Origin of the sequence: Kocuria sp. NBRC 114282 (assembly GCF_030268385.1) — a bacterium.
Classification (GTDB): Bacteria; Actinomycetota; Actinomycetes; order Actinomycetales; family Micrococcaceae; genus Kocuria; species Kocuria palustris.
Window position 1 is genome coordinate 338,241 of the sequence record NZ_BSQO01000002.1, and the last position, 115,343, is coordinate 453,583.

Here is a 115,343-nt window from a genome sequence, read left to right on the forward strand (position 1 = left end):
TCGCTCCGGTACCGTGGGGGCCACGCCGACCGGTCGCGCTGCGTCGCGCCGGGTGAGATGTGGTCCGTCGCCCGAGCAGGTTCGGAAGCGGACCGGAACGGGAGAGACTGTATGAAAGCTGACCTCGTGGTCGTCGGATCGGGCCTGTTCGGGCTCACCGTCGCCGAGCGCGCTGCGGATGAGCTGGGCCTGAAGGTCGTCATCCTGGACCGCCGCTCGCACATCGGAGGCAATGCCTACTCCGAGAAGGAGCAGCGCACCGGGATCGAGGTGCACCGCTACGGCGCTCACCTCTTCCACACCTCGAACGAGCGCGTGTGGGAGTACGTGAACCGGTTCACCACGTTCACGGACTACGTGCACAAGGTGTACACGCGCCACAACGGCGAGGTGTTCCCCATGCCGATCAATCTCGGCACGATCAACCAGTTCTTCCGCTCGGCCTACTCACCGGGCGAGGCCAGGGAGCTGATCCGCGAGCAGGCCGGCGAGCTGGCGGGCACCGACCCGCAGAACCTCAACGACAAGGGCATCCAGCTGATCGGACGCCCCCTCTACGAGGCGTTCATCAAGCACTACACGGCCAAGCAGTGGCAGACCGCCCCCGAGGACCTGCCCGCAGAGATCATCAAGCGGCTGCCCGTGCGCTACACGTACGACAACCGCTACTTCAACGACACCCACGAGGGGCTGCCGACCGACGGCTACACCGCCTGGCTCGAGCGCATGGCGGATCATCCGAACATCGAGGTCCGGCTGGACACCGACTTCTTCGACGACTCGCACGAGTTCTCGAAGTCCAAGGTCGTCGGCCAGGTCCCCGTGATCTACACCGGCCCGGTGGACCGCTACTTCGACTTCGTCGAGGGCGATCTGTCCTGGCGCACGATCGATCTGGAGGAGGAGGTCCTGGAGATCGAGGACTTCCAGGGCACTTCCGTCATGAACTACCCGGACGCCGACGTCCCCTTCACCCGCATCCACGAGTTCCGCCACTTCCACCCGGAGCGGGACTACACCAAGGACGCCACCGTGATCATGCGCGAGTTCTCGCGCTTCGCCGAGAAGGGCGATGAGCCCTACTACCCGGTCAACACCACGGTGGACCGCGAGAAGCTGCTCGCCTACCGCGACCTGGCCGCCGGCGAGTCCTCGGTCCTGTTCGGAGGGCGGCTGGGCACCTACAAGTACCTGGACATGCACATGGCCATCGGGTCGGCGCTGTCCATGGTGGACAACAAGATCGCCCCCCACTTCCGGGGCGGGGATCGGATCACGAGCGGAGGCATCGACGCGTGAGCGAGCAGAACGGCAGCACCGGCGCCGAGCAGGACGCCCAGGGCTTCCTGGGCCGGATCACCAACGCGCCGTCGTCGTCGCAGGGCTCCCTGCGCGAGGTGGCCCGGGTGGTCCTGCCCGAGGCCAAGGATCTCGACGCGCTCCCCCTGTACGTCGACGGGCCGCTGAGGAAGGAGCGCTCCTCCGGCTCGTCAGACGAGGTCGCCGAGCACCCGGACGACATCCTGAGCCGGCGCTCCATGCGCATCCGCTCGGGGCGCCGCGTCTCCTTCGGCTCGTACTTCAATGCGTTCCCAGCCTCGTACTGGCGCCGCTGGACGGTCGCCGAGAAGGTCGTGCTGTCCGTGGCCACCACCGGCGCCGGCTCCCTGATCGTCTACCGCTCGAACGCCCGCGGCATCTCCCAGCGCGTGGAGAACGTGCGGCTGCCCGGCGGCTCGCAGACCAGCGAGTTCGACCTCACCCTGGCGCCGTTCGGCGACGGCGGCTGGTACTGGTTCGACCTGATCGCCGATGAGGAGGGCATGGTCCTCGACTCGGCCGCCTGGTCGGTTCCGGACACGGCCCCCCAGGGGACCGTGACCCTGGGCGTCACGACGTTCAACCGCCCGGACTACTGCGTGAACACGATCCGCACGATCGCTGAGGCCGACGGCTTCGACGACGTCCTGGACGAGCTGATCATCGTGGACCAGGGCAACAGGCTCGTGGAGGACGAGGACGACTTCGCCGAGGCCGATAAGGCCATGGGCGGGAAGCTGCGCATGATCCGCCAGGGCAATCTGGGCGGCTCGGGCGGCTTCTCCCGCAACATGTACGAGGTCGTGCAGGGACGCGCGGACGGCTCGGCCTCCGACTACGTCCTGATCCTCGACGACGACATCCTCCTGGAGACCGAGGGCGTCCTGCGCGCCGTCGCCTTCGCGGACTTCTGCCGCACTCCCACGATCGTGGGCGGGCACATGTTCGACATGTACAACCGCCCGGTGCTCAACGGCTACGCCGAGGTCGTCGACCGCTACCGCTTCCTGTGGGGCCCGATCGAGCATCTGGGCGGCATCGACTTCTCGGAGGCGGGCCTGCGCTCGCGACCGAACCTGCACCGCCGCTGGGACGCCGACTACAACGGCTGGTGGATGTGCCTGATCCCGCGCAAGGTGCTGCAGGACGTCGGGCTGTCGCTGCCGGTGTTCATCAAGTGGGACGACTCCGAGTACTCGCTGCGCGCCGCCGAGGCCGGGTACCCGACCGTCTCCCTGCCCGGGGCGGCCGTGTGGCACGTGTCCTGGATGGACAAGGACGACGCCGTCGACTGGCAGGCCTACTTCCACGAGCGCAACCGCCTGATCGCGGCCCTGCTGCACTCGCCGTTCCCGCGCGGCGGGCGCATGGTGCGCGAGTCCCTGGCCGTGGACACCAAGCACACGGTCTCCATGCAGTACTACGCCGCAACGTGCGTGCTGATGGCCATCGAGGACGTCCTGCGCGGCCCCGAGGGCCTGCACGGGATGATCGGCACCAGGATGCCGGAGATCCGCTCCCTGAAGTCCGAGTTCTCGGACGCCCAGTTCAGCCAGGACCAGGGCGCGTTCCCGGCGGCCAAGCGGCGTCGTCCGCCCAAGCGCCGAGGCCTGCCCAGGCCGCCGGCCTACTGGCAGCTGCCGCCGTGGGCGGTCAAGACCCTGCTCAAGCAGACGGTCCTGCCGGTGCGCGAGCTGGCGCAGAGCCATCCCGAGGAGTGGGTCGCCCACCAGGACGGCAAGTGGTACCACTTGGCCACCCTGGACTCGGCCGTGGTCTCCAATGCCGACGGCACCGGAGCGGCCTGGCACAAGCGCGACCCCAAGGCGGTGCGCGAGCTCACCGCCCGCAGCGCCAAGCTGCACGCCGAGCTGCTCTCGCGCTGGGACTCGCTGTCCGAGCAGTACCGCGAGGCTCTGGGCGAGATCACCTCGCCCGAGGCGTGGGCGAAGACCTTCGAGGACAACCCGCCGGTGGACGTCCAGCGCTGATCCGCGGCGCATGACCGATCCACCACGACGACGGGCGCAGCGGCGCACCCAGCCGCTGCGCCCGGCGTCGTCGTGATCCCAGCGCACGGCCGCCCCAGCGCCGCAGTGCGCGCACTGACGCAAGGAGCAAGGATGAGCACGACAGCGCCGGAGCTGATGACACCCGGCAAGGGACGCGGACTGCTGGACGTCTTCCGGAACCGCTATCTGCTGAGGCTGCTGGTCGACAAGGAGATCCAGGTCCGCTATCGCGGGACCGTGCTGGGCCTGGTGTGGTCCTATCTCAAGCCGGCCGTGCAGTTCTTCGTCTACTACATCGCGATGGGCATCTTCCTGGAGCTCGAGAAGGGCCTGGAGAACTTCGCGATCTACCTGTTCTCCGGGATCGTGCTGATGAATCTCTTCGGGGAGATCTTCGGCAATGCCTCGCGGTCCATGACGGACAACGGCGGGCTGCTGAAGAAGATCTACCTGCCGCGGCAGCTCTTCCCGGTGGCCAATCTCTTCGTGGCCCTGGTGCACTTCCTGCCGCAGCTGCTGATCCTGCTCATCGCATGTCTGGCCGCAGGATGGCACCCGGGGCCCAAGCAGTTCCTGTGCATGATCGCCGGATTCTTCATCGTCGCGATCTTCGCCCTGGGCCTGGGACTGATCTTCGCCACGCTCAACGTCTTCTTCCGCGATGCGGAGAACTTCGTGGACCTGATCCTCATGGTCTCCACGTGGGCGTCCCCGGTGCTCTACCCCTTCACCATGGTCGAAGACAAGCTGCCGCAGTGGGTGTACTACATCTACTTCGCCAACCCGCTGACCGTGGCCGTCGAGCTGTTCCACTACGGGTTCTGGTTCGCCTCAGTGGAGCTCGAGCAGCCGCGCTGGCACGTGGCCGATCACCTGATGACGTTCTGGACCCCGTTCGCGCTGCTGGTGTCCGTGGCTGCCGTGCTCGTCGGCGATCGCATCTTCCGCCGCTACGAGGGCAACTTCGCCCAGGAGCTCTGATCCCCATGACCGCTCTTCCCTTCAAGAAGCCCGGTGCCGTCTTCACCGAAGACTCCGTGGCCATCCGCGTGGATCACGTGGTCAAGTGGTTCACCCTGCGCCACACGCGCTCCATCAAGGAAGCCGTGCTGTGGATCCTGCGCGGGCGCAAGAACGACCTCTCGGACAAGTTCAAGGCCCTCGACGACATCACCTTCGACATCCACGACGGTGAGACCGTGGCGCTGCTGGGCTTCAACGGCTCGGGCAAGTCGACGTCGCTGAAGATGATCTCCGGGGTCATGCACCCCGATTCCGGCAGCGTGGGCACCCGTCGCAAGGTGGCCGGCCTGATCGAGGTCGGCGCCGGATTCCACCCGGATCTGTCGGGGCGCGACAACGTCTATCTCAACGGCGCGATCCTGGGTATGGACAAGGAGGAGATCGACGCCAAGTTCGACGAGATCGTGGCCTTCTCCGAGATCGGCGAGTTCATCGACACGCAGGTGAAGTTCTACTCCTCGGGCATGTACCTGCGCCTGGCCTTCGCGGTGGCGATCCACACCGACCCGGAGGTCTTCCTGGTCGACGAGATCCTCTCCGTGGGCGATGAGCCCTTCCAGAAGAAGTGCATCCGGCGCATCAAGGACCTGGTGCGCCGCGGCAAGACCCTCGTGGTCGTCTCCCACGACCTGGACCTGATCATGGACATCTGCGAGCGCGGCATCGTGCTCGAGCACGGGAAGATCGTCTTCGACGGCTCCTCCGTGGGCGCGGTGGCCATGCTGCGCGATCGCCCCGTCGAGGAGGTCCAGCGGGAGCAGAACGAACGCGTGGAGCGCCGCCTGCACTGGAAGCGCGTGGACCGGGAGAAGGCGGCCGATGAGGCCGCCGAGCGCGGGCAGGCCTACGTGCCCGAGTATGACCCCGAGCTCGACGACCCCGCAGATCTGGACGACCCCTCGAAGGTGCGCCGGACCAAGGGCCTGTGAGGAACGAGGGTCGTGCAGGCGCACTGAAGGGGGCCGGTCATCCGACCGGCGCCCTTCATCGTCTCCTGAGGTCGAGCCTCAGGCCCCTGTGATGAGACCCGGGTGCAGCTCGTCGACCGTGGCCACCCCCAGCAGGTGCATGGTCACGCGCATCTCCTGCTCGAGCAGCTCCAGCGCGCGCTCCACGCCCTCCTGCCCGCCGGCCATGAGCCCATAGAGATACGCGCGACCGATCAGCGTGAAGTCCGCCCCCAGGGCCAGGGCGATGATCGCGTCCGTGCCGGAGAGGATGCCCGAGTCGTAGATGATCTCTGCGTCCGGGCCGAGGGCCTCGCGGATGCGCGGCAGCGCACGCAGCGGCTGGACCACGCGGTCGAGCTGGCGGCCGCCGTGGCTGGAGACCACGACGCCGTCGGCGCCGGCGGCCACGGCCCGCTGGGCGTCCTCGACGCCGAGCACGCCCTTGAGGAAGAGCTTCCCCGGCCAGACCGAGCGGATCCATTCGAGGTCCTCGAAGTCCAGGGTCGGCTCGAACATCGAGTTGATGACCTCGGGAAGGGAGGCGCCGCTGCCGGAGAGCGAGGCGAAGCTCAGGGGGTCCGTGCTCAGGAAGTTCAGCCACCATTCCGGGCGGTAGGAGGCATCCAGCACGGTGGACAGGCGCAGCTTGGGCGGGATGGTCATGCCGTTGCGGGTGTCGCGCAGGCGGAGTCCGGCCACGGGGGTGTCGGCAGTGACCAGCAGGGTGTCGTAGCCGGTCTCCCAGGCGCGGCGCACCAGCTCCTCGGAGGCGCGGCGGTCCTTCCAGAGGTAGAGCTGGAACCAGCGTCGTCCCTCGCCGGAGACCTCGGCGACCTGCTCCACCGAGCGGGTGCCCATGGTCGAGAGGCTGAACGGGATGTCGAAGCGCCTCGCGGCGGCCGCCCCGGCGTCCTCGCCCTCGCTGTGCATGAAGCGGGTGAAGCCCGTGGGCGCGATGCCCACGGGCAGGGCCTCCGGCAGCCATCGACTGGCCGGCATCCTCGAGGGCCTGCATCACGAGATGGTGCGGGCGCACCACGTCCTGCCGCAGCTGCGCTGGCACCTCAGTGAGGAGATCGAGCTGCGGGAGCATCGCGAGATCCTGGCGGCGATCATCGCAGGGGACCCCGAGCGCGCCGAGGCGGCCATGCGCACGCACATGGACTCGATCCGCGAGTCCCTGGGAGCGGGACTGGGCGAACCCGGCACGTCGGCGGTCTGAGCCGACTCGCTGCCGTCAGGACCCTGGCGGCCGGTCCAGGAACCAGGCCTCGGAGCCGCCGTAGCGGCCCGGTCCCTGCGTGTACTCCACGCCGCGGTCGTCGAGCAGCAGCGCCGGCGGCACGAACTGGAGGTGGCCGTGCTCCTCGGTGCGCATGCTGCGCAGCTGCACGCGCGTGTGCCGCGGCGACCCCGTGGTCTGCGGGTGCTCCAGCAGCAGTGCGGCGGTGCGGGCCAGGGACAGGTGGGCGACGTCGGCGTGATCCGAGGCCAGCAGGGCTCCCACGGCGGCCACCACGCCCATGCCGGTGGCGTGGTCCAGCGCCTGAACGGGCAGGGCACCGGGTGCGCCGTCGGGGGAGCGGTAGAGGTGGGCGATCCCGGAGGCTGCCTGGACGATGCTGTCGAAGCCGCGCCTGCCCGCCCACGGACCGGCCGAGCCCCAGGCGCTCAGACGGACCACGCGCAGCCCGGGGCGCTCGATCACGGGCTGGTCGTCCTCCACGCCGAAGTGGGACAGCGTCCCGCCGCGGTAGCCGAGCAGCAGGACGTGGGCGTCGTCGAGCAGGCGCTGCAGGGTCTGCAGCCCGCGCCGATTGCGCAGATCGAGCACGACGCTGCGCTTGTGGAAGCCCGTGTCCAGGTGCTGCCCGCGCAGCTCGGGGATTGACGGCGGGTCCACTCGCAGCACATCCGCCCCCAGGGCACCCAGCAGCCGGGAGGCGCTGGGGCCGGCGATCACGCGGGTGAGATCCAGGACGCGCAGCCCGAGCAGGGGAGCGTCGCCGCCGCCCTCCGGCGGTGCCCAGCGACGCACCGGGATGCCGGAGGACTGGAAGCGCAGCCACGGGCCCCGCGCGGCGGCGCGGCCCGGGGTGCTGCGGGCCCAAGACTCGGGCGTTCGCACGGCGGCGGCCACCCCGCCGGCGTCGCGCACGCGCTGCTCGACCTCCAGAGCCTGACGACGGCTGAGCACCTCCGTCAGGCGACGCAGATCCGAGGCGCCGAGGGCGCGTTCGATGGCGCGGGCGTGGTGCGGGTAGTTGCCGTGCAGGCGCACCCAGCCGTCGGCGGTGGCATGGAATCCGGACAGCGCTCCCGCGGTCTGCGGACGACGGCCGTTGACGCGCAGGTGGGAGATCGAGGCGAAGGAGGCGGCCACTCTCTCGGCATCCACCGAGAGGTCCCGCCCGGTGAGATGCGACAGTCCCGTGGCGGCGGCCTGCGCCGAACCCAGGGCCAGGCCCTCCACGTCCAGGGGTCCGCACCACCACAGGCGCGGACCGCGGATGGCGGCCGCCTGGGACGGGTCGAGGCCGACGGCGGCGGCGAGATCGCTGAACAGCGGCGGTACGGCGGCCATGGGCACAATCTATCGTTCGCTGTGCTCCCGGTCACAACTGCGGGGGCTGTGATACCTTCGGCGCCGCCCTGCGGGTGCTCCGAGCACCCGTCCCTCCTTCCGCAGAGAGCCGACCCCCGTGCACGCCCACTCCGAGTCCGAGATCCGCAAGAGCTTCCTGAACTGCTCCAAGGGAGCCGCGCAGCGCCTGGCGGTGCCGAAGGATCTGGACCAGATCGACTGGGACGCCCAGATCATCCTGGGCTGGACCGATCCCAAGTCGCCCAAGGCCGCTTACCTGGTGGTCGAGACCGACGACGGCCTGCGCGGGCTGGTGATGGAGAAGTCGACGCTGAAGGGCAACGGCGGGGCGCGGATGTGCCAGCTGTGCCTGACCCTGCACACCTCCACCGGGGTGTCCATGTTCTCGATCCAGCGCTCAAAGTCGGCCAAGGACCGGTACAGCAGCGTGGGCACCTACATCTGCACGGACCTCGCCTGCAGCGACTACACCGTGGGCCGGCGCAAGCCCGACGGCGTGCGGCAGATGGAGGAGACCCTTTCCCTGGAGGAGCGCTCGCAGCGCACCCTGGAGAACGCCCAGGGCCTGGTGCAGAGGGTGGCGCAGAGCCTGGGGACGTGATTCCCCAGGCGACTCCCGGAACGGACGATGAAGGTCGCGCCGTTCTCGTCGTCAGAGTCGAGCCACTCGACGACCTCCTCTCCCAGCCCCGCGGCGATGGCTTCAGCGGTCTCGCGCCATGAGGTGAGCTTGGCGATCGCCAGGTGCGGCTGCGAGGTGGAGAAGGAGGCTCGCGCGGCGTCGATCAGATCCTGAGCGCATCGAGCTCGGTCGTCGTGGTCAAGCGCGAACATCCAGGGGTACTGCGACGTCATGGGGACTGCCGCATGGATAGGTCAAACTGTCACCTGATCGTGCGGCAGTCCCCATGTCGTGCGTTCTCGCACGATCTGTCGGAGGTGCAGTGCTGTGGCCTGCGGCACGACCATGAGGACGCGGGCCGGGATTCGCGCGAAGCTGTCCGATTCCTCAGCTCGGCGGGCATCTCTCAGAGACCGACGAGTTCGCCGCGCTCGTGCCGAGCCAAATGGCGGAGCAGCAGCCGATCCGTGCCCAGCGACGATCGAATCGCGTGCCGAAGACGCTCGAGTGGGCGAAGAGTAGGGCCCGGGGTGTCGCGTCGAAGTGGTCGGCACTGCTCGCTGATCAGGCCTGTCACGAGATGCCCGGCGTGGATTTCAAGTGAATCCGGGGCGACTTGGCGGTCTGGGTGCCCCGCTGAGGGGACCATCGGCCGCCAGCGGGCAGCGCAACTCGCACGGTCCTGGACGGGACACCCCGGGAATCGGCTCCACAGCCGTGGCCACGGCTGTGGAGCCGATTCCCGGGGCGCACCCCAAGGTCAATCGACGCTGTTTCTCTAGGAGGTCTCGCCGGGCAGCTTGTACGCGATCACGTCGACGTTCTGGATGCTCGGTTCTGTGCTGAACAGATCTGCTCCCTGTGCAGCGAGTGCCTGACCGACGCCTCCGGAGAGGTGGGTCTGGCGGGCCTCGTCGTCGGGGAACACGTCGAAGATCCCGAAGGTCGATTCGTCGAACTGCAGAGCGAACCAGGCCCGCGTACCCTCCTCCTGCTCGACGATGGGACGGGCGCTGCGGAGGAAGTCCGCGACGTCCTGCTCCTTCCCGGGCTTGGCGTGCACGACGACCGACAATGCAGAGTTGATCATGGTTTCCTCACTTGTCCTGGCTGAACAGCTCGACCATCGCGGCGTTGAAGGCCGGGAGATCCTCGGGCGAGCGGCTGGTGATCAGGTTCCCGTCGCGCGCCACCTCTTCGTCGACGACGTTCGCTCCGGCATTGCGCAGGTCGGTGCGGATGCTCGGGTACGAGGTCAGCGTCCGACCCTTCGCGACACCGGCCTCGATCAGCGTCCACGGTCCGTGGCAGATCGCGGCGACCGGCTTGTCGGCGACCATGATGTCGCGCACGAATCCGACGGCGTCGGTATCCACGCGCAGCTGATCGGGGTTGACCGTGCCGCCGGGAAGCAGCAGGGCGTCGTACTCGTCGGCCGAGGCCGACTTCACCAGGGCATCGACCGAGAACGTCCCAGCCTCGTCCAGGTCGTTCTCGCGGGCCTTGATCTCGCCCTCGTGCAGCGAGAGCAGCACGGTCGTGGCCCCGGCGTCCTGAAGAGCCTGTCGCGGCTGCTCGAGCTCCACGCGCTCGACGCCGTCCGCGGCCAGGATCGCGATCCGCTTGCCATGCAATTCGTCTGCCATGTTCTGCTCCGTTCTGCGAGAGATGACGGCTTGCCCGTGGGGGCGAGCCGCACGATGTCCGTACCGGGCAGCGTGGTTCGGGTGCAGGACGACTCGGGTGCAGTCGTCGTTGCGCTCATCGGAGTGCCGGCAGGTGGTGGCTGCCGATTCTCGGGCCGGATCCTGGGAGACGGTGAAGAAGTTTCGGCCCTGTGGTCGACGATGACCTGCCGCGATCGACGGCTGTCGTTCTTCGCCGGGGCCTGGCCGAATGTGAGCGTCTGCCCCTCAGCCAGTGTAGACCTCGTACGTCAGGGACGGGGCGCACGTGGCCATCTCCTCCGGGACACCGGGATGCCGGGGGCACGAGGACGTCGACGCCGCCGCAGGACGTCCGGTCAGCGTCGTTCGAGGGTCACCGGTTCCCGACCTCATCCGCAGACGGGGCGGAGCGCCTGCTGACCGCGCGGGGAAGTCACACGGCGAGGGTCACCGATCAGGTGACGCAGCCTGCTCGTCCGATGCGCTCCCTGCGACGAGGTCATCGCCCTCGTCGCAGCCGTACGACGCTCACGTCCGGGAGGCGGCCTCCCGGAGCGCGGCCTCGAGGTACGGTGCCGACGCACCGGAGCCGGACGAGGCGACCTGCGCGGGCGTGCCTGAGGCGACCACCGTGCCGCCGTCGTCCCCCGCCCCGGGCCCGAGGTCGATGACGTGGTCGGCCACGGCGACGATGCGCATGTCGAGCTCGACCGCGACGACGGTGTTGCCTGCGTCCACGAGGGTCTGGAGATGCGTCACGAGCCGATCGGAATCGGCGCTGTGCAGCCCGGACGTCGGCTCGTCGAGGACGTAGAGGGTGTCCCCGCGCTGGGATCGTTGGAGCTCGGAGGCGAGCTTCACTCGCTGCGCCTCACCTCCGGACAACTCGGTGGCCGGCTGTCCGAGACGGAGATATCCGAGGCCGACGTCGACCAGCGCCGTGAGCGAGCGCATGATGTCGAACTCGCCCTGGAAGAAGTCGTGGGCCTCCTCGACGCTCATGGCGAGGATCTCCGCGATGTTGCGGCCACGCCAGGAGATCTCCAACGTGCTGGACTGGTAGCGGGTGCCGTGGCAGTCGGGGCACTCGGTGTAGACCGAGGGGAGGAAGAGCAGCTCCACCATGACGGATCCTTCGCCCTTGCAGGTAGGGCAGCGACCGCCGGTGACGTTGAAGGAGAACCTGCCCGCTTTGTACCCGCGAGCGCGAGCCTCGGGCGTCTCCGCGAACCTCCGCCTCACGTGGTCGAACAGGCCCGTATAGGTGGCGACGTTCGAGCGCGGGGTGCGACCGATGGGCTTCTGGTCGATGCTCACGACGCGGCGCACCCCGTTGACGTCGCCTCGGATCTCACCCTCGAGCTCGTCGGGCTCGTCCGACAGCAGGAGCTCGTCCCCGTCGGCGGCGTCAGCGTCCTCCGCCTCGTCTGCTCGTCCCTGTCGTTCGTCGAGCAGCGCGGGTAGGGCCTGGCTGACCAGGCTGGACTTGCCTGATCCCGACACTCCGGTGACGGCCGTGAACACCCCGAGCGGGAAGGAGATCGTCACGTCGCGCAGGTTGTTGCGCATGACGTGCTCGAGCTTCAGCCATCCCTGCGGCTCGCGAGGCGTCCGGTGGGGCAGGCCGCTGCCCCCGAAGACGTATCCGCGGGTGACGGACTCCTCCACCTCGGCGAGCCCTTCGTAGGGCCCGCTGTAGACGACGCGGCCGCCGCGCTCACCCGCGCCGGGCCCGATGTCGACCAGCCAGTCGGCGTGCCGCATCACGTCCACCGAGTGCTCCACCACGAACAGGCTGTTGCCCCGGTGCTTGAGCCCGTCGAGGATGCCGAGCAGCGCGCTGACGTCCTGCGGATGAAGCCCTGCGGAAGGCTCATCGAGCACGTAGACCACACCGAACAGTTCGGAGGTCAGCTGAGTCGCGAGCCGCAGTCGCTGTAGCTCCCCACCCGAGAGGGTGGGGGTGGTGCGGCTCAGGGAGAGATACCCCAGGCCGAGGTCGATGATGGGCCGCAGTCTGTTGACGAGTTCTGCGCCCAGGCGCGCTGTCGCGGCCAGCTTCTCCACCGAGTGGTTCGGCGTCCTGCGCACGTCGGGGGCTGCCTCATGGGCTGATCCGCCAGCGTCGACGCGCTGCTGCACAGCGTCGCGTCGGGCTGCCTCGTCCAGTGCCTGACCGGCAGTCTCGGTCCCGTCGAGATCGCCGGTGGCCCGCTCGACTGCCTCCTCGATCAACGTCGAGAGCTCCGCGAGGGGCAGCGCGGAGAGATCGGCGATGTCGAGGCCCTCGAAGGTCACCGACAGAGCCTGCGGCTTCAGCCGCTTGCCGTGGCAGGCAGGGCAGGGCGCGGCCGTGAGGAACTGTGCCACGCGCCGCTTCATCGACCCGCTCTTGGTGTTCGCGAACGTGTCCAGGACGTATCGACGAGCTCCTACGAAGGTGCCCGAGTAGGTCGGTTCGACGCCGGCCGCGGTCGCGGCCTGCGCCTCGGAGAGCGTGAGCCGCGAGTGGACCGGGACGTGCGGCGTCTCGTCCGTGTAGAGGATCCAGTCCCGATCCTCCTTCGGCAGATCCTTCCAGGGCACATCGACGTCGTAGCCGAGCGCGACGAGGACATCGCGCAGCTGATGACCGTGCCAGGCCATCGGCCAGGAGGCGATGGCCCGCTCGCGGATCGTCAGTGAGGGGTCCGGCACCATCATGTCCTCGGTGACCTCGTACACCCGGCCGATGCCGTGGCACTCCGGGCATGCGCCCTGCACGGTGTTGGCGGAGAAGTCCTCGGCGTAGAGCATCGGCTGGTCATCGGGGTAGTGGCCGGCCCGGGAGTAGAGCATGCGCACCAGCGAGGAGAGCGTGGTGATGCTGCCCACCGAGGACCGCGCGCTGCGGCCCCCGCGCTGCTGCTGAAGAGCGACGGCCGGCGGCATGCCCGTGATTGAGTCGACGTCGGGGACGCCTGCCTGGTCGATGAGGCGACGGGCGTAGGGGGCGACGGACTCGAGGTAACGGCGCTGGGACTCCGCGAACAGGGTTCCGAAGGCCAGGGAGGACTTTCCCGAGCCGGAGACGCCGGTGAACACCACCAGAGCGTCGCGGGGGACCGCCAGGTCGATGTCCTGGAGGTTGTGCTCGCGCGCGCCGAGCACCAGCACGTCGGGCTGAACGGGTGAGGAGTCCGACGATGCGGACCTGCGTGCTTCGACCATGCCGGCGAGACTAGCAACGCGTTCCACCGATCGGTCGGAGCATGGCCCGGTCCTCCACGGTCCACCTGCCCGTGGCGCCTGTCGCCGCAGCGGCGGCGGGCACCTCGGTGGAGGACGAGGTTCCTCCTTGGATATGCTCGACGAGAGCCGAGGCCGCGGGCCACGGGCATCCACATGACCGTGGCACTTCCGCGACCGGGCCATCCGCAACTGGAGGAGATCGTCATGGCAAGCAGCAACCGCGCCGTCGTGTTCCAGAACGTCAAGGACATGCGCGTCGAGACCCTCGACTTCCCGAAGCTCGAGATGCCGAACGGCAAGAGCGCCCCGCACGGCGTCATCCTCAAGATCGTCGCCACCAACATCTGCGGTTCCGACCTGCACATCTACCGCGGTTCCTTCCCCGTACCCCAGGGCATGGTGATGGGGCACGAGATGACCGGCGAGGTCGTCGAGGTCGGCTCCGACGTCGAGTTCCTCTCCGAAGGCGACCTGGTCTCGGTCCCCTTCAACGTCGCCTGCGGCCGATGCCGCAACTGCCGCGCCCGCCACACCGAGGCGTGCGAGACCGTGAACCCTGACGTGTCCTGCGGCGCTTACGGGTTCAACCTGGGTGATTTCCAGGGCGGACAGGCGGAGTACATGTTCGTCCCCTACGCCGACTTCCAGCTGCTCCGCTTCCCGGACAAGGACCAGGCCATGGAGAAGATCCGTGACCTCGCCCTGCTCTCGGACATCCTGCCCACCGCGTTCCACGGCCTCATGGAGGCCGGGGCGAAGCCCGGTTCGACCGTCTACATCGCCGGCGCCGGACCTGTGGGACGCTGCGGCGCCGCGGCGGCCCGTCTCCTGGGCGCTTCCTGCATCATCGTCGGGGACTACCATCAGGACCGGCTGGACCTGATGAAGAACAACGGCTGCGAGACCATCGACCTCAACCAGGACGTGCCGCTGACCGATCAGATCGAGGCCATCCTCGGCGAACCCATGGTGGACTGCGCCGTCGACTACGTCGGCAACGAAGCCCACGGGATCGGCCGCGAGGCCGAGGACATGAACCCGGCCCACGCCATCAACCAGGTCATGGACGCCACCCGCGCAGGCGGTGCCACCGGCATCGTCGGCGTCTACGGTCCCGACCCGTTGGCCTCCTCCAAGGCCGAGCAGGAGGGCACCTTCTCGCTCGACTTCGGCAAGGCGTGGATCAAGTCGCCTCGGATCTCCGGCGGCCAGGCCCCGATCATGCACTACAACCGTGAGCTGATGATGTCGATCCTGTGGGACCGCATGCCCTACCTCAGCGACATGCTCAACACCAAGGTCATCAGCCTCGACGAGGCCCCCGACGCCTACGCGACGTTCGACACCGGTGCCTCGGAGAAGTTCATCATCGACCCGCATGGCATGATCCCCGCCTGATTCAGGGATGTCATGCACCCGGCCCGCGATCGTCGCTCCAGCGACGGCCGCGGTCCGGTTCTGTGCACGGATCCTTCGACGATCCGGTCCTGGACGATGCCCGGGGCGGGCCTGGCGCCGGTGGGGCCGGCATGCCGGAGCTCAGCGGTGGTGACGAGTGCGCAAGGGCGTGATCGGGGGAGACGGGGCAGGTCGCTGCGACGCTCCTGACGCCCCTCACCTCCCGCTCCGGATCGCCTCGCGGGGCGAGGGGGGACGATCACTGGTGCCAGGGCCGCCGGCGCGCGCACGTCGCGGAGGGACCGGTGTCACCCGGCGCCGGTCCTGGCGGGGAGCTCCAGCGGGGGGTGTCACGCGGACGAGTGCCGGTCCACCGAGGGGACCGGCACTGAGAAGGTTTGACGCGGCTCCAGCGACATCGCACATGGCGGGGCCGTCGGGACGTGCCACCGCGCCATCCAGAACGTCACGATCATCATGACGCGGATCGAGCGCTTCTGCGAGAGCACCGTCGCCGCCCGCGCCGGGAGCTCGGCGAGATCGTGTGCTCCGAGGCCCGGACGGCGGTCGATGAGCCGGAGTCCGCTGCTGTCGATCGAGCCGTTGCGGGGAGTCCGGCGTATGCGCGTCATGACAGCAGCCATCGCCGGGATCGAGCGGACCTCCGACCGGCGCCGATGCCGGGCACGTCCTGCGGGGAGGAGGGTCACGTGGCGCTCTGCGCCACGCGGGGATCGTCTGCGGCATCAGTCCACCGCATCCGGTGGGAGGGGACAGGGTCCGGGCGTGCCGTCACCCGCCCCCTCACCACGGGATGCGGTGGGCGGTGGTCACCGGATGGCGGAGCGGATGGCGGCGGCCGCGGCGGCGACGTCCGATGCGCTGTAGATGGCGCTGCCCGCGACGGCCACGTCTGCTCCCGCCTGCTGGACGGCCTCGACAGAGTCCGCACTGACGCCGCCGGCGACGGAGAACGGGACCTCGGCGGCCTTGCCGGCGGAGAGCAGGACGTCGAGGCTGTAGCCGTCCTCCGCCTGCTCGTCGAGGCCGGCGTGCATCTCCACGAAGACGGCGCCGAGGGCGACGACCTCTCGGGCCCGTGCGGCCTTGTCGGACACGCCGATCAGATCGACGACGACGCCCTTGCCGTGCTTGGTCGCCGCGGCGACCGCGCCGGCGATCGTGCTGTCACCGGCGACGCCGAGCACGGTGACCAGATCGGCTCCGGCGGAGAAAGCGATGTCAGCTTCCAGCTCGCCGGCATCCATGGTCTTGAGATCGGCGAAGACGGTCTTGTCGGGGTGGGCGGCCTTGACCGCCGTGATCGCCGCGAGGCCCTCGCTCTTGATCAGAGGGGTGCCGAGCTCGAGGATGTCGACGTAGGGGGCGGCCTTCGCGGCGAGGTCGAGGGCGGACTCGGTGGTCAGGGTGTCCATGGCGAACTGCAGACGCATGTCAGGGTGTCTCTTTCTCGTGGTGGTGTCGATGATGGAACGGGGAAGAAAGGTCATTCGAGGTTGGCATGACGGGGCCAGAGCGCATCCGCACTCTGTCCGCTCTTCTGCCACAGGACGTCGAAGAGAGCGTCGCCGACGAGGACGAGGAGCTGCTCGAAGAGGCTGCCGGCATACTGGGCCGACTGCTGCTCGGACCGGTCTGTCTTCGTCGCTGCACGGATGACCAGGACGGCGTGGGACAGCTGAGCAAGCGGTGACTCGGGGTCGGTCGTGATCCCGATGACGCGGGCACCGACGGATCGCGCCGTCTCAGCCGCGCTCACCACCCCCGAGGTCGTGCCGGAACCGCTGGCGGTCAGGAGCAGATCGCCCTCTCCGATCGCCGGGGTCGTCGTCTCACCGACGACGTGGACCTCCAGTCCGAGGTGCATGAGGCGCATGGCCGTCATCCGCAGCGCGAGCCCGGAGCGTCCAGCGCCGTGGACGAAGACCCGCCGGGCGTCCGCTGTCAGCTCGACGGCGGCCGCGAGCGCGGGCGCGTCGGGAAGGGCAGCTGCCCCCTCGATCTCGTTGACGATCCGCGTCAGCGAATCCTGAATGCCTCGTTCTTCCATGTCGACCATCTTGGGCCGGTCCGCGGCGGTTCACTGCTGCCCGATGAGCGGGGCGCCCCGTTCGATCGGGTGGGTCTCCCAGGTCGGGCTAGAGTAGCGGGGTGAGCGACCTCCCGACCCCGCTGGAACGTGCCCGCTCCCTGTCGCGGGACCGTGCCCTGGCCGAGCAGGCCGATCAGCATGCGATCACCCTCGAATCGATCCTCGCCGTGCTCCGCTCCGGCCGACTCGCGGATGCTGCCGCGCGCAGGGAGGCCACGGAGATCGCCTCCTCCGCGCTCATCCGTGCTCGTTCGGTCCATGCGCAGCAGGAGAGCGTGCTCGAGCCGGTAGCCGAGGCATTCTCGCGCCTGCGCGCCGAACTGCGTCCTCTGATCCGCTCCGGGCCACTGCACGTCCAGTTCGCCGAGCCTCCTGCGCGAGGACGGGCGCTGCCGGGCCCGGTCGCTCGGGAAGCCCGAGCCATCTCCCGCACAGCAGTGCTCTCGCTCATGGACCGCGCGGACGCTGCACGCGCCCGGATCGGCTGGGACTGCGATGGCCGCAACCTGCTGATGGAGGTCCGTGACGACGGGGGAACCGCGGTGACGGCGGACAACGACACACTGCGTCCGATCGTGGAGCGGGTGGCGGCGCTCGACGGAACCATGGACGTGGAGACGACCCCGGGCTGGGGGACGACGCTGCGGATCGAGATCCCGCTGGACCCACCCAGCGCAGCGCTCACCGTGGAGGGCGCCGAGGAACTCACCGACCGCGAGAAGCAGGTGCTGCGCCTGGTCGCGACCGGGATCTCGAACCAGCGCATCGGCGACCAGCTCGGGATCACGGCGAACACCGTGAAGTACCACGTGGCCAACTTGCTGCGGAAATACGGCGCCCGCACGCGCGCCGAGCTCGCAAGCATTGCTCACTCCGATGATGCGCACCATCCGAGCTCCCGGACTCGATAGCGGGCCTCGGTCCGGACGGTGACTGCGGTGCCCCGACCTGGCACCCCGCGCGGAAGATCCCACCATCACCGGTCGGCCGGCACTGCGAGCGGTGGCGTACCCGCAGCATGGGCGTGGGTCCGGGCTGTCGAGCGATGGTGACCACCAGCGGACATGGTGCGCATCCTTCTGGGCCGCCCATCGGCCACGCCAGAAGAGTGACCTATCCGTGCGGCGGTCCCCCTTCTCAGGCCTTGAGCACGCGGCACCGACATTCTGCCGACCAACCCCTGGGCGCGCCTCGGGGCCGGGCCGAGGCGCACTCCGGGTGGGCGGGCACGAGGCTCAGATCAGGCCGTGCTCCTCGAGGAGCTGACCGATCTCTCCGTGCTCGAGCCTGTCGCGCAGGTAGCTGCGCAGCGCGGCCGGGCCGGGGATCTCCACCTTCTTGCCGTCGCGCATGCGCGCCGAGGCCTCGAGGAGGTCGCGCACGTCGTACGTGGATCCCCAGGTCTCCGGCACGCCGCGCTCCACGTCGAGGAGCTCGTAGACGGCCTCCATGCCGGTGCGCACCGAGTACTCGGTGGTGAAGATCGTGTCGCGGCCGGTCTCCGCGAACTGCCCGAGGAACGCGAAGTTCTCGGCACCCTCCGGGACGACCCGAGGGCGATCCCCAGCGCGGCGGGGCATGAAGAAGCTCGTCACGTAGGGCATCATCACCGGCACGCACCGGGCGCCGGTCGCCGCGAGCTCAGGGATCTCCTCCACGGGCACACCCAGGTGGTAGAGCCACTCCTGGGTGATCTCCTCACCGGTGCACTGCGACAGGGGCTTCTTCACGTAGTCGCCCTCGACGTCGACGAACAGGCCGTAGACCCAGACGACGATCTGATCCTTCGGCTGCTTCTTGAAGTGCGGCTGGCGGTTGACCGTCCAGCTCAGCAACCAGGAGGAGTCCTCGGCGGTGACGATGCCGCCGGTGACCACGCGGCCGCTGAACGGATCGCGCTGGGCGATGCGCTCGATGTAGGCCGGGATGCGCTGATCGAGCGTCGTGACCGTGGCCGATTCCCACTTCGTCTCCTCGATCGAGGAGCAGAAGACCTCCGGGCGCCCGAACGACGGGTCCTTCTTCGCGATGCGCTTCCACAGGTCCCAGGCCGGGGCCGGGCCCTCATGGAGCACAGCGGGGGTGTGGTGGTCACCGTCATCGGAGTTGTCCACGAGCGATCCGATCGTCATCAGCGCGAGGTCGTGCTCACCGAGCTCGATGGTCTCCTCGGCGCCGTCGCGGCGGCAGTGGATCGCGGTGGCGCGGATCTCGCCGTTGCGGTGGGCGAAGTCCACATCGAGGACCTCGGTGCCGGACTGGAAGACGACGCCGTGTTCGGTGAGGTAGTGCATGAGCGGCAGGACGAAGGACTCGTACTGGTTGTACTTCGTGAACTTCAGCGCCGTGAAATCGGGCAGTCCGCCGATGTGGTGGACGAACCTGTGGAGATAGAGCTTGAACTCGAGCGCGGAGTGCCACTCCTCGAAGGCGAACATCGTCCGCCAGTACATCCAGAACGGCGAGTCGAGGAACTCACGGCCCATCACCTCGTCGATGCGCTTGCCCTCCATCTCCGCGCGCTCGGCGAGAAAGACCCTGAGCAGGTCCTTCTGCGCCCGCTTCGGCAGGCTGAAGCGGCCCTCGTGGCCTGCGTCCTCGCCCTGACGGACGGTGGCCCGGCGCAGCGAGTAGTTGGGGTCGTCCTTGTTGAGCCAGTAGAACTCGTCGAGCACGGAGGCGTCCTCGAGCTCGAGGGAGGGGATGGAGCGCATCATGTCCCACAGGCACTCCATGTGGTCCTCCAGCTCCCGGCCGCCGCGGATGACGAAGCCCTTGTCCGGCACGTCAAGGCCGTCGAGCGCACCGCCGGCGACGTCGCCCTTCTCGAGGATCGTGACGTTGGCACCGGGGACCCCGGCGTCGCGGATCAGGAAGACGGCCGCCGCGAGCCCGGCCAGCCCGCTGCCGACGATGTAGGCCTTCGTCTCCTGGGCGTGCTGTGCGGGGCGGGGACGCGCGAACGCCTCGTAGTTACCTGCTGTGTGCTGCATGGTCCGTCCTTCCCGACGCGTGCCGGATGCCGATCACCCGGCCTGCATATTGAGCGTACTCAAGATTGAGTCGACTACAATGGTTGTATGGAAACTCGGGATGGCACGGGGCTGGGGCTGTCGGCGACGCTTGGCAGGCGCGAGCGGGCGAAGGCGGAGAAGCGCGCCCGCATCCTCGCCGCGGCGCGCGCGCTGTTCGAGGAGCGCGGATTCCAGCGGACCTCGATGAGCGAGGTCGCGCGCGCGGCGGATGTGGCCGAGGGGACCGTCTTCCAGTACGCGGCGACGAAGACGGAGCTGCTCATGATGGTCGTCGATGCGCTCTGGGGAGCCCACGAGCGCGCGACGGCCACTCCTCCGCGCTCTGCGTTCGCCGCACCCGGCGGGTCCGGTACAGCACCGCCGGCAGGGGAGATCGCGGACCAGATCGCGGCGCTCATCTCGCCGCTCGTCGCCGCGATGTGCCGTTGGCCCGAGCCCGCGACATGGGTCGCCCGCGAGATCCTCTTCGGTGCAGAGATGCCGCACCGCCGGCGGGTCCTCAACCATGTCGAGAGCCTCGAGGAGCAGATCGCCTCGCGCTTGCAGGACAGTCGGGCCCACGCGTCAGGTGCGGTCGGAGTGACGCGGGACGGCGCGGCCGGAGCTGCCGGCGGGGCCCCCGGAGCGGTCGAGGCAACCGCCGCCCGGCTCATCGTCACCGGGGTGCTGGCCGAGCTCAACCGCTCCCGGCAGGGGCGCAATGAGAGCGAGAACGTCGATGCGGCTCTGCGTCGGCTCATCGATCTCGTGGTGGCAGGGGCGAGCGCCTCGCGGTGACAGGCAAGCCGTCCCCATCGACACCGCCATCACGGGGACCGATGCTTTGACGAGCACGCCCTCGGTGTGACGTGCAGGGCGCGTGTACCGCCGCGAGGCGGTGCGCCGGGCTTTCCAGAAGGAGCCCAGCGGGTTCTCGGGGTCTCGATGAGAGGAGACTCCGAAAGCGGTGGAGCGCGGCGGCTGCTACCTCAGCGACCTCCACGCCCGCATCGGCACGATCGGCGTGGCCGTCCCCCATCTCCGCCCGGGCACCTGCCTTCCCCGTGGCTGGTCGAGCGGTGTAAGCGCGCCGGAGCAGCCCTGATCCCGGTCGTCGCGGACTGCTATCTCGCCGGGGTCTGCTCCCACCGGAGGACTCTGCCGACGCGCCGCCGCGCTGGCGCCGAAAGTCCGGGAGGGCGGGGGCGTGATCTCGCCGTCGTCCCCCTCGCGATAGGCATGAACGAGGACGGGCACCGCGAAGTGCTCGGCATGCGGGTTGCGACCAGCGAGACCGGAGCTGCGTGGAACGGGTTCCTCGCCGGCAGGGTCGCCCGCGTCCCACCGTGTTCCGGGTTCGCGGATCGGCCTCAGGCCTTCGCCGCCTGGGTGCGGCTCCCGCGACGGCTGGATTCCAGCATCTCGGTCAGTGAGCGCGCGTCATAGCTGCCCACCATCCGACAACCATCGATGAAGAACGTCGGGGTCATCTTGGCGCCGCTCGCCTCCGCGCTCGCGATGTCCCGCTGCACCCTCGCAGCAACCTCGTCGCTGTCGAGATCCTCGATGAACGCCTCGACATCGAGGCCCAGCTCAGCCGCGTAGCCGATGAGATCCTCCCTCTCCAGCGCGTTCTGCCGAGTGAAGACGAAGTCGAGCCACGGCCAGAACATCTCCTGCTTCGCGGCCGCCTCGGCGGCCCGTGCGGCGAGGGGGCCGTGAGGATGGTGAGGCAGATGCCGCACGACGTAGCGCAGATCGTCACCGAAGCGCCCGTGCAGGTCTTCCCAGGAGCCAGTGGCGTGCGCGCAGTACGGGCACTCGAAGTCCACGAACTCCACGAGGGTGAGCCGGGCGTCCTCCGGTCCGCGGATGTGATCCACCTCGGGGTCCACCGGAGAGTCGAGCGTCATCGGGAGATCCGCCGTCTCCTCTCCCCACCGACGGGCCGCGACCTTGAAGATCGACCAGCCCAGAACAGTGGCGAGCACCATCGCCACGAGCACGCCCAGCGTCGCCTGGCGCCCCAGATCCGAGGAGGAGTCGAAAGCAAGGCTGATGACCAGCAGCGACACGGTGAAACCGATGCCCGAAAGCGCTGCCCCGCCGAACACGCTGCCCATTCCGACTCCCTCCGGCAGTCGGCCTGCGCCCATCCGAACGGCGAGGAGCGTCGCGATCCCGATTCCGAGGAGCTTGCCGAGCACGAGCCCCGCGATGACGCCCCACGTCACAGGCGAGCCCAGCGAGTCGGCCACCACCCCGCCGCCCAGGTCGACCCCGGCATTGGCCAGAGCGAAGATCGGCACGACCAGCAACGCCGTGGGGAGACGGAGGTACTCGTGCAACCGCTCGTTGACCGACACGCCCTTGGACAGCCCCCGTCCGACAGCACGCGACGAGGAAGCGCTCGGAGATTGCCAGAAGTCGCGGAACAGCTGCCGGGCGGCGACCACCTCGTGCCGTTGCGTCGGGTAGGCGGGGATCAGAAGGCCGGCGATCATGCCCGTCAGCGAGGCGTGGATGCCGGAGGACAGAGTCGCCAGCCACAGCACGATGACGATCCCCACATACGGAGCAGCACTCCACTGCCGGGAACGGCCCAGCAACCACAGGGCGACGAGGCAGCCGAGAGCGACCAGCAGCGGGACGGGCCGGATCTCCTCGCTGTAGAACACCCCGATGATCGACACCGCAAGGAAGTCGTCGACCACCGTGAGAGTCAGAAGGAAGACGCGAAGCTGCCCGGAAAGCCGGGGGCCGACGATCGCGAGAGCACCGAGCATGAACGCCGTGTCCGTTCCGACGACCGCCCCCCACCCGCGAAGCCCCTCGCCACCGGACGCTCCGACGACCAGGACATACACCAGCGCGGGCAACGCCACGCCCGCGACACCGGCGATCGCTGCCAGGCGTGCGCGACTGCTGTCCCGCAGGGCCCCATGCGCAAACTCCTGGCGCACCTCGAGTCCCACGACGAAGAAGAACACGACCATGAGCCCGTCGTTGATCCAGTGGTGCAGATCCAGGTGCAACCCGAACGGGCCGACGTCGATCCCCACGCTCTGGTGCCACAACTCGAAGTAGGAAGAGGACAGCGGCGAGTTCGCCCAGAGGAGGGCGAAGGCCGTGACAATGATGAGCAGCACGGCCGATCCCGACTCCGTGCGGAGTCTTCCGACCATGCCCCGGGGGGATGAGCTTGAGTGAGACACCGCTAGATTCTGCCTGAACATGCTGGCTAGCGGTGCCGCGGGACGGGAGGATGGCACGCAACGTCAGCGCTCGAGGAGCCGTCGATAGGGACTGCCGCATGGATAGGTCAGGTCAAGATGACCTGACCTATCCATGCGGCAGTCCCGCCTCACCTGATGTGCCACTCAGTGTTCCCCGAGATGACGACACACGATCGACATCCCGCCCTGTCCCATCGCGAGAGGCCGATTCTTCCCGTCCGCCACTATGACCGAGCGTCTCTCCACCGCTCCAACGCCCTTGCAGTGAATCTTCGACCGGTCGCGGGGAAGGTCGCAGCATGCGAGGAAGCAAGTGGGTCGGCAGCGACGTCGAAGGGAGGGCCCCCTGAGAGGATCAGCGGATGCGTGAAGCGGGTCATAACTGCACGAATGATCATTCTGCGTCGCTACTTTGCGGTCACTTCTCGGCTTGCACGGGTGTGTTCCCCCAGGTCGGAGAAGTGTTATCCACACCCTGGACCATGGTCCATGTACCGTCTGCGCCCTGAGCTCTAGATTCCTCGGCAATCGGGGTTGTCGAGCGGATGGGGGTCCGTGATGGCTGCAGTGCTGCAGGGGCAGACGCGCCCACGGAGCTCGTCTGCGGTGCGTGGGCGTCGTCGAGCCGGACAGGTCGAGGAGTCGCAGCTCAGCTCACGGGTCATCGCCGAGGTGCGCGAGCAGGTGCGTCGTCGGGGTCTGGATCCGTTCGATGCGCCCACCGAGGTGGCCTCGATTGTCGACACCGTCCTGAATGAGCACGATCAGATCTCGGCGCGCACGGGCTCCGCGTCGTTCGAGGACCTGGAGGAGGTCCGCCATCGGATCCTGGACGCTGTCGCCGGCTTCGGGGTGCTGCAGCCGCTGCTCGACGACGACTCGATCGAGGAAGTGTGGATCAACGGCCCCGATGAGGTGTTCGTGGCCCGCAGCGGAGAGTCCGAGCTGACGGGGCTGCACGTGGAGCCGGAGGAGGTCCGGCAACTGGTCGAGCGGATGCTGCGACGCTCCGGCCGACGCCTGGATCTCAGCTCGCCGTTCGTGGACGCCTCCCTTCCCGACGGCTCGCGCCTGCACGTGGTCATTCCGGATGTCACCCGTGAGCACTGGTCGGTGAACATCCGCAAGTTCGTGGTGGCGGCACGACGGATCGCGGACATGGTCCGACTGGGCTCCATGAGCCCGGAGGCGGGGACGTTCCTCTCGGAGGCCACGCGGGCGGGGCTGAACATCCTGGTCTCCGGAGCCACGCAGGCGGGCAAGACCACCATGCTCAACTGCCTGTGCGCGCAGATCGACCCGCGGCAGCGCGTGGTCACGGTCGAGGAGATCTTCGAGCTGCAGATCCCGCTGCGCGACGTGGTCGGGATGCAGTGCCGGCAGGCGAACCTCGAGGGCACCGGCGAGATCCCCATGCGCCGGCTCGTGAAGGAGGCACTTCGGATGCGACCTGATCGGCTGATCGTTGGGGAGGTCCGCGAGGCCGAGTCCCTGGACATGCTCATCGCGCTGAACGCCGGCCTCCCGGGGATGGCCAGCCTGCACGCGAACTCGGCCCGGGACGCCGTCACCAAGATCTGCACCCTGCCGCTGCTCGCGGGCGAGAACATCTCCTCGGCGTTCGTGGTGCCCACCGTGGCCGCGTGCTTCGATCTGGTGGTCCACTGCCGTCGTCGCCCCGACGGGCACCGAGAGGTGGAGGAGATCCTGGCCGTCGGCACCCGGGTCGAGAACGGGATCATCGAGACGTCGACTCTGTTCCATCGGGTCGGCGGCGATCTGGTCGCAGCCGGTGCCGAGGTTCCGGCCCCGGGGAAGTTCGCTCTTGCGGGCATCTCCACCGAGCAGGTGCGCGAGTGCCTGGGCCGCAGCCGTGACGACGGGTCGGGACGATGATCACCGGTGTCCTGCTCGGGCTGCTGCTCGGGGCCGGACTGTGCCTGATCTGGTGGTCGTTCTGGACCCAGGTCACGCCGCGTGCGCAGCGACGGCGTCGTGAGGGACTTCTGCGCCGGCGCCTGGATCGTGCCGGGATGCATGCGGTGCGCCCCGGCTCGTTCGTGCTGCTGTCCGTCGTCGTGGCGGCCCTGGCCGCGGTGATCGTGTGGGCCGTGTCCGGGGGTGCGGTGTTCGGCCTGTGCGCGGGCATCGTGTCGCTGTTCGTCCCGTGGTCCCTGCTGGGGCGGCGCATGCGCCGTCGCTCGCACCAGCTGCGCACCGTGTGGCCGGACGTGGTGGACATGCTGCGCTCGGCGATCCGCGCGGGGCTCTCGCTGCCCGAGGCCCTGGCCCAGCTGCAGCACCGGGGCCCGGAGATCGTGCAGCCGGCCTTCGAGCGCTTCGCCGGCGACTACCGGGCCACTGGGCAGTTCCTCCCGGCGCTGGACGCCCTCAAGGAGGAGCTCGCCGATCCGGTGGCCGACAACATCATCGAATCCCTGCGCGTCACCCGGGAGGTGGGCGGCACGGACCTGGGTCGGCTGCTCGGCACGCTCTCCGAGTTCCTGCGCGAGAACTCGCGGACCCGCAGCGAGCTGGAGGCCCGGCAGTCGTGGACGGTCAATGCGGCGCGGCTGTCCGTGGCCGCGCCCTGGCTCATCCTGCTGCTCATGGCCAGCCAGCCGGCGGCCGTGAGCGCCTATGACAGCCCGGCTGGCGCGGTCGTGCTGCTCGGCGGTCTGGCGATCTCCGCGATCGCCTATCGCCTCATGCTGCGCCTCGGTGCTCTGCCCGAACCGGAGCGGGTGCTCCGATGAGCCTGCCTTTCGCCATCCCGCTGATCATCGGCACCGTGCTGGGGCTCGGGCTGTGGCTGATGCTCGTGCCCGCGCCGTCCAGCTCCCGTCGTCGCTTCACGCGTCGAGTGGTGATGCAGATGCGCGCCACGGATCCAGCGGTGCGCCATGCCGAACACGTGCGCACCCGCGACCAGCGCGGACTGCTGGCCATCGGCATGGCACTGGCCTCTCCGGTGGGACTGGGGCTGGGGCGGCGCCTCGGCGGGGATGTCCAGCGTCAGCTCCTGCGCAGACTGGAGCGCGAGGGGGCGGGCCGCAGCCTCGCCGACTACCGGACGGAGCAGGTCCTCTGCGCCTTGGCCGGTGCGGTCATCGGCGGCGTCTGGGGCGCGGCGGCTGTCCTGCGACTCGGCGCGCCGGGGCCTGCGGTCCTGCTGCTGCTCATCGGCGGTGCGCTCAGCGGGGCCTGGGCCCGCAGCTGGTGGCTCGGGAACCGGATCTCCGGCCGCGAGACCCGCATGCTCGCCGAGTTCCCCGCGATCGCCGAGCTTCTGGCCCTGTCCGTCGGCGCAGGCGAGTCCACCCTGGGCGCCCTCGAGCGCGTGAGCCGGATCGCCGATGGAGTGCTGGCAGAGCAGTTCCGCTCCGTGCTCGATCGCACCCGCTCCGGTATCCCGCTGACCGAGTCGCTGCAGGAGTTCGCCGACCGGGTCGAGGTCACGCACATCTCCCGCTTCGTCGCGGGCATCGCCGTGGCCATGGAGCGCGGCACGCCGCTCGCCGAGGTCCTGCGCTCACAGGCCCAGGACGTCCGCGACCAGGACAAGCGCGAGCTCATGGAGATGGCCGGGCGCAAGGAGATCGCCATGATGGTGCCCCTCGTGTTCATGGTGCTCCCGCTGTCCGTGCTCTTCGCGGTGTTCCCCGGCATCGCCATCCTCCAGCTCGATCTGTGATGACTTCCCATCCGCGTCACCCTCTCCCGAAAGGCAGCACCATGAACCGCGAGCACTCCTCCCTTCCCGACGCCGTCACCGATGTCCCCGCTGCGGCTGTCCATGCGCACAGACCAGTTGAGCCGGCGGCTCTCCGGCCGCTCGATGATCCCGACCGCGGGGACGTCCCCGGCTGGGTCATGCTGACCCTGATGTCGGCGGTGCTGGTGGCCGGACTCCTGCTGATCGCACAGCCTGCCCTGGAGGGCCTGTTCAATGACGCCATCTCCCGGGTGACCGGTGGCTGAGCCTGCGACTCGCGGCCCGCAGAGGGAGGGGGACGACGGCTCCGTGGTCGCCGAGTGGGCCATGGTCGCCGGGCTCAGCGCGATCCTCTTCGCTCTCACGCTGCAGCTCGTCTTCGCCCTGCACGTGCGCAACGTGCTGATCGATGCGGCCTCGCACGGGGCGCGCTACGGCACGCTGGCGGACCGCGGTCCCGCCGATGCGCAGGAGCGCACGCGCGAGCTGATCACCGGCTCGGTGGGCGCGCGATTCGCCGGCGATGTCACCGCGGTGCCCGCCGAGGTGCAGGGAACTCCCACGCTCGAGGTCCGAGTGGTCGCGCCGCTGCCGATCGTCGGCCCCTTCGGGCCACCCGGGGCGATCGAGGTGAGCGGCCATGCCGTCGACTGGTCCTGAGGCTGCAAGCTCCGGGCGCGAGGACGACGAGGGCTCGGCCGTCGTCGAGTTCCTGCTCGTGGGTGTGGTCCTGCTGGTTCCGATCCTGATCTTCGTGGGCGTCCTGGCCCAGGCGCAGGCCGCGGCCTTCGCCGCCGTGGCGGCTGCCCAGCAGGGCTCGCAGGTGCTGGCCTCCCAGCCTGCCGGTGAAGTCTCGACGGGGCAGGTCCAGTCCGCCGCGGCGCTTCCGGCTGCGGATCAGGGCTTCGACGACGGCGAGATCGAGGTCTCGGTGACCTGCTCCGACGGGACGTGCGAGGAGGCCGGTGCCACGGCCACGGTCACTGCCGTGGCCACCGTGCGACTGCCCCGGATTCCGTTCGTGGGCATGGCCGAGATCGTCCAGATGGAGCACTCCTCGACAGTCGTGGTCGGGCGGTACTCATGAGGCCAGAGGAGATGCAGCCGGACCACCCAGGGCAGGAGGACGACGGACAGATCTCGATCCTGGTGATCGGGATGATGCTCATCCTGCTGATGGCGGTGATCGTGGTGATGGCGGTGACCTCCGTGCAGCTGGCCGAGCGGAAGCTGCAGGTGCACGCCGACCACGCCGCGCTCGCGGCCGCCGACACCTTCACCGAGCTGCAGGGCACCGAGGGAGCGGGATCGGCCCCCACCGCGGTGCTCGATGACGACTCCGTCTCCGGTGCAGCGACGTCCTACCTGGTGACGGTCGATGCCGAGCATGACCTGGACAGCCTCGCGGTCGGATCGGGAACGGGCTCCGCCGACGGTCGCACCGCCCGGGTGCATCTGACCGCGGTGGCTCGCCCGCCGGTGGTCGCGTGGTTCATCCCGGCAGGCGTCCCCGTCGAAGCCAGCGGGGAGGCCAGGGCGGAGTTCAGCCGGTGAAGGCGGAGCATTCAGCGTCTGCTCCATCGTGCTCGGGATTGAGTCCGGCAATCGCGATCAAGCGTAGTGTGCAGAACCCGGAGGTTCTAAACTGTGGTGACGTGGATCGTGGACATCGAGCTGATCGCGGAATGGCTCGCCTCCCTGGACGGCGGGTCGCGCGGGCAGGTCGTCGTTGCCGTCGAGCTGCTGGAGGAGCATGGTCCGCACCTCGGTCAACCGCTGGTGGACAGTGTCGTGGGTTCCCGACACAAGAACATGAAGGAGCTTCGTCCAGGATCCTCGGGGCGACCCTAGCTTCGTCTGCTCTTCGCGTTCGATCCTGAGCGCAGCGCGATCATCCTGGTCGCCGGCGACAAGGCCGGTGCCTGGAAGCGCTGGTACCGGCAGAGCATTCCGAAGGCTGATGCCCTGTTCGACGAGCACCTGCGGACCTTCAAGGGAGAAGGATCGACATGGCCATGAGGACGGACGAGTTCCTCGCGCAGCACCCGGTGGATCGGGCGAACATCGAGGTACATAAGCAGCGGATGCTCGCGGAGGTGCGCGCCTTCAAGCTCCGCGAGCTGCGGCAGGACGCTGGGCTGACGCAGCAGCAGGTGGCCGAGCGCATCGGCGTGTCGCAGCGGCAAGTGTCCAAGATCGAGCGCGGGGATCTGGACAGCGCCAAGGTCGGCACCATCCGCGGCTATCTCGAAGCCGTGGGCGGCGAGCTGGCCCTGGAGTTCGTCAGCGGCGACGCCCGCGTGCAGGTCGCCTGAGGGGTCCTGCTGGCGGTGGTGCCGTCGTCCTCACTCGAACTGCGCGAAGTCCGGCCGTCGCTTCTCCTGGAAGGCCGCCAGCGCTTCCACTGACTCGGGGCTGCGCAGGCGGTCGGCGAAGACCTCGATCTCGCGCCGGGTGTGCTCGAGCAGCGCGGGGACATCGCGCATCAGGGCCTTGGTCGCGGCCAGCGACCGGGCCGGGCGCGCGAGCAGCTCCACGGCCAGGCGGCGGGCCTCGTGGTCAAGCTGATCAGGATCCACCACGGAGGTGGCGATCCCCGTGGCCAGGGCCTCCTGGGCCCCCATCGGCTGGCCCAGGGCGAACATCGCGAAGGCGCGGGCGTGGCCGATGCGCTGCGGCAGCAGCAGGCTCGAGCACGCCTCCGGCACGAGCGCCAGGTCCACGAACGGGACGGTCAGGGAGGCGTCGTCGGCCAGCACCACCAGATCGCAGTGCAGCAGCATCGTGGTCCCCACGCCCACGGCACGGCCTTGGACCGCGGCGATCACGGGGGCGCCGCAGGAGATCAGCGCTCTCAGGAACCGGGTGACCGGCCACTGCTCGGCCGGGCGGTCGTCGCCGGCGAGATCCGCGAAGTCCGCCAGGTCGTTGCCGGCGGTGAACAGCCCGCCCTCGGCGCGCAGGACGACCACGCGGACGTCGGGATCCGCATCGGCGCGCTCGAGAGCCTCGGCCAGCCCGGTGTACATCTCGTGGGTCAGCGCATTGCGCTTGTCCGCCCGATCGAGCGTCACGGTGAGAACGCGGTCCTGAAGGCTGACGCTGATGCTCTGGGCCATGTGAGTGTCCTCCCGCCGGATGGTGCACGACGACGCCGCGCAGTGATGCGCGCCACTATGCCATGGGTCGTCGGGGCGGGGTCCAGGCCGTGCCTGTGCCGTCGGCGAGCTGTGATCTACTGAGCGGAGCATCAGGACATGATCTGGATCACAGAGGAAGTGGGAGACCATGCCATCGCAGGGCGGGCACATCATGGGAACGCCGTCGACCATGGGCGACGACGAGCAGCTGACCACCACGCGCCTGCTGCGCGATGCCGCGCGCAGCTTCGGCGACCAGGAGATCCTGTACCGCACGGACGACGGCGCCTGGCAGCGCACCGACTACGCCGCCACCTGGGACCGCGTCCTGCGCATGGGATCGGCGCTGAGCGGTCTGGGCGTGGGCCCCGGATCCAAGGTGGGCCTGCTGCTGTGGAACGGGCTGCACCACTTCGAGTCCTACTACTCCGTGCCGCTGACCGGGGCCACCATGGTCCAGCTCAACCTGCGCCTGGCCCCGGCGGATCTGGCCTACGTGATCGAGCACAGCGGCGTGTCCGTGATCGTGATCGATCACTCTCTGCTGGATCTGGCCCGCACGCTGCGCCGCCATGTCTCCGAGGACATCCGCTGGATCGTCGCCTCCCACGACGAGCTGGAGGAGGGGTGGGAGGAGATCGCCGACGGCGACACGTACGAGCAGCTCGTGGCGGGATCCGAGCCGCTCGCGGACATCCCGGACATGTCCGAGCGCAGCGCCTCGGGCGCCTGCTACACGACCGGCACCACAGGTCGGCCCAAGGGCGTCTACTACTCGCACCGCTCCGTGTGGCTGCACGCCGCGGCCATGGCCTGCAACGCCGGGATCACCCTGGATGACGGCGTCATGATGCTCACGCCCATGTTCCACGTCCAGTGCTGGGGCCTGCCGTACGCGGCGACCATGGTCGGGGCGCGAGTGGTGCTGCCCGGGCGCTTCGATCTCAATGACGTCGACGGGCTGATCGACTCGATCGTCGAGTGCGACGTCACGTTCTCCCCGGCGGCCCCGGCCATCCTCATGCCCATGCTGCGCGCCCTGAAGCGCCGCGAGGACCCGCCGCGCTTGGATCGACTGCGCTTCATCAGCGGAGGCAGCGAGCCCCCGGTGTCCATGGTCCGGTCCTTCCATGAGCTCACGGGCGCGCAGGTCATGCACCTGTACGGCGCCTCCGAGACCTCTCCGCTCGTGACGATCAACCGCATGAAGCCGGCCGTGGCCGCCAAGGTCTCCGAGGAGGAGGCCTGGCAGATGCGCAAGTACCAGGGGCTGGTGCCTGCAGGCGTGGAGGTCCGTCTCGTGGATCCGGCGGGGGAGCAGCTGCCCTGGGACGGCGAGACCGTGGGCGAGTTCCGCTACCGCGGCCCCTGGATCACCCGCTCCTACGCGAACAACCCGGAGGCCACGGAGAACGGCTTCGACGAGGACGGCTTCTGGCGCAGCGGCGACATGGGGTACCTGACCGAGCACGGCTATCTGAAGATCACCGACAGGCTCAAGGACGTCATCAAGTCCGGGGGCGAGTGGATCTCCTCGATCGACGTGGAGAACGCGCTGGTCGCCCTGGACGGAGTGGTCGAGGCGACCGTGATCGGGGTGCCGCACCCCAAGTGGGAGGAGCGGCCGCTGGCGCTCGTGGTGCGCTCGGAAAGCTCGGCGGTCACGGACGAGTCGGTGCGCGAGCACCTGTCCTCGAGCTTCGCCTCCTGGCAGCTGCCGGATGAGATCCGCTTCGTGGACGAGATCGCACGGACCTCGGTGGGCAAGATCAACAAGAAGAAGCTGCGGGCCGAGTTCGAGGACGCCTACACCGAGCAGTCCTGAGGGGCGCTCGACCGGGCGGGGCTGCGCGGGCCTCAGCCCTGCGCGGTCGGCTCCTCGGGGGGCATCGCGATCCTGACCAGCGGTGCCGGGGCATCGTGCGCGGCGTGATCGGCCGCCGGCTCCAACCGCTGCCAGAGCCGGTCGGTGAGCGGCTGGACCACCATGGAGCCGATCTGGCGCAGCAGCGTGGACAGCACCGAGGTCCGAAGATCCCGGCTGCTGGCGCCTGCACGGCGCAGGCGCCGGGCCTCGCTCAGCGTGAAGTCGACCAGCCGCTCGGCCAGACCGTCCTCCGCGGGTGCGGCCTCGCGTGCGGAGTGGGTGCGCGCGGAAGGCCTGTGCTCGTCGTCGTGGGCTGCGGGCTCGGACCCCGTGGGGTCGTTCCAGACCGGGGCGATCAGGCACCAGCGCAGGTAGCCGGCGATCTCTGGGTGCTCGCGCAGCATGCGCGCGAAGGCCTCGTCGCGCGCCGCCCCCACGGCTGCTGCCGTGTCCGAGGGTGCAGCCTGCGCGGTGGCCGTCTCCAGCGTCTCGGCGATGACCGAGAGCACGAGGTCGTCCACGGCGCGGGTGAGTCCCGCCTTGGAGCCGAAGTGATGGCGGATCAGTCCGGGGGCTGCCCCTGCATCGGCGGCGATCTCCCGCACGCCGGTTCCGGTCGGCCCCTGCCGTGCGTAGAGCCTCAGCGCACTGGCGCGCAGTCGCTGAGCCGTGGCCGGCAGCTCCGAAACCCCGCCGACCGTCGTCGCATCCATTCCCGTGCTCCCTCCGACTAGGCGCGCCGCCCCGCGCGGCCATCGTCCTGAGCCGGAGTATTGCACGACTGTGCAATCTCGTGCTTGACTGCGGGCACCAACCATGTGAGTCAGACCACAGGAGTCCCACCATGGCCGCAGAGCCGCCGCTGGTCCACGGAGCACCGTCCACCATGGGCGATCACGAGCAGCTGACCACCACCCGGATGCTGCGCGACGCGGCCCGCAGTTTCGGGGATCAGCAGATCTCCTACCGGGACGACTCCGGGCAGTGGCAGTCCACGGACTACGCCGCCACCTGGGACCGGGTCCTGCGCATGGGCTCGGCGCTGGAGGGTCTGGGCATCGGCCCGGACTCCCGCGTGGGCGTGCTGCTGTGGAACAGCCTGGAGCACTACGAGTCGTACTTCTCGATCCCGCTTGTGGGCGCCACCATGATCCAGTTGAACATGCGCCTGGCGCCGGCGGATCTGGCGTACGTGATCGGGCACAGCGGGGCCGCGACCCTGATCGTCGACCACACCCTGCTGCGCCTGGCCCAGGGGCTCAAGGAGCACATCCCGCAGGTCACCCAGTGGATCGTCGTGGGCCCGGACTCCTCCCTGGAGCAGTTCGACGGCTTCCCGGGAGTCTCCTCCTACGAGCAGCTGATCGCCGGCTCCCAGCCGCTGGCGCAGATCCCGAACATGGCTGAGACCACGGCGTCTGCGGCCTGCTACACCACGGGCACCACGGGTCGGCCCAAGGGCGTCTTCCTGTCCCACCGCTCGGTGTGGCTGCACGCCATGGCCGTGAGCACGAACAGCGGTCTGACGGGCGCGGACAAGGTCATGATGCTCACGCCCATGTTCCACGTGCAGTGCTGGGGCCTGCCCTTCGCGGCCACTGCCGTGGGCGCGCAGATGGTGCTGCCGGGGCGCTTCACGCTCGATGACATGGACATGCTCACCGAGGCCATCCTGGAGCAGGACGTCACGCTGGCCCCGGCGGCGCCGGCGATCCTCATGCCCATGCTGCGCAGCCTCAAGCGCATGGACACCCCTCCGCGCTTGGACGGCCTGCGCTTCCTGTGCGGGGCCAGCGAGCCGCCGGTGTCCATGATGCGGGCCTTCCATGAGCTCACCGGTGCCGAGGTGATCCACGCCTACGGAGCCACGGAGACCTCGCCCGTGGTGTCCTTGAACTGGATGAAGCCGTCTGTGGCCTCGAAGGTCTCCGAGGAGGAGGCCTGGGAGATGCGCAAGTACCAGGGCCTCGTGGTCGCCGGCGTGGACGTGAAGATCGTGGACCCCGCAGGCGAGGAGGTCCCGAACGACGGCAGCACGGCCGGCGAGGTGCGCCTGCGCGGCCCCTGGATCGTCGCCTCCTACGCCGATAATCCCGAGGCCACGGAGGCCGGCTTCGACGAGGAGGGCTACTGGCGCAGCGGCGACGTCGGCTACCTCAACGAGCACGGCTACCTGAAGATCACCGACCGGCTCAAGGACGTCATCAAGTCCGGCGGCGAGTGGATCTCCTCGATCGACATGGAGAACCGCCTGATGGCTCTGGACGGCGTCGTCGAGGCCACGGTGATCGGCGTCCCTCACCCGAAGTGGCAGGAGCGCCCCCTGGCGCTGGTGGTGACCTCCGAGGGCTCCGACGTCACCGACGCCTCGGTGCGCGAGCACCTGGCCGGCGCCTTCGCCGAGTGGCAGCTGCCGGACGAGATCCGCTTCATCGACGAGATCGCCCGCACCTCCGTCGGCAAGATCAACAAGAAGAAGCTGCGCGACGAGTACTCCGATGCCTACCAGCCTGAGTCCTGACGGACCACGCAGCCCGATCTCCCGAACCTCCAGGAAGGCCCCTCCATGACGGCACCTGCCGAAGCACTCATCTTCGACGCCATCCGCACCCCGCGCGGGCTGGGCAAGCCCCGCGGCAGCCTGCACGAGGTCAAGCCCGTCGACCTGCTCGGCGGTCTGCTCGACTCCCTGCGCGAGCGCCACCCGGACATGGACCCGGCGGGCATCGAGGACATCGTCCTGGGCTGCGTGACCCCGGTGGGGGACCAGGGCGCCGACATCGCCCGCACCGCAGCCATCAAGGCCGGCATGCCGGAGAACGTGGCCGGAGTGCAGCTCAATCGCTTCTGCGGCTCGGGCCTGGAGGCCGTGAACCAGGTGGCCGCCCGGGTGCGCTCGGGCTGGGAGTCGCTGCTGATCGGCGGCGGCGTGGAATCGATGTCCCGGGTGCCCATGGCCTCCGACGGCGGCGCGTGGGCCATGGACCCGGCGACCGCGATCGCCACGGATTTCATCCCCCAGGGCATCTCCGCCGACCTGATCGCAACCCGCGAGGGCTTCACCCGCCGCGAGCTCGACGAGTTCGCCGTCCAGAGCCACCAGCGCGCGGCTCGGGCTTGGGAGGACGGCCGCTTCTCCGGATCGGTGATCCCGGTGAAGGACCAGAACGGACTGCAGGTCCTGGACCGGGACGAGACCATCCGACCGGAGGCCACCGTCGAATCGCTGGCCGAGCTCAACCCGGCCTTCGCCAAGGTGGGGGAGGCCGGCGGCTTCGACTTCATCGCGGCCAACCGCTACCCCGAGATCGAGCGGGTCGAGCACCTGCACCACGCAGGCAGCTCGTCGGGGATCGTCGACGGCGCGGCCCTGGTGCTCGTGGGCAGCCAGGAGGCCGGGCAGCGCCACGGGCTGCGGCCCCGGGCGCGGATCGTCTCGACCGCCGTCGTGGGCTCGGAGCCCACGATCATGCTCACCGGGCCCACTCCGGCCTGCCGCAAGGCCCTGGACGTCGCCGGGCTCAGCGCCTCGGACATCGATCTGGTCGAGATCAACGAGGCCTTCGCCGCGATCCCGCTGAAGCTGCTGCGCGACATGGGCTGGTCCCAGGAGCAGACCAACGTCAACGGCGGCGCGATCGCCATGGGCCACTCGCTGGGAGCCACCGGCGCCATGATCCTGGGCACGCTGGTGGACGAGCTCGAGCGCCGGGACCTGGAGCACGGGATCGCGACCCTGTGCATCGGCGGCGGCATGGGCATCGCCACCGTCGTCCAGCGGATCTGACACCGCCTTCTGCACCCCGCACACAGCAGCCAGCCCCGGTTCGCATGAGCCATCCGAAGGGACCCCCACCGATGACGCAGCACGACAGCGACGCCACGACCACCGAGCCGACCATGATCTCCTGGCAGCGCGACGACGACCTGGTCATCCTCACCATGGATGACCCCGGCGCCCCCGTGAACACCATGAACGACGCCTACCAGGACGCCCTGGAGAAGGCGCTCGAGCGGCTCGAGGCCGAGCGAGACTCGATCCACGGCGTGGTGCTGACCAGCGCCAAGAAGGACTTCTTCGCCGGAGGCGACCTCAAGGCGCTGCGGGCGGCCGGGCCGGGCGACGAGGAGGAGATCTTCGCCCTCACCCAGTCGATCAAGGGGCAGCTGCGCCGCCTGGAGACCCTGGGCATCCCGGTCGTGGCTGCGCTCAACGGCTCAGCGCTCGGCGGCGGGCTGGAGATCGCGCTGGCCTGCCACCACCGGATCTGCGTCGGCGGCTCCCGGGTCAAGCTCGGCCTGCCGGAAGTGAGCCTGGGCCTGCTGCCCGGCGCCGGCGGCATCTCGCGCCTGACCCGCATGCTCGGGATCCAGGCCGCTCTGATGGGCTGGATCCTGCCCGGGGCCCAGAAGTCCCCGGCACAGGCCCTCGAGACAGGAGTCATCGACGAGGTCGTCGAGTCGCCGAAGGAGCTGCTGCCCGCGGCGAAGGCCTGGCTGCGCGAGCACGCCCAGGGCGAGGACGCCGCGGTCAAGGCCTGGGACGTCAAGGGCTTCCGCATCCCGGGCGGCGGCCCCTCGCAGCCATCGTTCGCCCAGAACCTGCCCGCCTTCCCCGCCAACCTGCGCAAGCAGCTGAAGGGAGCGGACCTGCCCGCTCCGCTGGCGGCGCTGAGCACCGCGATCGAGGGTGCGCAGGTCGACTTCGACACCGCCTGCCGGATCGAGTCGCGGTACTTCACACAGCTGGTCACCGGCCGGGTCTCGACCGCCATGATCCAGGCCTTCCACTTCGACCTGCAGGCCGCCCGAGCGGGCCGGTTCCTGGGCGAGCGGACCACGCAGCCGCAGAAGGTCTCCTCGGTGGCCGTTCTGGGCGCCGGGATGATGGGCGCGGGCATCGCCTACGAGTGCGCCCGCGCCGGGATGACCGTGCACCTCAAGGACGTCTCCGTGGACAAAGCGGAGAAGGGCCGTCAGCACAGCGAGTCGCTGCTGGCCAAGGCCGTGCAGCGCGGGCGGATGACGCAGGAGGAGGCCGATGAGGTCCTGGGCCGCATCCTGCCCACCGATCAAGCGTCGGATCTGGCGGGCGTCGAGGCCGTGATCGAGGCGGTCTTCGAGGACCCCGATCTGAAGGCATCCGTGTTCGCCGAGGTGGAGGCTGTCGTCGGGCCGGACACGCTGATGTGCTCGAACACCTCCACCCTGCCGATCACCTCGCTGCAGTCCCGTCGTGAGCGGCCGGCGGATTTCATCGGCCTGCACTTCTTCTCGCCGGTCGAGAAGATGAAGCTGGTCGAGATCATCAGCGGCGAGCAGACCTCCCAGCGCACGCTCGAGCGGGCCTATGACCTCTCGCAGCAGATCCGCAAGATCGCGATCAGCGTGGGCGACGGCCGGGGCTTCTACACCTCGCGCGTGTTCGGCACCCTGCTGCTCGAAGCCGTGGCCATGCTCGACGAGGGCGCGGATCCGCAGGTGATCGAGCGCCGCGCCTCGCAGGCGGGGTTCCCGGGCACGCCGCTGGCGATGTTCGATGAGATCTCCATGAACCTCATGCGCCACATCCGCGATACCGAGATCCAGGCTGCCCATGCCGAGGGCCGAGAGCGCCCGGTGGCTCCCGGCGAGGCGCTCGTGGACCGCATGGTCGAGGAGTTCGAGCGGCCCGGACGCGCTGCCGGGGCGGGCTTCTACGACTACCCGGACGACGGCGGCAAGCACCTGTGGCCGGGGCTGAGGGAGCACTTCGCACGCGGCACCGAGCTGCCGGCCGAGGACATGAAGGACCGGCTGCTGTTCCGCATGGCCCTGGAGACCGCGGCCTGCTTCGAGGAGGGCGTGCTCACCGACACGGCCTCGGCGAACATCGGCGGGATCTTCGGCATCGGCTTCCCTCCGGCCACCGGCGGCCCGGCCACCTTCATGACGAACTACGAGGGCGGCCTGGCCGGCTTCATCGCCCGGGCGGAGGAGCTGGCAGCGGCCTATGGCCCGCGCTTCGCGCCCTCGGACTGGCTGCGGGCCCGAGCGGACGAGGGGACCCTGGCATGACCGAGCGCCCCGAGCCCGGCCCCGCCCAGCCCGCCGCGCGCGGAGGGGCGGTGCCGTCCGGGGCGCTCGAGGACCTCGTGGTGGTGTCGATCGCCCAGAACCTCCCGGGACCGGTGGCCGCGGCGCGCCTGCAGGGCCTGGGCGCGCGGGTCGTGACGATCCAGCCGCCGTCCGGAGATCCTCTGCGCCACCAGCTGCCCGAGCTGTTCGAGCACCTCCACCGGGGCCAGGAGGTCCTGAGCCTGGACCTCAAGTCGGACGAGGGCCGAGAGCGCCTCGAGGGCCTGCTGGAGGGCGCGGACCTGCTGCTGAGCTCCTCGCGGGCCGGGGCGCTGCGACGGCTGGGCCTGGACTTCGCCTCGGTGCATCCCCGGCACCCGGGGCTGTGCCAGGTCGACCTGGTGGGCTTCCCCGGCGACCACGCCGATCGTCCCGGGCACGATCTGAGCTTCCAGGCGGGGGCGGGGCTGCTCGACCCGGACCGTCTGCCCCGCACGCTGAGCGCGGACATGCACGGCGCCGAGCAGGCCGTGAGCGCAGCCCTGACCCTGCTGCTGTCCCGCGAGCGCCACGGAACCCGCGGGCCCGACGGCCGCTGGGCCAGCGGCGGCGGCCATGAGCAGACGGCGCTGAGCGAGGCCGCCCTGGATCTGGCACTGCCGGTGCGCTGGGGGATGACCGGCCCGGAGTCGCCGCTCGGGGGAGCGAGCCCGTACTACCGCATCTACCCGGCCGCCCAGGGCCACGTGGCGCTGGCGGCCCTGGAGCCGCACTTCGTGCAGGCGCTGGTCGGCCTGGGCCTCGACCCGCAGGGCGACGTCCCGGAGCAGCTCACCTGGATCCTGGCCGAGCGCACCGCACAGGAGTGGGAGGACTGGGCGGCCCGAGCCGGGGCCCCGCTCACCGCTCTGGCTGAACCCGTGCGTCCGGGCCCGAGCACGGACCGCCCCGAATCCGGAGCCCCCTGACCCAGACCCCGGGCCCGCAGCAGCGACGTCCCGGTCGCATCGCAGAAGGAGAGCCATCATGAGCGCAGAGCACATCGACATCGCAGATCTGCCGGAGGCGGACCTGCTGGATCACCGCAGCGCGCTGCCGCAGGACCAGCAGCGCAGGCTGCGCGAGCTGCGGGAGTTCCTGGACGCGGAGATCCGCCCGCATACGGCCGAGCACTGGTCGCGCGACGAGTTCGCCCCCGAGCTGGCCGCCAAGTGCGGCGAGTTCGGACTGGGGGATCTGCGCTCGCCGGATACCGACTCGGTCTTCCGCGGCTTCGTGGCAGCCGAGCTGGCGCGGGCGGACATCTCCATCAGCGTCTACCTGGCGCTGCACAGCGACCTCGTGATGGCCACCCTCGACGAGCTGGGCTCCGAGGAGCAGAAGCAGCAGTGGCTGCCGCCCATGCGCCGCATGGAGTTCACCGGCTGCTTCGCCCTGACCGAGCCCGACCACGGCTCAGACGTGGCAGGCGGGCTGGCCACCACGGCGCGCCGCGACGGCGATCACTGGGTGCTCAACGGCACCAAGCGCTGGATCGGCAACGGGACGATCGCCCGCATCGCGATCGTGTGGGCCCGCGACGAGGCCGACGGCCAGGTCAAGGGCTTCATCGTGGAGACGGACACCCCCGGGTTCACGGCCACCAAGATCGAGCACAAGATCGCGGTGAAGATCGTGCAGAACGCGGACATCACCCTCGAGGACGTCCGCATCCCGGCCTCGAACCACCTGCCGGGCACCAGCTCCTTCCGCGACACCAACGTGATCCTGGAGCAGTCCCGTGCGGGGCTGGCCTGGCAGTCCGTGGGTGCGCAGATGGCGATCTTCGACGTCGCCCGCCGGTACGCCCTGGAGCGCCGGCAGTTCGGCCGCCCTCTGGCCGGCTTCCAGCTCACGCAGGATCACCTGGTGCGCATCGCGGCCAACACGACCGCCTCGGTCGGGATCGCCCACCGGATGAGCCAGCTGCGCGCCCAGGGCACGGCCACCATGGGCCAGGCGGCCATAGCCAAGCTGAAGACCTCCCAGATGGCGCGCGAGTCCGCTGCGCTGGGCCGCCAGCTCATGGGCGGCAACGGCATCCTGGTCGATCGGGAGATGGGGAAGATCTTCAGCGATGTGGAGGCGATCTTCACCTACGAGGGCACCGCGGAGGTCAACACCCTGATCGTCGGACGCGCGCTGACCGGGGTCTCCGCGTTCGTGTGAGTCGGCACATGCCCGCTCAGCCGTCGGTGCGCCGCCCCACGCAGCGCGCCGGATTCCCCGCCCAGATCTCGTCCTCGCCGGTGGAGCCCAGCACGACGGCGTTCGCTCCCACGATCGTCCCTCGGCCGATGCGGGTGATCCCGGCTCCGCCGAGCACCTTGCACCCGGGGAACAGCACGACGTCGTCGCCGATCTCCAGGTGCTCGAACGGCGAGTCGGTGCGGGGGAGGTGCGCATCCTTCCGCCCGATGGTGACCTGCTGATAGATCCGCACGCGATCGCCGATCGTGACCTCCGGATAGATCACGGTCCCGAAGCCGTAGTGCACCAGCTGCAGTCCGTCCCCGATGCGCACCTCGGCGGGCACGGAGAGGTTCAGCGGCAGGGCGGCCAGCCGTGCCAGGCGCCAGTTCCTGCGTGCGACGAGCCTCTCGGCGATGCCCATGGAGTTCCTCCCGATCCGGTGCTGCGAGCCGCACCCGAGTCTTCCGCGCCGTTCGTGAGCAGGGAAGAGGGACAGATGTGGACAGACGACGACGGACCCGCTCGAGAAGCGGGCCCGTCGCGGCGGCTGCTCCGGTGCGGGGCTTCAGCCCTCGAGGTCGACGACCTCGAACTCCAGCAGCTCGGCCTGCGAGCTCACCGGCTGGCGGCCGGTGGACTCATGCGAGGGCTGGCGTTGGGAGCGCCACGCCTCGAAGGAGGCCTCATCGCGCCAGCGGGTCACCACGAAGTAGCGGGATTCACCGCCGGTGGGGCGCAGCAGCTCGAAGCCCTCGAACCCGTCCGAGCCGTCGACCGAGTGCTTGCGCGAGGCGAAGCGCTGCTCGAGCTCGGCACCTGCACCCTCGGGGACGCTGAGGACATTGATCTTCACGACAGACATCGCGCACCTCTTCCGGTCGGCTCTGCGGCTTCTCGGGGCCGCCCCTTCAGCCTATGACCCCGGAGCCGGGGCGCTGGAGGGGCGAGGGCTCAGGCGGTCGCGGGCGATTCGTCCAGGGCATCGGCCAGGTGGCGGCTGGTCGTGCCCGGTGCCTCCTGCACGCCCGTCGCCCTGCACCACAGCAGGTACGTCGCCGCGGTGACGAGCACCGTGGGCAGCATCGCCCCCAGGGCGGAGGGCCACACGAAGGACAGGAGACCGCAGCAGACGGCGCCCACCGCCCAGGACACGACGGCCCCGGCATGCCAGCCGCCGCGGAACCAGTAGCGCCCGCCGCTGGTGCGGAGGATGTCCGGGGTGATGGTGCGCCGTCGCACCAGGTAGTAGTCCACGATCATCACGGCGAAGACCGGGATGAACAGGGAGCCGATCGTGGACAGGAAGTCGGTGAAGCGCTCGAGCAGCGCCAGCCACGTGGATCCCGCCACGGCCGCAGCGCCCAGGCCCAGCGCCGTGGGCACGAAGGGCAGCGGGCGACGATGCGGGAAGGCGTGGCGCAGCGTGAGCGTCATCCCGTAGAGGGCCATGGAGTTGGCGGCCATGACGGACAGGAACATGACGGCGGCCAGGGGAGCGCCGAAGGCGTCCAGGATCAGCGCCGGGTCGAAGGCGCGCGCACCGCCTCCTTCCAGCAGCACGAAGGACACGCAGACGATGCCCAGCACCATGGCCAGGATCGTGGACGTGGCATAGCCGACCGACGAGCCCACCGCGGCAGCCCTCTGCGTCCGAGCGGCCCGGGTCAGATCTGCGCTGAGCACGGTCCAGGAGATGGCGGTGGCGAAGGCGATGTCGAAGACGTCGATGCCCATCAGCTCGCCGCCGGGGATCCCGGTCAGCTCCAGGTACTCGCCGGGAGAGTGCCGTGTGAGGGCCTGCTGGAAGATGAAGGCCATCACGGCCAGGGTGAGCAGCCCCAGCAGCGGCTCGACGCGCTCGATGGCCCGATGCCCGAACAGGGCGATGCCGACCACGATGGCCTCGCTCGCAGCGGCGAACAGCGCAGGCTGGGAGAAGCCGGTCAGGTCGTGGACGACGTAGTCCACGGAGAGCCCGGCCAGCATGGCCTGCACCCATGACCAGCCCATCAGGATGACCACGTTGGCGATCGAGGGCAGCTGGGATCCCCGCAGGCCGAAGGAGGCCCGTGACAGGGCCATGGTGGACAGTCCCGTGCGCGCGCCCATCACCGCGATCAGCGACAGGATCGCGGTGCCGGCCAGCGTTCCCACGCCCGCCCACAGCACGGCGTCGGCGAACGGCACGGAGGGCACGAACATGGTCCCCGTCAGGATCGTGGTGACCACGAGGTTCGCGGCCAGCCAGATCAGCAGGATCCGGCCCAGACCCAGGGTGCCGCGCACGGGGCGGGCCCCCGGCGGGATGTCCATCCCACCGGGGGCCGTGGGCTCAGCCGCCGTAGACAGTGCCCGACTCCCCGTAGGCCGGTCCGCCCTTCTCGGCACCGGCGCCGAGTGCGAGCAGGGACATGAACTCGTAGACCACGTGCGCGGCGGCCAGGCCGGTGAGCTCGGCGTGATCGTAGGGAGGGGAGACCTCCACGACGTCCGCGCCCACCAGGTTCGTCCCGCGCAGCCCGCGCAGGATCTCGAGCAGCTCGCGCGAGGTCATGCCGCCGGGCTCGGGGGTTCCGGTGCCCGGGGCGTGCGCCGGGTCCAGGACGTCGATGTCCAGGGAGATGTACAGCGGGCGATCGCCCACGCGCTTGCGCAGCAGCTCGACCACGGCATCGGGGCCCATGCGCATGACGTCGTTGCTGGTCACGATCCCGAAGCCGAAGCGGGCGTCGTCGTCGAGGTCCTGCGTGCCGTAGAGCGGGCCGCGGGTGCCCACGTGGCACAGCGCGTCCGTGTCCAGCAGACCCTCCTCGAAGGCCCTGCGGAATGGCGTGCCGTGCGTGTACTCGGCGCCGAAGTACGTGTCCCAGGTGTCCAGGTGGGCATCGAAGTGCAGCAGGGCGATGGGCCCGTGCTTGGCGGCGTGGGCGCGCAGCAGCGGCAGGGCCAGGGTGTGGTCGCCGCCGATCGTGATGATCGAGGTGTCCTGGGCCAGGAAGGAGGCCGCGGCCTCCTGGGCGGCGCGCAGTCCGTCCTCGATGTCGAAGGCGTTGATGGCCACGTCGCCGGCATCGGCCACCTGCTTGGCGGCGAAGGGCGAGACCGACTGGGCGGGGTTGAACGGGCGCAGCAGGCGCGAGGACTCGCGCACGTGCGTGGCTCCGAAGCGAGCGCCGGGCCGGTAGGAGACGCCGGTGTCGAAGGGCATGCCGACCACGGCCACGTCGGCGTGGTCGACGTCCTCGATCCGGGGCAGGCGGGCGAAGGTGCCCAGTCCTGCGTAGCGCGGGGTGAGGGCGGCGTTGACGGGGCCGACGTGCCCGTTCTCGTTGACGCGGGGGTGATCCATGACGGGTCCTTCCGGTGGTGGGTGCGGGGCGGTTCAGTCCAGGGAGATGGGGCCGTACTCGTCGAGCAGCTCGCCCGGGCCCGGGTTCTCGGCGGCGCTGGAGCCGCCCAGATGGCGCACGACGCCCCAGGCCGCGTTCAGCGCGGTCTGCACGGCGCCCTCGGCCCAGCCAGCGGTCCAGGAGATGTCGTCGCCGGCCAGGAAGATGCCGCGCTGGTGCTCGGGCAGGTCGTCCTGCTGGAAGTGGGTGAACAGGCGCTGCTGGTAGCGGTAGTGCCCCGGCAGGTTGGCCTTGAAGGCGCCCATGAAGTTCGGGTCGGACTCCCACGAGACGGTGATCGGCTGGCCCACGATGTGGCTGGCGATGTCGACGTCCGGGTAGATCTGCTTCAGCGAGTGCAGCATCAGCTCCACGCGCTGGTCCGCATCCAGGGACAGCCACTTCATGGCGTCGTCGTTCCAGGTGTAGGACAGCAGGATCACGGCGGGCTTGTCGTCGCCGTCATCGAGCAGGTAGGTCGCGCGGTTGAGGCGGTCCGTCAGCGTCATGGACAGGGTGTCGCGGCCGGTCTCCGGATCGACGTCCTTCCAGAAGGGCCGGTCCACCATCACGAAGGTCTTGGAGGACTGCATGTAGTGCGAGCGCTCCAGGGCCGTCCACAGGGGCGCGGGGAACAGCGACTCCTGGGTGTCGATCCGGGTCGAGAGCAGCCAGGACTGGCAGGCGGTCACGACGGCGGCGTAGCGGCGGGTGCGGCCCCAGCGCTCGGTGATCTCGAGCTCGCCGGTGGTCTCGTCGCGATGGATCGCGCTCACGGCGCCGGCGGGGGCGCCGCCGTGCAGCGACTGCAGGCTGGTGCCGGCGGGCCAGTGCTCGAGCTGATCGGGGACATGGCGCCACAGCCGCTCCGGCAGCTGCTGGGCCCCGCCCAAGATGCGGCGGTGGCCGTCGTCGGCATCGGTGTAGACCACGCGCAGGATCTCGAGGATCGAGTTCGGGAAGTCGGTGTCCCAGCCGCCGGTGCCGAAGCCGACCTGGCCGAAGGCCTCGCGGTGGGCGAAGCCGGCCTCGCGGAAGGCCTGGGACTCGGCGATGAAGCCGTAGAAGGTCTGCTCGTCCATGCGCGGCAGCAGCCGGTTCCAGATCTCCTTGATCCGGGCGGTGTCGCGGTCGCGGATGGCGTCCTTCATCTGCTCGGCCTCGGCGTCGTCATCGATCGCCGACTGCCAGGCGCGGGCCACCTCGTTGAAGAACTCGGGCAGCTCATCGGGCGTGCGGGCGTAGTGCGACTGACCGCCCAGCTCGATCACCGTGGAGGGGGTGACGTCCGAGAGCGGGTTCGGGAAGGCCTCGGTCTCCAGTCCCACCAGGTCGATGTAGTGGTAGAGGGCGCGTCCGGAGACCGGGAAGCGCATGCCGCCCAGATCGGCGACGACCTCGGGAGCGGCGTCGAAGCTCGCGGTCTTCAGGCGACCGCCGATCTGGCCGGCCTCGTAGACCACCGGGCGCAGGCCGAGCTTCATCAGCTCGTAGGCCGTGATGAGCCCGGAGAGCCCCGCGCCGATCACGGCGACCTCGGTGCCGTGCATGGACTCGGGCACCTGGCCCAGGCCCGCGGGGTGCTGCAGGTAGTGGTCGTAGCTGAACGGGAAGTCGGGGTTCAGCATGGTCAGCGGGCGGTTCTGGCCGCCGTCCATGGGATGCTCGGTGGCAGTGGTCATCGTGATTCGCCTTCCTGGTCGCGGCGCCTCGGCGCGCCGATGGGGGAGGGGCCGTCAGCGGCTGCGTAGTCGATGGGGCCGGTGGCGGGGTACGGCTCGGCCATGAGGACGCCGTACTCGTCGGCGGAGAGCTTGCCCACGAGGGAGTGGCGGCGGCTGTAGGCCAGGTAGATGACCGCTCCGACCGCCATCCAGATCAGGAACACGATCCAAGTCACGCCGCCGAGCTGGGTCATCAGCGCCGCGCAGATCAGGGCGCCGAGGATCGGGGTGATGGGGAACAGCGGCAAGCGGAAGCTGTCGCGGCTCATGGGCTCGCGGCGGCGCAGCAGGATCACGGCGATGTTGACCAGCATGAAGGCGAACAGCGTGCCGATGCTCGTGGCGTTGGCGAGCTCGCCCAGCGGGATCAGACCGGCGGTCACCGTGATGATGGCTCCGACGATCACCGTGTTGGCCACCGGGGTGGCGGTGCGCGGGGAGACCTTCTGGAAGATCGCCGGGACCATGCCGTCGCGGGACATGGACATCAGGATGCGGGTCTGGCCGTAGAGCACCGTGAGCACGACCGAGACGATCGCGACCACAGAGGACACGGCGAAGATCAGGCCGGGAACACGGGATCCGGTGATTGAGTCGAGGATGTGCACGAGCGGGGCCTCGGAGCCCTCGAACCAGTCCCAGGGCCGAGCGCCGACCGCGCTGACGGCGACCAGCACGTAGAGGGCCGTGATGACGACCATCGAGATGACGATCGAGCGCGGCAGATCCCGCTTGGGGTTCTTGGCCTCTTCGCCGGCCGTCGAGGCGGCGTCGAAGCCGATGTAGGAGAAGAACACGACGGCAGCCGCACCGGTCACGCCGCTGACGCCCATGGGCAGCAGGGGTTCGAAGTTGCCCGAGTCGAAGGCCGTGAAGGCCACGATGATGAAGAAGATCAGGATCGCCATCTTGATGAGCACCATCACGACGTTGGTCAGCGAGGACTCGCGGGCTCCGCGCACCAGCAGGATCGTGGCGAAGATGACGACCAGGATGGCCGGCAGGTTGATCAGCCCGCCCTCCGACGGCGCGGCCGTGAGGGCCTCGGGCAGGCTCAGCCCGAAGACCGACAGGGTCTCGTTGACGTACTGGCTCGCGCCCACGGCCACGGCTGCCACGGAGACCCCGTACTCGAGCACCAGGCACCAGCCGCAGATCCAGGCCATGCCCTCGCCCATGGTGGCGAAGGAGTAGGAGTAGCTCGATCCGGAGACGGGGACGCGTCCGGCGAGCTCGGCATAGGACAGGGCCGACAGCAGCGCAGCGATGCCTGCGATGACGAACGAGATCCACACGGCGGGACCGGCCATGGGCACGGACTCGCCGAGGATCACGAGGATGCCGGTTCCAAGGGTCGCGCCGATGCTGATCATGGTCAGCTGGACCACGCCGAAGCTGCGGCTGAGCTCGTTTCCCTCCTCATCCGCGCCGCTCTCGCGTCGGAACATGGGCAGGGGCTTGCGCCTGGACAGCTGGGCTCCGAGCGAGAGTCGCTCGGCGGGTGCATCGGCCATGGGGGTTCCCTTCTCCGGCGGATCGAGTGCCACTCTAGGGACGTGATCCGCATCTCATCGTGGGATGATATGCCCTGAGATTCGTCAATGAGGTGCGGAACGCACCATAGCCGCTGCCGTCGAGGACGGGGCCCTCGGGCCCGGCCCGGCGAGGCGGGGGCATCGGCGCAGAGCAGCGAAGGAGCACCGACCGACGTCGGGGCCTCCCGCGCTCGGATCAGGAGGAGATCGTGGACCCGTCGCTCGAGACACCGCTCGTGACCGTGACCCTGGACAGGCTGCTGCGGGCGCTTCCCGGTTCGGTGCGCGTGCTGCACCCGGGACGCGGGGACAGCGCGGTGCGGTGGGTCGGCTCGAGCGAGCTCGATGACCCCGTCCCGTTCCTGGTTCCGGGGGAGGTCCTGCTCACCTCGGGCATGCCATTCCGCGCCGCCGACGGCAGCGGCGAGGCCGAGCGCTACGTGGCGTCGCTGGTGCAGGCCGAGGTCCGCGCGCTGGGCGTGGGGCTGGCTCCGCATCACGATCGCACCCCCGAGGCGGTGCTCGAGGCCTGCCGGCAGCACGGGTTGGGGCTGTTCGAGATCCCGCCCGAGGTCTCGTTCGCCGCGATCGGGCTGGCCTTCGCTCAGCTCATGGAGACGGCTCGGGCCCGGGTGCTGCGCGATCTGCACGACGGCACCCGGCGCCTGCTCGGTGCGGCCATGGGCTCGAGCCCCGAGCAGGACGTGCTGTCGGTGCTCATGCGAGGCGGCGTGGGGTGGGCCGTGCTGCTGGGCACGGACGGACGGGTGCGCGCCGGGGTCAGCCCGGCCTCCGCGCAGCAGCTCGAGCAGCTCGTCGAGCGGGTGATGGGCCGGTCGGGATCGCGCCTGGAGATCGCCCGGTTCCCCGAGATCGAGGAGCCGGTCGTGGAGGCGCACCCGCTGCGCCCCCGCGGCGACGACGCCGTGGCGGTCCTGGTGGCTGGCTCCCGCCGCCCGCTGGAGCCCTCGGCCGCCGGCACCGTCCGCGCGGCGGTGACCGTGCTGGAGGTCCTGCAGCATCGCCGCGACGGCAGGAGGGAGGCCGTCGGGGAGCTGGCGGCTCGGTTGCTGCTGCGGGGCAGCGCGGCCTCACCGGCCACGGAGGCGCTGATCAGCCGCAGCGCGGGGTCCTCGGAGCGCAGGCGGCTGCGAGTCGTCATGGGCGTGCCCAGGGATCCGGGCGGGACATCGGCCGGTGCTCGCTTCTGGGGCCATCTGCTCGACACGGATCTGGTGATCCCGGAGGACTGGGGATTCACGGCGATCACGCGCCGCGATCCGAGCGCCCAGGCGGTCTCCGAGGCCCGGCGCCGCGGATGGCTCCTGGCCATCGGCGATCCGGTCGCGGCCGACGCCCTGCGGACGGCGGCCGTGGAGGTGACAGCGGTGCGCGATCAGCTGCGCAGCAGCGACCGCAGCCTGCGTCAGGGGGAGCAGCCGCCGAGCGTGGCCTCCCTGCTGGGCCCGCAGGCGGGCGCCGCACTGGCCCGTGGAGTGCTCGGGCCCCTGCTCGAGCCCACCGCGGAGGCGGCCGAGCAGCGCCGCGTGCTCACCGCATGGCTGGCCTGCGGCGGCTCCTGGGAGGCGGCGGCCCGTGAGCTGGACCTGCATCGCAACACGGTGCGTCGCCAGATCGAGACTCTGCAGCGGGAGCTCGGGACGGATCTGGGCGACATGGGCGTGCGCGCCGACCTGTGGGTCGCGCTGCGCTTCGCCGCGGAGGCTCAGGAGGACCGGACGGACGACGGGGACCGAGCGAGCCGCTGAAGGCTCGGTCGGTCCCCGTCGTGCGCCGCCTGCTGTGCGTCGCTGCTCAGCCGCGCTCCCAGCGGGAGTAGAGATCGGGGCGGCGCTGGTCCAGGTAGGGGATCTCGGCGCGGGCCCGGCGCACCTCCTCGAAGTCCAGGTCCGCGATGATCAGCTCCGGCTCCTGGCCCGCTCGGGCAAGGTCTCTGCCGTGCGGTCCCACGATCACGCTGCGTCCGTCGTAGCGGATCCCGTCCTCCACGCCCGCGTGATTCGCATAGGCCACGATCGTGTGGTTCTCGAGAGCGCGCGCCCGCAGCAGGACCTCCGAGACCTCCGGGAAGCCCTCGGATATCGCCGTGGGAGCCAGGATCAGCTCCGCGCCCGCGACCGCCGCGGCTCGCACGATCTCCGGGAACTCCACGTCGAAGCAGATCACGATCGAGACGGGCACGCCCAGCAGGTCGACGACGGCTGGAGCCTGCTCGGAAGGGGAGAAGGCGGCCGCCTCGTCCCCGCCGAAGAGATGGACCTTGCCGTAGTCGAGCAGCCGGCTGCCGTCGGCGTCGAAGAGCGCGGCGCGGATCTGCCATGGGCCGTCCGGGCCCGAGCCCGGCTCCTGGGCGGGGAAGCTGACGACCGCGGCGATCCCGATCTCCCGGCAGGCCTGCGCCACGCGCTCCAGGACGCCGGCGATCGCCTGCGGATCGGCTGCGGCGCGCACTGCGAGCGGGGCGTAGCCGGTCAGGAACAGCTCCGGGGTCACGAGCACGTCGGCCCCGCGGTCGGCGGCCGCTCTCATGCCGTCCACCACCGTGGCCAGATTGGCCTCGAGATCGTTGACGACCGCGAGCTCCTGCAGAACTGCCAGCCTCATGGGCTCCTCCTCATCCGTGCGGGGCCGTCGAAGCGGTGCCGGTCGCGCCCGGGCAGTCGCGTGCTCGACGGGCCCGCGGCTCAGGCCTGGGTCGCGAAGGCCTCCTCGAGGACGTCCAGGGCCTCGCCCAGCAGATCATCGCTGATCACCAGGGGCGGGAGGAAGCGCAGCACGTTGCCGTAGGTGCCCGCCGTCAGCGTGATGACGCCTGCGGCGTGGCAGGCGGCGTTGACGGCCTTGGTCAGATCGGGATCCGGGGTGGTGGTGCCGGGCTTCACGATCTCCACGGCCATCATGGCGCCGCGGCCGCGGATCTCGCCGATGGCTTCGTGCTTCTCGGCCAGCTGCCCCAGGCGCTCGCGGAAGATCGCCTCGATCTCGCGGGCGCGGCCCGGGAGGTCCTCCTGCTCCATGGTCTCGATCGAGCCCAGGGCGGCGGCGCAGGCCACGGGGTTGCCGCCGTAGGTGCCGCCCAGCCCGGAGGCGTGCACCGCGTCCATGATCTCGGCGCGGCCGGTCACCGCGGACAGCGGCAGTCCGCCGGCGATGCCCTTGGCGGTCGTGATCAGATCCGGGACCACGCCCTCGTGATCGCAGGCGAACCAGTCGCCGGTGCGGCAGAAGCCGGTCTGGACCTCGTCGGCGATGAAGACGATGCCGTTGTCGCGGCACCACTGGGCGATCTTCGCCAGCCAGCCCGACGGCGGGACAATGAAGCCGCCCTCGCCCTGGATCGGCTCGATGATCACGGCGGCCACGTTCTGGGCGCTGACCTGTGCGGAGACGGCCGAGGTGAAGGCCTCGAAGGCGTCGTCGGCGATCGAGGCGGCATCGCCGGTCCAGCGGTACGGGTAGGCCATCGGCATGCGGTAGACGTCCGAGGCGAACGGGCCGAAGCCGTGCTTGTACGGCATGTTCTTGGCCGTCAGCGCCATCGTGAGGTTCGTGCGGCCGTGGTAGGCGTGGTCGAACGCGATCACGGCGGTGCGCCCGGTGTGGTGGCGGGCGATCTTGATCGCGTTCTCGACGGCCTCAGCGCCCGAGTTGAACAGCGCGGTGCGCTTCTCGTGATCGCCGGGGGTCAGCTCGTTGAGCTTCTCGGCGACCTGCGTGTACTCCTCGTACGGGGTGACCATGAAGCAGGTGTGCGTGAAGTCCTCGAGCTGGGCCTGGGCGCGGTCGATCACGCGCTGGGCGGAGGCGCCCACCGAGGTCACGGCGATGCCCGAGCCCATGTCGATCAGCTGGTTGCCGTCGACGTCGACGACGATCCCGCCGCCGGCCTTCTCCACGTAGACCGGCAGCCCCACGCCCACGCCGGAGGAGACGGCCTGCTTGGTGCGCTGGTGCAGCTCCTGGCTGCGGGGGCCGGGGATGGCGGTGCGCAGCTCGCGCTTCTGCGGGACGGACATGACGGCTCCCTGGTGCTCGTATCGATGCGATGCTCGCCGCGGGCTGCGCCGGCTGCGAGCCGGTGCGGGCACCGCGACGACGGTGATGGCCACCACTGTCGTCTGCGCCTGCCTATGCTGTCCAATATCGGTTCTCGATGATCGCCATGCCGATTAGGAATAGGGGTGGGGATGGACCTGCGTGCGCTGCGCAGCCTGGTCGCCGTGGCCGAGGAGGGCACCGTCACGGCCGGGGCAGCCCGGCTCGGCCTGGGTCAGCCGGCCGTCAGCCGCCAGCTGCTCCAGCTCGAGCGGCAGCTGCGCGTGCGCCTGTTCGACCGGGAGGGCACTCGGATGCGCCTGAGCGCGGCCGGCCAGCAGCTGCTGCCCGAGGCGCGGGAGCTGCTGCGCGGCGCGGCCGCCTTCGAGGCAACGGCCGCCGACGCCGCCGCCGGATCCCTGCAGCGCGTGCGGATCGCATCGGCCGGCACCACGCGCGATGACATCGTGGCCCCCTGGCTTGCCGAGTGGTCGCCCGAGGCCCCGCTGGCCTCGGTCCTGGAGGCGCCCGTGGACTCCCTCTATCCGGCGCTGCGTCGCGGCGCGGACCTGGCGGTGGCTCCGATCGCCCCCACCGCCGGCCTGGAGTCCATCGAGGTCGCGCAGCTGGGGCTGTGGGCCTATGCGGCCCCCGGGCACCCGCTGGCCGGGACGGGGGCGATCACGGTGCGCGAGCTCGCCGACACCGACCTGTTGCTGCTCGAGCGGTCGTTCCACGCCCGTCGCAGCCTGGACGCCGCCTTCGAGGTCGCCGGGCTGGGCGTGGAGCCGGCGGTCGAGGTCGGCTCGCCCGTGATCGCCCAGGCGCTGGCCGCCTCGGGCCGCGGTCTGACGGTACTCAGCGACGATCCGCGCTTCGAGCTCGTGCCGCTGGCGATCCTCGCCGACGACGGCAGCCCCCTCACCCTCCGACTGCACGCGGCCTGGGACCCCGACCACCATGCCGCCGGCGCGCTGGCCGAGCTCGCCCGCGACCTCCGCCGGTTCGTGCGCGGACGCTACCCGCAGCCCGGCGCCAGGCAGCCCGCCGGGCCCGGGACGGACGGTGCTCAGCGCTCCGGCAGCCGCGAGGACTCCGCTCGGAGCGGGTAGCGCTTCCACTGCCCGTCGCGCCAGTACTTCAGCTGCTTGAGCTGGCGCAGGCCGGCGTCGGGGCACGTGTTGATCCGGATCTGATCCGTGACCAGCCGGTCCAGGGTGGACAGGGCGATGTCGCGGTCCCGCCAGTCCTCGCCGCGGCGCGGATCGATGACCTCGAGCACCTCGTCGATGCGGTCCACGATGTAGGTCGGGACGATGTCCACGCGCGCCCACTGGATCTTCTCGCGGGTGACCTGCGACCAGATGTCCCAGGTGTCCTGGCCGGACTCGTAGGCGTCGATCTTCCGGCGCAGCTCGATCATGTCGTCGACCACCTCGCCCTTGCGGCCCAGGTGCCTGCCATCGCGGTCCAGCAGGTTCTCGAGGGTCTTGAACGGGTTCAGCGACAGGGACGGCACGGATGCTCCTCGGGTCGGCGGACCGACGGCTGGGTCCGCTGGGGTGATCGTCCCCATTGCGACGGCTCGGGCGTGACCGCGTCAGCCGCTGCTGCGACGACTTCCTGCGACCGTCGTGATCGCAGGGGTCGGGGCAAGGGAGCGGACTGTGCGCATGAACTAGGCTGTGTCCCTATGGCCACCACAGACTTTCCCGCCGAGATCAGCTCTCTGCGCTCCACCTACTCGTCCATCACCGAGGTCGTCGACATCGACGCTCTGCGCGCAGAGGTGGCGCAGCTCAATGAGCAGGCGGCGGCCCCCGATCTCTGGGACGACGTCGAGAACGCCCAGAAGCTGACCTCGCAGCTCTCGCACAAGCAGTCGCAGCTCAAGCGGCTCGACGCCCTCGGCGAGCGGATCGAGGACATCGAGGTCATGGTCCAGCTGGCCGAGGAGGAGGACGACGCCGACACCCTCGCGCTCGCCGAGGAGGAGCTCGTCTCCGTGCGCAAGGATCTGGCGCAGCTCGAGATCACCACGCTGCTGTCCGGCGAGTACGACGAGCGCGACGCCGTCGTGACCATCCGCGCCGGCGCCGGCGGCGTCGATGCCGCGGACTTCGCCGAGATCCTCATGCGCATGTACCTGCGCTGGGCCGAGCGCCACGGCTACCCGACCAAGGTCCTGGACACCTCCTACGCGGAGGAGGCGGGGCTGAAGTCGGCGACCTTCGAGGTCAAGACCCCGTACGCCTTCGGCACCCTGTCGGTCGAGGCCGGCACCCACCGCCTGGTGCGCATCTCGCCGTTCGACAACCAGGGCCGCCGCCAGACGTCGTTCGCGGCGGTGGAGGTCATCCCGCTGATCGAGTCGGACGACACGATCGAGATCCCGGAAAACGAGCTGAAGATCGATGTCTTCCGCTCCTCGGGCCCGGGCGGTCAGTCCGTGAACACCACGGACTCGGCGGTGCGCATGACCCACATCCCCACGGGGATCGTCGTGTCCATGCAGAACGAGAAGTCGCAGATCCAGAACCGCGCCGCTGCCCTGCGCGTGCTGCAGTCGCGCATCCTCCTGCAGCGCAAGCAGGAGGCTGACGCCAAGAAGAAGGAGATGGCCGGAGACGTCAAGGCGTCATGGGGCGATCAGATGCGCTCCTACGTCCTGAACCCGTACCAGATGGTCAAGGACCTGCGCACGAACCATGAGGAGGGCAACCCCTCCTCCGTGTTCGATGGCCAGATCGACGATTTCGTGGACGCGGGCATCCGCTGGCGCGCCGGCGCGACTCCCGATCCGTCCGAGGGGTGATAAGGCCGCATGGCGACCAAGAAGAAGAAGCAGAACGACGACGGCCGTGATGTCGTCGCCAACAACAAGAAGGCCCGGCACGACTACGAGATCCTCGACACCTACGAAGCCGGGATCGCCCTGATGGGCACCGAGGTGAAGTCGCTGCGCATGGGCCGCGCCACGCTGGTGGACGGCTACTGCGCCTTCGATCGCCGCGGCGAGCTGTGGCTGGAGAACGTGAACATCCCGGAGTACCTGCAGGGCTCCTGGACCAACCACTCCGCCAAGCGCCGTCGCAAACTGCTGCTGCACGCCTCGGAGCTGGACAAGATCGCGCAGAAGACCCGCGAGTCCGGCTTCACGATCGTGCCGCTGAGCATGTACTTCCGCGACGGCAAGCGCGTGAAGGTGGAGATCGGCGTGGCCCGCGGCAAGCGCGAGTTCGACAAGCGTCAGGCACTGCGCGAGGCCCAGGACAACCGCGAGGCCCAGCGCGCCATGCGCTACCGCAACATGCGCTGAAGCGCTCTCCAGCACCGCTCACCCCGTCGGCTGCGGTCGGCGGGGTGTTGTCCTCCCGGGCGTCAAGCAGTAGACTGGTGTGTCCGGCAACGGCCCTCAGGGGCAGTCGTCGGAGCTGGTTGACAACAGCATATGGGGATGATCGGTTTCGACGGTGTGAGTCGATTCTGGTGAAGCGGGCCGAGAAAGCACAGTCATCTCGTAAACGTCCTGTGCAAACCAATAAGTGCCGAATCCAAGCGCACTGACTTCGCTCTCGCTGCCTGATTGAGCTAGCGACAGCAGTCTGTCAGCCCGGGGTCGCCTTCGCCCCGGTGTCTGGCATCAGCTAGAAGGCCACTGCTTCAGCCGTACGTCGCGGACGGCTGGTGAACACTTACGCGACTGAGCCTGTTGGTCGAGACGTGTGCTACAAGGACCAGGGCTGAGAAAATCCACAGCACACTGCGCCCGGAGAAGCCCGGAAGAAGCTGCACCGGACGGGGGTTCAATTCCCCCCATCTCCACATGTGATGCCTCGTGCATCGGCAGAGCGCCCCGGACCATTCAGTCCGGGGCGCTCTGCGTTGTGCTCGCATCCGCCCAGGGCCCTGGCTGCACCCCTCGGAGGGCCGCTCCGCGTCCCTGCCGTCGCATCGCTCGTCGAGTCGACGCTTCCCTGCGCGAAAACCGCACCATCGCACCGGGACGCGTCGATTCGGCGGGGGAGCAGGAGCCGGTCGGAGGGTCGTCGCGGACCTCCCTGCGGCGGGATTCACAGCCGAAGAAGCTGACAAGTCGGCTCTCAGGTGTTTACCTGGGGGCGCACAAGATCTGAAAGCTGTCTGTTAATCGCTGCCCGGGCGGTTCCGTGTCGGAGCCGCAGGATCGAGGCGGCACGGAAGGAACGCATGGCTGAGACACCCCACGAGACCAGACCGCCGGCAGCGGACGAGCACAGCACGCCGCCCGAGGATCCCCTGGACTCCGATCTGCGTCCCCAGAACCAGATCGCCGATGACGACACCGATGCCCAGATCACCGAGAAGCTCAAGGCTCAGGGCGTCCGGCTCCGTCGCGGCAGCATCGCACCGGCGGTGTTCTGGCCCGCGCTGATCGCGATCATCGTGGTCACCGCCTGCGCGCTGATCTTCCCGGACTTCACGGCCGATGTGCTGCTCGGGGCTCAGACCTGGCTGGTGACCAACCTGGGCTGGTACTACATGACGGTCATCGCGGCCTTCATCGTGTTCGCCCTGTACATGTGCTTCTCGCGCTTCGGCAGCATCAAGCTCGGGCGTGATGACGAGGAGCCCGAGTTCTCCTGGATGAGCTGGTTCGCCATGCTCTTCTCCGCGGGCATGGGCGTCGGTCTGGTCTTCTACGGCGTGGCTGAGCCGCTCACCTACGCGACCTCTGATCCCAAGCCGGGCTGGACAGGCGACCAGGTGGAGCTGGCTCAGCTGGGTATGGCCCAGACCTTTGTCCACTGGGGCCTGCATCCCTGGGCGATCTACGCCGTGATCGGCCTGGCTCTGGCCTACGCCATCCACCGCCGCGGCCGCCCGGTCTCCATCCGCTGGGCGCTGGAGCCGCTGCTCGGCGAGAAGCGCGTCCAGGGCTGGATGGGCGACGTCATCGACATCCTGGCCGTCTTCGGCACCATCGCCGGTGTGGCGACCTCGCTGGGCCTGGGCGTCCAGCAGATCGGCGCGGGGCTGGCTGCCATGGGCGTCGTCGAGTCGGCGGATATGACGCTGCTGATCATCCTGATCGTCGTGATCACGTTCCTGGCCACGGCCTCTGTGGTCACGGGCCTCGGTCGAGGCATCAAATGGCTGTCGAACATCAACCTGTCGCTGGCCGGCATCCTGCTGATCGCGGTGCTGCTGCTGGGTCCCACGCTGTTCATGTTCCAGAACTTCATCCAGTCCCTGGGCGTGTACCTGGCCAACGTGCTGAACATGAGCTTCGACGTCGGCGCCTACCAGGGCGAGGAAGGCGCGGCCTGGGGCGCTGCCTGGACCATCTTCTACTGGGGCTGGTGGGTCTCCTGGGCGCCCTTCGTGGGCGTGTTCATCGCCCGCATCTCCCGCGGGCGCACCGTGCGCCAGTTCGTCGCCGGCGTGCTGCTGGTGCCCACCACGGTCGGGTTCTTCTGGTTCTCCGTGATGGGCGGCGCGGGCCTGTTCCGCCAGCTCTTCGGCGAGGGCGGCCTGGTCGACCCGGAGGAGGGCGTGATCGCCGAGTCCGCTCTGTTCGATCTGCTGGCGGACATGCCGATCGGCGGGATCCTCTCGGTGCTGGCGATCGTGGTCATCGCGATCTTCTTCATCACGTCCTCGGACTCGGGCTCGCTCGTGGTGGACATGCTCGCCTCCGGCGGCCACCCGAACCCGCCCACGTGGTCGCGTGTGACGTTCGCCGTGCTCGAGGGCCTGATCGCGGCAGCTCTGCTGCTGGCCGGCGGGCTCACCGTCATCCAGGCCGCGGGACTGATCACGGCGCTGCCGTTCTCCGTGATCCTGATCCTCATGGCCATCGCCACGGTCAAGGCCATGCGCACGGACCTGGAGCAGATGCAGGACCGGGAGCTGGAGCAGCGCTACCGGCGCGTCTCCGAGATGCTCCAGGAGGACTTCGACTCGAGGTTCGGCGAGCAGGTGGATACCCGAGTCGATCACCGGATCGACTACCGCCTCTCCCGCACCACGGGGCCTGTCACGGGCAGGTTCCGTCGGCTGAAGGGCAACGAGAAGAAGTGACCGTCTGTGCCGATCAGCGCCCTGCGGGGCCGTGATCGGCGAAGAGGATCCCACGGGGGTCGTCGAGCACCGCGCTCGACGGCCCCCGTCGCCTGTGCACACCGCCGCCGTCCTGCCGCGACTGTGGGAGAATCGGAGGCGACCCACGAACATCGGACCTCCCTCAGGAGACGGACTTGAGCTACCAGCCCCCGCACAACGCAGACCAGTCGTCCCCGTGGTCGGACGGCGGCGCACGGGCAGACGGCGCGGCCCGCGACGGCGGCCCCAAGGGCCCCGCGCACGATCCCGGCCAGGAGGAGGCGCCCCGCTACGGCGTGCGCGCCCCGCAGGAGCCCGCCCCGTCCCAGCAGGGCGTCCCGCAGTACGGCCGCTACGACGACGGCCAGAGCTCGTACAGCGCCGGTCAGCCGGTGCAGACCGCCGGCTACGGCGCGGGCGCGAGCGCCCCGGCGCAGCAGTCCTACAGCGGCTACCCGAACCAGGACCCCTACGCCCAGGGCGGCTACCAGCCCGGCCGCAAGGTCAAGGACGGCAAGGGCATGGGCATCGCGTCCCTGGTGCTCGGCATCGTCAGCGTCCTGCTGTTCTGGCTCCTGGGCCTGTTCATCATCGCCGCCGTGATCGGCCTGATCCTGGGCATCGTCTCCCTCGTGCGGGCCTCCAAGGCGCGTGCGGGCAAGGGGTTCGGGATCGCGGGCGTGATCCTCAACGGTTTGGGCCTGATCCTCAACGGCCTGATCCTGGTGCTCTCGCTGATCTTCGGCGCGGCCATGATCCAGGTCTTCAACGACCCGGACGTCCGCAGCTGCTGGGACACCTACATGGGCACCGAGATGACCACGCAGGACCAGGCGGACTTCGAGCAGTGTGTCAGCGACACCGTCGACCAGCAGCTCGACGAGGAGCCTGCGACCGCCAGCTGAGCGATCCGCGCCGCGGTGCTCCAGCCCAGCGGCAAGGACCTGCTCGCGCACGCAGACGAGGGGGCCGAGGCATCATGCCTCGGCCCCCTCATCCGTCTGAGCTAGCCCGCGGGCGATAGGGGATCAGTCGCCGATCAGCTCCAGGACCTGGTCGTGCAGCAGTCCGTTGCTGGCCACGGCGTTGCCGCTGAACGGGCCGGGGGCCCCGTCGAGTCCGGTGAAGCGTCCGCCGGCCTCCTCGACGATCGGGACCAGTGCGGCCATGTCGTACAGGTTCAGCTCCGGCTCGGCGGCCAGGTCCACGGTGCCCTCGGCCACCAGGCAGTAGGACCAGAAGTCGCCGTAGGCGCGGGTGCGCCAGACGCGGTCCGTGAGCTCCAGGAAGTCGTCGCGGTGCCCACGGTCCTTCCACCCGCTGAGCGAGGAGTAGGACAGCGAGGCGTCCTCGAGCCGATCCACCGACGAGACGCCGAGCCGCTCGGCCTTGGCCAGGGATCGTCCTGCCCAGGCCCCGGTGCCGGCTCCGGCCCACCAGCGCCGCTGCAGGGCGGGGGCGGAGACCAGCCCCACCACGGGGACGCCGTCGTCGATCAGGGCGATCAGCGTGGCCCACACGGGCACGCCGCGCACGAAGTTCTTGGTGCCGTCGATCGGGTCCACGACCCACTGCCGGGATCCGGAGCCGGTGGTGCCGAACTCCTCGCCGAGCACGGAGTCCCGGTTGCGGACCCGGGCCAGCTGCGCGCGGATGAGCTGCTCGGCATCGCGATCGGCATCGGTCACCGGGGTGAGATCGGGCTTGGTCTCGACCTGAAGCTCCTGGGAGCGGAACCGCGCCATGGTGAGCGAGTCGACCGTGTCGGCGAGCACGTGGGCGAGGCGGAGGTCATCCGTGTAGGAACCGTGAGGGCGCATGCTCTCCAGGCTAGCGGAGGCTCAGGCCCCCAGGGTCTTGGACTCGGCCTCCTGCTCGTGTCCGGAGCTCAGCAGGCGCCGCAGCGACTCCAAGCGCTCGGGGCCCGCCTGACCTGCGTGTCCCTGCGCGACCCATGCGTCGAGGGCGCAGCCGGGCGCCTCGGCCAGGTGCGTGCAGCCCTTGGGGCACTCGGCGATGGCCGGGCCCAGCTCGTCGAAGGCCTCGACGATCCGATCGGGCTCCACGTGCGCCAGGCCGAAGGAGCGCACACCGGGGGTGTCGATGATCCAGGTGCCGGCAGGGGAGTCGGGGACCCGCAGCGCCAGCGCCGAGGACGAGGTGTGCCGCCCGCGACCGGTCACGGCGTTGACGCCGCCCGTGGCCCGCTGTGCGCCGGTCAGGGCGTTGACGAGCGTGGACTTGCCGACGCCGGAGTGGCCGAGCATCACGGAGACGCTGCCCAGCAGCCTCTCGCGCAGCGCGTCGACCAGCTGCTGATCCAGCGGCAGCGAGTCCTCCTCGGCCGCTGAGGCGCCGTCGCCGGCGGCTCCGGAGGTCAGCACGGACAGCTCGAGCGCTCGGTAGTGCTCGATGAGCCACGACGGGTCCTGCAGATCCGTCTTGGTGATGATCAGCAGCGGCTCGATGCCGGCGTCGTAGGCGGCGACCAGCGAGCGGTCGATGAAGCCCGTGCGCGGCTCCGGCTCCGCGGCCGCCACCACGATCACCAGACGGTCGGCATTGGCCACGACCACGCGCTCGACGGGATCGGTGTCATCGGCGCTGCGGCGCAGCAGCGTGGTGCGCGGCTCGAGGCGCACCAGCCGGGCCAGGGTGTCCGGGCGTCCGGAGACGTCCCCGACCAGGCCGACCCTGTCTCCGGCCACGATGGGGGTGCGGCGCAGCTGCTTGGCGCGCACGGCGGTGACCAGGCGCTCGTCGTCCGAGGATTCGTCGACGACTGCGGTGAAGCGGCCGCGGTCCACCGCGACGATCCGCCCGATCACGGCATCCTCGTAGGCGGGCCGCTCCTTGGTGCGCGGCCGGGAGCCCTTCTTGTTGGCCCGGACACGGACGTCCGACTCGTCCAGCTCGTCCCAGGACGATGCCCTGCGATCAGCGCGCGCCATGGCTGTCTGAGCGCTGGGGAACGGGGGAGGACCCGGGCTGGACGGGCACGGCACCGGTGTCCAGCACGGAGCCGGTGACCATCTGATTCCACAGCTGCGGGAACTGCGGCAGGGTCTTGGCGGTCGTGGCGATGTCCTCGACCTGCACCCCGTCCAGGACCAGTCCGATCACGGCGGCGGCCGTGGCCATGCGGTGGTCCTCGTAGGAGCGCATGACGGCCGGGTGCAGCTGCCCCGGCTCGATCCGCAGGCCGTCGGCGGTCTCCTCGGCGCGGCCGCCGATCCGACGGATCTCCGTGACCAGGGCGGCCAGACGGTCGGTCTCATGCCCGCGGAGGTGGGCGATCCCGCGAAGCACCGATGGCGAGTCCGCCACCGCGCAGATCGCCGCGACGGTCGGTGCGAGCTCCCCGGCCTGGCTGAGATCGAGGTCCACGCCGTGCGGCGGCTTGGACGCGCTGACGGTGAAGGTCCCGTGCTGGCCGTCGGCCTCCGGCTCCAGGCTCACCTGCGCCCCGAAGGCGGGGAGGATCTGCTGCCAGTGGGCTCCGCCCTGAGTGGTGCGCAACGGCCAGCGGGGGATCGAGACGGTGCCGCCCGAGACGACGGCCGCCGCCAGGAACGGCCCGGCATTGGACAGGTCCTGCTCGATGCTCAGATCGACGGCCTGCACGGTCCCGGGGGACACCGACCAGGCGGCGGGCTCGGAGCCCTCGACGCGCACACCGGCCTCCCGCAGGGTCTGCAGCGTCATCTCCACGTGGGGCAGGGACGGCACGCCTGCGCCGTCAGCGCCCACGTGGCGCAGCTGCAGGCCGTGCTCGAAGCGGGCGGCCACCAGCAGCAGCGCCGAGACGAACTGGGACGACTCGGAGGCGTCGATGCTCAGCTGCCCGCCGGGCAGGGCACCACGGCCGATGACGGCGAAGGGCAGGCGCCCGGGCTCGCCGAGCTCCTGGACCTCCACGCCGAGCCCGCGCAGGGCCTCGATGACCGGCCCCATGGGTCGGCGCTCGGCGGCGGCGTCCCCGTGGAACTCGGTGCGACCGGGCACCAGGGCCGCCAGGGCCGGCACGAAGCGCATGACGGTGCCGGCCAGCCCGCACTCGATCCGCCGCTCGGTCGCCGTTCCGGCGGCATCCTCAGCGGCCGCCTGCGTCCGCAGGTGCTCGAACGGGATGGGGGTGATGAGCCAGTCGTCGCCGAAGTCTCCGTGGCCCGGGACGTCCTCCACCCGGGCGCCGAGCTCGCGCAGGGCCTGGGCCATGAGCTCGGTGTCCCGGGAGCGCAGCGGAGCCCTCAGGCGCGACGGGGCATCGGCCACGGCGGCCAGCAGCAGCCAGCGGTTGGTCAGCGACTTGGACCCGGGGACGGTGAGGGAGGCCTGGACGGGACGGGAGCCGAGGAAAGGAGCCGGCCACAGCGACGTGGCTGCGACCGGCTCCTGGTGCTCGGGCTCCTCCGGGAGATCGCGGGTCACGCAGTGCTCCGTTCGGGGTTCGACGAGGTGGTTCGGCGAAGGGCGCTCAGCGCTTCTTCTGTGCCTTCTTGGCGGCCTTCTGCGCCTGCTTGATGCGCTCGGCCGAGCGCTTCTGCGCCTGCTCGGCAGCCTTCTTGGCCGCCTTGCGGGAGCCGCGGGTGGACTTCTCAGCGGACTTCTGGGCCTGCTCGAGGCGCTTGGAGGCATCGGCGGCGAAGCTGCTGGAGGACTTGGTGGCCGCATCCACGAAGTGCTTGGCGCGCCAGGCCAGCGACGGACGGCCGTTGGTGTCCACGGTGGCCAGCATGGTGGCGCCAATCAGCGACACGTTCTTCAGACCGGAGTTGCGGCGAGCGGCCTTCTGCTCCTTGGAGCCGTGCTCGGCCGCCTGGAAGTCCAGGTACGCGTTGAGGCTGGTGGTCACGACGAGCACGGAGGCTGCGGTGCGGGGGAACTTGCCCAGGCCGTAGGCGACACCGGCGGTGACCTGCGCGGCGGCCAGTCCCTGCGCCACGACGGCGCTGTTGGACACGGCCGACTTGGCCTGCGGGACGGCGCGCTCGACGCCGGTCAGGACCGGGGCCAGGTGCTCGGCCGAGCGCGACGAGTTGCGGAAGGCGTCGACGCCGTTGACCACGAAGCCGGTGGCCAGCAGCGGACGGGCGATGATGCGGACGATGCTCATAAGGGGTCCTCCTGTATGTACTGGCGGTCCGGCGTGCGCGGACCGGTGGCCCTTGTTACCGGCCATCCTAACCAGGCTGTCGGTCACCGCACCGGCGCTGGCCCGAGGTGTCGGGACGGCGTCGCGATCCGGCGGCCGGAAGGGGCTGCCTGCACAGCGCTTCACCTGCGCCGCGCGGAGGTCCGGGAGGTCGCGGCCGCGACCCGGCGGAATAGACAGGCCCCGCCGACCGTTGCGCGTTGTCGACGCACCGGGATGCAGACAGACCCTGCCGGACCCGACAGGACAGGAGAGGAGGGACATGGTGCTGACAGCGACCCGCACGGCCGCGACTGCTCCGGCCCGCCTAGACTTGTCCGCGATGAGCGAAGCAGATGACACCGCGGACCGGACCAAGCCGAGCGCGCAGGACGGCCCCGTCGAGACCGCGCCCGATGACGACCTGATGGCCGAGTCCGGCCCGGCTGCCCCTGAGGAGCAGCCCGTGGACCTCGAGACCGAGACCCCGGAGCAGCGTGCCGAGCGCTTCGAGCGCGAGGCCATGGTCTACGTCGACCAGCTCTACGCGGCGGCGCTGCGCATGGCGCGCAATGCCGCCGATGCCGAGGATCTCGTCCAGGAGGCCTACACCAAGGCGTTCTCGTCCTTCCACCAGTACCGCCCCGGCACGAACCTCAAGGCCTGGCTGTACCGGATCCTGACGAACACCTACATCAACCTGTACCGCAAGCGCCAGCGGGAGCCCAAGCAGGCGGACACCGAGACGGTCGAGGACTGGCAACTGCACCGCGCGGAGCAGCACACCTCCGCCGGCCTGCGCTCGGCGGAGGTCGAGGCCCTCGACCACCTGCCCGACTCGGACGTCAAGCGCGCTCTGCAGGAGCTGCCGGAGGACTTCCGCATGGCGGTCTACCTCTCCGATGTGGAGGGCTTCGCCTACAAGGAGATCGCCGAGATCATGGGCACGCCGATCGGCACCGTGATGTCGCGGCTGCATCGTGGCCGTCGGCTCCTGCGCGAGATGCTCAGCGATTACGCGGCCGACCGGGGGATCGACACCACCAAGGGCGGTCGCCGCAAGTCCTCCGCCACGCAGAGCGCGGCCGCCGACACCAAGTCCGCCGCCAGGGCCCGGGCCGCCCAGCGCACCACCGACGAGAAGCAGAAGGACTGACCATGACCGATCCCCAGCGCGATGCTCACGACGACGGCGCTCCCTGCGGCTGCTCGCAGGCCCAGCTCGAGCGGATCCACGAGTACCTTGACGGCGCCCTGACCGTGGAGGACGTCCGCGCCATCGCGGAGCACCTGGACGACTGCCCGGACTGCACGCACGAGCACGACCTCGAGCGGGAGATCCGCACCGCGGTGCGGCGATCCTGCGCGGAGACCGCCCCGGAGACCCTGCGGGCCTCGATCATGTCCCGCATCAACGAGGCCTGCGGCCGCACCGAAGCCGGAGCCCAGGCGGAGTCGGAGTCCGTCCGCCAGAGCACCCAGTGAGCACAGTCGCGGGAGAGCTGTCCCCGCGCGCATGACGAAGGCCCCGACCGGAGGAGCTCGAGGATCTCGAGCCGCCCTGGTCGGGGCCTTCGCTCACTGCTGTCCCAGTCCGGCCCGGGAACGGGCTCAGGAGTTGGGGCGCTTGCCGTGGTTCGCCTTGTTCTTGCGGCGGTCCTTGCGCTTGCGTCCACGCTTGCTCATGCGTGCCTCCTCGGTCGAGTGGTCGGGGATCCGACGGGGGCGGACGGCTCGCAACCGCCCGCAGCCTTCCGCGGACATCCGCCCATTGTTCCACATCCGCGCATGCGGAGGGAACGAGGCGGCGCCGATCGCGCGGATCACTGCGGCTCGGGCAGATCCAGCCAGGAGTACCAGCCGCGGTGCAGCACGAGCCAGGCGATGAGGCCGTAGCCGGCCTGGCCGGGGCTGCCGTCGTTCGCCGAGAGGTCCTTGCGCCACTGCTCGTGGTGCTGCAGCGGATTGAAGGTGTCGACGTAGATGTGGTTGCGCCGAGTGACGACGTCCGCGAAGGCGGCCGAGAGATCGGCGATGCGCCGGTTGCGATCCGGGTCCAGGGTGGGCGGTGGGCCCACCACGAGCACCTTCACGTTGGACTGCGCCGCGGTGTCGACCATGTTGGCCATGTGCAGGCGCGAACGCGCCGTGGTGATGGCCAGGTCGACGTCGCGCGTGGACGGAGCGATCACCAGGCGGTTGTCCGCACCGGCGGCGAAGCGGAGGGAGGCCTCGCCGAACCAGCGGTCGTTGAGCGCCTCGCTGCCCTCGCCGGGGGCGGCGAGGACGTAGGAGGAGATCGGGACCACGTCATGGGGCGTGCGAGCCAGCACGCGGCCGTACCAGCCAAGCGCCCGGGGGTCTCCGGCGCCGGCCAGCAGCTCGTCGCCGACCGCGACCATTCTGATCCTGCGTTGCTCCACGGGGTTCCTCTTCTTGATGTTCAGCACGGATGGTGGGCGGTGCGGTCCGGGCCTCGGGGGAGGGCCTCGATCGGGCCGCCGGTGACTCAGGCACCCGTCTCATGCAGCCTGTGCCGCCGCTGTGGCAACGGTACATCCTGCGGGGCCGCGCACGGGCACCGCGCGGGACATGGGACGACGGGTGACGCCTGGTCGTGACGACGGCGCCCGGCCCTCCTGCCGCCGCAGCGGGAGGCGGACCGGGCGCCGTCGTCAGGTGCGCCCTGGGGCGCGGCGATCGGCTCAGCGGCCCTCGAAGAGCTCCTCGATGAGGGTCTCGAGCTCGAGGGAGTGGCGCTTGGCCGAGCCGGCTGCCGGGGAGGCCGAGGCCGGGCGCGAGACCAGCGAGACGCGGCGGTCGAGCTCCGGGACCAGGTTGACGGCCATGAAGGGCCACGGGCCCTGGTTGGCCGGCTCGTCCTGCGCCCACACGACCTCGGCGTTCGGGTACTTGGCCAGCTCCGCGCGGATCTCCTCGCTCGGCAGCGGGTAGAGCTGCTCGACGCGCACGATGGCGGTGCTGCGATCGTCGCTCTTCTCGCGGTGCGCGGCGAGGTCGTAGTACAGGCGGCCGGAGACGAGCACCACGCGGGTGACCTTCTCGGCATCCAGACCGGCCTGGTCCTCGATCACCGGGCGGAACGTGCCCGAGGTGAAGTCCTCGACCTGCGAGCTGGCGGCCTTCAGCCGCAGCAGCTGCTTGGGAGCGGCCACGATCAGCGGCTTGCGAGGACGGGCGTAGGCCTGACGACGCAGCATGTGGAAGTGGTTCGCCGGGGTCGACGGCTGCGCCACGATCATGTTGCGCTCGGCGCACAGCGCGAGGAAGCGCTCGATGCGGGCCGAGGAGTGGTCCGGGCCCTGACCCTCGTAGCCGTGCGGCAGCAGCATGACCAGCGACGAGCGCTGGCCCCACTTCTGCTCGGCCGAGGAGACGAACTCGTCCACGATCGTCTGGGCGCCGTTGATGAAGTCGCCGAACTGCGCCTCCCACACGGTCAGGGCGTCCGGGCGCTCGACGGAGTAGCCGTACTCGAAGCCGAGCACGCCGTACTCGGAGAGCGGCGAGTTGTAGATCGCCAGCGTCTCCTGGTCATCGACCAGGCCGTTGATCGGGATCCACGGCTTGCCGGTCTCGTTGTCGAAGAGCACCGCGTGGCGCTGGGTGAACGTGCCGCGCTGGACGTCCTGGCCCGACATCCGCACCGGGATGCCCTCCATCAGCAGGGAGCCGAAGGCCATGATCTCGCCCATGCCCCAGTCGATGCCGCCGTCGACGGTCATCTTGGCGCGGCGCTCGAGCAGCTTGGTGAGCTTGCGGTGGACCGTGAAGTCCTCCGGCGACTCGAGGTGGGCCTGCCCGATACGACGGGCGGTGTCCACGGAGATGGCGGTCGAGCGGGGGATGGAGATCCCGGAATCGGCCTGCTGGGCCGAGGGGCGCTCGATGTTCGAGATCGCGGCGGCATCGCCGGTGACCAGCGGGGCCTCGGAGGTCTGGGCCTCGTGGGTCTCGGTGAACACCCGCTCCAGGCGCTCCTGGTAGTCCTTGAGCGCGCGATCGGCCTCGTCCTGGCTGATGTCGCCGCGGCCCACGAGGTTCTCGGTGTAGACCCGGCGCGTGGAGCGCTTCTGATCGATCATGTCGTACATCACCGGCTGGGTCATCGAGGGGTCATCGCCCTCGTTGTGACCGCGGCGGCGGTAGCAGATCAGGTCGATCACGACGTCCTTGTGGAAGCGCTCGCGGTACTCGAAGGCCAGCTGGCCCACGTGGGTGACGGCCTCGGGGTCATCGGCGTTGACGTGGAAGGTCGGCACCTGCACGGCGCGGGCGACGTCCGTGGCGTAGGTCGAGGTGCGACCGGCCTCCGGACCGGTGGTGAACCCGATCTGGTTGTTCACCACGACGTGCACCGTGCCGCCCGTGGCGTAGGCGGGCAGCTCGGCCATCTGCATGACCTCGTAGACCACGCCCTGACCGGCCATGGCGGCATCGCCGTGGACCTGGATGGGCAGCACCGGGAAGGTGCCGTCGCCCTCGGGGCCTGCGCCCAGGACATCGGTCTTGGCGCGGGCGACGCCCTCGATCACCGGATCGGCGGCCTCGAGGTGCGACGGGTTGGCACCCAGGTAGACCTGGGTCTGGTTGCCGGCATCCGAGGTGAAGGTGCCCTCGGTGCCCAGGTGGTACTTGACGTCGCCGGAGCCCTCGGCGCGGGGATCCTGGCCGCCGTCGAACTCGCGGAAGACCTGGGCGTAGGACTTGCCGGCGATGTTCGTCAGCACGTTGAGGCGCCCGCGGTGGGCCATGGCGATGGCCACGCCGGCGAGGTTCTGATCGGCGGCATCGGAGATCACGGCGTCGAGCAGCGGGATCAGCGACTCGCCGCCCTCCAGCGAGAAGCGCTTCTGGCCGACGTACTTGGTCTGCAGGAAGGTCTCGAAGGCCTCGGCCGCGTTGAGGCGGCTGAGGATGCGGAACTGCTCCTCACGCGAGGGCTTGGTGTAGCCCTTCTCCAGGCGCTCCTGGAAGAACTCGCGCTCCTGGGGGGCGTCCAGGTGCATGTACTCGACGCCGATCGTGCGGCAGTAGGCATCGCGCAGCAGGCCCAGGATGGTGCGCAGGGTCAGCATGCGCGCCCCGCCGAAGCCGCCGGTGGGCCACTCGCGGTCCAGGTCCCACAGCGACAGGCCGTAGGTGCGGATGTCCAGATCCGGGTGGGCGCGCTGTTCGTAGCCCAGCGGGTTGATGGCGGCCATCAGGTGGCCCCGGACGCGGTAGGCGTGGATCAGCTGCTGGATCCGGGCGACCTTGTTGACCTCGGTCTCCGGGTTCACCTGGTTGTCGGTGACCCAGCGCACGGGCTCGTAGGGGATCCTCAGCCCGTGGAAGACCTCGTCCCAGAACTCGTCGCCGAGCAGGTAGGACTCGATCAGCTTCAGGAACTCGCCGGAGCCGGCGCCCTGGATGACGCGGTGGTCGTAGGTCGAGGTCAGGGTGATGACCTTGGAGATCGCATTGCGCGCCAAGGTGCGGGGGGAGGAGCCGCGGAACTCGGCGGGGTAGTCCAGTGCGCCGACGCCCACGATCGTGGCCTGGCCCTTGGACAGGCGGGGCACGGAGTGCACGGTGCCGATGCCGCCGGGGTTGGTCAGCGAGACCGTGGTGCCGGCGTAGTCGTCCATGGTCAGCTCGCCCTTGCGGGCACGGCCGACCATGTCCTCGTAGGCATCCCAGAACTCCCGGAAGGTGAGGTCCTCGGCGCCCTTGATGTTGGGCACCACCAGGTTGCGCGAGCCGTCCTTGTTGGGCAGGTCGATCGCCAGGCCGAAGTTGACGTGCGCCGGGTGGATGGCCACCGGCTTGCCGTCCTGCTCCTCATAGGTGACGTTCATGGACGGCATCTTCTTCAGCGCCTTGATGACGGCGTAGCCGATCAGGTGCGTGAAGGAGACCTTGCCGCCGCGGTTGCGGGCCAGGTGGGAGTTGATGACGATGCGGTTGTCGATCAGCAGCTTGGCCGGCACCGCGCGCACGGTCGTGGCGGTGGGGACCGACAGGGAGGCCTCCATGTTGGCGGCCACGGCCTTGGCCGGCCCGCGCAGCTTCACCACCTTGTCCTGCGGCTCGTCCTGCGGCTGCTCTGCGGATCCTGCCGAGGTGGACTCCACTGGGGTGCTCTCCTGGGTGCTCTTGTTCGTGGTCTTCTGGGGGGCGGGCTTCGAGGCGGCGGCGCTCGGGCCTTTCTGCTGCGCGGCGGAGGACGGCGCCGGCTTCTTCGCCGGTGCCTCCGCCTCTGCTGCGGACTCGTTCGTCGTGGCCTCTGCCGGGGGCTTCGGGGAAGCTGCCGCGCTGTCGCTGCCGGAGGATGCGGCGCGGTCCATGGCCTCGAACACCGGCCACCAGTCACGATCGACCGAGTCGCGATCCTTCCGGTAGCGCTCGTAGAGGTCCTCGACCAGCCACTCGTTGCCCGCGAACTCTTCCGGGATCAGATCTCGTGGTGTGCTTGGCACGTGCCTACGCCTCATTCTGTCGTCAGTATCGCCGCGGCCGCCGTCGGCCGGGCCTGAGGACCGCCCTGCCGGGTCCGGACCCTGAAGGGCGGCTCGTCGTCGAATCCGCCCGTTCCGACTCAGCCCGGGACGCGGCTGGAGGCGCTGCTCCCGGGTGCGGTCATATGCATCCAGAGTCTAGTAGGGCGAGTCGGCCAGGGCCAGCAGGGGCCGCGCCCGTGGCCTGCGCGGCTGAACGGCGGTCCTAGACTTCGGTGCGTGCGATTCCTCAACACCCCTGTCACGGATCTGACCTACGACGACGCCTTCCTGGTCCCGTCGTCCTCCGCGACCTCCTCGCGCTTCGACGTGGACCTGGCGGCGCCCGATCCGACCGGCTCCACGATCCCGCTGGTGGCCGCGAACATGACCGCGGTGACCGGCAAGCGGATGGTCGAGTCCATGGCCCGGCGCGGCGGCCTGGCAGTGCTGCCGCAGGACCTCCCGCTGGAGGTCGTGGCCCGGGAGACCGACTGGGTCAAGGCGCGTCCCCTGCGCTTCCTCTCGGCGCGCACCTTCCGCGCTGAGGACACCGTCCACGACGCCCGGACGCGACTGGGCGAGTACGCCCACGGCAGCGTGCTGGTCGTCGACGACGACGGTCGACTGCTCGGGCTCGTCCAGGAGCCGGACTACCAGGAGGCGGACAGCGGCGCCTCGCTGCGCTCGGTCATGCGCACGGACCTGCCGGCGATCCCGGAGCAGGACCTGGCCGTCGAGGGCATCGGTGCGCCCCCGTCGTCGCTGGTGCCGACCATGGCAGCCGTCAGCCAGCGCCTGGCGCAGTCCGGCACCGAGGCGGCCCCGGTGGTCTCCGCCGAGGGCATCGCGCTCGGCGTGATCACCTCCCAGGCGGCTGTGCGCGCCACGATCTACGCGCCGAGCACGGATGCCGACGGACGGCTGAGGGTCGCCGCGGCCATCGGCATCAACGGCGATGTGGAGGGTCGGGCCCGAGCGCTCGTCGAGGCCGGCGTCGACGTGCTGGTGGTCGACACCGCTCACGGGCACCAGCGGAAGATGCTGCAGGCGCTGGAGACCGTGCGGACGGTGGCCGCCTCCCGCCCGATCGTGGCGGGCAACGTGGTCACGGCGGACGGCGTGCGCGACCTGCTGGGGGCCGGGGCGGACATCGTGAAGGTCGGTGTGGGCCCGGGGGCCATGTGCACGACCCGCATGATGACCGCCGTGGGGCGTCCCCAGCTGTCGGCCGTGCTCGAGTGCGCCGAGGCCGCCGCCGAGCTGGGCGGGTCCGTGTGGGCGGACGGCGGCGTGAAGCATCCCCGGGATGCCGCCCTGGCGCTGGCCGCGGGCGCCAGCCAGGTCATGGTGGGCTCCTGGTTCGCCGGAACCCACGAGAGCCCCGGGGAGCTGCGGCGAGCCGCCGACGGCCGCCTCTACAAGGAGAGCTTCGGCATGGCCTCCACGCGCGCCGTGCTGGCTCGGACCGAGGGGCTGGAGGCCTTCGAGCGCTCGCGCCGGGCCATGTTCGAGGAGGGCATCTCGAGCTCCAGGATGTACCTGGACCCGCGTCGCCCGGGGGTGGAGGACCTGATCGATCACCTCACCGCCGGGGTGCGCAGCTCCATGACCTACGCCGGAGCCTCGGATCTGCCGGAGTTCGCAGATCGCGCTGTGCTCGGCATCCAGAGCCGCTCGGGATATGAGGAGGGCCGCGCGCGCTCCGAGAGCTGGAGCTGAGTGCGCGAGCGGTCGGATCGCGCTCGGGCTGGGTCCGGGCGGCAGCATCTGCTACTGTCGGCGCCTAGATGAAAACGATTATCAATAAGAGCCGGCCCGGCGGGGCGGCCGACGAGCTTCCCGCCGCGGCCCGCGCAGGGCGGCCCGCGGGGCGGCCTCGCCGCGGAAGCCGCTGCTCAGCGACCGGCCTCCTGGCTCTGGCCGCCGTCGGGGCCCTGGCGATGACCGGGTGCACCTCCGGCCATCAGGCTCGGGCAGCGGCGGACGACGAGACGCTGCGCGTCGTCGCCTCGACCTCCGTCTATGCCGACATGGCCCGGGAGATCGGCGGGGATGACGTCGAGGTCACGGCCATCATCGACTCCCCGGCCCAGGACCCCCACTCCTACGAGGCCACGCCGCTGGATGCCCTCATCGTGCGCGACGCCGACCTGGTGATCGTCAACGGCGGAGGCTACGACAGCTTCATGGACGGCCTGCTCGAGGGCTCCGAGGCCCGGGTGATCGACGCCGTCGAGGTCTCCGGCCTGGAGGCGTCGGAGGAGGCTGACGACGAGCACGACCACGAGGAGCACAGCGAGGACGAGAGCGCGCATGAGGCGCACTCCCACGACGGCCACGATCACGCCGCCTTCAACGAGCACGTCTGGTACGACCTGCCGTCCATGGAGCGCCTCAGCGGGGCCCTCGCCGACGGCATCGGCGAGCTGGCGCCGGAGGAGGCCCCCGAGGTGACCGAGCGCGGGCAGCAGTACGCGCACAGCCTCCACGAGCTGGGCGTGCGCGCCGAGGACCTGCACCTCGAGGGCTCCTTCCTGGCCACCGAGCCCGTCGCCGATCACCTGCTCGAGCGCGCCGGTCTCCACGACGCCACTCCCGAGCAGCTCACGGCCGCGGTAGAGAACGGGCTGGACATCCCGCCGCTGCTGTACCTGGAGGCCGAGGAGGCCCTGGAATCCGGGGAGGCGGACGTGCTCGCCTACAACGAGCACACCGCCAGCGGGCAGACCCAGCGGCTGCAGGACACCGCTGAGGAGACCGGGGCGGACGTCGTGTCCTTCACCGAGACCGTCCCGGAAGGCGTCACCTATCTGGAGTGGATGAGCGCGAACGTCGACCAGCTGGAGGAGATCCGATGAGCGCCGGCAGCACCGAGGCGGCACCCGTGGTGGAGTTCCGCCGGGCGAGCCTGTCCATGGGGCGGCGCACCCTGTGGTCCGGGCTGGACCTGCAGATCTCGCCGGGGGAGTACATCGCCGTGCTCGGCGGCAACGGCACGGGCAAGACCTCGCTGCTGCGGGTCCTGCTCGGCCTGCAGCCGCTGAGCGGCGGAGAGGTCCGGGTGCAGGGCCAGGCCCCGCGCCGCGGCTCCACCGGCATCGGCTATGTGCCCCAGCAGAGGGCCTTCGCCCGCGAGGTGCCCATGCGCGGCCGCGACCTGGTGGGCATGGGCCTGGACGGGCACCGCTGGGGGCCGCGCCTGCGCGGCCGCGCGTCCGCCCGGCGCCGGATCGACGAGGCCCTGCAGCGCGTGGGCGCCCTGGACTTCGCGGATGCCCCGGTCGGGCTGCTCTCCGGAGGCGAGCAGCAGCGCCTGCGCATCGCCCAGGCCATGATCACCGACCCGGACCTGCTGCTGTTCGACGAGGCCCTGCTGTCGCTGGACCTGAGCAGGCAGCGCGACGTCGCTGGACTGGTGGCGCAGCAGAGCCGGCGCACCGGGGCGGCCGTCGTGTTCGTCACCCATGACGTGAACCCGATCATCGACGACGTCGACCGCGTGCTGTACCTGGCGAACGGCTCCTTCCGCATCGGCACTCCGGACGAGGTGCTGCGCACCGACGTGCTCTCCGAGCTCTACGGGACCCCGATCGAGGTCGTGCGCGCCGGCGGGCGGATCATCGTGGTCGGCGCCGAGCGCGAGCACGCCCACCATCTCGATTCGGACCCTTCAGCCCACGAGGGCGCTGCGGTCCGACCGCCCCACGACGAAGGGAGCCGTCCGTGGACGACGCCATCTCGCTGAGCACGCTGCTGGAGCAGGTCTTCGTCTTCGAGCGCTATGGCGAGGTCCTGGTCCTGCTGCAGAACTCCCTGTACGCCGGAGCCCTTGTGGGCCTGGTCGGCGGCATCATCGGCACGTTCGTGATGATGCGCGACCTGGCCTTCGCCGTCCACGGCGTCTCGGAGCTGTCCTTCGCCGGCGGGGCGATCGCCCTGCTGGCCGGGACCTCGATCGTGACCGGCTCGCTGCTGGGCTCGGTGATCGCAGCGCTGCTGATCGGTCTGCTGGGTGCCCGATCCCGGGCGGCCAACTCGGTGGTGGGAGTGCTCATGCCGTTCGGGCTAGGCCTGGGCATCCTGGCGCTGTCGCTCTACCAGGGGCGCAGCGCGAACCAGTTCGCGCTGCTGACGGGCCAGATCGTCTCGGTCTCCGAGATCCAGCTGGTCTCGATCGCGATCCTGTCGATCGTGGTCCTGGCGGGGCTGGGGCTGCTGTGGCGGCCGCTGAGCTTCGCCAGCCTGGATCCCGCGGTGGCCCAGGCGCGGGGGCTGCCGATCCGGGGGCTGTCGATCGTGTTCATGCTCCTGCTGGGCGTGGCCGTGGCGCTGTCGGTGCAGATCATCGGCGCCCTGCTGGTGCTGGCCCTGCTGGTGACCCCGGCCGCAGCGGCCATGAGCCTCACGGCCTCCCCAGGACGCGTGGTGGTGCTGTCCGTGGTCTTCGCCGAGGCGGCGATGCTCGGGGGGACGCTTCTGGCGCTGGGCGGATCGCTGCCGATCAGCCCGTACGTCACTACGATCTCGTTCCTGCTGTGGGGCATCGCCCGGCTGCTGGGGCGGCGCCGCCGGGCAAGCGGACGGCTTCCGCGCAGCGGCCGCCCCGCGGGGCAGCCGCAGGCTCAGAGCAGGACGGGCAGCGCCGCGGGTTCGATCGAGATGACGGCAGGGCCGGAGCCCACGGGCTCGCCGTCCGCGTAGATCGGGCCGGTGGCGTCGATCCGCGCGGACAGGGCCGCATCCATGCTGACCTCGGGCAGCTCGGTGTGCGCGGCGCGCATCAGGAGCGGGAACAGGCGAGCGACGCGGGTGCGCGGCATGGCCCGGACCTGGAAGATCTCCAAGACGCCGTCGAAGGCCTCCGCATGCGGGACGATCCGCAGACCGCCTCCGATCGAGGACGTGTTGGCCACGGAGAGCATGAGCAGGCGCCGCGCCGACAGCACGGTCCGCCCTCCCGGCTGCTCGATCTCCAGGGACGTGAACGGAGACGGGTAGCGCAGCACCTCCACCGGAAGAGCGGCCAGATAGCGGGACTCGCCGCGCGGCCAGCGCCAGGAGTTCGCCCGCTGAGCGACCGCGGCGTCGATGCCGCAGCAGGCGGCGGTCGCGTACCAGCGCCGGTTGCCGTCGGCGAGCTCGATGCGCCCCAGATCCATGGACCGCGGGCCCTCGTCGAGACCGCGCAGCACCCGGCCGGCGGCTCGCTCCGGGTCGTTCTGCGGAACGCCCATGTGCCGAGCCAGGTCGTTGCCGGTGCCTGCCGGCACCAGCCCGAACGGGACCGGCTCCAGGCCCCGGTCGCTGCGCTGCCTGAGGACGTTGACCACGGTGTGGACCATGCCGTCCCCGCCCACGGCCACGACGGCGGCCACGGCATCGCCCTCGGCGTCGGCCCGGGACAGCCTGCGCTGCAGGGATGCTCCCCACACCACGCCAGAGCGGTCGGTCGCGTCCTCCGGGGCGGTGCGGACGGTCTCGGTGCGGAAGCCTCCGGTGCGCAGGATGGCCGCCGCGCGCCGGGCCGTGTCCGGGCCGCGGCGCCTCCGCGGATTGACCACCAGGAGGATCAGCGGCGCGGTCCGCGCCGAGGACCGGCTCATGCCGCACCCGGGGCGTCGTCGCCCTCGTCATCGCTCGAGTCCTCGGCCGGGGCCTGAGCGGAGCATCGGGCGCACAGCCCGACGATCTCGACGGTGTGGTCGACCTGCGTGAAGCCGTGATCCTGCGCGGTCTGCGAGGTCCAGCGCTCGATCTCCGGCGCCTGCAGCTCCACGGTCGCTCCGCACCGGCGGCAGACCAGATGGTGGTGATGCTGCTCGGCGGCGCACTGGCGGTAGATGGACTCGCCGTCCTGGCTGCGCAGGACGTCGACCTCCCCGGCCTCGGCCATGGACTGCAGGATCCGGTAGGTCGTGGGCAGGGAGACGGACTCGCCGCTCTCGCGCAGAGCTGCGTGCAGGTCCTGGGTGGAGATGAAGTCGGACTGCGCGCTCATGGCGGCCTGGACCGCGCGGCGCTGGCGGGTCACGCGCACGGCGGCGTGCGGCTGCTGAGCTGACGGCGTGGACAACGAAGGACCTCCTGAACACGATCGCACCCGTGCCTGGGGGACGGCGGCCGGGGGATCCTCCATGCTACTCGGGCGCGGCCCCGGGCCCGGTGCGGTGGACGCGGGGGACGGGGCCCTCGCGAGGTCGCAGCGGATCAGTAGGCTGGGAGCACAGCACCGGCCGCGCCGCGCAGCTAGCGGCGGAACCGCACGGTGCAGGCATCGCTGAGGAGTCCCACGTGAAGCTGACCAAGTACACCCATTCCTGCGTCCGCCTGGAGATCGACGGCACCGTGCTGGTGCTGGATCCTGGCAGCTTCTCCGAGGTCGAGCAGGCCATGGACGGGGCCGATCATCTGCTGATCACTCACACGCATCCCGATCACCTGGATCCCGAGCGCGTTCCGGCGCAGCTGCGGCAGATGCGCGATCTGCAGGTCTGGGCCCCGGGCTCGGTGGCCGCCGATCTGCGCGAGCAGCTCGGCGCGGACGCGACCGACTCGAAGGGAGGCGAGCGCATCCACGACGTCGATGCCGAGACCGAGCTCGATCTGTCGGGCGTGCGGGTGCGCACCTTCGGCGGGCAGCACGCGCTGATCCACCCGCTGATCCGCACGGTCGACAACGTCGGCTACCTCATCGAGGAGCGCGTCTACCATCCCGGGGACTCGCTGATCGTCCCGGACGGCATCACCCCGTCCACCGTGCTGGTCCCGCTGCACGCGCCGTGGTCCAAGATGGCGGAGGTCATCGACTTCCTCATCGCGGTCCGGGCCGAGAAGGCCTACCCCATCCACGACGCCCTGCTCTCGGACAACGGCTTCGGCATCGTGGAGAAGCAGGTCAAGGCCTTCGCCGCCAAGTACGGCACCGACTACGAGCACCTGGACCCCGGCACGACCGTCGAGGCCTGAGCGCACCGCTCGCACAGCACACCCGGAGACACCCGCACACCCAGGAGGACGCAGTGACGACCATCTTCACCCGCATCATCGACGGCGAGATCCCCGGCCGATTCGTCTGGACGGACGACGAGTGCGTCGCCTTCCTCTCGGCGGATCCCCTGTCCACCGGGCACACCCTGGTGGTGCCCCGCCAGGAGATCGACCACTGGCTGGATCTCGACCCGGCGCTGGCCGGACACCTCATGCGCGTCAGCCAGGTCATCGGCCGAGCCCAGCGAGAGATCTTCGAGCCCCAGCGCGTGGGCCAGATGATCCAGGGCTTCGAGGTGCCGCATGTCCACATCCACGTGTGGCCCGTGTCCTCGACCGCGGACTTCGACTTCGCCAATGCGGATCACGATCCGGATCCGGCCGTGATGGACGACGCCGCTCAGCGCATCCGCGAGGGACTGCGCTCGGCCGGCCACGAGGCCCAGGTGCCGCAGGACTGAACCGGATGGGGCCCGCAGGACCCCGGCCGCCACGGCGCCTTGTCAGCAGGCCCCGACGATTCCCGGATCGTCGGGGCCTGCTGACATCCAGCGGCAGAGGCGGCGGGGCACGGCGCGGGTCGGGCCCGGAGCGTCGTCTCCCGGTGCCTTCCCGGATCAGCGAGCAGCGGCGTCTCGCAGCGCCTTGCGCACGCGCTTGGCCGAGACGGTGTGGGCGGTGCCGAGCTCCTGGGCGAACAGCGAGACGCGCAGCTCCTCGAGCTCCCACTCGATCACTGCCAGCGCCTCGGGCACCGGCAGGCCCTTCGGCACGGCGGCCACGGCCTTGTCGAACTCGTCCTCGAGGGACTGGATCTCGCTCATGTTCACGCCGTCGCGCTGGATGTTGGCGGTGCCCACGAGCTTGTCGATGCGCAGCTCCATGGCCTTGAGGTAGCGCGGCAGGTGCTGCAGGTGCGCCCACCCGATACGGGTCACGAAGCCCGGCTTGACCAGGCGGTCGAGCTGCTCTCGGATGTCGGCGAACGCGCTGACGGCTGCCATGGACGACGGTCGCTTGATCCGCTTGCGCACGGAGTTGGCCAGCGTGAGGACCTCGGCCACCAGCGCGGTGACCTGGAAGACGGTCTCGATCTGCTCGGCGCGGACGTCGTCGAAGAGCCGGTCGAACTCCTGGCGGGTCCACGGCGGCTCGGCCGGCACGAGCTTGTCCACGGCGGCGCGGGTGCAGTCCTGGATGAGGGCGTCGACCGACCCGTGGGGATTCTGGGTGAAGACGATCTTCTCCCGGTTGTCCAGATGGTCCGAGATGAACCGCTGGGTGTTCGGCAGGCGGCGCTGCAGCAGCGAGATGGTGCCCGAGCGCTGGGCCGCCCGCTGGTCCTGCTCGGAGGAGAAGATGCGGACGTCGGCGGTGGGCTCGGAGGCCTCGGCGCCGGGGGAGGCCACGAGCGCCGGCCAGCCGGTGATGCGCTGACCGGAGACCACGGTGTCGACCTTGCGCGGCAGGTCCCGCTCGGGCCACTCGGTGAGCCCGTCGCGCTCCAGCGCAGGTCCGGCCGTTTCCTTGCCGCCACCGGAGGCAGGGCCCTTCTTCTTCCGCCCGCTCTTCCCCTGCGAGCCGGAGCCGCCTCCCGGGCCGGGGACGGCACCGGGGCCGGGCACCGGCAGCGCCGAGGCCGAGGTGCCCAGCGATTCGGCCAGCGCGGCGCGGACCTGATCCCGCAGCGCGACCTGCAGGTGCTCGAGGTCCTCGCCCTCGCCGAGGATCCGGTTGCGGGAGTCGCGGACCTGGAAGTGCATGCGCAGGTGCTCGGGCACAGCGGACCAGTCCCACGACCCCGGTGGGATGACGACGCCCTTGAGCTGGCGCAGAGCGCGCTCCAGAGACTGCTCCAGGTCGTCCTGCTCCGGATCGGCTTGAGCGTCGAGCAGCTCGACGGCCCGACGGGCCACATCCGGGGCCGGGACCACGTTCTTGCGCACCTGCTTGGGCAGCGAGCGGATCAGGGCGGTCACCAGCTCCGTGCGCAGACCCGGGATCAGCCAGCGGAAGGGCCCCGGGCGCAGCTGGTGCAGGAAGAGGATCGGCACGCGCACTGTGACGCCGTCGGCCTGGCGCCCGCGCCCGGACCCCTTCCGCTCGGAGGGTCCGGTGCCGGAGCCGGGGGCGAACGTGTAGTCCAGATCCAGGCTCAGCTCACCGCCGTCGGTGCGGGCGATCCAGCGGCGCGGGAAGGCGGAGTCGTCCCAGGTCTCGGCCTGGTCGTCGATCAGCTGCTCGGGGTCGAAGTCGAGCAGGTGCTCGTCCTGGCGCGAGGCCTTCTTCCACCACGTGTCGAAGTGGGTCTGGGAGACGACCTCGGCGGGGACCCGGGCATCGAAGAACTCGTAGAGCGCCTGGTCGTCGACCCGCAGGTCCTTGCGGCGCAGCCGTGACTCGAGCTGCTCGACCTCGGCGAGCTTCCTGCGGTTTCGCTGCACGAAGCGGTGGCGGGTCTGCCAGTCGCCCTCCACGAGGGCCTTCTGCAGGAAGATCTCGCGGGAGGCGACCGGGTCGATCCTCCAGTAGCCCACGGGCCGATCCGCCGCCAGCGGGACGCCGTAGAGGGTGGCCCGCTCCTTGGCCATCACCGCGCCCTGGCTGCGGGACCAGTGCGGCTCGGCGTAGGTGCGCTTGACCAGATCGCCGGCGACCTCCTCGATCCACTGCGGTTCGACCGCGGCGTTCACGCGCGCCCACAGGCGGGAGGTCTCCACGAGCTCGGCAGAGACCACGAAGTCCGGCTTCTTTTTGAACAGCGCCGAGCCCGGGAAGATCGCGAAGCGCGTACCGCGGGCGCCCTGGTAGTCGCGGGTGCGCTCATCGCGCAGGCCGATATGGCTGAGCAGCCCGGCCAGCAGGGACTTGTGGACGTCATCGGCCTTGGCGGCCGGATCGATCTCCCGGTCGCGGCCGACCTCGATGCCCACCGAGCGGCCCATCTGCCGCAGCTGCGTGTAAAGGTCCTGCCACTCTCGGATGCGCAGGAAATTCAGGAACTCGCGCTGCACGGTCTTGCGGAACTGCGAGCTGGACAGCTGCTCCTGCTGCTGCTGGAGGTGCTGCCACAGCAGCAGGAAGCCCAGGAAGTCGGAGCTCGTGTCCTTGAAGCGGGCATGCAGCTCATCGGCCTGAGCCCGCTTCTCCAGCGGGCGCTCGCGGGGGTCCTGGATGGTCAGCGCGGCGGCCAGGATCATGACCTCGCGGGCGCAGCCGCGGCGCTGGCCCTCCACGATCATGCGGCCCAGCCGGGGATCCACGGGCAGCGCGGCCAGAGTGCGACCGGTGCGGGTCAGCGGAGAGCGCTCGTCGTCCCTGTCGCCGCGACCGCGCCCGCGGCGTCCGCGCGAGCCGCGCCCGGAGCGCTCGCCGTCCTGCTCTGCCCGACGGCCGCGGGAGGACTCGGCGGGACGCAGGGCGCCGAGCTCGCGCAGCAGCATCACGCCGTCCTTCACGGCGCGGGACTCGGGCGGCTCCACGAACGGGAACCGGCCGATGTCCTCGGGGGAGTGGACCACCCCGGCAGAGGTCATCTGCAGGATGACAGAGGCCAGGTTGGTGCGCAGGATCTCCGGATCCGTGAACTCGGGACGGGACTCGAAGTCCTCCTGCGAGTACAGCCGGATGCAGATGCCGTCGGAGACGCGGCCGCAGCGGCCTGCGCGCTGATTCGCCGAGGCCTGCGAGATCCGCTCGATCGGCAGGCGCTGGACCTTGGTGCGGGTGGAGTACCGGGAGATGCGCGCCGTGCCGGTGTCGATCACGTACTTGATGCCGGGCACGGTCAGCGAGGTCTCGGCCACGTTGGTGGCCAGCACGATGCGCCGCGAGGAGCCGCGGGAGAACACGCGGTGCTGCTCGGCCATGGACAGCCGGCCGAACAGCGGAAGGACCTCGGTGCCGCGCAGCCGCGGACGATCCGCCACCAGGGACTCGAGCGCGTCCTGGGCATCGCGGATCTCGCGCTCGCCGGAGAAGAAGATCAGGATGTCGCCGCGGTCCTCGTGCGAGAGCTCCTCGACGGCCTCGCACACGGCGTCCAGGGGGTCGCGGTCCTCGTCCTCGAGGCCGTCGTCGTTGTCCTCGTCGATCTCGTGCTCGCCGCTCAGCGGCCGGTAGCGGATCTCGACGGGGTAGGTGCGCCCGGAGACCTCGATGATCGGCGCGGGCTCGGGCTGCGCGTCCTGCGAGCCATCGGTCGGCAGCGGCTCGTGGAAGTGCTGGGCGAAGCGCTCGGGATCGATCGTGGCCGAGGTGATGATCAGCTTCAGATCCGGGCGCTGGGGCAGGAGCGTCTTGAGGTAGCCGAGCAGGAAGTCGATGTTCAGGGAGCGCTCGTGGGCCTCGTCCACGATGATCGCGGAGTAGCGCGAGAGCAGGCGGTCGTGCTGGATCTCGGCAAGCAGGATGCCGTCGGTCATCAGCTTGATCCGCGAGTCCTTGCCCACCTCCGAGGTGAAGCGGACCTGGTAGCCGACCGTCTGGCCGATCTTCTCGCCCATCTCCTCGGCGATGCGCTCGGCCACCGAGCGGGCGGCGATGCGCCGGGGCTGGGTGTGCCCGATCATGCCGGACTCGCCCAGGCCGAGCTCCAAGCACATCTTGGGGATCTGGGTGGTCTTGCCGGAGCCGGTCTCGCCGGCGATCACGACGACCTGATGGTCGCGGATCGCGTCCTGGATGTCCTGGCGCCGGCCCGAGACCGGCAGCTGCTCGGGGTAGACGATCCGGGGGCCGGTGCCCTCGTGCGCGGTGGTGGTCATATCCGGGCCATTCTACGGGGCGGGGACGACGGCCCCGCGGCCGCCGTCCCCCTGGCGGCGCCCTCGTGGGGCAGCGCGGCGCCTCAGAGCAGCTCGAGCGCGCTGCGAGCGGCCCGGTCCGCGGCTCCCAGGTAGGACCCGCCGCGCGGAGGGTCGAAGAGCACCGCGTGGGCGATCAGCACGAAGAGCTGATGCAGCCCCGTGCGCTCGTGCCACCCGTCGCGCAGCGGATGCGCCTCCTGATAGCCGGCCAGGATCTCCTCCAGGTGCGGGGCGCCGAAGACCGAGAGGAAGGCCAGGTCCTGCTCCCGGTGGTCGCCATGGGCGGCGGGGTCGATCAGCACCGCGCCCTGGTCGTCCCACATCAGATTGCCCGCCCACAGGTCGCCGTGGATGCGTGCGGGACGGTCGCCGTCGTCGAACCTCCCCGCTTCGATGGCCTCGGTCGCCCGCTCGATGTCCTCGAGCTCCGAGTCCGTGACGCCGCGGGAGCGCAGCCGCTCGAGCATGGGGCGCAGCCGCTGACCGCCGTAGAAGGCGCCCCAGGAATCCGTCGGCTCGAGCGAGACCTCGATCGGCTGCTCGAGCGGGCCGAACCAGCCGCTGCGCCAGCCCTCTTCCGGGGCGGGACGCGTCCACTGCGAGCTGGCCGCAGGCACCGGCGGTGCCGCGCCGAAGGCCTCCGCGCCCAGGTCATGCGTCTGCGCCAGGGCCCGGCCGAAGCTCCGCGCCGCCTCAGGGGTGGGCTGCGCGGAGCCGATGCGGCCCAGCTCCAGGAAGTCCGCGCCGACGTTGTGGACGGGAGCGCAGCGCACCGGACCCTCATCGAGCCACAGCAGTCCGGCTGCCTCCAGGGCGAAGACGCCGGGGGAAGAGCCGTCGGAGGACTTGCGGTGGATCTGGTGCTCCGCAGGCTTGCGATCACGTGTCATGCCACGAGTCTGACGCCACTAGGGTGGATCCGCACGCCCGGGCGAAACATTCGCCCAACCGACCGCCGAGCCCCTGGCCGAGGAGGCCGCAGAGATGACCAGCCTGTCCCCGCAGCAGCGGGCCCGACGACGCGGGATCGCCCGCCTGCTGGCCCTCGTGGGCATCGTCCTGCTGCTGGTCTCCACCTATGCCGTGCCCATGGGCATCATCTACTGGGCCCGGGCCACCTCGGAGGAGGCCCCGGTCCCGCTCACCGACGGTGCGCTGCTCACGATCATCGCCGGACCTGTCTCCCTTGTGCTCGGGGGCATCCTGAGCATCGTGGCCTTCCAGATCACTCGCTCCCACCGCGAGCCGCGCACCGAGGAGGACCGCGAGCTCGATGAGCAGTGGGGCGACGACGCCATGATCGACTTCGATCCGACCGAGTTCAACAGCGGCCATCGCTCGGCTCGCCAGCGGGAGCGCGATCGCTGGAGCTGATCCGGATCGGCTGAGGCATCAAGAAGGCGCCGATGGGGCGCAGCACCGGGGAATCCTCCCCGTGCTGCGCCCCTTCAGCGCTCACAGCCGCCTCGGCGGTTCAGCTCCCAGGGTCGGCGGCGCCGCAGCGCGGTCGCTCCCACCAGGCCAGCTCCGGCCATCATCAGGACGCCGCCGGCGATCACCACCGATCCGTTCGAGACACCGGCGTGCGGCAGCTGCTCGCCCCACCACTGCTCAGCGGGGGACTGCTCGGCCTCCTGCGCAGGAGCGGCCTGCTCCGGTGCGGCCTGCTCCGGTGCGGCCGGGGTCGGCTCTGGCGCGGGGCCGGCGTCTGGGCCCGCGCCGTCTGAGCCGTCGCCCGGGACCGTGGCGCTCGGGCTCGACGTGGCCCTTGGCTGCGGGACGACGGGCTCCTCCGACGGCTGCTGCGTGGGTGCCTGAGTCGGGGCCGGTGCGGGCTCCGGCGTCGGTTCGGCGGTCGGTTCCTCAGTGGGTTCGGGACGCGCGCGGAGACCGTCTCACCCGGGATCAGGTCGCGCAGCTCGTAGAGGTAGGGGTCCTCCTCGGTGCCCAGGCCCGGGCTGTAGTCGATCTTCGGGTTCACGCGCGTTCCGTACAGCAGTGCGGAGGCGAACTGCTGGGTGCCGTTGACGTACCCGTGGCCCTGGAAGCTCAGCATCATGCGCGACTCGGCGGGGATATACGGGAAGTCGTAGGTGCAGGTCACGGTGCCGTCGGCGATCACGACCCGGGTGGGCGTCGGCACTGCCGGCGAGGAGGTCGAGGTCAGCTGCGTCCCGTAGTGGGCCGCCACGATGGCCGGCTCGTCGGCGATGAACGGCCGGGGTGTGGCGGAGACCGACGGGCTGTCGGAGCCTGCGGGCAGGGTCACCGTCAGGGTCGCGTCGCGGACCTCGCCGTAGACGGCCAGGGAGCCTGCGGCGAGCCGACGGGCTGCCGTGCGCCGTGCCGCGCGACGCGGTGCGGGTCCGCTCCCGCTCGAGAGGCTGGTGGGGGAGGGGGTTCCGCTGCTGTGCATGGTGCTCCAAAGGCCTTGTCGGCCTGGGGGGGGGGTGCCGACGTGAGGACTCGGATGAGGGCGCGCCCACGCGTCACCGACGAGTCGCGAATGGCCTCGGACTAGGTCCACGTGAGAGCCCACACCTATATTTCGTCACATGTTTTCAACTGTGACTTCTTGGCGGCTCATCTGTCGCGCGGTCGAGGTTCGCGAGACTGCTCGGCGTCCCTGACCTGCGGCGACCGTGCTGGTGACAGAGATGCCCTCAGCCGGAGTGGCCCACGGCTCTGACGGCGAGGGCGACAGCTATGGAAAAAGCCTGAGCCGCGACCTCGTCTGTGGGCGGGGTCGCGGCTCAGGCCGGAAGTGCCCGAGATAGGATTCGAACCTACGACTTCCTGCTCCGGAGGCAGGCGCTCTATCCCCTGAGCTACTCGGGCGGGGGTCGGTGCTCCGGCACGGATGCCGTGATCGACCCGACGACTCTATCACCACGGCCGCCCCGGGTCGCATCGGCGGGCAGCCCGTCGCGGCCCCGTCGGACGATCCGGTCGGCGGAGGCCCGCAGGTACACTGTCCCGGTGACTCCCGAAGAACTCTCCGCAGCCCTGTCCGCCAGCCTCGAGCAGGCCGTCGCCTCGGGGGAGCTCGCTCTCGCAGAGGATGCGCAGCTGCCCGAGCTGAAGGTGGAACGTCCCAAGAGCCGAGAGCACGGGGACTGGGCCACGAACGTGGCCATGCAGCTGACCAAGAAGGTCGGGATGCCCCCGCGCGAGGTCGCCGCAGTGCTGAAGGCCCGCTTCGAGCAGATCGAGGGCGTGGCCTCCGTCGACATCGCCGGGCCCGGGTTCCTCAACATCGTCCTGGACGCCGCCGCAGCAGGCGAGCTCGCCCGCTCCATCGTGGAGGCGGGCCGGGAGTTCGGCCGCGGCACCGCCATGCAGGGCCGCAGCATCAACCTCGAGTTCGTCTCGGCCAATCCCACCGGCCCCATCCACCTGGGCGGCACCCGCTGGGCCGCCGTCGGCGACTCCCTGGCTCGCGTGTTCCAGGCTCAGGGCGCAGACGTCACCCGCGAGTACTACTTCAACGACCACGGCGCCCAGATCGACCGCTTCGCACGCTCCCTGCTGGCCCGGGCCCAGGGCCAGCCCGCCCCGGAGGACGGCTACGGCGGCGAGTACATCTCGGACATCGCCCAGCGCGTGCTGGAGGCAGAGCCCGGAGCGCTCGAGTCCGAGGACCCGCAGGAGGCCTTCCGCGCTGCCGGCGTCGAGTTCATGTTCGGCGACATCAAGCAGTCGCTGCACGAGTTCGGCGTGGACTTCGACGTCTGGTTCCACGAGGACTCGCTGTTCCGCGACGGCTCCGTGGAGGCCCTGCTCGAACAGCTGAAGGAGCAGGGAGCCCTCTACTTCGCCGACGGCGCGTGGTGGCTGCGCTCCACCGATCACGGCGACGACAAGGACCGCGTGGTCGTGAAGTCGGACGGCAAGGCCGCCTACATCGCCGGCGACATCGCCTACTACAAGGACAAGCGCGACCGCGGAGCGGACCTGTGCCTCTACCTCCTGGGCGCGGATCACCACGGCTACGTGGCGCGCCTGAAGGCAGTGGCCGCCTCGCTGGGCGACTCCCCGGATCGGGTCGAGGTCATGATCGGGCAGATGGTCAACCTGGTGCGCAACGGGGCGGCGGTGCGGATGTCCAAGCGCGCCGGAACCGTGGTGACCATGGAGGACCTGGTCGAGGCCGTCGGCGTGGATGCCGCGCGCTACTCGCTGACCCGGTACTCGATCGACTCCAACATCGACATCGACCTGGACCTGCTGACCAAGCGCTCCAACGAGAACCCGGTCTTCTACGTCCAGTACGCCCACGCCCGCACCTGCGCGGTGGGGCGCAATGCCGCCGAGATCGGGGTCCGCCGCACCGCTGAGGACGGCGCGGCCGCCTTCGACGCCTCCCTGCTCTCCCACGAGACCGAGACCGAGCTGCTGGCAGGGCTGGGGCAGTACCCGCGGATCGTCGCCGAGGCCGCGCAGCTGCGCGAGCCGCACCGCGTGGCCCGCCACCTGGAGGCGCTGGCCGGGTCCTACCACCGCTGGTACGGCGCCTGCCGCGTGACCCCGCAGGGCGACGAGCAGATCACCGACACCCACCGCACCCGCCTGTGGCTCAACGACGCCACGCGCCAGGTCCTGGCCAACGGCCTCGAGCTGCTGGGCGTGAGCGCACCGGAGAGGATGTGAGCATGCCCCTGGACAGCGATCCGGCGCAGGAGCCGGCCGAGGACGTCGTGACCACCGGGTTCCGGCTGCAGCCGGTCCCGCTGCTGGAGCCCGCCCGGGGGGAGCAGATCCACACTGGCCCCAGTCCGCTGGCGCCCGAGTGGCTCGAGGTCCCGCAGGACTGGACCAGCCTGGATCCCGCGATCTGGCCGGAGCAGTTCGGCCGCGATGACGAAGGCACGCTCACCGTCTCGGGCATCCCCACCACCGCACTGGCCGAGCACTACGGCACAGCGCTCTACGTGGTCTCCGAGGACGCCTTCCGCCAGCGAGCCGCACAGTTCCGCACGGCCTTCCAGGACGCCTTCGCCGCGATCGGCGCGGAGGCCTCCGTCTACTACGCCGGCAAGGCCTTCCTGACCCCGGAGATCGCACGCTGGGTGCAGGAGGAGGGCCTCAACCTCGACACCGCCTCCGGCGGCGAGATGGCCGCAGGGCTGCGCGGCGGCATGCCGCCCGAGCGCATGGCGCTGCACGGCAACAACAAGTCCGCCGCGGAGATCACCATGGCGCTGGACGCCGGCGTGGGCCGCATCGTCGTGGACTCCCTGCAGGAGATCGAGCTCGTCGGGCGACTGGCCCGCACGCTCGGGGTGAAGGCGCCGGTGATGATCCGGGTGACCCCGGGCATCCACGCCGAGACCCACGAGTTCATCGCGACCGCGCACGAGGACCAGAAGTTCGGGCTCTCCATGGCCGCAGAGGACGGAAAGTCCCCGGCGCTGCACGCCATCAGCGGCTGCGTGGCGCACCCGGACATCGAGCTGATGGGCCTGCACTGCCACATCGGCTCGCAGATCTTCGCTGCCGACGGCTTCGCCCAGGCCGCCGATCGCGTGCTCGGGCTCATGGGAGAGGTCGAGCGCCGCTTCGGCGTCACGCTGCCGCAGCTGGATCTCGGCGGCGGCTACGGGATCGGCTACACCGCCGCAGATGCTCCCCGCCCGGCCGCGGCCGTCGCCCAGGACATCGCCCGGGCCGTCCAGGAGTCCTGCCGGCGGCTGGGCCTGCAGATCCCGCACCTTTCCGTCGAGCCGGGCCGCTCGATCACCGGTCCCGCCGGGATCAGCCTCTACACCGTGGGGACCTGCAAGTCCGTCACGGTCCGGGACGGACTGCGCCGCCGGTACCTCTCGGTCGACGGCGGCATGTCGGACAACGCCCGCCCCGTGCTCTACGGCGCGGACTACTCGGTGGTCGTGGCCGACCGTGCCGAGGAGCATCGCGGGCAGGCCCCCGCGCTGTCCCGCGTGGTCGGCAAGCACTGCGAGTCCGGAGACATCCTGGTGCACAGCGCCTACCTGCCCGAGGGCGTGCGCGCCGGCGACCTGCTGGCCGTTCCCGCCACCGGCGCGTACTGCTGGGCGCTGTCCAGCAACTACAACTGGCTGCCGCGTCCGGGCGTGGTCGCGGTGCGCACTGTCGACGGCATCCCCGAGGCCCGGCTGATCGTGCGCGGCGAGACGGAGGAGGACCTCTTCGCCCGCGACGTCTCGCAGGACCCCGAGGCCTCCCGCCCGCTGCGCCTCGGCGAGCGCTGAAGTCCCGCAGCACCCGACCACCCGAACGCCCCGACCCCACCCGTCTGGAGCCTCCACGTGACCCACGCACCCGACACCCGTCCTGACGTCGTCCGGATCGCCCTGCTCGGCGCCGGCAATGTCGGCGCCGAGGTGGCCCGCGTCCTGCTCGAGCAGCCCGAGGAGCTGGCCCGTCGCATCGGCGCCCGACCCGAGCTGATCGGCATCGCCGTGCGCGACACCTCCGCCCAGCGCACCGTCGAGCTGCCGCAGCAGCTGCTGACCACAGACGCCGAGTCGCTGATCGACACCGCCGACGCGGTCGTCGAGCTGACCGGCGGCATCGAACCGGCCCGCACCCGGATCCTGCGCGCGCTGAATGCGGGCAAGCCCGTGGTCAGCGGCAACAAGGCGCTGCTGGCCCGGCACGGACAGGAGCTGCACGAGGCGGCCGAGGCCTCCGGGACCACCCTGAACTACGAGGCCGCCGTGGCCGGGGCCATCCCGATCGTGCGCCCGGTGCTCGAGTCGCTGTCCGGGGACCGCATCCGCCGCGTGCTCGGCATCATGAACGGCACGACCAACTACATCCTCGACCAGATGGACACCACCGGGGCCTCGTTCGACGACGCCCTGGCAGAGGCCCAGCGCCTGGGCTTCGCGGAGGCCGATCCCACAGCTGATGTGGAGGGCCATGACGCCGCCGCCAAGGTCGCGATCCTGGGCGGGCTGGCCTTCCACTCGTGGTACACGATCGACGACGTCTACTGCCGGGGCATCCGCGGGATCACCGCAGAGGACGTCGAGGCCGCGCGCTCCGCGGGCTTCGTGATCAAGCTGCTCGGCGTGGCCGAGCGGGTCTCCTCGGGCGTGAACCTGCGCGTGGTGCCGACCATGATCCCGCGCACCCACCCCCTGGCCAGCGTCCACGGCGGTTACAACGCGGTGTTCGTGGAGGCCGACGGCGCCGAGGAGCTCATGTTCTACGGCCCCGGTGCCGGCGGCGGGCCCACCGCCTCTGCCGTGCTCGGGGATCTGGTCTCGGCCCTGCGCCGCGTCGTGGCCGGAGGACCGGGCATCGGCCCGGTCGTGCACGCGGGCCTGCCGGCCACCGGCGTCGACGACGTCCAGACCAGCTTCTCCCTGACCCTGCTGTGCCCCGATCAGACCGGGGTGCTCGCGGCGGTGGCCGGGGTGTTCGCCGAGCACGGCGTCTCGGTCTCGACCATGCGCCAGGACGACGTCCGCGACGATCCCCGCCGCCCCGGGGAGGACCTGGCCGAGATCCGCATCGTGACGCACCGGGCCCGCAACGCGGACCTCGTGCGCACCGTCGAGGCCGTGCGCGGCCTGGACGTGGTCTACGACCTCTCCGGGCTCATCCGGGTCGAGGCCGACGACTGAGCACGGATTCGTCCGCAGCCGCACGGGCCGGCGGACCCGCGAGTCCGACGGGCCCCAGCGGCCCCGGCACGACAACGCAGTGACAACCCCGCGGCACCGCCCACCGGGCGAGGCAGCCGCAGCGAAGCGAGGAGCAGCAATGGCACATCAGTGGCAGGGCGTCATCAACGAGTACCGCGACCGCCTTCCGGTCACCGATTCCACCCCCGTCGTCTCGATGGGCGAGGGCGGCACCCCGCTGATCCGCGCCCGCGCGCTGTCCGAGCTGACCGGCTGCGAGGTCTGGGTCAAGTTCGAGGGCATGAACCCCACCGGCTCCTTCAAGGACCGCGGCATGACCATGGCCATCACCAAGGCCAAGGAGGAAGGCGCCAAGGCGGTCGTGTGCGCCTCGACCGGCAACACCTCCGCCTCCGCCGCGGCCTACGCCAAGCAGGCCGGCATGCGCTGCGCCGTGCTGGTGCCCGAGGGCAAGATCTCCATGGGCAAGATGGCCCAGGCCGTTGCCCACGGCGCCGACATCATCCAGATCAACGGCAACTTCGACAACTGCCTAGAGGTCGCGCGCAAGCTCTCTGAGTCCTACCCGGTCTTCCTGGTCAATTCCGTGAACCCGTACCGGATCCAGGGGCAGAAGACCGGCGCCTTCGAGGTCGTCGACGCCCTGGGCGATGCTCCGGACCTGCACATCCTGCCGGTCGGCAACGCGGGCAACATCACCGCGTACTGGAAGGGCTACCAGGAGTACGCCGCCGAGTTCACCAACGACCAGGGCGACGTCCTGCCGGCCGTGGCCACGAAGACCCCCACCATGTGGGGCTTCCAGGCCGAGGGCTCGGCGCCGCTGGTGGCCGGGCATCCGATCGATGACCCGGACACCGTGGCCACCGCGATCCGCATCGGCAACCCCGCCTCGTGGGACACCGCGATCGCCGCGCGCGACGACTCCGGAGGACTGATCGAGGCCGTCTCGGATACCGAGATCATCGCCGCTCAGCGCTTCCTGTCCTCGCGCGATGGCGTGTTCGTGGAGCCCGGCTCCGCCGCCGGCGTGGCGGGCCTGATCAAGAAGCACGAGCAGGGCCAGGTCCCTGCCGGTGCGCGGATCGTCATCACGGTGACGGGCCACGGTCTCAAGGACCCGCAGTGGGCCGTGAAGGGCGCTGAGGCCGAGGACCCGCATGCCGCCGAGCCGGTGCGCGTGGACTTCGACGTCGTGTCCGTCGCCTCCGCTCTGGGCCTCGAGTGAGCCCCGTGGCGCGTCGCGACTGGCGCGAGGTCCTGGTCCCGGGGCGCTCCGTGGCCGTGAGCGTCCCGGCCTCGACCGGCAACGTGGGCCCCGGCTTCGACACCCTGGGCCTGGCCCTGGAGCACCGCGACGAGATCGAGCTCACCGTCCTGGAATCGGGCCTGGAGTTCGAGCTGCAGGGGGAGGGCTCCGAGTCCGTGCCCCGCACGGAGGACCACCTCCTGGTGCGCGCCGTCCGCGCCGCCTGGCGCGCGGCAGGCCTTCAGGAGCAGCCCGGAATGCGGATCGTGGCGCGCAACCGCGTCCCCCACGGCCGCGGCATGGGCTCCTCGGCCGCCTGCGCGGTGGCGGGAGTGGTGGCCGGCAACGCCCTGCTCGCCGAGCAGCAGCGCCTCGACGAGGACGCCGTCTTCCAGGTCTGCGCCGGCATGGAGGGTCATCCGGACAACGTGGCTCCGGCCCTCTACGGCGGCCTGACGATCTCGTGGGGCGAGCCCGGGGCCTGGCGGACGGCCCCCGTGGACGTGCTGCCGGAGATCGTGCCGATCGTGGCGATCCCCAACTACGAGGTCTCCACGGCGCTGGCGCGCTCGCTGCTGCCCCAGACGGTCGACCACCGCGAGGCGGCCCGCAACGCCGGGCGCTGCGCCCTGCTGATCGACGCCATGTCGCATCGCCCCGAGCACCTGATGCCCGCCACCGACGACAGCCTGCACCAGCCCTTCCGCGCACCGGCCATGGAGCCCAGCGCGGCCCTGGTGGCCGCGCTGCGGGAGCAGGGGCACGCCGCGCTGATCTCGGGAGCCGGACCCACCGTTCTGGTGCTCTCCGATTCCGCGCCTTCCGCTGATGCCGCGGAGAAGGCCATCGGCGAGCTCGCCGCGCACCAGGGCCCGGGCAGCGAGCACGTCACCTGGCGTGTTCTGCGCCTGTCCGTGCCTCAGCAGGGTGCTAAGGTGAGCGAGCATCCACACAGCATCTAGGATGCGCACGGGCGTTCGAGTCCGCTCCAGCAGACCGAGGTCCGCCGGGGGTGCTCGTAGTCTCCGCCCGACCCGACGCAAGCCCCGCCTGCTCCGGCAGGACGGCTCGTCCAGTCTCCATCGCGATATCGCCCTCGGCACGGCCTGCGTGCATGCCGTCGGGCGGGCATCTCATCGGATGGGGGCTCCGTCGGCGAGATCGTCGCCATCTGCAGCGCGATCAGGCCCGCAGCTAGCGGCCCGCCACCATGCACAAGAGGTCCGGCGTCTGAGTGCCGAGGCCTTCCACCGAGGGAGAAGGAAACCTTCGTGACCGAATCCACCGACCTGACCTCAGGTACGGATCAGAACTCCGAGCAGAACCAGGGCACCGGCCTCTCGGGCCTCAAGCTGGCTCAGCTACAGGCCCTCGCCGCGCAGCTGGGCATCACCGGGGCTCGCCGCATGCGCAAGTCGCTGCTGGTCGACGCCATCCAAGCGCATCAGCGCGGCGGCGCCGTCGCCGAGCGCGATGTCGAGGTGGCCGAGAAGATCGAGAAGACCGCGCAGCGCGCCGCCGCCAAGGCCCAGGGCGATGACGCCTCCTCGGCCCAGGCGGGGGAGCCGGAGGTGGAGCCCGAGGCGGGCGATCTGCCGAAGGTCTCCGCGCGCACCGGCCGCGGCCGCCGCTCCTCGGGCTCCGAAGGCTCGCAGGGCGAGCAACAGGGCCAGGACCGCGAGAGCCAGTCCGGCTCGGAGTCCGGGCAGGACGCCCCGTCGGGCGATGACTCCCAGCAGCGCTCCGAGGGCGGGCGCCCCTCCCGCTCCCAGCGACGCGGCCGGGGACGTCAATCCGACTCGGACGATCAGGGCGCTCAGAACAGCGCCGGCCAGAGCAACGGCGGTCACGGCGGCGGCCACGACGACTCCGAGTCCTCGGACGAGGGCGGGCGCCGTCACAACGGCCAGAACGACGGCGGCGGCCGCGGCAGGGGCCGCGGCAAGGGCCAGGGCGGCCAGAACGACGGCGGCCAGCAGGGCGGCAAGGGCCAGAACAGCCAGAACGACGGCGGCAAGGGCCAGAACGGCCAGGGCGGCAAGCAGCAGTCCAAGCGCCAGGGCGGCAGCGACCAGAACGGCGACGACGATGGCGGCTCGCGCCGTAGCCGTCGCAACCGCGGCCGCAATGATCGCAACGACCGCAACGAGCGCCGGAACAACCGTCGCAACCGCGGCGGCAACGGCCCCGAGGTCGATGACACGGAGCTGACCGAGGACGACGTCCTGCTGCCCGTGGCCGGCATCCTGGACGTGCTGGACAACTACGCCTTCGTGCGGACCTCCGGCTACCTGCCCGGCCCGAACGACGTCTACGTCTCGCTGGCCCAGGTCAAGAAGAACAACCTGCGCAAGGGCGACGCCGTCGTCGGCGCCATCCGCGCCCCGCGCGAGGGCGAGGAGAACCAGCGCGGCCAGCGCCAGAAGTTCAACGCCCTGGTGCAGCTGACCAGCGTCAACGGCAAGAAGCCGGAGGATCAGGGCGATCGCACCGAGTTCTCCAAGCTCGTGCCGCTCTACCCGCAGGAGCGCCTGCGCCTGGAGACCGAGCCCAAGAAGGTCGGCCCGCGAGTGGTCGATCTGGTCTCGCCGATCGGCAAGGGCCAGCGCGGCCTGATCGTCTCCCCGCCCAAGGCGGGCAAGACGCTGATGCTGCAGTCGATCGCCAACGCGATCACCACGAACAACCCCGAGGTCCACCTCATGATGGTGCTCGTGGACGAGCGCCCCGAGGAGGTCACAGACATGCAGCGCACGGTGAAGGGCGAGGTCATCGCCTCGACCTTCGACCGTCCCGCGGACGACCACACCACCGTGGCCGAGCTGGCCATCGAGCGCGCCAAGCGCCTCGTGGAGCTGGGCATGGACGTCGTGGTGCTGCTGGATTCCATGACCCGCCTGGGCCGTGCGTACAACCTGTCGGCTCCGGCCTCCGGGCGCATCCTCTCCGGCGGCGTGGACTCGGCGGCGCTGTACCCGCCCAAGCGCTTCTTCGGCGCCGCGCGCAACATCGAGAACGGCGGCTCACTGACCATCCTCGCCACCGCGCTGGTGGAGACCGGGTCCAAGATGGACGAGGTCATCTTCGAGGAGTTCAAGGGCACCGGAAACATGGAGCTGCGCCTGTCCCGTCAGCTGGCGGACAAGCGCATCTTCCCCGCCGTGGACGTCAACTCCTCGGGCACCCGTCGCGAGGAGAACCTCATGGGCGCCGATGAGCTGAAGATCATGTGGAAGCTGCGTCGAGTGCTCTCGAGCCTGGATCAGCAGCAGGCCCTCGAGCTGCTGACCTCCAAGCTGCGCGACACCCAGTCGAACGCCGAGTTCCTCATGCAGGTCCAGAAGACCACGCTGAACGTCAAGGCGGACGACGACCGCTGAGGTCCCTCGCGACCAGCCCCGGGGTCCGCTCGACGAGCGGTCCTCGGGGTTGAGTCGTCCTGCGTCCGTCGACCGGTCGCATGCCATCCCCGCCCGGCGACCGCCGTCGCCCGGCCCGCAGCCCCTCAGGAGAGCGCGAACCCGTGACCGAGATCGAAGCCCGTGAGGGTACCGGGCCCTTGGAGGCGATCCTCCAGGAGCACGAGCAGCTGCAAAAGCGCCTTGCGGATCCGTCCGTGCATGCCGACCAGCTGCTGGCCCGTCGGCTCAATCGCCGCTATGCGGAGCTGGACCGGGTGGTGGGCGCCCATCGGGAGCTGCAGGCCCTGCGCGAGGACCTGGAGGCGGCCCGCGAGCTGGCACCTGAGGCCCCCGAATTCGCCGCGGAGGCCGAGCAGCTGCAGGGCCGGATCGACCCGGCCCGCGAGCGGCTGCGCCGGCTGCTGATCCCGCGGGACCCGGACGACGCCCGTGACGCCATCCTGGAGATCAAGGCGGGGGAGGGCGGTGCGGAGGCCGCGCTGTTCGCCGGCGATCTGCTGCGCATGTACCTGCGCTTCGCGGAGTCCCAGGGCTGGAAGACCGAGGTCCTCAGCGACACCCCCGCGGACCTGGGCGGGCACAAGGACGTCCAGATCGCGGTCAAGGGACGCTCCCAGGACCCGGCCGAGGGCGTGTGGGCCAAGCTCAAGTACGAGGGCGGCGTGCACCGCGTCCAGCGGGTCCCGGCCACCGAGTCGCAGGGCAGGATCCACACCTCCGCCGCCGGCGTGCTGGCCTTCCCCGAGGTCGATGCCCCGGAGGAGGTCGAGATCACCCAGAACGACCTGAAGATCGACGTCTACCGCTCCTCGGGCCCCGGCGGGCAGTCCGTGAACACGACCGACTCGGCGGTGCGGATCACCCATCTGCCCACGGGGATCGTCGTGGCCATGCAGAACGAGAAGTCCCAGCTGCAGAACAAGGAGGCGGCCATGCGCGTGCTGCGCGCGCGCATCCTGGCCCACCAGCAGGAGCAGCTCGACGCCGAGGCCTCCCAGGCCCGGCGCAGCCAGGTGCGCACGATGGACCGCTCCGAGCGGGTGCGCACGTACAACTTCCCCGAGAACCGCATCGCCGATCACCGCACCGGCTACAAGGCCTACAACCTCGACGCCGTCCTGGACGGAGCGCTCGGGCCCGTGATCGAATCCGCGATCGAGCTGGACGAGCAGCACCGGCTCCAGCAGATCGGCCAGGGCGCCGGCGCCCAGGACCTCGGCTGATGGCCGAGACCCTCGCCCAGGCGCTGCGCCGGGCCACGGCACGGCTCGAGCGCGCGGGGGTGCCCGCTGCGGAGGCCGATGCCGTGCAGCTGGCCGGGCACCTGCTGGGACTGCAGCGCGGAGAGGTCGCCGCGCGCGCCATCATCGGCGCGGACGCGCCCGAGGGCCTCGACGAGCTGGTCGAGAGGCGCGCGGCCCGCGAGCCGCTGCAGCACATCGTGGGCACGGCCCCCTTCCGCCGCCTGGCGATCCAGGTGGGGCCGGGGGTCTTCATCCCGCGCCCGGAGACCGAGCTGCTCGTCGAGCTGCTCGTCGAGCGCCTGCGCGAGGACCAGGCGGACGGGGAGGCGCGCCCGGTAGTCGTCGACCTGTGCACCGGCTCGGGGGCGATCGCCGCCGCTGTCGCCGACGAGGTGCCCCACGCCCGGGTGCACGCGATCGAGCTCGACCCGCAGGCCCTGCACTGGGCACGGCGCAATCTCGAGGGCACCCGGGTGGACCTGCGCGAGGGCGACGCCACGCATGCTCCCGAGGATCTGCGGGGGCGCTGCGCGGCCGTGGTGAGCAATCCCCCCTATGTTCCGGCCCGCGAGCCCATCACCCAGCCGGAGGTGCTCGAGCACGATCCCGCGGCAGCGCTGTGGGGCGGTGGAGACGACGGGATGGAGATGCCGCGTCGGATCATCGCCGCGGCGGCCCAGCTCCTGCGCCCCGCCGGCTGGTGCGTGCTCGAGCACGCCGAGTCGCAGGCCGAGGACATGCAGGAGCAGATGCGCAGCTCGGGATTCGAGCAGGTGCAGCTGCATCAGGACCTGACGGGTCGGCCCAGGGCCACCAGCGGGGTCCTCGCGTGATCGGGACCGCAGGGGCCGTCGGGGGTGGACAGGGGCGGCGGAGTGCAACAATGAACGGTGTGAACGACACTTCCAGCGATCGCCCCCAGAACCCCGACGACCTCGCAGCGCAGCCCCGGGACGCCATCCCGGCCGAGGACGCCCAGCAGTCCCTGGGGGAGGCCCCCGAGAACGTCGAGCCCGAGCAGGAGGCCGAGGAGCAGGCGGAGGCGCCTGTGCCCGCGGAGTTCTTCCGCATCAAGGACGAGCGCTCGCGCGGCGCCGCTGTCGATGCCGCCCGCCGCGAGCTGGCCCGCCACCAGGTCGTCGTGATGCCCACCGACACCGTCTACGGCATCGCGGCCAACGCGTTCTCGGCCGAGGCCGTGCAGCGCCTGCTCGAGGCCAAGGGCCGCGATCGCACCATGCCCCCGCCCGTGCTCATCGCCCACAGCGGCGTGCTCGACGGGCTCGCGGACTCCGTCTCGGAGGAGGCCCGCGCCCTGGCCGGAGCCTTTTGGCCCGGCGGACTGACGCTCATCTGCCACGCGCAGGCGTCCCTGCAGTGGGATCTGGGCGAGACCCGCGGCACGGTCGCGCTGCGCGTGCCCGACGATCCCGTGGCCCAGCAGCTGCTGCAGGAGACCGGGCCGCTGGCCGTGTCCTCGGCCAACCGCACCGGTATGGCAGCCGCCGTGACCGCCGAGCAGGCCCGCGAGATGCTCGGCGACTCGGTGCGCGTCTACCTGGAGGACGGCCCGCGCACCGAGGGCATGGACCCCTCAGGGGAGGGCACGGCCGACGCACAGCCCGTGGCCTCCACGATCGTCGACTGCACCGGCGGCGTTCCGGTCGTCGTGCGCGACGGCCGCATCTCCCTGACCCGCCTGCGCGAGGTCGTCCCCTCGGTGATCGCCCGCGACGGCAGCAGCGCCCCGAGCGATGCCGAGGAGGAGACAGCGCAGCCCGACGCCGTCTCCTCCGCGGACGGGGAAGCCGCCGACGAGTCGTCGGTGCAGGGCCCCGGTCAGCGCAGCCAGGATGCCTCCGGCAAGCAGGCCGGTCCCGATCAGGACCCCGCCGGAGCCGACGAGCCGTCCGGGCCGCAGGGCAGACACGAGGGCTCGGGCGGCAGCACCGTCGCCGACCCGGAGATCGGGATCGTGGAGCAGGCTCGCGCCCAGCAGGATTCCGCGGCACCTGGGCCCGAGGACTTCGCAGGGGCCAGCGCCGCCACAGGGGTCTCGGCCGCAGCCGCCGTCGTGGCTGCCGGCGGAGGAGGCGGGAGACACGGTGCACCCGACCAGAACCGCACCCGTCCGCAGCGCAGGGATCCCGAGAGCACTCGCCCGCTCGGGGTGGCGCAGGCCAGCGCGCTCGTGGCCCGCGCCGTGCCGGAGGACCAGGCGGAGGCCTCCCTGCCGCAGGCCGGGGTGGACCAGCAGCGCTGAGGCACAGGGACTGCAGCGCGAAGGGCCCGTCGGGCAGAGGAGCCGATCCTCAGCCCGACGGGCCCTTCCGCGCTCAGCGGCGAGCGCCCAGCGGCGCAGGTGCCGGATGCGTGCCGGGGCTCAGCGGCCCTGGGCCGTGTGCACGGTGCGCAGCACGGGCGTGATGGCGGGGGCGGGGAGCATGTCGTGCTCCTGGACCCAGCCGGGCACCTGCTGCTGGCCGAACCACGTGACCTCTATCCGGCGCAGCGGGCCATGCCAGCGGGACCCGGTGGCCGAGGAGATCAGATAGCCCAGGCGCACTGCCGCCCGGCACAGGACGGTGGGCAGGTGCAGAGGCTCCCGACGGCCGGCATCGCGCAGGATCGAGGCGGTCGTGGCCCCCTCCCACGGCTGCAGCACGATCCGGGGCAGCTCGCCCTTGAAGGTGCCGAGACTGGCCACGAGCTCCGCCAGGGCCTCCGAGGAGGTCACCGGGGTGTGCGCGGTGCCGTCGCCGGCCACGGAGCTCAGCGGGGTCGCGGCGAACCTGGCCAGGCGCTGGGTGGTCGAGCGTCCCCGGCCCTGGACGGAGGTCGCGCGCAGCAGCACGAGCTCGGGCAGGCCCTCGCGGGTATCGGCCTCGCGGTCCAGCACGCGCAGCAGGGCGCGCTCGGCAAGGGCCTTGGAGTACGAGTAGGGGGAGAAGGGATCCGTCTGTGTGGTCTCGTCGAGGCACGGCGTGCTGCCCTGGACCGCCGCGGTGGACAGGTGGATCACGCGGGTGACGCTCGTGCGCTCGGCCGCGGCGAGGATCAGCAGCGGCAGGAGGGCGTTGGCGCCCACCAGGGCGTCCTGATCGGTGCCATCGGGGCGGGCGAGTCCCGCGGCGTTGACGACCACATCTGCACCGGCGAACGAGTCGGCCAGGTAGTCGATGACGGATTCCAGGTCCCGGGCGCGACCCATCAGGTGGTGGACGGTGCGCGCGCTGCTGGAGAGCCGCGGAGCGGAGACGGCCTGGACGGTGTGGCCTTCGGCACGCAGCCGGGCGGTGATCGCCGATCCTGCGAAGCCGGTCGCACCCACGACCCGCCAGTTCCTCGTGGTCATGAGAACTCTCCTGTCTGCAGACCCGCGGACCGCGGCGCCGCGGCCCATCGCTGCTCATCGTACAGAGGCCGCGGATCCGGCAAGCGGATGCACGAACCGTCCAGGGGAGCCTCAGGCAGGCTCCTGGAGGATCACAGAACGGGCGAAGGCACCGGTGCTAATGTTCCGGAACCCGAGACAGGCCGCGCAGCCCCCGAGCCCCGCGCACCGGTCCTCGGACCCGAATCCTCAATTCCCGTCTGGAGCTGAAGCTGTGCCCGTCTCTGCGAGCGAGCCCGTGGTGGTCGCCGTCGTCGTGAGCTTCAATCGAGCTCGCCTGCTCACGACCACGCTGCAGGGCCTGGCCTCCGGCGAACGCTCACCGGAGACCATCGTGGTCGTGGACAACGCCTCGGACGACGACTCCGTGAGCGTCGTGGAGGACTTCGCCCGCCGCAGCGAGATCGACGTGGACCTGATCCGCCTGCCGCGCAACGTCGGGGGAGCCGGAGGCTTCGCCGTGGGGATCGATCGAGCGGCCCATCACCACGGCGCGGACCTGATCTGGGTCATGGACGACGACACCGAGCCCCTTCCGCAGGCGCTGTCCGCGGCCGTGGGCGCCTGGCGGGCCTACGACCCCCGCGGCGGCCGCCGTCCCGCCTTCGTGGCCAGCCGCGTGCTGTGGACCGACGGCACCGAGCACCCCATGAACTCGATGATCGAGCGCATCGGAGCCGGTGCGGGGCGCCGTCGGCGGGCCGAGGCCGTGGGCGCCCGCACGATCCGCTCGGGCTCGTTCGTCGCGCTGCTGCTCGACGGCGATGCCGTGCGCGCGACCGCGGCGCCCATCGCCGACTTCTTCATCTGGAACGACGACTTCGAGTTCTCCACACGGCTGGCTCGATGGAGCGATGCCCTCCAGGTGCCGGCCTCCCAGGTCGTGCATCACACGGCCCGGCCGGTGACCACGGACTCGGATCCGGGCCCGCGCTTCTACTACGACGTCCGCAACAAGCTGTGGGTCTTCACCCGCTCGACCTCGCTGGCCCCGTGGGAGAAGGTGCTCTACGGCGGGGCGACCGCGCGGCTGTGGCTGCGGACCCTGCGCGGATCGCAGGAGCGCGGACAGGTCCTGCGGCGGTTGGCCGCAGGCGTTCGGGACTCCCTGAGCGCCCCCCGCAGCAATGCCGAGGTCCTGGACGGCGTGTGGCGGCTCGAAGGAGCGCAGTCGCAGTCGGAGGAGCCCGCCTCCGAGCAGGCCCTGCCCGAGTTCTCCGTGCTCCTGCCGGTCTACGCCGGAGACACCCCGGAGCGCTTCCGCCGTGCGGTGGCCTCCTCCACCCTCGAGCAGACCGTGCGCCCGAGCCAGGTCGTGATCGTGCGCGACGGCCCCGTGGCCCCCGAGATGGCCGCAGCGCTCGAGGAGATCACCGAGCAGCTGCGCTCGGCCGAGCCGCCGATCGACGTGGTGCGCGCCGACCTGCCCGAGAACCGAGGGCTGACGGCCGTGCTGCGCCACGGGATGCGGCTGTGCACGCACGAGATCATCGCCCGCGCGGACGCCGACGACATCTCCTACCCGCAGCGCTTCGAGGAGCAGCTGCCCCTGATCCGCGACGGCGCCGACCTGGTGGGGGCGTCCATGAACGAGATCGGGGATCGGGAGGAGGTCCTGGCCCTGCGCCAGGCGCCCACGGATCCGGCGCGCATCGCGCGGATCTCCAGGCTGCGCAATCCCATATCCCATCCCGCAGCCGTCTTCCGCCGCGGCGCGGTCGAGGCCGTCGGCGGCTACCAGGAGCTGCCTCTGGCCGAGGACTACTGGCTGTGGGTGCGGATGATGCGCGCCGGGGCCCGGGTCCGCAACGTCGCGCAGCCGCTCGTGGGCTACCGCGTCTCCGACGGCGCCTACACCCGCCGTGGCGGCCTCCGGGTCTTCGCCGCCGAGATGCAGCTGCAGTCCCGGCTCTTCGGCCTGGGTCACGTGGGCCGGCTCGAGCTGGCGCGCAACGTGGTGGTGCGCGGCGGCTACCGGTTCATCCCGCGGCGGCTGCGCGAGCGCAGCTTCCGCGCGCTGGTGAGCTCGCGCCGCGTGTGATCCGCCTCCCGCACAGGGGCGGCCTACCGGGTCGCGGGTCCGCCTGCCTCTAAGCTGGACGGACCGACTGCCGGGCCCGCGCACCTTCGGGCGCTCCGTCGCAGCCCCCGCGAGGGCTCTGCTCGGGCGGCCGGCACAGCGCTCCCGTACGTCTCCAGGAGGGACCGACCCCGATGCAGCCACCGCAGGACGGCGACGGAGCCGCATCCTCCACCGGTCTGACCGGCTCCGCCTCGCTCGCGCTGAGCCGAGCCGCGGCCGATGAGAAGCCCACCGCCTGGCTGTGGATCCAGATGATCCTGGACTCGCTGTCCTGGATCGTGGCCATGACCGTCGCCCTCGCGCTGCGCTACGAGCTCAACCTGGACTTCATCAGCCCGATCGGGATGTTCGCCGTGTGCGTCGTCGCTGTCGTCTCGCAGCTGGCCGTCGGCTATTCCTTCGCCCTCTATCGGGGCCGCTACTCCTTCGGCAGCTTCGACGAGGCCAAGCTGCTCGTGGTCGTCACCGTGATCGTGGCGGCGATCCTGCAGATCCTGCTGCTGATCACCGGCCCGTCGATCGGGGTGCCGCGCTCAGTCGCGCTGATCGCCTTCCCGTTCGCGTGCCTGCTGATGGCCGCCTTCCGCTACCTCAAGCGCATGTACCAGGAGTCCGCGTCCAAGCCCGGCGAGGCGGCCCAGCACGTGGTCGTCTACGGCGCGGGGCAGTCCGGCACGTTCATCATCCAGCGCATGATGCAGGACCCGGACTCGGAGTACGTGCCCGTCGGGATCATCGACGACGACCCCGCCAAGAAGCACCTGCGCATCTCCTCGGTCCCGGTGCTCGGCACGCTCGACGACGCCACCCAGGTGCTCGAGCAGACGCGCTCGCAGATCCTGCTCGTGGCCCTGTCGGGGGTCGACTCCAAGAAGCTGCAGCGGGTGGCGGACACGGTCGCCGGCACCGGCACGCGCGTGATGACCGTGCCGCCGCTGTCGTCCATGCTCACCGGCCCCGGCACCAGCGTGGACATCCGCGACGTCAACCTCGAGGACCTGATCGGGCGCAGCCCCGTGGACATCGACTCCAAGGAGATCTCCGGCTACATCACGGGTCGGCGGGTGCTGGTCACGGGTGCCGGCGGCTCCATCGGCTCGGAGCTGTGCCGCCAGCTGCTGGCCTTCGAGCCCGGCGAGCTGATGATGCTCGACCGCGACGAGACCAACCTGCAGTCCACGCAGATCTCCATCACGGGCCGCGGCCTGCTCGACGGCCGGGACACCGTCCTGGCCGATATCCGCGATGCCGAGGCGCTCGAGCAGCTGTTCCTCGAGCGCCGACCGGAGGTCGTCTTCCACGCGGCGGCGCTGAAGCACGTCTCGCTGCTGGAGACCTATCCCGACGAGGCATGGAAGACCAACGTGCTCGGCACCCTCAACGTGCTGGAGGCCGCACGGAAGGCGGACGTGGGCGTGTTCGTCAACGTCTCGACCGACAAGGCCGCCAACCCCACGACCGCACTGGGGCACTCCAAGCGCGTGGCCGAGAAGCTCACAGCCTGGATGGCCCAGGAGACCGGCAAGCGGTATGCCTCGGTGCGCTTCGGCAACGTGTTCGGCTCGCGCGGATCCATGCTCCCGCTGTTCACGGAGCAGATCCGCCAGGGCGGGCCCATCACGGTCACCGACGCACAGGCGACCCGCTACTTCATGACCATCCCGGAGGCCTGCCAGCTGGTGGTCCAGGCCGGGGCGATCGCCCGCGGCGGCGAGGTGCTCATCCTGGACATGGGCGAGCCGATCCGCATCATCGACATCGCCGAGCGGCTGCGGACCCTGTCGGGGCGCGAGTCGATCGAGATCGTGATCACCGGGCTGCGCCCGGGGGAGAAGCTGCACGAGGAGCTGATCGGTCTCGGCGAGTCGGACGAGCGCCCCTTCCACCCCAAGATCTCGCATGCCAAGGCGACGGCGCTGTCCCCGGAGGGCCTGGACCGGCACACCTGGAAGCTGCGCGGCAACATGCCCACGACCGGCATGATCCCCGTGGTGCGAACGCACTCCCAGCCTGCGCCCACGGAGTTCCGCGCCGCACGCCGGGCCTCCCTCTCCGCTCACGCGGAAGAGCCCGAGCACGGGACCGCTGCCGGTGGTGCGTGCCGCGGCGACGACGAGCTGCCGTACGACCAGGATCAGGACAGCGCCTCATGAGCACCGCCGCGATCCCCGCTCTGCAGCTCAGTGCCGAGAACAAGGACATCTCGGTGCTCGCCACCGATCCCGGCGCCTGGCCGACCGCCGAGGAGCTGCAGTCCCTGCTGCACCTGGGCCTGATCTTCGGCTCCGCGGCCCTGGTGCTGAGCCTGGCCATGCCGCTGGTGGTCAAGCCCGTGCTGCGCCGACTGGGCGTGGTGGACATCCCCAATGAGCGCTCCTCCCACACACGCACCGTGATCCGCGGCATGGGCCTGGCGGTGGCGGCCGCCGTGGTGGTCGTGCAGCTGCTGGCCCTGCTTCTCGGGGCCGTCGAGGTCGACCGCTCGGTCGCCCTGGTCGTGCTGCTCGGCACGGCCCTGGCCGCCGGGCTCGGGTGGTGCGAGGACATCCGCGGGCTGTCGGTGCGCTGGCGCCTGGCCGGGCAGCTGCTGATCGGCCTGGTGTGCGCCGGGGCGCTGACCCTCATCCTGGGCACCGGGATCTGGTGGTGGCCGGTGTGCGCGATCGCCGTAGTCGCCTACATCAATGTCGCGAACTTCATGGACGGCCTCAACGGCATCTCCGGGATGCACGGCTTCGTGGTCGGCATGGTCTACTCCTGGGCGGGGGCCTCCAACGACCTGGTGTGGATGATCGTGGCCGGGCTCGTGGTCGCCTTCGCCTTCCTGGGCTTCCTCCCCTGGAACTTCTCGCGCGACTCCGTCTTCCTGGGCGACGTCGGCTCCTACCTGCTGGGCGGATCGCTGATCATGATCGCGATCGCGGCCTTCCTGTCCGGGGTGTACGTCGAGTACCTGCTGCCCGCGCTGTCCGTGTACCTGGCGGACACGGGCTGGACCCTGCTGCGGCGCATCCGCCGCGGCGATCCATGGTGGCGCCCGCACCGCGAGCACGTCTACCAGCGGCTCACGGACATCGGGTTCTCGCATGCGGCTTCGTCCCTGACGGTCGCGGTCTTCACCGTGGTCGTCTCCCTGGTGGGGCTCACCGGCCTGTGGCTGAGCGGGCTGCCGGCGGTCGTGCCGGGCCTGGCCGTGCTGGCCGTGCTCGCGCTGTACCTGAGCCTGCCCCGCCTGCTCGGCGCACGACGCACCGCCGAGGCCCAGGAGGCGCGCGCATGAGCGTCCGTCGAGACCCTCGCCGGCGCCTGAGCACCGTCGGGGGAAGCCCCTGGGCGGTGATGCTGCGCCACGGCCTGATCGCCGGTGCCGCGGCCTGCCTGGCGCTCGTGGTCGCGGCCGCGATCATCTCCGGGGGAGATGCTGCCGCCTCGGCGGCGACGGCCTCGGCGGTCGTCGCCGTCCCGTTTGCGCTGTCCGGCCTGGCGCTGTGGTGGGCCAGCGGGCTATCGGCCTACGCCCCTCCGCTGGTCATGCTCTTCGCCTACCTCGTGCTGGTGCTCGTCGGGGCCATGCTGATGGCCTCGGTCGAGACCCCGGGCTGGCTGAGGCCCCACTGGCTGATGGCAGCGGCCGCTGTGGCCGTGGGGGCGTGGCTGGGCGGGATGGCCACCGGCCTGCGCCGAGCCCGCATGCCGATCTACGACGTCGCCGTGCCGGACGGCGATTCCGAGAGGACCTGACGATGGACCCCGCACAGCACCCAGACCATACGCCGAGAGCATCCGCGGGCAAGGACTCCCCGGAGGCTGGATCAGCCGCTGAGAAGAGCCCGCTGAGCACCGCGGGGGAGCTCGTGCAGGCCGGTGGGAACCGCGCCGCACTGGGGATCATGACCTATCTCGTGATTGGGACGGCCTTCTGGGGTCTGATAGGATTCCTGCTGGATTACCTGGTGGGAACACAGTGGATGGTCTATGCCGGTGCGGGCCTCGGGCTCGCGGCAGGCCTCGCTCTCTCCTACCTCCGCCTGCAGGCCGGGCTGCGGATCAGCGAGGACCCGCAGGATCATGGTGCCGCCCGGAAACGCCGAGACGCCCCGTATCACTCCGAGACTCACCGGAGCTGGGACGGCGGCAGCAGAAAGGACCGCCAGTGATTGTCGCGCCGCCCCTCGAGGGAACAGGCCTAGAGGTCCCCGGCGTGGAGGACATGCACCTCCCGCCGCTGTTCGAGATCGGGTCCTTCGCCTTCGGCAAGCAGATGCTTCTGATCCTGCTGTCGGTGGCACTGATCTCCTTCTTCTTCCTCTGGGCCATCCGGCGCCAGTCGCTCGTGCCGTCCAAGGGCCAGTACCTCGGTGAGGTCGCCTACGGCTTCGTCCGCAACTCGCTGGGTCGCGATCTGATCGGCGAGAAGGAGCTGCGCCCCTGGCTGCCGTGGCTGTTCACCTTCTTCTTCTTCATCCTGGTGAACAACTTCTTCGGGTCCATCCCCGTCCTCCAGCTGCCGACCATGTCGCACGCCGGCTCGGCCTACGTGCTGGCGATCATCGCCTACGTCGCCTGGGTGGGCGTGGGGATCAAGCGCCACGGCTTCGGGAAGTTCATGGCCAAGATGACCATGCCGGAGGGCGTCCCCAAGATCCTCTACGTCATCCTGATCCCGATCGAGTTCCTCTCGAACCTGATCATCCGCCCCGTGACCCACGCTCTGCGTGTGTTCGCCACCATGTTCGCCGGCCACATGGCCATCATGGTCTCGGCCGGCCTCATGTCCCACCTCTTCGTGAACGTGGGCGGCTTCGGGTTCCTCGGCGGACTGGGCGCCCTCGTGCTCGGCATCTTCATCTTCTTCCTGGAGGTGCTGATCCAGGTGCTCCAGGCCTACATCTTCGTGCTGCTGTTCGCGGTCTACGTCGACGGCGCACTGAAGGAAGGGCACTGACCCCACAGTCTTGGTTCGGCAGCGACCGAGCCACACGCGGAGTACCGCTCCGACCTGTCAATCGCCATTCGTGGCACACCGCTCGCACTGCGCGGGCAGTCTGAAAGGAATCTCCAAGAATGGATATCACTGGTTCGCTCTCCGCCATCGGCTACGGTCTCGCTGCCATCGGCGGCGGCATCGGCGTGGGTCTGATCTTCGCCGCGTACATGCAGGCCGTCTCCCGCCAGCCGGAGGCCCAGCGCGTCCTGCAGCCCATGCTGTTCATGGGCTTCGCCGTGGTCGAGGCCCTGGCCATCCTGGGCTTCGTCATGTTCTTCCTGTGATCCTCCGCGGTAGTGGAGATCTGACAGGAGCCGAAGAGAACAGGAACGACGTCCATGACCACTGACATCATGGCTGCCGAGGCGGCCAATCCGCTGATCCCCAATGGCTGGGAGATGCTGGTCACCGCCGTGGGGTTCTTCATCCTGCTGTTCGTCGCGATCAAGTGGATCGTCCCGATGTTCGAGCGCACCTACGCCGAGCGCAGCGAGGCGATCGAGGGCGGGCTCGCTAAGGCCGAGCAGGCCCAGGCCGAGGCCGACCGCGCTCGCGACGAGTACAACCAGCAGCTGGAGAGCGCCCGTCTCGAGGCCCAGAAGATCCGCGAGGAGGCTCGCCTCGAAGGCGAGAAGATCCTGGCTGACTTCAAGGACCGCGCGAACAGCGAGTCCGCTCGGATCACAGAGAACGCGCACAAGGCCATCGCCGCCGAGCGCTCCTCCGCCGCGCTGTCGCTGCGCACCGAGGTCGGCTCGCTGGCCACGCAGCTGGCGTCCAAGGTCGTCGGGGAGTCCCTCTCCGACGATGATCGCTCGCGTCGCGTCATCGATCGGTTCATCTCCGAGCTCGAGAGCGCGCCGGCCGATCAGGGTGCCCAGCAGTGAGCGCCGCACGGTCTGAGCTCGGACGCGTGGATGTCGCGTCGCTGCTGCGCCCGTGGGCGGAGCAGGCGCACTCGAGCATCTCGCGCGAGCTGTTCGACGCGCTCGAGGCCGTGCAGGGCAATGATCTGCTGCGGCGCTCGCTGACCGACCCCTCTCGCTCCGGCGAGGAGCGCGGCGCCCTGGCGCGGCGCATCTTCTCCACGGCGCTGGGGGATGCGGCCACCGGGATCCTCGAACTGCTGAGCAGCCGCACGTGGGCCACCGAGGAGGCGTTCACCGAGGGCCTCGAGTCCTCGGCCGTCGTCCTGGCGGGGCTCGCGGCAGAGCGGCGCATGGGCCCCGAGGGCCTGGACGCGGTCGTCGACGACGCCCTGGGCATGCAGGCGGTCCTCGAGGAGGACCCCGAGCTGCAGCAGGCGCTGACGGACGCACGAGCTCCGCGCGAGGCCAAGCTGCGTCTGCTGGATCGCGTGGCCCCGTCGCTGCGCGAGGAGGGTCGCCTGCTCGCCGAGCAGGCCATCCTGACCCCGCGGGCCCACCGCCCGCACCGGGTGCTGGCCGACTGGGCCGAGCTGCTCGCCGAGGTCCGAGAGGGCGGCATCGCCCGCGTCCGCTACGCCGGAGCTCTCGACGACGCACAGGTCGAGCGCCTGCGCGGCGCCCTCTCGCGGCTCTACGGCCGCGAGCTGAAGATCGTGCTCGACGAGGACCGCACGCTGGTCGGAGGTCTGCGGATCACCGTCGGCGACGAGGTGATCGACGGCTCCGTGGCAGCACGGCTGAACGAGCTGCAGGAGCGCATCCGCGCCTGAGGCCGCCACCGGACGCCGCACCGCGCCCGCCGGTCGGGAAGATCCGACCGCACAGACGAAACAGCTGGTCATCGACACGATGATCACGAACGAGGAAGCAGGGACACGAGATGGCCGAAGTGACCATCAATGCCGATGAGGTCCGCAGCGCGCTCCAGGAGTTCGCGGCGTCCTACGAGCCCGGCACCACCGAACGTACCGAGACCGGCCGCGTCACCAGCGCCGCCGACGGCATCGCCCGAGTCGAGGGCCTGCCCTCGGTCATGGCCAACGAGCTGCTGCGCTTCGAGAACGGCGAGCTGGGCCTGGCCCAGGACCTGGACGTGCGCGATCTCGGTGTGGTCGTCCTGGGCGACTTCCGCGAGATCGACGAGGGCCAGACCGTCGAGCGCACCGGGGAGATCCTCTCCGTGCCGGTCGGCGACGCCTTCCTCGGCCGCGTGGTCGACACCCTGGGCAACCCGCTCGACGATCTGGGCCCCATCGAGGCCGAGGGCCGTCGCGCCCTCGAGCTGCAGGCCCCGGGCGTGACCATGCGCAAGTCGGTCCACGAGCCCATGCAGACCGGCCTGAAGGCCATCGACGCCATGGTCCCGATCGGGCGCGGCCAGCGCCAGCTGATCATCGGCGACCGCCAGACGGGCAAGACCGTGATCGGCATCGACACGATCCTGAACCAGCGCGAGAACTGGGAGACCGGCGATCCGGACAAGCAGGTCCGCTGCATCTACGTCGCCATCGGGCAGAAGGCCTCCACGGTCGCGGGCATCCGCAAGACCCTCGAGGACAACAACGCGCTCGAGTACACGACCATCGTGACGGCCTCGGCCTCCGACTCGGCCGGTCTCAAGTACCTCGCTCCGTACGCCGGCTCGGCCATCGGCCAGCACTGGATGTACGGCGGCAAGCACGTCCTGATCGTCTTCGATGACCTCTCCAAGCAGGCCGAGGCCTACCGCGCCACGTCGCTGCTGCTGCGCCGCCCGCCGGGACGCGAGGCCTACCCCGGCGACGTCTTCTACCTGCACTCCCGCCTGCTCGAGCGCTGCGCCAAGCTCTCGGACGAGCTGGGCGCAGGCTCCATGACCGGCCTGCCGATCGTGGAGACCAAGGCGAACGACGTCTCGGCGTTCATCCCCACCAACGTCATCTCCATCACCGACGGCCAGATCTTCCTGCAGTCGGACCTGTTCAACGCGGATCAGCGTCCCGCGGTCGACGTCGGCATCTCGGTGTCGCGCGTCGGCGGCGCCGCGCAGATCAAGGCCATGAAGAAGGTCTCCGGAACGCTGAAGCTGGACCTGGCGGCCTACCGCTCCATGCAGGCCTTCGCCATGTTCGCCTCGGACCTGGATGCGGCTTCGCGCCAGCAGCTGACCCGCGGCGCCCGCCTGATGGAGCTGCTGCGCCAGAAGCAGTACTCGCCGTACCGCGTCGAGGACCAGGTCGTCTCGATCTGGGCCGGTGCCAACGGCCACCTGGACGACATCGAGGTCGCCGACGTCCTGGACTTCGAGCGCGCTCTGATCGATCAGGTCCGCCGCACCACCAACGTCACCGACTCGATCGTCTCGAGCGGCAAGCTCGAGAGCGACGCCGTCGAGGCGCTGGAGACCGCTGTGGCCGAGGTCAAGCGCGACTTCCGCGGCACGAACCGGGACAACCATGCCCCGGGCCACGAGGAGAGCCAGCCGCTGTCCGACGACGAGGTCGGCCAGGAGCAGATCTCCGCCAGCGGCAGCACCCGCGCCAACTGACGCCCTCCGTTGCGGTGCGCCGCGCTTGAGCGCGGCGCACCGCAACGGCACAGAAAGGAAGCTTCATGGGAGCCCAGATCCGGGTCTACCGCCAGAAGATCTCCTCCACGCAGTCCATGAAGAAGATCTTCAAGGCGATGGAGATGATCGCGACTTCGCGGATCAGCAAGTCGCGTCAGCGCCTGGCCGCGGCCTCGCCGTACGCCAATGCGCTGACCCGTGCTCTGTCGCAGGTGCTGTCCCAGTCCGGGACCTCGAGCCACCCGATGCTGAACCAGCGCACGGAGACCTCGCGCCGCTCGGCCGTCGTCGTGTTCAGCTCGGACCGCGGCCTCGCCGGTTCCTACTCGGCCAACGTCCTGAAGAAGACCGACAAGCTGCTGGCTCGCTTCGACGAGCAGGGCACCGAGGCGAAGGTCTACCTGATCGGGCGCAAGGCCAAGCAGAACTTCGACTTCCGGGACCGTGCCTACGAGCAGGCCTTCGAGGGGGACACCGACAGCCCCAAGGCGGAGCGGGCCGAGGAGCTGGCCGAGCTGCTGGTCGATCTCTACACGACGGAGTACGACGAGGGCGGCATCGACGAGATCCACCTGGTGTACACGCGCTTCGAGTCGCTGGTGAAGCAGGAACCGTCGGTCCTCCGCCTGCTGCCGCTGGAGGTCGTGGACGCCAACGAGATCCATGACGACGTCGCCGAGAGCTACGGCGAGGTCTCCACGGCGGACACCGGCTTCGATTTCGAGCCCTCTCCGGAGGACTTCCTGGACATCGCGCTGCCGCGCTACATCCGGGCGCGCATCTACTCGAGCATGTGCCATTCGGCCGCTTCTGAGCTGGCTTCGCGCCAGCGCGCCATGAAGTCGGCCGGGGACAACGCCGGCGAGCTGATCAACAAGTACACGCGCCAGATGAACAACGCCCGCCAGGCCGAGGTCACCACGGAGCTCACGGAGATCGTCTCGGCCACCGAGGCCCTGTGATCCATCGGCGCCTCGGCGCCGCCGCATTTCCCCACGCCACCCACGAACAGTGAAGTGAGAGACATGACTTCCACCATCAACGAGCAGGACACCACGCCTGTCGCTGGCGCCGTCGGTCGCGTCGCCCGCGTCAAGGGCTCGGTCGTCGACATCGAGTTCCCCGAGAACCAGATGCCGGCGATCTACAACGCGCTGACCACCGAGCTGGTGTTCGAGGGCGAGACCAAGACGATCAACCTCGAGACCGCTCAGCACCTGGGCGGCAACATGGTCCGCGCGATCTCGCTGCAGCTCACCGACGGCCTGGTCCGCGGCACCGAGGTGCATGACACCGGCGCCCCCATCTCCGTCCCGGTCGGCGATGTGGTCAAGGGCCACATCTTCAACGTGGTCGGCGACTCGCTGGACGTCGCCTCGGACCAGCTCGAGATCAAGGACCGCTGGTCGATCCACCGCGACCCGCCCCCCTTCTCCGAGCTCGAGGGCGCGACCGAGATGCTGGAGACCGGCATCAAGTCGATCGACCTGCTGACCCCCTACATCCAGGGCGGCAAGATCGGCCTGTTCGGCGGCGCCGGCGTGGGCAAGACCGTGCTCATCCAGGAGATGATCACCCGTGTGGCCCGCAACTTCGGCGGCACCTCGGTGTTCGCCGGCGTGGGCGAGCGCACCCGTGAGGGCAACGACCTCTGGGTCGAGATGGACGAGGCCGGGGTGCTCAAGGACACCGCCCTGGTGTTCGGCCAGATGGATGAGCCGCCCGGAACGCGTCTGCGCATCGCGCTGACCGGCCTGACCATGGCCGAGTACTTCCGCGACGTGCAGAACCAGGACGTGCTGCTGTTCATCGACAACATCTTCCGCTTCACGCAGGCGGGCATGGAGGTCTCGACCCTGCTGGGCCGCATCCCCTCGGCCGTGGGCTACCAGCCCACGCTGGCCGATGAGATGGGCGTCCTGCAGGAGCGCATCACCTCCACGCGCGGACACTCGATCACCTCCATGCAGGCGATCTACGTCCCCGCCGATGACTACACGGACCCGGCCCCGGCGACCACGTTCGCCCACCTGGACGCGACCACGAACCTGTCTCGTGAGATCGCATCCCGCGGTCTCTACCCGGCGATCGACCCGCTGGCCTCGACCTCGCGCATTCTCGACCCGCAGTACGTGGGCCAGGAGCACTACGACGTCGCGACCCGCGTGAAGTCGATCCTGCAGGAGAACAAGGAGCTGCAGGACATCATCGCGATCCTCGGTGTGGACGAGCTGTCCGAGGAGCAGAAGGTCGTCGTCTCGCGCGCCCGTCGCATCGAGCAGTTCCTGTCGCAGAACACCTACACCGCCAAGCAGTTCACCGGCGTGGAGGGCTCCACGGTCCCGCTCAAGGAGACCATCGAGTCCTTCAAGAAGATCTGCGACGGCGAGCTCGACCACGTTCCGGAGCAGGCGTTCTACAACGTCGGTGGCCTGGACGATGTCATGGAGCAGTGGGACGAGATCAAGCGCTCCACCGGAGAGAAGTGACATGGCTGATCCGCTGATCGTCGAAGTCGTCGAGGTCGACCAGTCCGTGTGGAACGGCGAGGCCCGTCAGGTCATCGTCAACACCATGGAGGGCGAGATCGGCATCCTCGCGGGACACGTCCCGGTCGCGGGTGTGCTGCAGGAGGGTCGTGTGATCATCGACCCGACCAGCGGCTCGCGCGTGGAGGGCCGCGTCGACGGCGGAATCGTCACCGTCGACAACAACCGCGTGACCATCGTCGCCGATCACTTCCGCGAAGGCGCAGCCGCGCAGAAGTGATCCGCCGGACCGCCCGTCCCCGCGCGCAGCAGCGCCTGCGGGGGCGGGCGGCTTCATGCCGTCGTCGTGTCGGCGCATCGCCGCCGCCCCGAGGGCTGCGGGCCAGCAGACCAGGAAGAGCCAGAACATGGAAGACAAGATCGTCGTCCGCGGCCGCACGTCCGTGAACGGGACGCTGCCGGTGCACGGCGCCAAGAACAGCGTCCTCAAGCTGATGGCGGCCACGCTGCTGGCCGAGGGCCGCTCCACGATCACCAACGTCCCGGAGATCCAGGACGTCTCGATCATGGCGGAGCTGCTGCGGCGCCTGGGCTGCCAGGTCGACTACGACCGCGCCGGGCACACCGTGGCCATCGACGTTCCCGAGGCCCTGCACCACCAGGCCGACTACGACCTGGTCCGCGCCATGCGCGCCTCGATCTCGGTGCTGGGCCCGCTGACGGTGCGCAGCGGCGCGGCCGAGGTGGCCGTGCCCGGAGGCGACGCCATCGGCACCCGCGGCCTGGACATGCACCGCGCCGGGCTGGAGGCCATGGGCGCGCACCTGCGCACCGAGGGCGGCTACCTCAAGACCTCGGTCGACGGGCGGCTGCACGGCGCCCACTACCGCCTGCCGTACCCCTCGGTGGGGGCCACCGAGAACCTCATGACCGCAGCGACCCTGGCCGACGGCGTCACGGTGCTGGACAACGTGGCCCGCGAGCCGGAGATCGTGGACATCTGCCGCATGCTGGTGGACATGGGCGCTCAGATCGAGGGGATCGGCACCGGCACGCTCACGATCACAGGCGTGGAGCGGCTGCAGCCGGTCATCCACCGCACCGTTCCGGATCGGATCGTGGCCGGCACCTGGGCCTTCGCCGCGGCGATCACCGGGGGAGAGGTCGTCGTGCAGGGCGCCGAGGCCGAGCACATGGAGGTCGTGCTCGACAAGCTGCGCGACGCCGGCTGCGAGATCGAGGTGCTCGACGACGGCTTCCGCGTCCGTGGACCGCAGCGCCCCAGCCCGGTGAACTTCTCGACCTTCCCGTACCCGGGCTTCCCCACGGACCTGCAGCCGTTCGCCGTCGCCCTCAACGCGGTGGCCGACGGGCCCGGCATGATCACCGAGAACGTCTTCGAGGCGCGCTGGGGCTTCACCGCCGAGCTCGAGCGGCTGGGCGCGATCGTGCGCCTGGACGGTCACCACGCCTGGCTCAACGGCGTGGACGAGCTCTCCGGTGCGCCCGTCGAGGCCATGGACATCCGCGCCGGCGCCGCACTGGTCATCGCCGGCATGCGCGCCGACGGCGAGACGATCGTGGGCGGAGTCGAGCACATCGACCGCGGCTACGAGCACTTCGTGGAGAACCTGACGGCAGCGGGCGCCGCCGTGGATCGCCGACTGCAGGGCGGCTTCTGAGCCGAGAGGTCGCGGACGGATCGGGGGTCGGCAGCACCGACGGGTGCCGCCTGCCCCCGATCCGTCAGAAGAGCCGCGAGTCGACGTCGTCCACGCCGCGCATGGCGTCGTAGTCGAGGGTGAGGCAGTCGATGCCGCGATCGGCGGCCAGGGTGCGCGCCTGCGGCTTGATCTGCTGCGCGGCGAAGATGCCGCGCACCGGGGCCAGGCGGGGGTCGCGGTTGAGCAGCTCGAGGTAGCGGGTCAGCTGCTCCACGCCGTCGATGTCGCCGCGGCGCTTGAGCTCGATCGCGATCGTGGCGCCGGAGGCATCTCGGGCCAGGATGTCCACCGGTCCGATGGCCGTGGGGAACTCTCGGCGCACCAGCGTGGTGCCCGTGGAGACCAGGTCCAGCTGCTCGGCAAGAAGGCGCTGCAGGTCGGCTTCCACGCCGTCCTTGATCAGCCCAGGGTCGACACCCAGGTCGTGGGAGAGCTCCTCATGGCGGGCGTGGATCAGCACGCGCAGGACATCGTCGGACTTGGCGGCGCTGACGGTCCACACCTCGGTGACGCCGGCGGCGGCCTGGTCCTCATCCGGGGCGGTCTCGACCAGCCGAGCCGGCGGGGACATCCAGTTCAGGGGCTTGTAGCTGCCGCCGTCGGAGTGCACGAGCACGGAGCCGTCGGCCTTCACCAGGAGGAGGCGACGGGACAGGGGCAGGTGGGCCTTGAGGCGGCCCTCGTAGTCGACGGAGCAGTCAGCGATCACACAGCGCACGGCCGACAGTCTCCCACAGCGGCCCTGCTCGAGCGGACACGGCCATCCCTCAGCGAGGGTCGCCAGCCCTGTCCCGCGCTGCTGCGGAGGCTCTCGCGCCGGGCCTCCGTCCGCGCGGACGACGCGCCCGTGCGCTGACAGCGAGCGCCGCAGCAACGACGGGCAGAGGCGGCGATGCCGTCGCTAGACTCGCAGGCATGAGCATTCCTAGCGATCCCCGTATCCCCGCAGGCGCCGGCGCGGCCGAGTCCGCGCCGCAGGACGACCAGGCCCAGCAGCTGCCGGCCTCGGTGCGCGGAGCCGTCGACCTGGGCCAGGAGGCAGCCGCCCCGTCGGCAGGCGGCGAGCAGGGCCAGACGCAGGGCGGCGGCTACCGCCGGGACATCGAGACCGTCGAGCAGTTCCAGGACGTCGCCGAGCTCTCGGCCACGGTGCCGGTCGTGCTCGTGCTGTGGGCCGCGTACTCCGAGGGCTCCCGCACGTTCGTGGACGAGGTCGCCGCGCAGATCGACCGTCGCGCCGGTCGCCTGGTGCTGGGCGCGGTGGACATCGAGAAGCTGCCGCAGATCGCCGAGGCGCTGCAGGCCCAGTCGGTGCCCACCACCGTCGCCATGATCGGCGGGCGCCCCGTGCCGATCGGACAGTCGGCGATCCCCATGGACCAGCTGAGCTCGCTGTTCGACGAGCTGCTGCAGCTGGCCGAGCAGAACGGCGTCTCCGGCACCGCCGAGCCGACCGCGGGGCAGGAGGAGCAAAAGCCGCTCCCGCCGCTGCACCAGGAGGCCATGGACCGCATGGAGGCCGGCGACCTCGACGGCGCCAAGGCCAGCTACGAGCAGGCCCTGAAGGAGAACCCGGGCGATCACGAGGCCAAGCTCGCCCTGGCCCAGGTCGAGCTGCTGCGCCGCGTCACCGCCATGGATGCCGCCGCGGTGCGCCAGGCCGCGGCACAGGACCCGCAGGACATCCCCGCCCAGCTGGACGTGGCGGATCTGGATGTCTCGGGCGGTCACGTGGAGGACGCCTTCACTCGACTGCTGCAGCTCGTGCGGCGCACGGCCGGAGAGGAGCGGGAGACCGTCCGACAGCGGCTCGTCGAGCTCTTCGATGTGGTGGGCTCGGAGGACCCCCGCGTCGTGGCGGCACGGGGGCAGCTGATGCGCGCCCTGTTCTGAGCAGAGCCTCTCCGCCGGCCCCTCCTCTCCTCGGGGGAGGGGTCGGTGCGCGCCCCGGCGATCCTCCTCCCAGCGGGGGAGGCGACCGGGGCGCTGCCGTGCCTATCGTGGATCCATGACGCAGATCCCCATCCCGCCCTCCGAATCCGCGGTGAGCCTGCGCGGGCTCACGAAGGTCTTCGGGTCCTCGAAGAGCCCGTCCGTGGCCGTCGACCGGCTGAGCCTGGACGTTCCGCGCGGGGCCTTCTACGGCCTGGTGGGCCGCAACGGCGCCGGCAAGACCACTGCGCTGTCCATGCTCACGGGGCTGCTGCGCCCCACGGAGGGACAGGCCTTCGTCTCCGGGATCGACGTCTGGGCGGATCCTCGAGCCGCGAAGGCCAGGATGGGGGTGCTTCCGGACGGGGTGCGGCAGTTCGACCGCCTGGCCGGTCGCCAGCTCGTGACCTACTCGGGCCTGCTGCGCGGCATGGATCGGGAGACGGTCGCCCAGCGCACCGAGGATCTGCTGCGGGCCATGGATCTCGTGGAGGCCGCGGGCACCGCTGTGCAGGACTACTCGGCGGGCATGACCAAGAAGATCGCCCTGGCGGCGGCCATGATCCACGCACCTGATCTGCTGGTGCTCGACGAGCCGTTCGAGGCCGTCGACCCCGTCTCGGCGGCGCGGATCCGCGAGCTGCTGCACGGCTTCGCCCAGGCTGGCGGCACGGTGATCGTCTCCAGCCACGTGATGGACCTGGTCCAGCGGATGTGCGACCACGTGGCGATCATGGACGGCGGCGTGCTGAAGGCCGCCGGGACCGTCGACGAGGTCCGCGGCGAGCGCTCCCTCGAGGAGGTCTTCGTGGACACCGTCGGCGGCGTCCAGGGCGCAGGGGAGGAGCTGACGTGGCTGAAGCCCCGATGACCCCGCAGGGACCCGCCTCCGAGACCTCCGTGCAAGATGCCGGGACCGGGGAAGCCGCACCGCAGGATCTGACCGCTCGGCAGGCGGCGACTTCCCTGCCCGCCCCTGGCGGGAGCGCGAGCGTGAAGGGCCCGTCGGCCGCAGCCACGGCGCGGCTGGTCGTCGGCCTCAAGGCGCGACTGACCGCGGCGGCCATGCGCCGCAGCACCTGGACCCTGGTGGGCACGATCCTGGGCGGGCTCTACCTGCTCGGCCTCGTGGTTTTCTGGGGCGGCATGGCCTGGGTCGGCGGAGGCGGCGCCGAGCCCCGAGCGGTCGCGGTGCCGGTCGTGCTGGTCGGTGCGGCCGCCACGATCGGCTGGTGGGTCGCCTCCCTGGTCACCGGGCGGGCCGATGCCACGGTGCACGCCGGTCG

At 70.4% G+C, this 115,343-nt stretch carries 97 protein-coding genes, 1 tRNA gene, 1 other RNA gene and 3 pseudogenes (1 of these 102 only partly in view); 67 read left to right on the forward strand and 35 right to left on the reverse strand.

All coding sequences use genetic code 11. The features are described 5' to 3' along the window. Positions 1–111: 111 nt before the first annotated feature. The 4 genes and pseudogenes from glf to QSJ40_RS05240 all read left to right on the forward strand — a co-directional run. Positions 112–1,299, forward strand: a complete 1,188-nt coding sequence (gene glf / locus QSJ40_RS05225) for a UDP-galactopyranose mutase (RefSeq protein ID WP_006215302.1) — start codon at positions 112–114, stop codon at positions 1,297–1,299. Beyond that, positions 1,296–3,311, forward strand: a complete 2,016-nt coding sequence (locus tag QSJ40_RS05230) for a glycosyltransferase (RefSeq protein ID WP_006215301.1) — start codon at positions 1,296–1,298, stop codon at positions 3,309–3,311. The genes glf and QSJ40_RS05230 overlap by 4 nt, the downstream gene beginning before the upstream one ends. Before the next feature lie 132 nt (positions 3,312–3,443). Beyond that, the gene (locus QSJ40_RS05235) at positions 3,444–4,313 is read left to right on the forward strand and encodes an ABC transporter permease (RefSeq protein ID WP_006215300.1); all 870 of its coding nucleotides are present in this window, start codon (positions 3,444–3,446) and stop codon (positions 4,311–4,313) included. A gap of 5 nt (positions 4,314–4,318) precedes the next feature. Next, positions 4,319–5,083 (forward strand): annotated as a pseudogene (locus QSJ40_RS05240) (ABC transporter ATP-binding protein); the annotation flags it as partial. A gap of 279 nt (positions 5,084–5,362) precedes the next feature. Here the strand turns inward: QSJ40_RS05240 and QSJ40_RS05245 are convergent. Next, positions 5,363–6,268 carry an alpha-hydroxy acid oxidase gene (locus tag QSJ40_RS05245; protein WP_006215298.1) on the reverse strand — a complete coding sequence of 302 codons (906 nt, stop codon included), beginning with the start codon at positions 6,266–6,268 and terminating at the stop codon, positions 5,363–5,365. Here QSJ40_RS05245 and QSJ40_RS05250 point away from each other — a divergent pair. Beyond that, a complete protein-coding gene (locus tag QSJ40_RS05250) occupies positions 6,261–6,527 on the forward strand; it encodes an FCD domain-containing protein (RefSeq protein WP_006215297.1) in 267 nt (88 codons plus the stop codon). The genes QSJ40_RS05245 and QSJ40_RS05250 overlap by 8 nt on opposite strands. A gap of 15 nt (positions 6,528–6,542) precedes the next feature. On the opposite strand, the gene QSJ40_RS05255 is transcribed toward QSJ40_RS05250, so the two are convergent. Beyond that, positions 6,543–7,889: a CoA transferase gene (locus QSJ40_RS05255; protein WP_040561240.1), complete on the reverse strand. Its 1,347-nt coding sequence runs from the start codon at positions 7,887–7,889 to the stop codon at positions 6,543–6,545. 118 nt (positions 7,890–8,007) lie between these two features. Here QSJ40_RS05255 and QSJ40_RS05260 point away from each other — a divergent pair, with 118 nt between their 5' ends. Next, positions 8,008–8,511: an FBP domain-containing protein gene (locus QSJ40_RS05260; RefSeq protein WP_204782950.1), complete on the forward strand. Its 504-nt coding sequence runs from the start codon at positions 8,008–8,010 to the stop codon at positions 8,509–8,511. 799 nt (positions 8,512–9,310) lie between these two features. On the opposite strand, the gene QSJ40_RS05265 is transcribed toward QSJ40_RS05260, so the two are convergent. From QSJ40_RS05265 to QSJ40_RS05275, 3 genes are all read right to left on the reverse strand, one after another. Then, entirely contained in the window at positions 9,311–9,622 is a 312-nt protein-coding gene (locus tag QSJ40_RS05265; RefSeq protein ID WP_006215294.1) for a putative quinol monooxygenase, read from the reverse strand. A gap of 7 nt (positions 9,623–9,629) precedes the next feature. After that, the gene (locus QSJ40_RS05270; protein ID WP_062949524.1) at positions 9,630–10,178 is read right to left on the reverse strand and encodes a type 1 glutamine amidotransferase domain-containing protein; all 549 of its coding nucleotides are present in this window, start codon (positions 10,176–10,178) and stop codon (positions 9,630–9,632) included. A 549-nt stretch (positions 10,179–10,727) separates the two neighbouring features. Continuing rightward, complete coding sequence (locus tag QSJ40_RS05275; RefSeq protein WP_285729406.1) at positions 10,728–13,409, reverse strand: excinuclease ABC subunit UvrA; 2,682 nt, start codon at positions 13,407–13,409, stop codon at positions 10,728–10,730. Positions 13,410–13,634: 225 nt separating this feature from the next. Between QSJ40_RS05275 and QSJ40_RS05280 the strand changes: the two genes are divergently transcribed. After that, positions 13,635–14,828 (forward strand): alcohol dehydrogenase catalytic domain-containing protein, encoded by a 1,194-nt coding sequence (locus tag QSJ40_RS05280; protein WP_285729408.1) that lies wholly within the window; start codon positions 13,635–13,637, stop codon positions 14,826–14,828. Between the two features lie 830 nt (positions 14,829–15,658). Here QSJ40_RS05280 and hxlA read toward each other — a convergent pair. Then, the gene (hxlA, locus tag QSJ40_RS05285) at positions 15,659–16,282 is read right to left on the reverse strand and encodes a 3-hexulose-6-phosphate synthase (protein WP_285729410.1); all 624 of its coding nucleotides are present in this window, start codon (positions 16,280–16,282) and stop codon (positions 15,659–15,661) included. 53 nt (positions 16,283–16,335) lie between these two features. Then, on the reverse strand, positions 16,336–16,908 hold the full coding sequence (gene hxlB, locus QSJ40_RS05290) for a 6-phospho-3-hexuloisomerase (protein ID WP_006215287.1): 573 nt from the start codon (positions 16,906–16,908) through the stop codon (positions 16,336–16,338). Positions 16,909–17,000: 92 nt separating this feature from the next. Between hxlB and QSJ40_RS05295 the strand changes: the two genes are divergently transcribed. Then, positions 17,001–17,852, forward strand: coding sequence for a LuxR C-terminal-related transcriptional regulator (locus tag QSJ40_RS05295; RefSeq protein WP_285729414.1), 852 nt, complete (start codon positions 17,001–17,003; stop codon positions 17,850–17,852). 324 nt (positions 17,853–18,176) lie between these two features. Here the strand turns inward: QSJ40_RS05295 and QSJ40_RS05300 are convergent, their stop codons facing one another. Further along, the gene (locus tag QSJ40_RS05300) at positions 18,177–19,934 is read right to left on the reverse strand and encodes an oleate hydratase (protein ID WP_285729417.1); all 1,758 of its coding nucleotides are present in this window, start codon (positions 19,932–19,934) and stop codon (positions 18,177–18,179) included. An 87-nt stretch (positions 19,935–20,021) separates the two neighbouring features. Between QSJ40_RS05300 and QSJ40_RS05305 the strand changes: the two genes are divergently transcribed. Continuing rightward, entirely contained in the window at positions 20,022–20,753 is a 732-nt protein-coding gene (locus QSJ40_RS05305) for a TetR/AcrR family transcriptional regulator (RefSeq protein WP_285729419.1), read from the forward strand. A gap of 163 nt (positions 20,754–20,916) precedes the next feature. Next, positions 20,917–21,293 (forward strand): annotated as a pseudogene (locus tag QSJ40_RS05310) (transposase); the annotation flags it as partial. A 32-nt stretch (positions 21,294–21,325) separates the two neighbouring features. On the opposite strand, the gene nhaA reads toward QSJ40_RS05310, so the two are convergent. Continuing rightward, entirely contained in the window at positions 21,326–23,191 is a 1,866-nt protein-coding gene (nhaA, locus tag QSJ40_RS05315) for a Na+/H+ antiporter NhaA (protein ID WP_285729421.1), read from the reverse strand. Between the two features lie 606 nt (positions 23,192–23,797). On the opposite strand from nhaA, the gene QSJ40_RS05320 reads away from it, so the two are divergent. The 9 genes and pseudogenes from QSJ40_RS05320 to QSJ40_RS05360 all read left to right on the forward strand — a co-directional run bounded on the left by QSJ40_RS05320 (position 23,798) and on the right by QSJ40_RS05360 (position 29,221). After that, on the forward strand, positions 23,798–25,087 hold the full coding sequence (locus QSJ40_RS05320; RefSeq protein ID WP_006215283.1) for a TadA family conjugal transfer-associated ATPase: 1,290 nt from the start codon (positions 23,798–23,800) through the stop codon (positions 25,085–25,087). After that, complete coding sequence (locus QSJ40_RS05325; RefSeq protein WP_006215282.1) at positions 25,084–25,947, forward strand: type II secretion system F family protein; 864 nt, start codon at positions 25,084–25,086, stop codon at positions 25,945–25,947. The genes QSJ40_RS05320 and QSJ40_RS05325 overlap by 4 nt, the downstream gene beginning before the upstream one ends. Next, entirely contained in the window at positions 25,944–26,885 is a 942-nt protein-coding gene (locus QSJ40_RS05330) for a type II secretion system F family protein (protein WP_259903858.1), read from the forward strand. The genes QSJ40_RS05325 and QSJ40_RS05330 overlap by 4 nt, the downstream gene beginning before the upstream one ends. Positions 26,886–26,926: 41 nt before the next feature. Further along, entirely contained in the window at positions 26,927–27,172 is a 246-nt protein-coding gene (locus QSJ40_RS05335) for a hypothetical protein (RefSeq protein WP_006215278.1), read from the forward strand. Further along, entirely contained in the window at positions 27,165–27,566 is a 402-nt protein-coding gene (locus QSJ40_RS05340) for a TadE/TadG family type IV pilus assembly protein (RefSeq protein ID WP_024290839.1), read from the forward strand. The genes QSJ40_RS05335 and QSJ40_RS05340 overlap by 8 nt, the downstream gene beginning before the upstream one ends. After that, complete coding sequence (locus QSJ40_RS05345; protein ID WP_006215276.1) at positions 27,547–27,993, forward strand: hypothetical protein; 447 nt, start codon at positions 27,547–27,549, stop codon at positions 27,991–27,993. The genes QSJ40_RS05340 and QSJ40_RS05345 overlap by 20 nt, the downstream gene beginning before the upstream one ends. A gap of 11 nt (positions 27,994–28,004) precedes the next feature. Beyond that, positions 28,005–28,460, forward strand: coding sequence for a pilus assembly protein TadG-related protein (locus tag QSJ40_RS05350; RefSeq protein ID WP_285729431.1), 456 nt, complete (start codon positions 28,005–28,007; stop codon positions 28,458–28,460). A gap of 108 nt (positions 28,461–28,568) precedes the next feature. Further along, positions 28,569–28,925: pseudogene (locus tag QSJ40_RS05355) on the forward strand (type II toxin-antitoxin system RelE/ParE family toxin). Continuing rightward, positions 28,916–29,221 carry a helix-turn-helix transcriptional regulator gene (locus QSJ40_RS05360; RefSeq protein ID WP_285729433.1) on the forward strand — a complete coding sequence of 102 codons (306 nt, stop codon included), beginning with the start codon at positions 28,916–28,918 and terminating at the stop codon, positions 29,219–29,221. Before QSJ40_RS05355 ends, QSJ40_RS05360 begins: the two are co-directional and overlap by 10 nt. A 30-nt stretch (positions 29,222–29,251) precedes the next feature. Here the strand turns inward: QSJ40_RS05360 and QSJ40_RS05365 are convergent, their stop codons facing one another. Then, on the reverse strand, positions 29,252–30,025 hold the full coding sequence (locus QSJ40_RS05365; RefSeq protein ID WP_285729435.1) for an enoyl-CoA hydratase: 774 nt from the start codon (positions 30,023–30,025) through the stop codon (positions 29,252–29,254). A gap of 169 nt (positions 30,026–30,194) precedes the next feature. Between QSJ40_RS05365 and QSJ40_RS05370 the strand changes: the two genes are divergently transcribed. Next, positions 30,195–31,871 (forward strand): long-chain-fatty-acid--CoA ligase, encoded by a 1,677-nt coding sequence (locus tag QSJ40_RS05370; RefSeq protein WP_285729437.1) that lies wholly within the window; start codon positions 30,195–30,197, stop codon positions 31,869–31,871. Between the two features lie 32 nt (positions 31,872–31,903). Here QSJ40_RS05370 and QSJ40_RS05375 read toward each other — a convergent pair whose 3' ends face one another. Next, the gene (locus QSJ40_RS05375) at positions 31,904–32,626 is read right to left on the reverse strand and encodes a TetR/AcrR family transcriptional regulator (protein WP_285729439.1); all 723 of its coding nucleotides are present in this window, start codon (positions 32,624–32,626) and stop codon (positions 31,904–31,906) included. 131 nt (positions 32,627–32,757) lie between these two features. On the opposite strand from QSJ40_RS05375, the gene QSJ40_RS05380 reads away from it, so the two are divergent. The 5 genes from QSJ40_RS05380 to QSJ40_RS05400 all read left to right on the forward strand — a co-directional run bounded on the left by QSJ40_RS05380 (position 32,758) and on the right by QSJ40_RS05400 (position 40,178). Next, the gene (locus tag QSJ40_RS05380) at positions 32,758–34,434 is read left to right on the forward strand and encodes a long-chain-fatty-acid--CoA ligase (protein ID WP_285729441.1); all 1,677 of its coding nucleotides are present in this window, start codon (positions 32,758–32,760) and stop codon (positions 34,432–34,434) included. 45 nt (positions 34,435–34,479) lie between these two features. Continuing rightward, entirely contained in the window at positions 34,480–35,700 is a 1,221-nt protein-coding gene (locus QSJ40_RS05385) for an acetyl-CoA C-acetyltransferase (RefSeq protein ID WP_285729443.1), read from the forward strand. A gap of 71 nt (positions 35,701–35,771) precedes the next feature. Next, complete coding sequence (locus QSJ40_RS05390) at positions 35,772–37,970, forward strand: 3-hydroxyacyl-CoA dehydrogenase NAD-binding domain-containing protein (protein WP_006215267.1); 2,199 nt, start codon at positions 35,772–35,774, stop codon at positions 37,968–37,970. Then, on the forward strand, positions 37,967–38,938 hold the full coding sequence (locus QSJ40_RS05395; protein ID WP_006215266.1) for a CoA transferase: 972 nt from the start codon (positions 37,967–37,969) through the stop codon (positions 38,936–38,938). The genes QSJ40_RS05390 and QSJ40_RS05395 overlap by 4 nt, the downstream gene beginning before the upstream one ends. Positions 38,939–38,996: 58 nt before the next feature. Beyond that, complete coding sequence (locus QSJ40_RS05400) at positions 38,997–40,178, forward strand: acyl-CoA dehydrogenase family protein (RefSeq protein ID WP_006215265.1); 1,182 nt, start codon at positions 38,997–38,999, stop codon at positions 40,176–40,178. 16 nt (positions 40,179–40,194) lie between these two features. Here QSJ40_RS05400 and QSJ40_RS05405 read toward each other — a convergent pair whose 3' ends face one another. The 6 genes from QSJ40_RS05405 to QSJ40_RS05430 all read right to left on the reverse strand — a co-directional run bounded on the left by QSJ40_RS05405 (position 40,195) and on the right by QSJ40_RS05430 (position 46,829). Then, the gene (locus QSJ40_RS05405; protein ID WP_006215264.1) at positions 40,195–40,623 is read right to left on the reverse strand and encodes an LbetaH domain-containing protein; all 429 of its coding nucleotides are present in this window, start codon (positions 40,621–40,623) and stop codon (positions 40,195–40,197) included. A gap of 144 nt (positions 40,624–40,767) precedes the next feature. Next, positions 40,768–41,064 (reverse strand): antibiotic biosynthesis monooxygenase family protein, encoded by a 297-nt coding sequence (locus QSJ40_RS05410; RefSeq protein ID WP_006215263.1) that lies wholly within the window; start codon positions 41,062–41,064, stop codon positions 40,768–40,770. Positions 41,065–41,153: 89 nt separating this feature from the next. Beyond that, complete coding sequence (locus QSJ40_RS05415; protein WP_285729449.1) at positions 41,154–42,515, reverse strand: purine-cytosine permease family protein; 1,362 nt, start codon at positions 42,513–42,515, stop codon at positions 41,154–41,156. 19 nt (positions 42,516–42,534) lie between these two features. Beyond that, the gene (speB, locus tag QSJ40_RS05420) at positions 42,535–43,551 is read right to left on the reverse strand and encodes an agmatinase (RefSeq protein WP_006215261.1); all 1,017 of its coding nucleotides are present in this window, start codon (positions 43,549–43,551) and stop codon (positions 42,535–42,537) included. Positions 43,552–43,584: 33 nt separating this feature from the next. Next, positions 43,585–45,273 carry a flavin monoamine oxidase family protein gene (locus QSJ40_RS05425; protein WP_006215260.1) on the reverse strand — a complete coding sequence of 563 codons (1,689 nt, stop codon included), beginning with the start codon at positions 45,271–45,273 and terminating at the stop codon, positions 43,585–43,587. Next, on the reverse strand, positions 45,270–46,829 hold the full coding sequence (locus QSJ40_RS05430; RefSeq protein ID WP_040561237.1) for an amino acid permease: 1,560 nt from the start codon (positions 46,827–46,829) through the stop codon (positions 45,270–45,272). Before QSJ40_RS05430 ends, QSJ40_RS05425 begins: the two co-directional genes overlap by 4 nt. A 230-nt stretch (positions 46,830–47,059) precedes the next feature. On the opposite strand from QSJ40_RS05430, the gene QSJ40_RS05435 reads away from it, so the two are divergent. Then, positions 47,060–48,619 carry a PucR family transcriptional regulator gene (locus QSJ40_RS05435; RefSeq protein ID WP_006215258.1) on the forward strand — a complete coding sequence of 520 codons (1,560 nt, stop codon included), beginning with the start codon at positions 47,060–47,062 and terminating at the stop codon, positions 48,617–48,619. A gap of 46 nt (positions 48,620–48,665) precedes the next feature. Here QSJ40_RS05435 and QSJ40_RS05440 read toward each other — a convergent pair whose 3' ends face one another. Further along, positions 48,666–49,475 (reverse strand): nitrilase-related carbon-nitrogen hydrolase, encoded by an 810-nt coding sequence (locus QSJ40_RS05440; RefSeq protein ID WP_006215257.1) that lies wholly within the window; start codon positions 49,473–49,475, stop codon positions 48,666–48,668. An 80-nt stretch (positions 49,476–49,555) separates the two neighbouring features. After that, complete coding sequence (gabT, locus tag QSJ40_RS05445; RefSeq protein ID WP_040561236.1) at positions 49,556–50,887, reverse strand: 4-aminobutyrate--2-oxoglutarate transaminase; 1,332 nt, start codon at positions 50,885–50,887, stop codon at positions 49,556–49,558. A 171-nt stretch (positions 50,888–51,058) separates the two neighbouring features. On the opposite strand from gabT, the gene QSJ40_RS05450 reads away from it, so the two are divergent. Further along, positions 51,059–52,018: a LysR family transcriptional regulator gene (locus tag QSJ40_RS05450; RefSeq protein ID WP_040561235.1), complete on the forward strand. Its 960-nt coding sequence runs from the start codon at positions 51,059–51,061 to the stop codon at positions 52,016–52,018. On the opposite strand, the gene QSJ40_RS05455 is transcribed toward QSJ40_RS05450, so the two are convergent. Next, positions 51,976–52,425, reverse strand: coding sequence for a hypothetical protein (locus QSJ40_RS05455; RefSeq protein WP_006215254.1), 450 nt, complete (start codon positions 52,423–52,425; stop codon positions 51,976–51,978). The genes QSJ40_RS05450 and QSJ40_RS05455 overlap by 43 nt on opposite strands. 174 nt (positions 52,426–52,599) lie before the next feature. Here QSJ40_RS05455 and prfB point away from each other — a divergent pair, with 174 nt between their 5' ends. From prfB to QSJ40_RS05480, 5 genes are all read left to right on the forward strand, one after another. Continuing rightward, complete coding sequence (prfB, locus tag QSJ40_RS05460) at positions 52,600–53,721, forward strand: peptide chain release factor 2 (protein ID WP_006215253.1); 1,122 nt, start codon at positions 52,600–52,602, stop codon at positions 53,719–53,721. A 9-nt stretch (positions 53,722–53,730) separates the two neighbouring features. Next, the gene (gene smpB / locus QSJ40_RS05465; protein ID WP_006215252.1) at positions 53,731–54,225 is read left to right on the forward strand and encodes an SsrA-binding protein SmpB; all 495 of its coding nucleotides are present in this window, start codon (positions 53,731–53,733) and stop codon (positions 54,223–54,225) included. Between the two features lie 134 nt (positions 54,226–54,359). Then, positions 54,360–54,734, forward strand: a transfer-messenger RNA (tmRNA) gene (gene ssrA / locus QSJ40_RS05470). A 381-nt stretch (positions 54,735–55,115) separates the two neighbouring features. After that, entirely contained in the window at positions 55,116–56,969 is a 1,854-nt protein-coding gene (locus tag QSJ40_RS05475; RefSeq protein WP_006215251.1) for a BCCT family transporter, read from the forward strand. 176 nt (positions 56,970–57,145) lie between these two features. Next, positions 57,146–57,895 (forward strand): DUF4190 domain-containing protein, encoded by a 750-nt coding sequence (locus QSJ40_RS05480; RefSeq protein ID WP_006215250.1) that lies wholly within the window; start codon positions 57,146–57,148, stop codon positions 57,893–57,895. A 123-nt stretch (positions 57,896–58,018) separates the two neighbouring features. Here the strand turns inward: QSJ40_RS05480 and hisN are convergent, their stop codons facing one another. From hisN to QSJ40_RS05500, 4 genes are read right to left on the reverse strand one after another with little or no spacing between them, the layout of a single operon-like run. Further along, the gene (gene hisN / locus QSJ40_RS05485) at positions 58,019–58,810 is read right to left on the reverse strand and encodes a histidinol-phosphatase (RefSeq protein WP_006215249.1); all 792 of its coding nucleotides are present in this window, start codon (positions 58,808–58,810) and stop codon (positions 58,019–58,021) included. Positions 58,811–58,831: 21 nt separating this feature from the next. Next, complete coding sequence (rsgA, locus tag QSJ40_RS05490; RefSeq protein ID WP_006215248.1) at positions 58,832–59,941, reverse strand: ribosome small subunit-dependent GTPase A; 1,110 nt, start codon at positions 59,939–59,941, stop codon at positions 58,832–58,834. Next, positions 59,928–61,421 (reverse strand): 3-phosphoshikimate 1-carboxyvinyltransferase, encoded by a 1,494-nt coding sequence (gene aroA, locus QSJ40_RS05495; RefSeq protein ID WP_006215247.1) that lies wholly within the window; start codon positions 61,419–61,421, stop codon positions 59,928–59,930. The genes rsgA and aroA overlap by 14 nt, the downstream gene beginning before the upstream one ends. Before the next feature lie 46 nt (positions 61,422–61,467). Further along, positions 61,468–62,106 carry a DoxX family membrane protein gene (locus QSJ40_RS05500; protein WP_053447136.1) on the reverse strand — a complete coding sequence of 213 codons (639 nt, stop codon included), beginning with the start codon at positions 62,104–62,106 and terminating at the stop codon, positions 61,468–61,470. Between the two features lie 301 nt (positions 62,107–62,407). Between QSJ40_RS05500 and QSJ40_RS05505 the strand changes: the two genes are divergently transcribed. Further along, positions 62,408–63,280 (forward strand): sigma-70 family RNA polymerase sigma factor, encoded by an 873-nt coding sequence (locus tag QSJ40_RS05505; RefSeq protein WP_024290809.1) that lies wholly within the window; start codon positions 62,408–62,410, stop codon positions 63,278–63,280. 2 nt (positions 63,281–63,282) lie between these two features. Next, a complete protein-coding gene (gene rsrA / locus QSJ40_RS05510; protein ID WP_024290808.1) occupies positions 63,283–63,609 on the forward strand; it encodes a mycothiol system anti-sigma-R factor in 327 nt (108 codons plus the stop codon). 126 nt (positions 63,610–63,735) lie between these two features. On the opposite strand, the gene QSJ40_RS12885 is transcribed toward rsrA, so the two are convergent. The 3 genes from QSJ40_RS12885 to QSJ40_RS05525 all read right to left on the reverse strand — a co-directional run bounded on the left by QSJ40_RS12885 (position 63,736) and on the right by QSJ40_RS05525 (position 68,606). Beyond that, on the reverse strand, positions 63,736–63,810 hold the full coding sequence (locus QSJ40_RS12885) for a 50S ribosomal protein bL37 (RefSeq protein WP_014300525.1): 75 nt from the start codon (positions 63,808–63,810) through the stop codon (positions 63,736–63,738). Between the two features lie 137 nt (positions 63,811–63,947). After that, the gene (locus tag QSJ40_RS05520; RefSeq protein WP_024290807.1) at positions 63,948–64,547 is read right to left on the reverse strand and encodes a GDSL-type esterase/lipase family protein; all 600 of its coding nucleotides are present in this window, start codon (positions 64,545–64,547) and stop codon (positions 63,948–63,950) included. 282 nt (positions 64,548–64,829) lie between these two features. Further along, the gene (locus QSJ40_RS05525) at positions 64,830–68,606 is read right to left on the reverse strand and encodes a multifunctional oxoglutarate decarboxylase/oxoglutarate dehydrogenase thiamine pyrophosphate-binding subunit/dihydrolipoyllysine-residue succinyltransferase subunit (RefSeq protein ID WP_285729465.1); all 3,777 of its coding nucleotides are present in this window, start codon (positions 68,604–68,606) and stop codon (positions 64,830–64,832) included. 258 nt (positions 68,607–68,864) lie between these two features. Between QSJ40_RS05525 and guaB1 the strand changes: the two genes are divergently transcribed. From guaB1 to QSJ40_RS05545, 4 genes are all read left to right on the forward strand, one after another. After that, positions 68,865–70,346: a GMP reductase gene (gene guaB1 / locus QSJ40_RS05530; protein WP_285729468.1), complete on the forward strand. Its 1,482-nt coding sequence runs from the start codon at positions 68,865–68,867 to the stop codon at positions 70,344–70,346. A 221-nt stretch (positions 70,347–70,567) separates the two neighbouring features. Next, the gene (locus QSJ40_RS05535) at positions 70,568–71,485 is read left to right on the forward strand and encodes a metal ABC transporter solute-binding protein, Zn/Mn family (RefSeq protein WP_285729470.1); all 918 of its coding nucleotides are present in this window, start codon (positions 70,568–70,570) and stop codon (positions 71,483–71,485) included. Next, complete coding sequence (locus tag QSJ40_RS05540; RefSeq protein WP_006215237.1) at positions 71,482–72,372, forward strand: metal ABC transporter ATP-binding protein; 891 nt, start codon at positions 71,482–71,484, stop codon at positions 72,370–72,372. The genes QSJ40_RS05535 and QSJ40_RS05540 overlap by 4 nt, the downstream gene beginning before the upstream one ends. Next, a complete protein-coding gene (locus tag QSJ40_RS05545) occupies positions 72,363–73,328 on the forward strand; it encodes a metal ABC transporter permease (protein WP_024290803.1) in 966 nt (321 codons plus the stop codon). The genes QSJ40_RS05540 and QSJ40_RS05545 overlap by 10 nt, the downstream gene beginning before the upstream one ends. On the opposite strand, the gene QSJ40_RS05550 is transcribed toward QSJ40_RS05545, so the two are convergent. Together QSJ40_RS05550 and QSJ40_RS05555 are read right to left on the reverse strand one after the other, a co-directional pair. Then, entirely contained in the window at positions 73,250–74,230 is a 981-nt protein-coding gene (locus tag QSJ40_RS05550) for a diacylglycerol/lipid kinase family protein (protein ID WP_040561234.1), read from the reverse strand. The two genes, QSJ40_RS05545 and QSJ40_RS05550, sit on opposite strands and share 79 nt — an antisense overlap. Next, positions 74,227–74,700: a Fur family transcriptional regulator gene (locus tag QSJ40_RS05555; RefSeq protein ID WP_053447142.1), complete on the reverse strand. Its 474-nt coding sequence runs from the start codon at positions 74,698–74,700 to the stop codon at positions 74,227–74,229. The genes QSJ40_RS05550 and QSJ40_RS05555 overlap by 4 nt, the downstream gene beginning before the upstream one ends. Positions 74,701–74,918: 218 nt before the next feature. Between QSJ40_RS05555 and QSJ40_RS05560 the strand changes: the two genes are divergently transcribed. After that, complete coding sequence (locus QSJ40_RS05560; RefSeq protein WP_206389984.1) at positions 74,919–75,593, forward strand: MBL fold metallo-hydrolase; 675 nt, start codon at positions 74,919–74,921, stop codon at positions 75,591–75,593. 53 nt (positions 75,594–75,646) lie between these two features. Then, positions 75,647–76,075: an HIT family protein gene (locus QSJ40_RS05565; RefSeq protein ID WP_006215233.1), complete on the forward strand. Its 429-nt coding sequence runs from the start codon at positions 75,647–75,649 to the stop codon at positions 76,073–76,075. 156 nt (positions 76,076–76,231) lie between these two features. Here QSJ40_RS05565 and hrpA read toward each other — a convergent pair whose 3' ends face one another. Both hrpA and QSJ40_RS05575 read right to left on the reverse strand, forming a co-directional pair. Next, complete coding sequence (hrpA, locus tag QSJ40_RS05570) at positions 76,232–80,380, reverse strand: ATP-dependent RNA helicase HrpA (RefSeq protein WP_285729477.1); 4,149 nt, start codon at positions 80,378–80,380, stop codon at positions 76,232–76,234. An 83-nt stretch (positions 80,381–80,463) separates the two neighbouring features. Further along, the gene (locus QSJ40_RS05575; protein WP_271403939.1) at positions 80,464–81,312 is read right to left on the reverse strand and encodes a fructosamine kinase family protein; all 849 of its coding nucleotides are present in this window, start codon (positions 81,310–81,312) and stop codon (positions 80,464–80,466) included. Positions 81,313–81,406: 94 nt separating this feature from the next. Between QSJ40_RS05575 and QSJ40_RS05580 the strand changes: the two genes are divergently transcribed. Next, positions 81,407–81,796 carry a hypothetical protein gene (locus tag QSJ40_RS05580; RefSeq protein WP_285729480.1) on the forward strand — a complete coding sequence of 130 codons (390 nt, stop codon included), beginning with the start codon at positions 81,407–81,409 and terminating at the stop codon, positions 81,794–81,796. 74 nt (positions 81,797–81,870) lie between these two features. On the opposite strand, the gene QSJ40_RS12785 is transcribed toward QSJ40_RS05580, so the two are convergent. After that, positions 81,871–82,014 (reverse strand): LPXTG cell wall anchor domain-containing protein, encoded by a 144-nt coding sequence (locus tag QSJ40_RS12785; RefSeq protein WP_352156170.1) that lies wholly within the window; start codon positions 82,012–82,014, stop codon positions 81,871–81,873. A 1,173-nt stretch (positions 82,015–83,187) separates the two neighbouring features. Beyond that, a tRNA-Arg gene (locus QSJ40_RS05585) sits at positions 83,188–83,260 on the reverse strand. Between the two features lie 141 nt (positions 83,261–83,401). Between QSJ40_RS05585 and argS the strand changes: the two genes are divergently transcribed. The 9 genes from argS to QSJ40_RS05630 all read left to right on the forward strand — a co-directional run bounded on the left by argS (position 83,402) and on the right by QSJ40_RS05630 (position 96,234). Continuing rightward, a complete protein-coding gene (gene argS, locus QSJ40_RS05590; RefSeq protein ID WP_058871265.1) occupies positions 83,402–85,072 on the forward strand; it encodes an arginine--tRNA ligase in 1,671 nt (556 codons plus the stop codon). Between the two features lie 2 nt (positions 85,073–85,074). Continuing rightward, positions 85,075–86,652 (forward strand): diaminopimelate decarboxylase, encoded by a 1,578-nt coding sequence (lysA, locus tag QSJ40_RS05595; protein ID WP_285729483.1) that lies wholly within the window; start codon positions 85,075–85,077, stop codon positions 86,650–86,652. A gap of 57 nt (positions 86,653–86,709) precedes the next feature. Further along, positions 86,710–88,035, forward strand: a complete 1,326-nt coding sequence (locus QSJ40_RS05600; RefSeq protein ID WP_204782995.1) for a homoserine dehydrogenase — start codon at positions 86,710–86,712, stop codon at positions 88,033–88,035. 139 nt (positions 88,036–88,174) lie between these two features. Continuing rightward, complete coding sequence (gene thrC, locus QSJ40_RS05605) at positions 88,175–89,284, forward strand: threonine synthase (RefSeq protein WP_006215225.1); 1,110 nt, start codon at positions 88,175–88,177, stop codon at positions 89,282–89,284. A 5-nt stretch (positions 89,285–89,289) separates the two neighbouring features. Next, a complete protein-coding gene (gene thrB / locus QSJ40_RS05610; RefSeq protein WP_285729487.1) occupies positions 89,290–90,267 on the forward strand; it encodes a homoserine kinase in 978 nt (325 codons plus the stop codon). Between the two features lie 309 nt (positions 90,268–90,576). Further along, the gene (gene rho / locus QSJ40_RS05615) at positions 90,577–92,685 is read left to right on the forward strand and encodes a transcription termination factor Rho (protein ID WP_285729489.1); all 2,109 of its coding nucleotides are present in this window, start codon (positions 90,577–90,579) and stop codon (positions 92,683–92,685) included. Positions 92,686–92,828: 143 nt separating this feature from the next. Further along, positions 92,829–93,950 carry a peptide chain release factor 1 gene (gene prfA / locus QSJ40_RS05620; protein ID WP_024290791.1) on the forward strand — a complete coding sequence of 374 codons (1,122 nt, stop codon included), beginning with the start codon at positions 92,829–92,831 and terminating at the stop codon, positions 93,948–93,950. Then, positions 93,950–94,804: a peptide chain release factor N(5)-glutamine methyltransferase gene (prmC, locus tag QSJ40_RS05625; RefSeq protein WP_137801694.1), complete on the forward strand. Its 855-nt coding sequence runs from the start codon at positions 93,950–93,952 to the stop codon at positions 94,802–94,804. The genes prfA and prmC overlap by 1 nt, the downstream gene beginning before the upstream one ends. 59 nt (positions 94,805–94,863) lie before the next feature. Then, positions 94,864–96,234, forward strand: coding sequence for an L-threonylcarbamoyladenylate synthase (locus QSJ40_RS05630; protein WP_281196917.1), 1,371 nt, complete (start codon positions 94,864–94,866; stop codon positions 96,232–96,234). Positions 96,235–96,354: 120 nt separating this feature from the next. Here the strand turns inward: QSJ40_RS05630 and QSJ40_RS05635 are convergent, their stop codons facing one another. Then, the gene (locus tag QSJ40_RS05635; protein ID WP_053447149.1) at positions 96,355–97,326 is read right to left on the reverse strand and encodes an NAD-dependent epimerase/dehydratase family protein; all 972 of its coding nucleotides are present in this window, start codon (positions 97,324–97,326) and stop codon (positions 96,355–96,357) included. Between the two features lie 253 nt (positions 97,327–97,579). Between QSJ40_RS05635 and QSJ40_RS05640 the strand changes: the two genes are divergently transcribed. From QSJ40_RS05640 to murA, 14 genes are all read left to right on the forward strand, one after another. Next, the gene (locus QSJ40_RS05640; protein ID WP_006215218.1) at positions 97,580–99,406 is read left to right on the forward strand and encodes a glycosyltransferase; all 1,827 of its coding nucleotides are present in this window, start codon (positions 97,580–97,582) and stop codon (positions 99,404–99,406) included. 173 nt (positions 99,407–99,579) lie between these two features. After that, a complete protein-coding gene (locus QSJ40_RS05645) occupies positions 99,580–101,601 on the forward strand; it encodes a polysaccharide biosynthesis protein (RefSeq protein WP_278858078.1) in 2,022 nt (673 codons plus the stop codon). Next, positions 101,598–102,728: an MraY family glycosyltransferase gene (locus QSJ40_RS05650; RefSeq protein WP_285729497.1), complete on the forward strand. Its 1,131-nt coding sequence runs from the start codon at positions 101,598–101,600 to the stop codon at positions 102,726–102,728. Before QSJ40_RS05645 ends, QSJ40_RS05650 begins: the two co-directional genes overlap by 4 nt. After that, a complete protein-coding gene (locus tag QSJ40_RS05655; protein WP_206389992.1) occupies positions 102,725–103,189 on the forward strand; it encodes a hypothetical protein in 465 nt (154 codons plus the stop codon). The genes QSJ40_RS05650 and QSJ40_RS05655 overlap by 4 nt, the downstream gene beginning before the upstream one ends. Before the next feature lie 2 nt (positions 103,190–103,191). After that, positions 103,192–103,605: a hypothetical protein gene (locus tag QSJ40_RS05660; protein ID WP_197459093.1), complete on the forward strand. Its 414-nt coding sequence runs from the start codon at positions 103,192–103,194 to the stop codon at positions 103,603–103,605. 53 nt (positions 103,606–103,658) lie between these two features. Next, positions 103,659–104,393 (forward strand): F0F1 ATP synthase subunit A, encoded by a 735-nt coding sequence (atpB, locus tag QSJ40_RS05665; protein ID WP_051452724.1) that lies wholly within the window; start codon positions 103,659–103,661, stop codon positions 104,391–104,393. Positions 104,394–104,512: 119 nt separating this feature from the next. Beyond that, positions 104,513–104,719: an ATP synthase F0 subunit C gene (locus QSJ40_RS05670; protein WP_006215213.1), complete on the forward strand. Its 207-nt coding sequence runs from the start codon at positions 104,513–104,515 to the stop codon at positions 104,717–104,719. 54 nt (positions 104,720–104,773) lie between these two features. After that, complete coding sequence (locus QSJ40_RS05675; protein WP_006215212.1) at positions 104,774–105,322, forward strand: F0F1 ATP synthase subunit B; 549 nt, start codon at positions 104,774–104,776, stop codon at positions 105,320–105,322. Beyond that, the gene (locus QSJ40_RS05680; protein ID WP_285729500.1) at positions 105,319–106,134 is read left to right on the forward strand and encodes a F0F1 ATP synthase subunit delta; all 816 of its coding nucleotides are present in this window, start codon (positions 105,319–105,321) and stop codon (positions 106,132–106,134) included. The genes QSJ40_RS05675 and QSJ40_RS05680 overlap by 4 nt, the downstream gene beginning before the upstream one ends. A 110-nt stretch (positions 106,135–106,244) precedes the next feature. Then, on the forward strand, positions 106,245–107,891 hold the full coding sequence (atpA, locus tag QSJ40_RS05685; protein WP_006215210.1) for a F0F1 ATP synthase subunit alpha: 1,647 nt from the start codon (positions 106,245–106,247) through the stop codon (positions 107,889–107,891). 65 nt (positions 107,892–107,956) lie between these two features. After that, a complete protein-coding gene (locus QSJ40_RS05690; protein WP_006215209.1) occupies positions 107,957–108,874 on the forward strand; it encodes a F0F1 ATP synthase subunit gamma in 918 nt (305 codons plus the stop codon). Positions 108,875–108,937: 63 nt separating this feature from the next. Beyond that, the gene (atpD, locus tag QSJ40_RS05695; protein WP_006215208.1) at positions 108,938–110,401 is read left to right on the forward strand and encodes a F0F1 ATP synthase subunit beta; all 1,464 of its coding nucleotides are present in this window, start codon (positions 108,938–108,940) and stop codon (positions 110,399–110,401) included. A gap of 1 nt (position 110,402) precedes the next feature. Continuing rightward, on the forward strand, positions 110,403–110,681 hold the full coding sequence (locus tag QSJ40_RS05700) for a F0F1 ATP synthase subunit epsilon (RefSeq protein WP_006215207.1): 279 nt from the start codon (positions 110,403–110,405) through the stop codon (positions 110,679–110,681). A gap of 127 nt (positions 110,682–110,808) precedes the next feature. After that, the gene (gene murA, locus QSJ40_RS05705) at positions 110,809–112,083 is read left to right on the forward strand and encodes a UDP-N-acetylglucosamine 1-carboxyvinyltransferase (protein WP_006215206.1); all 1,275 of its coding nucleotides are present in this window, start codon (positions 110,809–110,811) and stop codon (positions 112,081–112,083) included. A gap of 64 nt (positions 112,084–112,147) precedes the next feature. Here the strand turns inward: murA and nucS are convergent, their stop codons facing one another. Next, entirely contained in the window at positions 112,148–112,843 is a 696-nt protein-coding gene (nucS, locus tag QSJ40_RS05710; RefSeq protein WP_251714915.1) for an endonuclease NucS, read from the reverse strand. Between the two features lie 197 nt (positions 112,844–113,040). On the opposite strand from nucS, the gene QSJ40_RS05715 reads away from it, so the two are divergent. From QSJ40_RS05715 to QSJ40_RS05725, 3 genes are all read left to right on the forward strand, one after another. Continuing rightward, entirely contained in the window at positions 113,041–114,018 is a 978-nt protein-coding gene (locus QSJ40_RS05715; protein ID WP_204783004.1) for a tetratricopeptide repeat protein, read from the forward strand. A 115-nt stretch (positions 114,019–114,133) separates the two neighbouring features. Next, positions 114,134–114,928: an ABC transporter ATP-binding protein gene (locus QSJ40_RS05720; RefSeq protein WP_006215203.1), complete on the forward strand. Its 795-nt coding sequence runs from the start codon at positions 114,134–114,136 to the stop codon at positions 114,926–114,928. Further along, on the forward strand, positions 114,910–115,343 hold the start of the coding sequence (locus QSJ40_RS05725) for a hypothetical protein (protein WP_285729510.1). 1,309 nt of this gene lie beyond the right edge of the window; the window shows 434 of its 1,743 coding nt (coding positions 1–434); its start codon is at positions 114,910–114,912; its stop codon lies beyond the right edge, outside the window. Before QSJ40_RS05720 ends, QSJ40_RS05725 begins: the two co-directional genes overlap by 19 nt.

Coding starts and splice junctions, on each gene's coding strand:
- glf (WP_006215302.1), top strand. CDS start 112: ATGAAAGCTGACCTCGTGGTCGTCGGATCGGGCCTGTTCGGGCTCACC.
- QSJ40_RS05235 (WP_006215300.1), top strand. CDS start 3,444: ATGAGCACGACAGCGCCGGAGCTGATGACACCCGGCAAGGGACGCGGA.
- QSJ40_RS05250 (WP_006215297.1), top strand. CDS start 6,261: ATGCCCACGGGCAGGGCCTCCGGCAGCCATCGACTGGCCGGCATCCTC.
- QSJ40_RS05255 (WP_040561240.1), bottom strand. CDS start 7,889: ATGGCCGCCGTACCGCCGCTGTTCAGCGATCTCGCCGCCGCCGTCGGC.
- QSJ40_RS05265 (WP_006215294.1), bottom strand. CDS start 9,622: ATGATCAACTCTGCATTGTCGGTCGTCGTGCACGCCAAGCCCGGGAAG.
- QSJ40_RS05270 (WP_062949524.1), bottom strand. CDS start 10,178: ATGGCAGACGAATTGCATGGCAAGCGGATCGCGATCCTGGCCGCGGAC.
- QSJ40_RS05275 (WP_285729406.1), bottom strand. CDS start 13,409: ATGGTCGAAGCACGCAGGTCCGCATCGTCGGACTCCTCACCCGTTCAG.
- QSJ40_RS05280 (WP_285729408.1), top strand. CDS start 13,635: ATGGCAAGCAGCAACCGCGCCGTCGTGTTCCAGAACGTCAAGGACATG.
- hxlA (WP_285729410.1), bottom strand. CDS start 16,282: ATGCGTCTGCAGTTCGCCATGGACACCCTGACCACCGAGTCCGCCCTC.
- hxlB (WP_006215287.1), bottom strand. CDS start 16,908: ATGGTCGACATGGAAGAACGAGGCATTCAGGATTCGCTGACGCGGATC.
- QSJ40_RS05300 (WP_285729417.1), bottom strand. CDS start 19,934: ATGCAGCACACAGCAGGTAACTACGAGGCGTTCGCGCGTCCCCGCCCC.
- QSJ40_RS05305 (WP_285729419.1), top strand. CDS start 20,022: ATGGAAACTCGGGATGGCACGGGGCTGGGGCTGTCGGCGACGCTTGGC.
- nhaA (WP_285729421.1), bottom strand. CDS start 23,191: ATGTTCAGGCAGAATCTAGCGGTGTCTCACTCAAGCTCATCCCCCCGG.
- QSJ40_RS05325 (WP_006215282.1), top strand. CDS start 25,084: ATGATCACCGGTGTCCTGCTCGGGCTGCTGCTCGGGGCCGGACTGTGC.
- QSJ40_RS05330 (WP_259903858.1), top strand. CDS start 25,944: ATGAGCCTGCCTTTCGCCATCCCGCTGATCATCGGCACCGTGCTGGGG.
- QSJ40_RS05335 (WP_006215278.1), top strand. CDS start 26,927: ATGAACCGCGAGCACTCCTCCCTTCCCGACGCCGTCACCGATGTCCCC.
- QSJ40_RS05345 (WP_006215276.1), top strand. CDS start 27,547: ATGCCGTCGACTGGTCCTGAGGCTGCAAGCTCCGGGCGCGAGGACGAC.
- QSJ40_RS05350 (WP_285729431.1), top strand. CDS start 28,005: ATGCAGCCGGACCACCCAGGGCAGGAGGACGACGGACAGATCTCGATC.
- QSJ40_RS05360 (WP_285729433.1), top strand. CDS start 28,916: ATGGCCATGAGGACGGACGAGTTCCTCGCGCAGCACCCGGTGGATCGG.
- QSJ40_RS05365 (WP_285729435.1), bottom strand. CDS start 30,025: ATGGCCCAGAGCATCAGCGTCAGCCTTCAGGACCGCGTTCTCACCGTG.
- QSJ40_RS05370 (WP_285729437.1), top strand. CDS start 30,195: ATGCCATCGCAGGGCGGGCACATCATGGGAACGCCGTCGACCATGGGC.
- QSJ40_RS05375 (WP_285729439.1), bottom strand. CDS start 32,626: ATGGATGCGACGACGGTCGGCGGGGTTTCGGAGCTGCCGGCCACGGCT.
- QSJ40_RS05380 (WP_285729441.1), top strand. CDS start 32,758: ATGGCCGCAGAGCCGCCGCTGGTCCACGGAGCACCGTCCACCATGGGC.
- QSJ40_RS05385 (WP_285729443.1), top strand. CDS start 34,480: ATGACGGCACCTGCCGAAGCACTCATCTTCGACGCCATCCGCACCCCG.
- QSJ40_RS05390 (WP_006215267.1), top strand. CDS start 35,772: ATGACGCAGCACGACAGCGACGCCACGACCACCGAGCCGACCATGATC.
- QSJ40_RS05395 (WP_006215266.1), top strand. CDS start 37,967: ATGACCGAGCGCCCCGAGCCCGGCCCCGCCCAGCCCGCCGCGCGCGGA.
- QSJ40_RS05400 (WP_006215265.1), top strand. CDS start 38,997: ATGAGCGCAGAGCACATCGACATCGCAGATCTGCCGGAGGCGGACCTG.
- QSJ40_RS05405 (WP_006215264.1), bottom strand. CDS start 40,623: ATGGGCATCGCCGAGAGGCTCGTCGCACGCAGGAACTGGCGCCTGGCA.
- QSJ40_RS05410 (WP_006215263.1), bottom strand. CDS start 41,064: ATGTCTGTCGTGAAGATCAATGTCCTCAGCGTCCCCGAGGGTGCAGGT.
- QSJ40_RS05415 (WP_285729449.1), bottom strand. CDS start 42,515: ATGGACATCCCGCCGGGGGCCCGCCCCGTGCGCGGCACCCTGGGTCTG.
- speB (WP_006215261.1), bottom strand. CDS start 43,551: ATGGATCACCCCCGCGTCAACGAGAACGGGCACGTCGGCCCCGTCAAC.
- QSJ40_RS05425 (WP_006215260.1), bottom strand. CDS start 45,273: ATGACCACTGCCACCGAGCATCCCATGGACGGCGGCCAGAACCGCCCG.
- QSJ40_RS05430 (WP_040561237.1), bottom strand. CDS start 46,829: ATGGCCGATGCACCCGCCGAGCGACTCTCGCTCGGAGCCCAGCTGTCC.
- QSJ40_RS05440 (WP_006215257.1), bottom strand. CDS start 49,475: ATGAGGCTGGCAGTTCTGCAGGAGCTCGCGGTCGTCAACGATCTCGAG.
- gabT (WP_040561236.1), bottom strand. CDS start 50,887: ATGTCCGTCCCGCAGAAGCGCGAGCTGCGCACCGCCATCCCCGGCCCC.
- QSJ40_RS05450 (WP_040561235.1), top strand. CDS start 51,059: ATGGACCTGCGTGCGCTGCGCAGCCTGGTCGCCGTGGCCGAGGAGGGC.
- prfB (WP_006215253.1), top strand. CDS start 52,600: ATGGCCACCACAGACTTTCCCGCCGAGATCAGCTCTCTGCGCTCCACC.
- smpB (WP_006215252.1), top strand. CDS start 53,731: ATGGCGACCAAGAAGAAGAAGCAGAACGACGACGGCCGTGATGTCGTC.
- QSJ40_RS05475 (WP_006215251.1), top strand. CDS start 55,116: ATGGCTGAGACACCCCACGAGACCAGACCGCCGGCAGCGGACGAGCAC.
- hisN (WP_006215249.1), bottom strand. CDS start 58,810: ATGCGCCCTCACGGTTCCTACACGGATGACCTCCGCCTCGCCCACGTG.
- rsgA (WP_006215248.1), bottom strand. CDS start 59,941: ATGGCGCGCGCTGATCGCAGGGCATCGTCCTGGGACGAGCTGGACGAG.
- QSJ40_RS05500 (WP_053447136.1), bottom strand. CDS start 62,106: ATGAGCATCGTCCGCATCATCGCCCGTCCGCTGCTGGCCACCGGCTTC.
- QSJ40_RS05505 (WP_024290809.1), top strand. CDS start 62,408: ATGGTGCTGACAGCGACCCGCACGGCCGCGACTGCTCCGGCCCGCCTA.
- rsrA (WP_024290808.1), top strand. CDS start 63,283: ATGACCGATCCCCAGCGCGATGCTCACGACGACGGCGCTCCCTGCGGC.
- QSJ40_RS05535 (WP_285729470.1), top strand. CDS start 70,568: ATGACCGGGTGCACCTCCGGCCATCAGGCTCGGGCAGCGGCGGACGAC.
- QSJ40_RS05540 (WP_006215237.1), top strand. CDS start 71,482: ATGAGCGCCGGCAGCACCGAGGCGGCACCCGTGGTGGAGTTCCGCCGG.
- QSJ40_RS05550 (WP_040561234.1), bottom strand. CDS start 74,230: ATGAGCCGGTCCTCGGCGCGGACCGCGCCGCTGATCCTCCTGGTGGTC.
- hrpA (WP_285729477.1), bottom strand. CDS start 80,380: ATGACCACCACCGCGCACGAGGGCACCGGCCCCCGGATCGTCTACCCC.
- QSJ40_RS05575 (WP_271403939.1), bottom strand. CDS start 81,312: ATGACACGTGATCGCAAGCCTGCGGAGCACCAGATCCACCGCAAGTCC.
- QSJ40_RS05580 (WP_285729480.1), top strand. CDS start 81,407: ATGACCAGCCTGTCCCCGCAGCAGCGGGCCCGACGACGCGGGATCGCC.
- lysA (WP_285729483.1), top strand. CDS start 85,075: ATGCCCCTGGACAGCGATCCGGCGCAGGAGCCGGCCGAGGACGTCGTG.
- thrC (WP_006215225.1), top strand. CDS start 88,175: ATGGCACATCAGTGGCAGGGCGTCATCAACGAGTACCGCGACCGCCTT.
- prmC (WP_137801694.1), top strand. CDS start 93,950: ATGGCCGAGACCCTCGCCCAGGCGCTGCGCCGGGCCACGGCACGGCTC.
- QSJ40_RS05635 (WP_053447149.1), bottom strand. CDS start 97,326: ATGACCACGAGGAACTGGCGGGTCGTGGGTGCGACCGGCTTCGCAGGA.
- QSJ40_RS05645 (WP_278858078.1), top strand. CDS start 99,580: ATGCAGCCACCGCAGGACGGCGACGGAGCCGCATCCTCCACCGGTCTG.
- QSJ40_RS05650 (WP_285729497.1), top strand. CDS start 101,598: ATGAGCACCGCCGCGATCCCCGCTCTGCAGCTCAGTGCCGAGAACAAG.
- QSJ40_RS05655 (WP_206389992.1), top strand. CDS start 102,725: ATGAGCGTCCGTCGAGACCCTCGCCGGCGCCTGAGCACCGTCGGGGGA.
- QSJ40_RS05660 (WP_197459093.1), top strand. CDS start 103,192: ATGGACCCCGCACAGCACCCAGACCATACGCCGAGAGCATCCGCGGGC.
- atpB (WP_051452724.1), top strand. CDS start 103,659: ATGCACCTCCCGCCGCTGTTCGAGATCGGGTCCTTCGCCTTCGGCAAG.
- QSJ40_RS05670 (WP_006215213.1), top strand. CDS start 104,513: ATGGATATCACTGGTTCGCTCTCCGCCATCGGCTACGGTCTCGCTGCC.
- QSJ40_RS05675 (WP_006215212.1), top strand. CDS start 104,774: ATGACCACTGACATCATGGCTGCCGAGGCGGCCAATCCGCTGATCCCC.
- atpA (WP_006215210.1), top strand. CDS start 106,245: ATGGCCGAAGTGACCATCAATGCCGATGAGGTCCGCAGCGCGCTCCAG.
- QSJ40_RS05690 (WP_006215209.1), top strand. CDS start 107,957: ATGGGAGCCCAGATCCGGGTCTACCGCCAGAAGATCTCCTCCACGCAG.
- atpD (WP_006215208.1), top strand. CDS start 108,938: ATGACTTCCACCATCAACGAGCAGGACACCACGCCTGTCGCTGGCGCC.
- QSJ40_RS05700 (WP_006215207.1), top strand. CDS start 110,403: ATGGCTGATCCGCTGATCGTCGAAGTCGTCGAGGTCGACCAGTCCGTG.
- murA (WP_006215206.1), top strand. CDS start 110,809: ATGGAAGACAAGATCGTCGTCCGCGGCCGCACGTCCGTGAACGGGACG.
- QSJ40_RS05715 (WP_204783004.1), top strand. CDS start 113,041: ATGAGCATTCCTAGCGATCCCCGTATCCCCGCAGGCGCCGGCGCGGCC.
- QSJ40_RS05720 (WP_006215203.1), top strand. CDS start 114,134: ATGACGCAGATCCCCATCCCGCCCTCCGAATCCGCGGTGAGCCTGCGC.